Genomic DNA, 112911 nt, shown 5'->3' on the forward strand with positions numbered 1-112911 from the left:
CCCCTCCAACCCCCCCAGTACCATCCCCACCCCGCGAAAATCCTGCCCGCGGGTGTATTCGCTGATCGTGACCACGCAGCGTAATCCTGCGGTCAACGCGGATTTCAGGCCCATTTCCGAGTCTTCGATGGCCAGGCAGGCGCTTGCTGGCAGGGCGAGGCGGTTGAGGACCCACTGGTAGATGTCCGGAGCCGGTTTTTTGGCCGGGACGATGTCGCCGGCGCCGATGATTTCGAACCAGCCGGGGGCGTCATCGCCGAGGTTGGCGCGGAGCAGGGCGTCGACGTTTTCGGGTGTGGTGGTGGTGGCGATGGCCAGGCGGATGCCGGCTTGCCGGGCTTCTGCGATCAGTCGGGCGACGCCGGGGCGTAGCGGTAGCTGGCCCTGGTCGACCAGGTGCAGGTAGTGCGCGGTCTTGATCTTGTGCAGTTGCGCGACCAGCGCGTCGAAGTCGGGGCGGGCGGCGATGGCCGGGGCGTACTGTGCGGCGTAGTGGCGGATGCGTTCCTTGCCGCCGGTGATGGCGAGCAGTTCGCCGTAGCGCTGTTCATCCCAGTGCCAGTCCAGCCCGCAGTCGCGGAAGGCGGCGTTGAAGGCCGGTCGATGGCCGTCGCGCTCGGTTTCGGCGAGCGTGCCATCGACATCGAAAATCAGGGCTTGCAGATTGTTCATGGCAGTGACGATAGCCACGCGCGCGCGTTCGGGCCAGTCAATGTTGCTGATGCCTGGGTTCAGTGCTATTTAATAAGACATGGCTTATTTGCCAATTAAGAAAATCTGACTATGCCTTAACTAAGAAGTCACTTACCTTTGTCCCCAATGCAGTAATACAACAATGACTGGAGACACCATGCATATCGGACGCACCACCCTGTCGAAGTTCGTCATCGAGCAGACACGCGGCGCGCACAGCGAGATGGGCGCCTTGCTCATCGACGTGGCGGCGGCGGTGAAGACCATTTCCGGTCTGGTCGGCAAGGGCGCGCTGAGCGGCTTTTCCGGTTCGATGGATTCGACCAATGTCCAGGGCGAGGTGCAGAAGAAGCTGGATGTGCTGACCAACGAGGCCATCCTGCGCCATTGCGAATGGGGCGGCCAGCTGGCCGGCATGGCGTCGGAGGAGATGGACGCGCCGTATGCGATTCCTGCCCAGTACCCGCGTGGCCGCTACCTGCTGATTTTCGATCCGCTCGACGGTTCGTCGAACAGCGACGTGAATGTTTCGGTCGGCACCATTTTTTCGATTTTGCAGCGGTCGACCGCAGGCGACGCCGAAGCGGCCGATTTCCTGCAGCCGGGGGCGCAGCAGATTGCTGCCGGCTACGCCATCTACGGCCCGTCGACGATGCTGGTGCTGACTGTCGGCAGCGGTACGCACGGGTTCACGCTGGATCGCGAGAGCGGCAATTTCATCCTGACGCATGCCGACATCCGCGTCCCGGAAGCCACCCGCGAGTTCGCCATCAACACCTCCAACGCGCGTTTCTGGGAGCCGCCGGTGCAGCGTTACGTTGCCGAATGCCAGGCGGGGAAGACCGGCGTTCGCGGCGAGGATTTCAACATGCGCTGGATCGCGTCGATGGTCGCCGAGGTGCACCGCATCCTGATGCGCGGTGGCATCTTCATGTACCCCAAGGACAGCAAGGATCCGTCGCGTCCCGGTCGCCTGCGCCTGCTGTACGAAGCCAACCCGATGGCGATGCTGGTCGAGCAGGCCGGCGGCGCGGCGAGTACCGGGCGCGGGCGTATCCTCGAGGTGGTCCCGGAGGCGCTGCATCAGCGCGTGCCGGTGATTCTCGGGTCGCGCGAGGAGGTCGAACGCGTCGAGCGCTACCACCACGATCACGATACCGGGGTCGACCGCCCCTACGTCTCGCCGCTGTTCGCCGAACGTTCGCTGTTCCGCGATTAGGCCACCGGATTTCCATTCAGCAGGGAGCGCAGCATGTCCGTCAAACATCCCATCATCGCCATTACCGGCTCATCCGGTGCCGGCACCAGTACCGTGATGCAGAGTTTCCAGCACATCTTCCGTCGCGAGAAACTCAACGCGCAGATTGTCGAGGGCGATTCCTTCCATCGCTACGACCGGCTGAGCATGCGCGCCGAGATGAAGGCGCAGGAAGAGCAGGGCAACCTGAACTTCAGCCATTTCGGCCCGGAGGCCAATCTGCTGGAGGAATTGCAGGATCTGTTCGTCAGCTACGGGCGCAGCGGCAGCGGCAAGGTGCGCAAGTACCTGCACGATGCCGGCGAGGCCGAACCCTGGGGCCAGGCGCCCGGCACCTTCACGCCCTGGCAGGAGATCGCCGGCGACACCGACCTGATGTTCTACGAAGGCCTGCACGGCGCCTGGGCCGGTGACGGCATCGACATTTCGGCGCAGGTCGACCTGTGCGTCGGCGTCGTGCCGATCATCAACCTGGAGTGGATCCAGAAGCTGCACCGCGACCAGAAGATGCGCGGCTACTCGCAGGAGGCGGTGACCGACACCATCCTGCGCCGCATGCCCGACTACGTCAGCCACCTGTGCCCGCAGTTCTCGCGCACGCATGTCAATTTCCAGCGCGTGCCGATCGTCGATACGTCGAACCCCTTCATCGCCCGCGACATCCCGAGCGCCGACGAAAGCATGGTGGTGATCCGCTTCGCCAATCCGAAGGGCATCGACTTCCAGTACCTGCTGAACATCCTGCACGGCAGCATGCTGACCCGCCCGAACACGCTGGTCGTGCCCGGCGGCAAGATGGGCCTGGCGATGCAGATGATCTTCACGCCAATGGTGTTGCGTCTGATGGACCAGAAGCGCCGCGCCTGAACCTGACCACAAGGAGAGCAACATGAATGCACCGATTTCCCGGCGCACGCTGGCCAACGCCCTGCGTTTTCTTGCGGTCGACGCCGTCGAACAGGCAAAATCCGGCCACCCCGGCGCGCCGATGGGCATGGCCGACATCGCCGAAGTGCTGTGGCGCGATCATCTGCGCCACAACCCGGCCAACCCGCAGTGGCCCGACCGCGACCGTTTCGTGCTGTCCAATGGTCACGGCTCGATGCTGCTTTACGCCCTGCTGCACCTGGCCGGTTACGATCTGCCGCTCGAACAGTTGCAGCGCTTCCGCCAGCTCGGCAGCAAGACCGCCGGCCATCCGGAAGTCGGCCATACGCCCGGGGTCGAGACGACCACCGGACCGCTCGGCCAGGGGCTGACCAACGCCGTCGGCATGGCGCTGGCGGAAAAGCTGCTGGCCCGCCGCTACAACCGGCCGGGGCTGGACATCGTCGATCACCGGACCTGGGTTTTTGTCGGCGATGGCTGCCTGATGGAAGGCATCAGCCACGAAGCCTGTTCGCTGGCCGGCGTCTGGGGGCTGGACAAGCTGACCTGCTTCTATGACGACAACGGGATTTCGATCGACGGCCATGTCGACGGCTGGTTCCGCGACGACACGCCGGCCCGCTTCCGCGCTTATGGCTGGGACGTCATCGGCCCGATCGACGGCCATGATGCCGTCGCCGTGGCGGCAGCGGTGGCCGAAGCGAAGACTTCGCGCGGCAAGCCGACGCTGATCGTCTGCCGGACGCAGATCGGCTGGGGTTCGCCGAACAAGGTGGGGACGCACGACGTGCATGGCGCGCCGCTCGGTGCCGCCGAAATCGCCGCGACCCGCGCCGCGCTCGACTGGCCGCATGCGCCGTTCGAGGTGCCGGCCGAGATTCGTGCCGCCTGGGACGCCAGCAGCGCCGGCGCCGCAGTCGAAGCCGAATGGCAGCAGCGGTTTGCCGCCTACCGTGCGCAATATCCGGAGCTGGCGGCCGAGTTCGAACGCACGCAGGCCGGCGGCCTGCCGGAAGCCTGGCCGGAAATCCGCGGTGAACTGCTGTCGACCGCAGCAGCGAAGCGTGGCGGCATTGCCAGCCGCAAATCCTCGCAAAATTGCCTCGATTTCCTTGTCGACTGCGTGCCCGAACTGCTCGGCGGCTCGGCCGACCTGACCGGCTCCAACCTGACCGCCGGCAAGGGCAGCGTTGCCTGGCACGCCGCCGGCGAGCGGCTGCCGAACTATCTTTCTTACGGCGTGCGCGAATTCGGCATGAGCGCGATCATGAACGGCATCGCGCTGCACGGCGGGCTGATTCCGTACGGCGGCACCTTCGCGGTGTTTTCCGACTATGCGCGCAACGCCATCCGGATGAGCGCCTTGATGCAACAGCGCGTCATCTACGTGCTGACGCACGATTCGATCGGCCTCGGCGAGGACGGGCCGACGCACCAGCCGATCGAGCACGTCGGCAGCCTGCGCCTGATTCCCGGTCTCGATGTCTGGCGTCCGTGCGACGAGCTGGAAACGGCGGTGGCCTGGTGCGAATCGCTGGAACGTCGCGACGGCCCGGCGGCGCTGTTCCTGTCGCGGCAGAACCTGGAGCAATGTGGCGACCTGGCCGGCCGCGCCGCCGCCATCGCCCGCGGCGGTTACGTGCTGCGCGAAGCCGACGGCCCGCTGCAGGCGGTGATCATCGCCACCGGTTCGGAAATCGGGCTGGCGCTGACGGCGCAGCAGGAACTGGCTGCCCATGGCGTCGCCGTGCGCGTCGTCTCGATGCCGTGCTGCGAACGCTTCGACCGGCAGACGCCGGCGTGGAAGAAATCGGTGCTGCCGCCGGACATTCCGCGCATCGCCATCGAGGCCGGGCATCCCGATCCGTGGCGCAAATACGTCGGCATGGTCGGCGAAGTGGTCGGCATCGACAGCTTCGGCGCCTCCGGCCCGGCGCCGGCACTGTACGAACACTTCGGTCTGACCGCCGCACATCTGGCGCGCGTCGTTGTCGAAACCATTGCCCGCGAGAGCGCAAGCGACGGCGACTTCTGAATATTGCGGTCGACCCCGGAATTTCATTAAAAATCAGGAGACAAACCCATGCCAATACGGGTGGCAATCAACGGCTTCGGCCGGATCGGGCGCATGGCCTTCCGCGCCATCGCCAAAGAGGCGGAATTCGCCGACATCGAGGTGGTCGCCATCAACGACCTGCTCGAACCGGACTACCTCGCCTACATGCTCAAGTACGACTCGGTGCACGGCAATTTCGCCGGCAAGATTGCGGTCGATGGCAACCATCTCGTCGTCAATGGCAAGAAAATCCGCCTCAGCGCCATCAAGGATGCGGCCGAACTGAACTGGGGCGAGGTCAAGGCCGATATCGTGATCGAGGCGACCGGCCATTTTCTGACCCAGGACAGTTGCGAGAAACACCTGACGGCGGGCGCCAAAAAGGTCGTCCAGTCGGCCCCGGCCAAGGATGAGACGCCGATGTTCGTGTTCGGCGTCAATCACCAGAAATACGCCGGCGAAGCCATCGTCTCGGCGGCTTCGTGCACGACCAACTGCCTGGCGCCGGTAGCCAAGGTGCTGCACGACAACTTCGGCATCAAGCGCGGCCTGATGAGCACGGTGCACGCCGCGACGGCGACGCAAAAGACCGTCGATGGCCCATCGAGCAAGGATTGGCGCGGCGGGCGCGGCATTCTGGAGAACATCATTCCGTCCACCACCGGCGCCGCCAAGGCCGTCGGCAAGGTCATTCCGGAACTCAAGAAGAAGCTGACCGGCATGGCCTTCCGCGTGCCGACTTCCGACGTCTCGGTCGTCGACCTGACTGTCGAGCTGGAAAAACCGGCGACCTACGAGGAAATCTGCGCCGCGATGAAAGCCGCGTCGAGCAAAGGACCGCTCAAGACCGTGCTCGGCTACACCGACGAAAAGGTTGTCTCCACCGATTTTCGCGGCTGCCCGAAGCCGTCGATTTTCGACGCCTCGGCCGGCATCGCGCTCGACCCGACTTTCGTCAAGGTCGTTGCCTGGTACGACAACGAATACGGCTATACCTGCAACCTGCTGCGCTTCGTCCAGCACATTGCCCACTGAAAGGAACGATCATGGCCCTCATTTCCCTGCGCCAACTGCTCGACCACGCCGCCGAGCACAGTTACGGTCTACCCGCTTTCAACGTCAATAACATGGAGCAGATCCAGGCCATCATGCAGGCCGCCGCAGCCTGCGACAGCCCGGTCATCCTGCAGGCTTCGGCCGGCGCGCGCAAATACGCCGGCGAGCCTTACCTGCGCAAGCTGGTCGAAGCCACCATCGAGCAATACCCGGACATCCCCGTCTGCCTGCACCAGGATCACGGCACGTCGCCGGCCGTCTGCCAGCAGTCGATGCGCAGCGGTTTCTCCAGCGTCATGATGGACGGCTCGCTCGGCACCGACGGCAAGACGCCGAGCAGTTACGACTACAACGTCGAGGTGACGCGCAAGGTCGTCGAAATGGCCCACGCCATCGGCGTCTCGGTCGAAGGCGAACTCGGTTGCCTGGGTTCGCTGGAAACCGGCGAGGCCGGCGAGGAAGACGGCATCGGCGCCGCCGGCAAGCTCGACCACGCGCAAATGCTGACCGACCCGGAAGAAGCCGCCGACTTCGTCGCCAAAACCGGTGTCGATGCGCTGGCCATCGCCATCGGCACCAGCCACGGCGCCTACAAGTTCACCCGGCCGCCGACCGGCGAAATCCTCGCCATCGACCGCATCAAGGCGATCCACGCGCGGATTCCGAACACTCATCTGGTCATGCACGGATCAAGTAGCGTGCCGCAGGAATGGCTGGCGATCATTCGCCAGTACGGCGGCGCGATCAAGGAAACCTACGGCGTGCCGGTCGAAGAGATCGTCGAAGGCATCCGCCACGGCGTGCGCAAGGTCAATATCGACACCGACATCCGCCTGGCGATGACCGGCGCGATGCGGCAGGCGATGGCCGAAAAGCCGGATGAATTCGACCCCCGGCATTTCTTCAAGGCCGCCGTTGCCGCCGCCCGCGACATCTGCCGCCAACGTTTCGAGGCCTTCGGCAGCGCCGGCCGGGCCAGCCGCATCAAACCCGTGGCACTGGAAAAAATGGCTGCAACCTACTGCTGACCAAACCGAGCATCACTCTGCGCGACCTTGCGTCGTTTTGGGCCCCGCTGGTCGGGGCCCCTTTTTTGCGAAGGAGCCGTCCATGGACGCACCGGAATACGTCATTGCCCCCAGCCTGCTGTCGGCCAATTTCGCCCGTCTGGGCGAGGAAGTCGTCAACGTCATCGCCGCCGGCGCCGACTGGATTCATTTCGACGTGATGGACAACCACTACGTCCCCAACCTGACCATCGGGCCGCTGGTCTGCGAAGCGATCCGGCCGTGCACGATGGCGCCGATCGACGTTCATCTGATGGTCGAGCCGGTCGACCGGATCATTCCCGATTTTGCCCGCGCCGGTGCCGACATCATCACCTTTCATCCGGAAGCCTCGGCGCACGTTGACCGCAGCCTGTCGCTGATCCGCGATGCCGGTTGCCGCGCCGGCCTGGTGTTCAACCCGGCAACGCCGCTCAACTGGATGGATCACGTGCTGGACAAGCTCGACGTGGTTTTGCTGATGAGCGTCAATCCGGGGTTCGGCGGGCAGAAATTCATTCCCGGGACACTGGCCAAGGCACGGGCGGCGCGTGCGAAAATCAATGCCTACGAAAAGGAAACGGGGCGGCGCATCCGGCTGGAGATCGATGGTGGGGTCAACCCGGCCAACATCGCCGAAATCGCCGCCGCCGGGGTCGATGCCTTCGTCGCCGGTTCGGCGGTGTTCGGTGCCGGCCGCGACGACGATCCGCACCGTTACGATACGATCATCCAGACATTGCGCCAGGCGCTCGGGAACCCCGCATGAAATTCAGATCCGTAACCTTCGACCTCGACGGCACCCTGCTCGACACCGTCGGCGACCTGACCGAAGCCTGCCGGCGGATGCTCGCCGAACTCGAACTGCCGACGCGCAGCGAAACGGAAATCCGCAGCTTCGTCGGCCAGGGCATGCTGGTGCTGGTGCAGCGCTGCCTCAATCGCGGCAGCCCGCCAGACGAGGCCCTGACGGCCCGCGCGGTGGCTGCCTTCAAGACTCACTATGCTGCGGTCAACGGCGAAAATACGCAGTTTTTCCCGGGCGTGCGCGAAGGCCTCGACGCCTGGTACGCCACCGGCCTGCCGCTGGCCATCGTCACCAACAAGCCGGAAGCCTTCACGCTGCCGCTACTGGAAAAGACCGGCCTGGCCCGCTATTTCCGCAGCGTCGTCGGCGGCGACACGACGCCGCAGCGCAAACCGCACCCGGCACCGCTGCTGCACGCCTGCGCGGCGCTGGGCGTCGACCCGGCCGACAACCTGCACATCGGCGATTCCCGCCACGATATCGAAACCGCACGCAACGCCGGCTGCACCGTCTATTGCGTCCCCTACGGTTACAACGAAGGCGAAGCGGTACGGGCGGAAGACTGCGACGCGCTGGTCGCCGACCTGACGGTGGCGCTGCGGCTGGCGCACAGCGCCTGAAATGGCAACAGCCACCCGAAGGTGGCTGTTGCGGTCAACGGTGAAAAAAGCGGGAAAAACGCTTACTTGACGATCTGGTTCAGCTCGCCCTTGGCGTAACGTTCGGCCATCTTCTCCAGCGGCACGACCTTGATCTTGCTTGCCTGGCCGGCGCAGCCGAAGGCTTCGTAGCGGGCGAGGCAGATCTTCTTGGCGGCTTCGCGGGCCGGCTTCAGGTAATCGCGCGGGTCGAACTTGGACGGGTTTTCGAACAGGTAGCGACGGACGGCGCCGGTCATGGCCAGGCGGATGTCGGTGTCGATGTTGATCTTGCGTACGCCGTTGGCGATGCCCTTGACGATTTCCTCGACCGGCACGCCGTAGGTTTCCTTCATGTCGCCGCCGAACTGGCGGATTTCGTCGAGCAGTTCCTGCGGCACCGACGACGAGCCATGCATTACCAGGTGGGTGTTCGGGATGCGCGCGTGGATTTCGGCGATGCGGTCGATGGCGAGGATGTCGCCGGTCGGCTTCTTGGTGAACTTGTAGGCGCCGTGGCTGGTGCCGATGGCGATGGCCAGCGCGTCGCAGTTGGTCTGCTTGACGAAGTCGGCGGCCTGCTCGACGTCGGTCAGCAGTTGTTCGCGGGTCATCACGCCGTCGGCGCCGTGGCCGTCTTCCTTGTCGCCCATCATCGTTTCCAGCGAACCGAGCACGCCCAGTTCGGCTTCGACCGAGACGCCGATGGCGTGCGAGAACTTGACGACCTCTTTCGACACCGCCACGTTGTATTCGTAGGAGGCGGTGGTCTTGCCGTCGGCTTCCAGCGAGCCGTCCATCATCACCGAGGTGAAGCCGGACTTGATCGCAGCCATGCAGATGGCCGGGCTCTGACCGTGGTCCTGGTGCATGACGACGGGGATGTGCGGGTAGGCTTCGAGCGCGGCCAGTATCTGGTGGCGCAGGAAGGGCTCACCGGCGTATTTGCGGGCGCCGGCCGAGGCCTGCATGATCACCGGCGCGTCGATCTGGTTCGCTGCTTCCATGATCGCCCACACCTGTTCCATGTTGTTGACGTTGAAGGCGGGCAGGCCATAGTTGTTCTCGGCAGCGTGGTCGAGCAGTTGGCGCATGGAAACGAGCGGCATGGGGACTCCTGATTTCGGTAAGTTTCGGGTTCAGCCCGGTATTTTATTACGGTTGAGTGTTCAGATGGTCGCCGACGCGGACGATCTTCAGTGTATTGGTGCCGCCGATGCTGCCGATCGGTTCGCCGATGGTGAGCACGATCAGGTCGCCGAGTTCGACGACGCCACGCTCGATCAGCAGGCTTTCGGCCTCGGCCAGCAACTGGTCGCGGTCGGTATGCTGCTGGGCCATCAACAACGGGCGGACTTCGCGGTACAGGGCCATGCGCGACAGCGATACGGCATCCGGCGTCAGCGCGTAGATCGGCACGCCGCAGTTCAGGCGGCTCATCCACAGCGCGGTCGAACCGGACTGGGTCAGCGCGGCGATGGCCTTGACCTTGAGGTGGTGCGCGGTCCAGATCGCGGCCATGGCGATCGACTGGTCGATGCGGGTGAAGATGCGGTCGAGGAATTCGCGGTCGAGCGTCACTTCGGCCGAGCGCTCGGCTTCGACGCAGATCCGCGCCATCGATTCGACCACCTCGACCGGGTACTTGCCGGCGGCGGTTTCGGCCGAGAGCATCACCGCGTCGGTGCCGTCGAGCACGGCGTTGGCGACGTCCGAGACTTCGGCGCGGGTCGGCACCGGCGACACGATCATCGATTCCATCATCTGCGTCGCAGTGATCGCCAGCTTGTTCTTGTCACGCGCCATGCGGATCATCTTCTTCTGCAGCGCCGGCACGGCGGCGTCGCCGACCTCGACCGCAAGGTCGCCGCGGGCGACCATGACGCCGTCGGAGGCGTCGAGGATTTCGGCCATGTTGGTCACCGCCTCGACGCGCTCGATCTTGGCGATCAGCACCGCGTCGCTGCCGGCGGCGCGCAGCAGCTGGCGGGCCATGTACATGTCGGCGGCGCTCTTGGGGAAGGAGACGGCGACGAAGTCGACACCGATTTCGGCGGCGGTGCGGATGTCTTCCATGTCCTTGGCGGTCAGCGCCGGCGCGGTCAGGCCACCGCCCTGGCGGTTGATGCCCTTGTTGTTCGACAGGTCGCCGCCGACCAGGACGCGGGTGTGGATTTCGGTGCCGCGGACGGCGTCGACCACAAGTTTCAGGCGGCCGTCGTCGAGCAGCAGGATATCGCCGGGGCGCACGTCCTTCGGCAGGTCCTTGTAGTCGAGGCCGACGCGTTCCTGGGTGCCGAGCGTGCAGGCGGCATCGAGGATGAAGGATTCACCGGCGGTAAGGAAGATCTTGTTGTTCTCGAACTTGCCGACGCGGATTTTCGGTCCCTGCAGGTCGCCGAGGATGCCGACAATGCGGCCATGCTTGGCGGCGGCAGCACGGATGCCTTCGGCGCGGGCGCGGTGATCGGCGGCGGTGCCGTGGGAGAAATTCATGCGGACGACGTCGACGCCGGCCTGCACCATGCGTTCGAGGACTTCCTGGGATGAGGAGGCGGGGCCGAGGGTGGCGACGATCTTGGTGTGGCGGGTCATGTCTCTTCTCTTCTGGCTGTTGTGACGTTCATTCGGGGGCGGTCTGCTGCTGGAAACGTGCTTCCATCCGCTCGAGCGGCAGGCCGAAATGGAACTGCTGCTCGAACATGCGCAGCAGCGGCATCATCTCCAGCCCGGCCTGGCCCAGCTGGCTGGCGGTGTTTTCCTGGCGCAACAGTTCGCGCATGCGGACGAAGGGATCATCGGCCGCCGGGTCGCTGGCAACGACCTGACCACCCGGTGTCTGGCGGGCCAGGTCGAGGCGTTGCAAGGCCAGGTCGATCAACTGCGCCGCCGTTCGCCCGCTGTCGGCCGGCAGGCTGGCGATGCCGGCGCTGATGCCGATGCGCATGCGCTGGTCGCCGACCTGCACATTGCGTTCGCCGAGGGCGCGGCAGACGCGCTGGGCAAACGCCGTTGCCGTGGCCAGGCTGGTGCCGGGCGAGACGATCACGTAGGCCGATTTGCCGGCATGGCCGATGCTGTCGTGGCGGCCGATCTTTTCGCGGACGACATGGGCGATACGCTCGCCGATCTCGCGCATTACCGCTTCGCCGAAGCGTTGCGTGATGGCCTCTTCACTTTCCAGACCGAAGGTCAGGATGCAGGCCGGTGTGCTGTCATCGGCGGCACGGCTGGCCATGTCGTCGCACAGCTTGCGGCAGATGATCGTGCGCACCGGGAAGGGGGGCGGCGGTTCGTACGTGCTGGCCGGGGCGTTCGGGGCGATGCTGGTCGAAATGTCCCAGTTCACCAGCCGGCCGATACGCTGGCGGATTTCGCTGCCGGCCATGCCGCGGACGACGAAGTCGCTGACGCCGCGGTCCCTGGCGGCGTCCCGGTTGGGGGCGGTTTCATCCTTGGAGATGAGCAGGAAGAAAGGCATGTCGCTGAGCCGCTGCAGGCGGTTTTCGCGCAGCCGGGACAGCAGTTCATAGCCATTGGTCCGGCCGAGGTCGATGCTGGAAACGACGGCGACGATGGAGGCATCAAGGACCAGCGTTTGCCAGGCCGATTCGCCATCGCCTTCCTCGCGGACGTCGAAATCATCGCGCAGGTGCTTGACGAGCGCCGTCCTGGCCACCCGCGACGGATCGGCAATCAGGATGCGGCGCTTGTCGCTCATCGCGTTCAGCCGGCGGCGCGTTCTTCGAGCACGGCGATGGCCGGCAGCGTCTTGCCTTCGAGGAATTCCAGGAAGGCGCCGCCGCCGGTGGAGATGTAGCCGACGTCGTCGGCGATGTGGAACTTGGCGATGGCGGCCAGCGTGTCGCCGCCGCCGGCGATCGAGAAGGCTTCCGAATGGGCGATGGCGGAGGCCATCATCTTGGTGCCGCCGGCGAATTGCGGCAGCTCGAAGACGCCGACCGGGCCGTTCCAGACGATGGTGCCGGCGTGGGCAATGATTTCGGCCAGCTTGACGGCCGTCTTCGGGCCGACGTCGAGGATGCGGTCGTGGGCGCTGACGTCGTCGATCGAGATCTTGTTGGCGCGGGCCAGTGCCGAGACTTCGTCGGCGACGACGACGTCGGTCGGCAGCGGCACTTCGGCACCGCGTTCCTTCATGATGTCCATGATCGCGTGTGCTTCCTTGACCAGATCGGCTTCGGCCAGCGAGTCGCCGATGCGTTTGCCGGAGGCGAGCAGGAAGGTGTTGGCGATGCCGCCGCCGACGATCAACTGGTCGACCTTGCTCGCCAGTGACTTGAGAATGGTCAGTTTCGACGACACCTTGGAGCCGCCGACGATGGCCACCAGTGGGCGCTTCGGCTCGTGCAGGGCCTTGGTCAGGGCGTCGATTTCGGCGCCCATCAGCATGCCGGCGCAGGCCACCGGGGCGTATTTGGCAATGCCGTGGGTGGTCGCTTCGGCGCGGTGCGCGGTGCCGAAAGCGTCATTGACGTAGACGTCGCACAGCTTGGCCATTTTCTGGGCCAGTTCGTCGTTGTTCTTCTTTTCGCCCTTGTTGACGCGGCAGTTTTCAAGCAGCACGACCTCGCCCGGCTTGACCTCGAAGTTGCCGTCGACCCAGTCGGCAATCAGCCGCACCGGCAGGTGCAGCATCTGGCCGAGGCGTACGGCGACCGGCATCAGGCTGTCGTCCGGGTTCAGTTCGCCTTCGGTCGGGCGGCCGAGGTGCGACGTGACCATCACCGCCGCGCCTTTTTCCAGGCAGTAGCGGATCGACGGCAGCGACGCGCGGATGCGGGTGTCTTCGGTGATGTTGCCGGCTTCGTCCTGCGGCACGTTGAGGTCGGCGCGGATGAAAACGCGTTTGCCGGAAACATCGAGATCGGTCAGCTTGATGACGTTCATTGTCTTCTCCAGAAGGTGGGGTTTATTGTTGATCAGTCCAGTGGCGCGACCAGTGGTCGGCAACTTCCAGCATGCGGTTGGCGAAGCCCCATTCGTTGTCGAACCAGACGAAGAGATTCACCAGGTGGCTGCCGGCGGTACGGGTCTGGCTGCCGTCGACGATGGCCGAATGCGGGTCGTGATTGAAGTCGATCGACGCATGGGCCTGGTCGGACCAGGCCAGGCGCCGGCTCAACGGCCCGGCGGCGGCATCGGCTAGCAGCCGGTTGATGGTTTTGGCGGACACCGCCTGGCGGGTGTGTACGGTCAGGTCGATGGCCGAGACGTTCAGCGTCGGCACGCGGATCGCCTTGGCGTGTACGCGGCCGGCCAGTTGCGGCAGTAGGCGCTCGACGCCGCGTGCCAGACCGGTCGATACCGGAATGATCGACTGCATGGCGGAACGGGTGCGGCGCAGGTCGTCGTGGTGATAACCGTCGATCAGCGGCTGGTCGTTCATCACCGAATGCAGCGTGGTCAGCAGGGTCTGTTCGATGCCGATTTCGCGGTCGAGCAGGTCGAGGACGGGAACAATGGCGTTGGTCGTGCATGAAGCCGCCGAGACCAAGCGTTGCTCGCCATTCAGCTCGTTCTGGTTGATGCCGGCAACGATCGTTGCGTCGACGTCTTCGCCGCTGTGGCCGGGATGCGATAGCAGCAGGCGCGGACAGCCGGCGGCGAGAAAACGGGTCAATTCGTCGCGTCGACCGTAAACGCCAGAACATTCGACGAGCAGGTCGATGCCGTGCTCCGACCAGTCTACTTCCTCCGGCGTGCGCGCATGGCTGACGGTGATCGGCTGGCCATCGATGAACAGGCGGCGCTCTCCGAGTCCGATTTCGGCCGGGAAACGCCCGTGCGTCGAGTCATAACGGGTCAGGTAGGCAATGCTGTCGAGGTTGGCCGGCTCGTTGATCGCAACCACTTCAAAACGCCGGCGGGCATCGGATTCGTGCAGGGCGCGCAGAAAGCAGCGTCCGATACGGCCGTAGCCGTTGATGGCAAGACGCAGCGGCGAGGATGTCGCGGGAGTGGGCGCAGGCACGGGCAGGAATTGCCACCAGAATGAAAGTGGTGATTTTACCGCGATGCCGACTGGCTGAACATTGTTAAACCGTCAGTATGTCTGAATCCGGGATGTACTTTTGCTGAGGATAGGGCGGTCGACCGCAAGGTGCTGCTGCCGGCAATTTCTGCCGAATGCTTTCGACGATGGGTGGCAAATGCCTGAAATAAGTGGCTCTGGCAACGGGTACGCTATTTGCATGATGCCAATGTCGATTTCTTTTGTGAGGACGGGATGAAGATCGGTACGGATTATTCGGGGCTGTCGACAGATCGCGGCAGTGCTGCCCAAGGGGCTGTTGCGGGTGATTTTGCGGCAGCCATGGCGCAGGCGAAGGCGGCGCAGGAGGGTGCGCAGGCAAGCGCTGCCAGTGAAGAGGATGCGGAACGTGAGCCGACCGAGGCCGAGCGCATCGCTGCGGCACGCGAAGCGCGCTCGGCCTTGCTGCAGGAATTGACCGAATTCCTGGAAAAACCGCTTGAAGTGCATCTGCGCGAAGCGGTGATGAAGGAAATGGGCATCACCGAAGCGGACCTCGCGGCGATGCCGCCGGCCGAGCGTCTGGCAGCCGAAGCGATGATCACCCAGAAGGTTCGCGAGCGTCTGCTCGAGCGCAAGGACGAAGGCGAGCGTTCCTCGATGGATCAGCCGCTGCGTCCGGGGAACGAGGTGGTGGCAGCAGCGGATGTGCAGTTCAGCGCCGAACGTCTGGCTACGATCATGGCCAACAGCATGGCCATGGTCGGCGGCAAGGCATAAAAAAACCGCCGGGCAGGCCGGCGGCTTTTTCGCTGGCGGCATCGCCTTACTTGGCGGCCATCCAGGCGCGCGCGGCGTCGAGCATGCGGCAGGAGTAGCCCCACTCGTTGTCGTACCAGGCCAGGACCTTGACCAGCACCGAGCCGTCTTCGCCCTTGATGACGCGGGTCTGCGTGGCATCGAAGGTGGAAGAAACGGTGGTGTGGTTGAAGTCGGACGACACCAGCGGTTCGTTGTTCACATCCATGATGCCCTTCAGCGGGCCGTTGGCGGCGGCGGTCATCAAGGCGTTGATTTCTTCCTTGGTGGTGGCGCGCTCGGCGGTGAAGGTCAGGTCGACCAGCGAAACATTGATCGTCGGCACGCGCAGTGCGAAACCGTCAACCTTGCCGACCAGTTGCGGCAGCACCAGGCCGACAGCCTTGGCAGCACCGGTCTTGGTCGGGATGATGTTGGCGGCGGCGGCACGGGCACGGCGCAGGTCCTTGTGGCGGACGTCGACGGTCACCTGGTCGTTGGTGTAGGCGTGGATGGTGGTCATCAGGCCCTGCTTGATGCCGATGGCGTCGGACAGGATCTTGGCGACCGGTGCCAGGCAGTTGGTCGTGCACGAGGCGTTGGAGACAACGGTCATGTCGGCCTTCAGTGCGCCTTCGTTAACACCGACGACGATCGTGGTGTCGACATCGTCACCGCCCGGGGCGGAGATCAGCACGCGCTTGGCACCCTGGTCGAGCAGTGCCTGGGCCTTGGCCTTCGAGGTGTAGGCGCCGGTGCATTCGAGCAGGACGTCGACGCCGTGGTCGGCCCAGTTGATGTCCTTCGGGTTTTTGGTCGAGTAGAAGGCGATCTTCTTGCCGTCGATGATGATGCAGTTTTCACCTTCGGTTTCGACGCTGGTGCGGAAACGGCCGTGCGTGGTGTCGTACTTCAGCAGGTGGGCGTTGGTCGTCAGGTCGCCGGAGGCGTTGATGGCGACGACGTCGAATTCGTTCTGCAGCCCCTGCTCGTAAATGGCGCGCAGCGTGCAGCGACCGATACGACCGAAACCATTGATTGCAACCTTGATAGCCATGTGAAGCTTTCTCCTATTGATAAAATCAGGACAGCAGTGCCTTCGTCGTGGCGACGACGTTGGCAACCGTGAAACCGAACATTTCGAACAACTGGCCGGCCGGTGCCGATTCGCCGAAGCGGTCGATGCCGACGACGGCACCGTGCAGGCCGACGTACTTGCGCCAGAAATCCGGGTGGGCGGCCTCGATGGCGACCCGCTTCTTGCAGGCGCCGAGGACCGATGCCTTGTATTCGTCGCTCTGGCGGTCGAAGACGTTGGTGCAGGGCATCGAGACGACGCGCGCGGCGATGCCTTCGCCGGCCAGCGCAGCCTGGGCGTCGAGCGCCAGCTTGACTTCGGAGCCGGTGGCGATCAGCGTCACCTGGGCATCGGCGTTCTCGGCCAGTACGTAGCCACCCTTGGCGATATCGGCGTCGGTGGCGTTCTGCGTCACGGTCGGCAGGTTCTGGCGCGACAGGGCGAGCAAACTTGGCCCATTCTTGCGGTCGACCGCAGAAATCCACGCAATTGCGGTTTCCGTAGCATCGGCCGGACGCCAGACATCCAGATTCGGAATAATGCGCATCGACGGGATGTGCTCGACCGGCTGGTGCGTCGGGCCGTCTTCGCCAAGGCCGATGGAGTCATGGGTGTAGACCATGATCTGCCGCTGCTTCATCAGCGCCGCCATGCGGATGCCGTTGCGGGCGTAATCGGAGAAGACCAGGAAGGTCGCGGTGTAGGGGATCAGGCCGCCGTGCAGCGCGATGCCGTTGGCGATCGCGGTCATGCCGAATTCACGCACGCCGTAGTAGCAGTAGTTGCCGCCCTCGGTCTTGGTGACGCCCTTGCTGCCCTTGACGAAGGTCAGGTTGGAGCCGGCCAGGTCGGCCGAGCCGCCGAAGATTTCCGGCACGGCCGGGACCAGCGCGGCAATCGCGTTCTGCGAAGCCTTGCGCGTGGCAATGTTCTCGGCCTTGTCGCGGCAGGCCTGCAGGTAGGTGGCCTTGGTCGCTTCCCAGTTCGCCGGCAGATCGCCCTTGATGACGCGGCGCTCGAATTCGGCGGCCATTTCGGGGAATTCGGCCTGGTACTTGGCAAAACGGCGTTCCCAGTTTTCCTGGAAGGCAGCGCCACGGACCTTGCCGTTCCAGGCGGCGTACACGTCGCCCGGGATTTCGAACGGCGGATGGTTCCAGCCGATGTAGGCGCGGGCAGCAGCGATTTCGTCCTTGCCCAGCGGGGCGCCGTGGCAGTCGTGGCTGCCCTGCTTGTTCGGCGAACCGGCGCCAATGACGGTGCGGCAGCAGATCAGGCTGGGCTTGTCGGTCACGGCCTTGGCAGCGAGCAGGGCGCGCTCGATGGCTTCCGGATCGTGGCCATCAACGTGCGGGACGACGTGCCAGCCGTAGGCTTCGAAGCGCTTCGGCGTGTCGTCGGTAAACCAGCCTTCGACGTGGCCGTCGATCGAGATGCCGTTGTCGTCCCAGAAAGCGATCAGCTTGCCCAGGCCAAGCGTGCCGGCGAGCGAGCAGGCTTCGTGCGAAATGCCTTCCATCAGGCAGCCGTCGCCGAGGAAGGTGTAGGTGTGGTGATTGACGATGTCGTGACCGGGGCGGTTGAATTCGGCGGCCAGTACCTTCTCGGCCAGCGCGAAGCCGACGGCGTTGGAAATGCCCTGGCCGAGCGGCCCGGTGGTCGTCTCGACGCCAGGTGTGTAGCCGTATTCCGGATGGCCGGGAGTCTTGGCGTGCAACTGGCGGAAATTCTTCAGGTCGTCGATCGATAAATCGTAGCCAGTCAGGTGCAGCAGCGCGTAGACCAGCATCGAGCCGTGGCCGTTCGACAGCACGAAGCGGTCGCGGTCCGGCCATGCCGGGTTCGCCGGGTTGTGGCGCAGGTGACGCCGCCACAGCACTTCGGCGATTTCGGCCATGCCCATCGGGGCGCCCGGGTGACCGGAGTTGGCCTGTTGCACGGCATCCATGGCCAGCGCGCGGATGGCGCCGGTCAGGGGATTGAATTTGGGAGGGATGCTGACGCTCATGATCCGGAAATCCAGCCTGCTGAAAAGATGGAATTATCGGCGAAAAGCACTGTTTTGGATAGGCATGTCATTGCTTCCCGGGCGCTTGCGGCAAGCCCCCGGGATGTTGGAAGGATATTGCCGGACCGGCTATGATGTCCGGCGACGCGGCTGCCGCAGGACTTGCGGGTCTTTTGTCGCACGCCGTCACCCGCCATGAATTCGAAAGGAATATGTCTGTGATGAAATTCTCCGCTATCAGGTATCTCCCCGCTGCCGCCGCGTTTCTGGTGCTGGCAGGCTGCGTAGCCAATCCGCCGAAGGAAGAGGCGAAGCCGATGCAGGAAGCGCCGGTGGCCGAGAAAAAGGAAGCAGGGAAAAAGACGGCTGCTCCCGCACCGGCGCCTGCTGCAGCAACGGCAAAGAAGGCGCCGGCCCCGGTTGCCGCTGCCGACAAGGGCGGCTACAACCTGTCGAAGAACAAGCCGGTAACGGATTCAACCAAGGTTGAATCCGGCCAGGGCACGATGGTCAAGGGAATCAACGACTGGGAGGGCGAAGTCACTGGTGTACCGGGCCCGAAGAGCCGTTTCACCCGCCTGCGCATCGGCATGTCGCAGCAACAGGTTGTCGATCTGGCCGGGCAGCCGACGGACCAGGGTGCGTACGTGACCGGAAAGGCATTCATCCCCTTCTATTTCGGTAGCGACCGTTCGCGCTGGGAGATGGTTTACAAGGGGCAGGGGCGACTGATCTTTTCCAATCAGTCGGGCTTCGGTTCCGGCTACTACCTGACCTGGATCATCCACAACGCGAACGAAGGCGGCTATCGCTGATCGTCGGCTGACCTGTCAGGGCTATCCCTAATTTTTGACGCCTCAGCCCGCGAGTAGACTGCATCGCTGAAGTGCCGCCATTCGCGCGGCCCAAGGAGGATGACAATGCAGCTTCTACTCAGGCTGTCGCGTTTGATCGACGCGTTCAGCGAACGTTTGGGAAAACTGATTTACTGGCTGGTTCTGATTGCCGTTGTGATTTCTGCGGGTAATGCGACCATACGCAAGACATTGAACATCAGTTCAAATGCCTTCCTGGAAATCCAGTGGTACCTGTTCTCGGCGGTTTTCCTGCTCGGTGCGGGCTTTGTGTTCATGAAGAACGCCCATGTCCGCATCGATTTCCTGTCCAACCGTTTTTCGCCGAAAGTGCGCAACATTGTCGACATCGTCGGCATCTTGCTCATCCTCACGCCTTTCTGTCTGGTTTTCATCGATCTCTCCTGGCCACTGTTCCATCGCGCCTGGGTCAGTGGCGAGATGTCGCAGAATGCCGGCGGACTGATCCGCTGGCCGGTCTATCTGATGATGCCGCTCGGTTTCGGGCTGTTGCTGCTGCAGGCAGCTTCTGAACTGATCAAACGTTTTGCCTTCCTCGCCGGCCTGATCCCCGATCCGCTGGCTCACAGCGCGCATGCGCCTGACGAGGATGGTCTCACCTACGAAATCGAAGAGCACGCCGGTCGTGCCCGCGAGGAGCTACGCTAATGGCCTTCATCGTCGAATACTTCGTCCCGCTGATGTTTGTCGGGCTGATCTTCTTCCTGCTCTCCGGTTTTCCGGTGGCCTTTGCGCTCGCTGCCACCGGTCTGCTTTTCGGTACCATCGGCATGGAGGCCGGGCTGTTTTCGTCCACGCTGTTCCATGCCCTGCCGTTGCGTCTGTTCGGCATCATGCAGAACGACACCCTGCTGGCCATTCCCTTCTTCACGATGATGGGCATCATCCTGCAGAAAAGCGGTATGGCCGAGGATCTGCTCGAATCGATCGGCCAGGTATTCGGCCCCCTGCGTGGCGGGCTGGCGCTTGCCGTCATCGTTGTCGGCGCGCTGCTGGCGGCAACCACCGGTGTGGTCGCGGCGTCGGTGATTGCCATGGGCCTGATCTCGCTGCCGATCATGTTGCGCTACGGCTACAACCGTTCCATCGCTGCCGGCACCATTACCGCCGCCGGCACGCTGGCGCAGGCTGTGCCGCCTTCGCTGGTGCTGATCGTCATGGCCGACCAGCTCGGTCGTTCGGTTGGTGACATGTACGCCGGGGCAATGATTCCGGCGATGATGCTGATCGGGCTCTATGTGCTGTTCATCATCGGTCTGGCCATTTTCAAGCCGGAATGGGTGCCGGCGCTGCCGCCAGAGGCGCGCATCTACCGCGAGCCGAATGGCAGCAGCGGCCAGTTGTCCTTGTGGCTTCTGTCGGCTGGTTCCTGGGCCATCGGTCTGGTCCTGTATTTGAACTACGACAGTGTCGCCGCTTCCCTGTTTGGCCGGACAGGTGAAGCTCCGTTCGACGAACGGGCGATCTTCACGCTGTCAGTGATCGGCCTGGTCTCGCTGCTGCTGGCGATCATCAACCGCAAATTGAAACTTGGACTGCTGTCGGTGCTTGCGGAACGCGTCACTTTTGCCCTGGTTCCTCCGCTGGTGCTGATCTTCCTGGTGCTGGGCACGATCTTCCTCGGTATCGCAACGCCGACCGAAGGTGGAGCGATGGGGGCTGTTGGCGCCTTGATCATGGCCTTGTCGCGGCGACAGCTGTCGATGGTGCTGCTCAAGGAAGCGCTGGACAACAGCGCCCGGCTGTCCTGCTTCGTGCTGTTCATCCTGATCGGCTCGACGGTATTTTCCTTCACTTTCAATGCTGCCGATGGCCACATCTGGGTCGAGCATCTGTTCGACAAGCTGCCTGGCGGACAGGTCGGTTTCCTGGTGTTCGTGAACCTGCTGGTCTTCGTTCTCGGCATGTTCATCGACTTCTTCGAGATTGCCTTCATCGTCGTGCCGATTCTGGCGCCGGTGGCGGACAAGATGGATATCAACCTGATCTGGTTCGGGGTCATCATTGCGATGAACCTGCAGACCTCCTTCCTGACGCCGCCATTTGGTTTTGCCCTGTTTTACCTGCGTAGCGTCGCGGCCCGTACGGCCTACAAGGATGTGGTCACCGGCAAGCAGATCCAGCCGCTGACGACGCCGCAGATATACAAGGGAGCGTTTGCCTTCATCATTCTGCAACTGGCCATGGTGGCCGTATTGATCGCTTATCCTGGTCTGGTGACTGGTAGCCTGGACGAGAAGGTCAAGGTGGATCTCAATACCGTCGAACTCGGTACAGGTGGTAGCAGTGGCTGGGGTGAGGAGCCGAATTTGCCGGCACCGGCAGAGACGGGGGAGGCCCAGGCTGATCCGGCTGCCGCCTTGATGGAGCAGATGCGGCAAGACGGACAACGCTGAACAACTGCAACTGCATGACTAGAGCCGCCCGGGTTTTTCGGGCGGCTTTTTCGTGTCTGAAGCCTGAAAACAGCACCCATAAAAAAACCCGCAGCCTGGCTGCGGGTTTTGGTCTTGCCGGGAAGGGGGCTTACAGCTTCTGTGCCTGCATGTAGCTGTCGAAACCGGCTTCGGCGAAGCGGAACCACTGGTGCTGATCGCGGCGGAATACTTCGTAGTCGGCGTAGATCTTCCGCCAGTTCGGGTTCTTTTCCGAGAGTTCGGCGTAGTGCTGCTGCGAGAACTTGAAGGCGGCGTCCATGACGTCCTTCGGCAGGCGGAACAGCTTGGTGCCACCGGCAACCAGTTCCTTCAGCGCCGTCGGGTTGCGGGCATCGTATTTGGCCTGCATGTCGACGTGGGCGAAGGCCGAAGCGCACTCGATGATCGCCTTGTACTCGGAAGACAGCGAGTTGTAGGCCTTGTCGCTGACGTACAGCGTCAGTTGCGGGCCGCCTTCCCACCAGGCCGGGTAGGCATAGTAGCCAGCAACCTTGTTGATGCCGAGTTTCTGGTCGTCGTAAGGACCGATCCATTCGGTGGCATCGATCGTGCCCTTTTCCAGCGACTGGTAGATTTCACCGGCCGGGATGTTCTGCGGCACACCGCCGATGCCGGCCAGGATGCGGCCACCGAAACCACCGATGCGCATCTTCAGGCCATTCATGTCGGCCAGCGACTTGATTTCCTTGCGGTACCAGCCGCCCATCTGGGCGCCGGTATTACCCATCGGGAAATTGACGATGTTGTACTGGGCGTACAGTTCGCGCAGCAGCTTGAGGCCGTTGCCCTGGAACATCCAGGCCGTGGTCTGGCGGGAGTTGAGACCGAACGGGATGGTGCAATCCATCGCGAAGCTCTCGTCCTTGCCGAAGAAGTAGTAAGGCGCGGTATGCGCGCATTCGACGGTGCCCTGCTGGACGGCATCGAGGACACCGAACGGGGGAACCAGCTCGCCACCCGGGTGGATGGAGATTTCGAACTTGCCGCCGGAGAGTTCCTTGACCTTGGCAGCGAAGGTTTCTGCTGCACCGTAGATGGTGTCGAGTGACTTCGGGAAGCTGGAGGCCAGGCGCCAGCGAATGGTCTCGCCGCCGGTGACGACGGCCGGAGCGGCCGGTGCAGCGGTTTGCGGGGCGGCTTCTTCCTTCTTGCCGCAGCCGCTCAGCAGCATACCGGCGCCAGCAGCAGCGCCCAGCGAAGCGGTGGTCAGAAACTTGCGTCTTTGCATGAATTGTCTCCTCGGTTTTGATGCCTTGCCCAGGCAAGGCGGATTGATGCAGCGTTTATCGAAGCAAATCGATAAACGCCATGGTCAGCCCATTTGCTTCATTCCCGAATTAGGATATTCCCTAATCGCCAGCCGGCCTTTCAGTTGCCGTGGTATCCGGTGACGCGGTCAACTTCGTTTCTGGAACCAAGAATGACCGGCACGCGCTGGTGCAGTCTGTCCGGAACGATGTCGAGGATGCGCTCGCGACCCGTGGTCGCGGCACCGCCGGCCTGCTCGACGAGGAAGGCCATCGGATTGGCTTCGTACATCAGGCGCAGCTTGCCGCCCTGTGCCTGCATCTTGCTGTCCATCGGATACATGAAGATGCCGCCGCGGGTCATGATGCGATGCACGTCGGCGACCATCGAAGCGACCCAGCGCATGTTGTAGTCCTTGCCCAGTGGCCCGGTCTTGCCGGCAACCATCTCGTCGACATAGCGCTTGACCGGCGTTTCCCAGAAGCGCTGGTTTGACATGTTGATGGCGAATTCCTTGGTGTCGGCGGGGATCTGCACGTGTTCCTGAGTCAGGATGAACTGGCCCTGTTCGCGGTCGAGCGTGAACACGGCAACGCCGTCGCCGACGGTCAGCACCAGCAGCGTCGTCGGGCCATAAACCGCATAACCGGCGGCAACCTGGGCGGTGCCGGGTTGCAGGAAGGCCTGTTCGGCGGCGGCTGCGGTCGACAGGTCGGCGCCTTCGGGGGACTTGAGTACCGAGAAGATGGTGCCGATCGAGACGTTGACGTCAATGTTCGACGAGCCGTCGAGCGGATCGAAGGTCAGCAGGTATTCGCCTTTGGGGAAACGGTTGGGGACCAGGTGCGGCAGATCCATTTCCTCGGAAGCCATGGCGGCGAGATGACCACCCCATTCGTTGGCTTCGAGCAGGATTTCATTGGACAGGACGTCAAGCTTCTTCTGCGCTTCGCCCTGGACGTTGTCGCTGCCGGCTTCGCCGAGCACGCCGCCGAGGCCGCCCTTGCCGATGGCAATCGAGATGGCCTGGCAGGCGCGCGAGACGACTTCGATCAGGAATTTGAGGTCGGCCGGAATGCGGCCCTTGTTGCGATGCTCTTCGGTCAGATAGCGAGCCAGCGTGCGCTGTGCCATGGGAACTCCGGACGGGAAAGATAAAGGCGGGATTTTACTCTGCCGGGTGGGCTGCGTGCAGGAAGGCAAAGGCGGCACCGCTGGTCAGCGGCTTGCTGAACAGGTAACCCTGGACTTCGTCGCAGCCGTTGGCGCGCAAGAGTTCGAGCTGGTCGGCGGTCTCCACGCCTTCAGCGATGACGTTGAGTCCGAGCGAGTGGGCGAGTGCGATGGTGCCGAAAGCGATGGCCCGGTCGTTGAGGTCGTGCTCGATGTCGCGGACGAAGGAGCGGTCGATCTTCAGGTGGTCGATCGGGAACAGCTTCAGATAGGCGAGTGAGGAATAGCCGGTGCCGAAATCGTCGATCGCCAGGCTGATGCCCATGCGGCCGATGCGCTCGAGGATGTGAATGGCTTCCTGGGGGTTTTCCATCACCGAGCTTTCGGTGATTTCCAGTTCGAGCAATTCAGCCGGCAGGCCGGATTCCGCCAGTGCGCCGGCGACCGTTTCGCAGAAGTCACGGCGACGAAGCTGGCGCGCCGAGACGTTGACCGCAACCCGCAGCGGCTTGAGGCCGTTGTCGATCCAGTGCTTCATTTCGCGGCAGGCGGTGAGCATGACCCAGTCGCCGATTTCGACGATCATCCCGGTTTCCTCGGCGACCGGGATGAAGCGGTCGGGGGAGATCATGCCGTCGGTCGGGTGGTGCCAGCGCAGCAGCGCTTCGACGCCGGTCGGCCGGGAACTGTCGGCGCGGAACTGGGGCTGGTAGACCAGGGCCAGTTCGTTGCGGCTGATCGCGTGGCGCAGCTTGCGTTCGATGTCCAGGCGCTCGGTGGCGATCTGGTTCATGTCGGCGGCGAAGAACTGATAGTTGTTGCGGCCGGCCGATTTGGCGTGGTACATCGCCGTGTCGGCGTTTTTCAGGATGCTGTCGCCGTCCGGTCCGTCGTCGGGGAACAGGCTGATGCCGATCGACGGGCTGGTGTGCAGTTCGTGGCCTTCGGCCTCGATCGGCGTGCTCAGTGCATTGACGATCTTGCTGGCGACCAGCGCGGTATCGGCCGGGTTGGCGATGCCGGGCAGGATGACGACGAATTCGTCGCCGCCGAGACGGGCGACGAAATCGGTTTCGCGGACCACGCTTGACAGCCGGCAAGCGACTTCGCGCAGCAACTCGTCGCCGACCTGGTGGCCGAGCGTGTCGTTGATGATCTTGAAGCGGTCGAGGTCGATGAACATGATCCCGACCTTCCATTCGTGCCGACGGGCTTCCGGCAGCAACTGGCCGAGACGCATCAGCAGCGCCAGCCGATTGGGCAGGCCGGTCAGCGAGTCATGCTGCGCGATGTGCTGCATCCGCGCTTCGGCTTCCTTGCGCTCGGTGATGTCGGCGAAGATCCAGATGTAATGTCTGGCCAGGCCGCCGCTGCTTTCCTCGACGCGATTGGTACGCAGGCTGGCCGGGAAACTTTCGCCGTCGCGGCGTCGCATCGGGACTTCGCCGCGCCAGGCACCGTGCAGTCCGAGCGTGCCCAGCAACTGCTCCTTTCGCCAGGAGTCGTCCGCCAGCATCAGTTCGAAAACCGGGGAGCCAATCAGTTCGTTGGCGCTGCGCCCGGTCATGCTGGCCGCCGCCGGGTTGATCGACAGCACCAGGTAGTTTTCGTCGGTGACGACAATACCGGCCGGCGTGTGGTTGAACACGACCTGGGCCAGTTGGTCGCGTTCGGCGCTGGCGCGCCGTTCGGTGACATCGGTGTAGATGGTGACGAAACTGCCATCGTCCAGCGGCACGCCGCGGACGTCGACGGTCTGTCCATTCGGACGCGTCCGTTCGAAATGGTGGGCGACGGGATGGCGGGCCCGCGCCAGCAGGGCGCGAACGATCGATTCGGATTCGCCCGGGCCGTATTCCCCGCGTTCGGCATTGAAGCGGAAAATGCGCTCCATGCTCACCGGGGTTTGTTCAAACAGCCTGTCCGGCAGGCCGAGCAGTTGCTGGAATTCGCGATTGTGCAGCAGCAGGTTCAGATTCTTGTCGAACAGCGTGACGGCACAGGGAATGGCTTCGATGACGGTTTCCAGCAGGGCATGCTGGTGACGCAACTGTTCCTCGGCAGATTTGCGCTCGGTGATGTCGGTGTAGGTCGTGACGAAGCCGGTCAGCTTGCCGTTGATCAGCAGCGGTTCGCCATGGACCAGATGCGTGCGCCCACTGGGCCGGGTACGCTCGAAGCGGTGCGGCTGGAAATCCTGTGCCAGTGTCGTGATCCGGCGGACATGGTCCTCCGGGTCGCCCGGGCCGTATTCGCCCCGCTGTGCCGGGATGCGGATCAGGTCGGAAAAACTGACGCCATCCACGACGATCTCGGGCGGCAGTTCAAGCATCTCGATGAAACCTTCGTTCCACACGCGCAGACGAAGCTGTTCGTCGAAGACGCTGATGCCCTGCGGCAGGCTCGACACCACCGCCTGCAGGTAGGCGAGACGAAGCCGGGAATCGTCAATGGCGGAGAGGTTGTCGTCGATGTTCAAGATGTGGCCGGGCTTGTCACAATTATTACGCGATGATAACCGAAGGCGTGTTCATGGCAGTAGCCGATCTGGCTGGGATCAGGTATTTCGCCATTTGATCGAGCAGCCGATCGAAGCGTGCTGTTCTTGCGGTCCACGATCCGTTTCGGCGATTTTCCGCATGGCAGCGAACAGTTCGCGTGGTGCGTCGGCCGGGCCGGGGGTTTTGCCTGAAGCGTCGAGTCGACCGCGATATTGCAGTTCGAGCCGGCTGTTGTAGCCGAAGAAGTCAGGCGTGCACACGGCGCCGTAGGCGCGGGCGACCGACTGCTCGACGTCGAGCAGGTAGGGGAAGGGGAAGGCCAGCTCTGTCGCCCAGCGCTGCATGTTGGCGAAACCATCGCCCGGGTAGGCCTCGGTGTCATTGCTCATGATCGCGACACTGCCGATGCCGTGGTTCTGCAGTTCGCGGCAGTCGCGGATCAGGCGGTCGATGATCGCCTTGACGTAAGGACAGTGGTTGCAGATGAACATCACCAGCAGGCCGTTCGGGCCGCGACAGCCGGCCAGGCTGTATTGCTTGCCGTCGGTGCCGGGCAGGGAGAAATCGATGGCCGGCAGGCCGAAATCGCATAACGGCGGATTGAGTGCGACCATGATGCTCCCTTCGGCGACGTGTTTCGCCGCATAATAGCACCGATGAATCTGCCCCGTTTCTATTGCCGGGAGGCCCTTTCGCCGGGCGCCCATGTCGAATTGCCCGAACCCGTGGCCCGCCACGCCGTGCGTGTCCTGCGCCTGCCGCCGGGGGCGCCGATGGTGTTGTTTGACGGCCGGGGCGGCGAGTATCCTGCGCATATCGAGCGCATCGAGAAGAACCGCGTTTTTGCCGAGCTGGCTGACTGGCGCGATGTCGAGCGTGAGTCACCGCTGGCGGTGACGCTGGTGCAGGCCCTGCAGGCCGGCGACAAGATGGATTTCACCATCCAGAAGGCGGTCGAGCTCGGCGTACGTGACATCGTCCCGGTGGAAAGCCGGCGCAGCGTGCTGAAGCTGGCCGGCGAGCGTGCCGGCAAGCGGGTGGCGCACTGGCAGGGTGTGGCCGCGTCAGCTTGCGAGCAATGCGGGCGCAATCAGGTACCGCTGGTGGCGCCGCTGGAACGTCTCGATCACTGGCTGGCGAAGCCGGCGGCAGGCATCCTGCGGCTGATGCTGGCGCCGGATGCCGAAAATACGCTGAGCGACATCGCACCGGCGACGAATGTACAACTGTTGATCGGGGCCGAAGGGGGGCTTGATCCGCAGGAAGTGCTGGCAGCGCGACAGTCGGGTTTCCAGGCGGTTCGCCTGGGGCCGCGCGTGCTGCGTACGGAAACGGCAGGCCTGGCGGCGCTGTCCGTGCTGCAGGCCTTGTGGGGTGATTTCAGGGGGGAGTGAAACATGTTCGAATCAGCAGAGCTGGGCCACGAAGTCGACAAGGAGACGTTCAAGAAGGAAGTGCCGTTGCTGCGCGCGGCCTTGCTCGACGTCCAGTACGACGTGTTGCAGAAGAAGGAGTTTCCGGTCGTCATCCTGATTTCCGGGGTCGACGGCAGCGGCAAGGGTGAAACCATCAACCTGCTGTATTCGTGGATGGACCCGCGACACATCTCGACGCTGGCCTTCTCGACGCCGAGCGACGAGGAAGCGGCGCGGCCGTACATGTGGCGCTACTGGCGTGCCTTGCCGGCCAAGGGCAAGGTCGGCATCTTCGCCGGCTCGTGGTATTCGCAGCCGATCGCCGACCGGATCACCGGCGTCATGCGGCGCGCCGAACTGGACGAGCAACTCGATGACATCAACCGTTTCGAGGCGATGCTGGTCAATGAAGGCGCGCTGGTCCTGAAGTTCTGGTTCCACCTGTCGAAGGATGGGCAGAAGAAGCGCCTGAAAGCGCTGGAGAAGGACCCGCGTACGGCCTGGCGGGTGACCAAGGAAAGCTACGACCGGCTGAAGACCTACGACAAGCTGCAGGATGTCGCCGGTCATGTGCTGCGCGTGACCAATACCGCCAAGGCGCCGTGGATCATCGTCGAAGGCACCGACGATGCCTACCGTTCGCTGACCGTCGGCCGCATCGTTCTCGATGCGATGAAGCGCCGCCTGCAGCAGCCGCTGCAACAGGTGCCGGTGGCGCCGCCGATCATTCATCCGATCGACCGCAAGAACGTGCTCAGCGAACTCGACCTGACGCAGAAACTGGGCAAGAAGGATTACGAAAGCCAGTTGGCGAAATATCAGTCGCGGTTGTCGGAACTGGTGCGTGATCCGCGCTTCGTCGGCAAGCGGTCGCTGGTGCTGGTCTTTGAAGGTTCTGACGCGGCCGGCAAGGGCGGCAGCATCCGCCGGCTCGGCGCGGCGATGGATGCGCGCCAGTACCAGATCATCCCGATCGCCGCCCCGACCGAGGAGGAGCGTGTCCAGCCCTACTTGTGGCGTTTCTGGCGCCACCTGCCGCGGACCGGCCGGGTGGCGATCTTCGATCGCTCGTGGTACGGCCGCGTGCTCGTCGAGCGGGTCGAGGGTTTTTGCTCCGAACCCGACTGGCTGCGTGCCTACGCCGAGATCAACGATTTCGAGCATCAACTGGCGCAGGCCGGCACCGTGGTCGTCAAGTTCTGGCTGCAGATCTCCGCCGAAGAACAGTTGCGCCGTTTCAAGGAGCGTCAGGACACCGAGTTCAAGCGCTTCAAGATCACCGATGAAGACTGGCGCAATCGCGAGAAATGGGATGAATACGTTTCTGCGGTCTGTGACATGGTCGACCGCACGTCAACGGGACAGGCCCCCTGGACGTTGGTTGAGGCCAATGACAAGAACTTTGCCCGCGTGAAGGTCCTGAAGACCCTCTGCGAACGCCTGGAAGACGCCCTCAAAGACGAAGGAAAAAAATCCTGACATGAGCGACACCCCCTACGACGACCACTTCGTCTCCTGGTTCCGGGCCGTCACGCCCTACATCAACGCCTTTCGCGGCAAGACTTTCGTCATTGCCTTCGGTGGCAAGGCGATTGCCAGCGAGTTCATCAAGACCCTGGCCTACGACGTGAACCTGCTGGTCAGCCTGGGCATCCGCCTGGTGCTGGTGCATGGCGCGCGACCGCAGATCGAGGAAGAGCTGCGCGAGAAGAACATCGAGTCGAAGTATCACCGCGGCTACCGTGTCACCGACGCCGATACGCTCGATTGCGTGCTTGATGCGGTCGGCAGCGTCTACCTGGAAATCGAGGCGATGCTGTCGCAGGGCTTGCCGAACACGCCGATGGCCAACAGCCGGATCCGCGTGATCGGTGGCAACTTCATCACCGGCCAGCCGATCGGCGTGCTCGACGGCATCGACATGCATTACGCCGGCAAGGTGCGCAAGGTGGATAGCGAGGGCATCAACGCCCAGCTTGGCCTGGGCAACATCGTGCTGCTCAACTGCGAAGGGCCGTCGCCGACCGGTGAAATCTTCAACCTGCAGATGGAAGAAGTGGCCGAAGCCATCGCCAGCTCGCTGAAGGCCGACAAGCTGGTGTACCTGACCGACAGCCGCGGCGTCACCGACAAGGCTGGCGAACTGCTCGATGCGATGACTGCCGACGAGGCCTCGCAACTGCTGCGCGATGCCGACTGGCTGACCACCGACATCATCCGTTACCTGCCCTGCGCCGTGCGCGCCAGCCGGGCCGGTGTCGGCCGGGTGCATGTCATCGGCTTCGCCCAGGACGGGGCGCTGCTGCGCGAGTTGTTCACCCACGACGGTGTCGGCACCGTGGTCACCCGCGAGTCGCTGGAGAATATCCGCGAAGCCAAGCCGGACGACATCGCGGCACTGATTGCGCTGATCGAGCCGATGGAACAGGAAGGCATCCTGGTGCACCGGCCGCGCGAATTGCTGGAGCGGGAAATCGAGCAGTTCTCGATCATGCTGCACGACGGCATAATCGTCGGCTGTGCGGCGCTCTACCAGCACTCTGCCGAGGAAGCCGAACTGGCCTGCCTGGCGGTCAATCCCGATCATCGCGAGTGGGGTTACGGCGAGCAACTGATGGAGCGCATCTTCCGCCGCGCCAAGAAGGCCGGCATCAAGCGCCTGTTCGTGCTGACCACGCGCACCGAGCACTGGTTCGTCGAGCGTGGCTTCAAGCTTGGTACGGTCGACGACCTGCCGGCGGCAAAAAAGGAAATGTACAACTACCAGCGGCGTTCGAAGGTACTGTTCAAGACCTTATAATTCGCCGCATCAATTCCCAAGGAGAATGGCATGGCAAGAATGGTCAATTGCATCAAGCTCGGTCGCGAGGCCGAAGGTCTGGATATGCCGCCCTACCCGGGCGAACTGGGCAAGCGCATCTTCGAGAGCGTCTCGAAGGAAGCCTGGCAGCAGTGGATCAAGGTGCAGACGATGCTGATCAACGAAAATCGTCTGAACCTCGTCGATGCGCGTCACCGCAAGTATCTGAGCGAACAGGTCGAGAAGCATTTCTTTGGCGACGGTGCCGACCAGATTCAGGGCTACGTCCCGCCGAAACCCTGATTCGGGCGTCGGATAAAAAGAACCCCGCTGCGGCGGGGTTTGTCGTTTTCAGGGACTCGCCTGGAGGCCGAGGGCGTAGAGCACGATCCCGGCACAGGGGAGAAAGACGCCGCCCAGCCACAACCAGGCGAGACGCAGGGCGTTGTCGAGGCTGGCGCTGTCGCCATCGCCATCTTCTGCGCAGGATTGTGACGGACAGGCGGCAAGCGCCAGCCGGTAATTCGCGTTACCGGCGCGATCGTGGCTGATGGTAGGTGTCATTCGCGGCTCCTTCGGGGTTTTTCTGAAGTCGTGGAAATGATATACCAGATGGATTTCCGTTGGATGACGTTTGTATTTATTCTGGTGCGGAGCCTGCCTTATGCCGCTCGTCCGACAAGATAGAGCAGTGCCAGACCGCCCGGCAGCGCAACCGAGGCGGTAAGCAGGCCGGCGCGCTTCAGCCGGGAGATCTGTTCGTCGAGGAACTGTTCCATGCCGTCGAACAGTTCAGGAAAGGTCACTATGTCGTTCTGCTTGTGCATGGCTTGCTCCTGTTTCAGCCGGTAACCGGCCGGCCATCGCGGCGGGTGATGACAACGGTGGCCGAGCGTGGCCGACCGCCAACGGCTTCGGAAAACTGGTTGGCCGGCCAGGCCGAGTAGGCCGTTGGCTTGCCGGGGTCGGCGCGCTCGCTGGGCGATTCGCCGGGGTGCTGGATATTGACGAAGAGCGTGCGCCCATCCGGTGTGCTGGTGATGCCGGTGACTTCGCAATTGACCGGGCCGGTCAGGAAGCGGCGGGTTTCTCCGCTGCTCGGGTCGGCAACCAGCATCTGGTTGTTGCCCATGGCGGCGTATTCGCCCTTGTTGAGGGTGCTGGCGGAGACATCGGTCTGTATCCACAGGTGGCCGTTGCTGTCAAACCACAGGCCGTCCGGGCTGCCGTAGCTGTCGCCGCGCACGCTGCCTCGCTGCTGCGGGTTCGCGCTGGCAGGATCGCCGGCGAGGGCAAAGATGTCCCAGGTAAAGGCTTCAGCTGCGGCATCCCGCCCATCTTCCTGCCAGCGCACGATATGGCCGAAACTGTTTTCCGGGCGCGGGTTGGCAGCATCGGTGCCGGATTTGCCGGCGGTCCCGCGCTGCGTGTTGTTGGTCAAGGTGACGTAGACATCGCCATTGGCCGGATGGACGGCAATCCACTCCGGTCGGTCCATCTTCGTTGCGCCGGCAATGTCGGCCGCCTGGCGGCAGCGGATCACCACGTCGCCCTGATCGGCAAAGCCGGATTCTGCGGTCAACGCGCCGCCAGCGTATTTTTTCCCGTGGCGCAGTGGCAGCCAGCGTCCCTTGCCGTCGTCGTCGAAGCGGGCGACGTAGAGTGTGCCTTCGTCGAGCAGGCTGCCGTTGTCTGTTTGACCGGGGCGGAAGCGGTCGCGTGAGACGAATTTGTAGACGTACTCGAAGCGTTCGTCATCGCCCATGTAAACAACGACACGTCCGTCGCGGGCGAGGGTGCAGGTCGCTCCCTCGTGCTTGAAGCGACCGAGTGCGGTACGCTTGACCGGTGCCTGCCCTGGGTTCCAGGGGTCGATTTCGACGACCCAACCGAAGCGGTTGGCTTCGTTGGGGTGTTTTTCCAGGTCGAAGCGCTCGTCGAATTCATGCCAGCGGTAGCCACTGGTCTTGGCGTTGATGCCATAGCGCTTGTGTTCGGCGCTGGCCTGGGCCGGAGCCTTGAAATAGCCGTTGAAATTTTCTTCGCAGGTCAGGTAGGTGCCCCATGGCGTGACGCCCATGGCGCAATTGTTCAGCGTGCCGAGGACAAGGTTGCCGCGATTGTCCATGTGGGTGCGCATGGCCGGGTGACCGAGGGCCGGTCCGGCGATGCGGCAGGGCGTGTCGGCGGTGACGCGTCTCGCCCAGGAGGATGGCCGGACGACTTGCCAGCCGCCCGCTTCGCGGCGCACTTCGATGACCGATACGCCATGCGCGGCCTGGGATTTTGCTACCTTGTCAGCGCTCCAGTCGTGCATGCCGCCAGCGTGCAGCAGACCATCATCGGTGTATTCATGGTTGATGCACAGCAGGCCGTGGGTGGACGACGGCTTGCCGTATTCCATGAAGGGGAAGAAATGCATTCCGTCGTGGTGCATGCCGGCCTGCTGGCGCTGGCTTGCCGCATCGTCGCCGGCATCGGCGCGGGCGCGCGGACCATCGGAAACCGGGTCGCCCCAGGCGTACAGCAACTGGCTGGCGTAATCGTGGCCGACCCGGACGAGGTCTTCGGTCGAAGTCGACAGCGAGGAAAAATGCTGGAGTGAGCCGCTTGCCCGGCCAACGCTGGCGGCCAGCGCCGGGAGTGGCAGGCTGGCCCCGGCCAGCAGACCTGCAGCCAGCAGGCGGCGGCGGAAGGGATCGTCCGGCTGCCCGGCTGGCGCCGGGGAGACGACTTCTTCGTCTTCAAAACAGTGGTTTTTCATGGGCAGGGCTCGTCGGGTAAGGTTAGAGAATGCCGCCGCTGCGCTGCAGCAGGCTCCAGTCAGCCTGGCGGCGGCTGGCTTCCTGGTTTTGCCGGCTTTGCTGCTGGCCGAAGGCATCACGTTCCTGGCGGCTGCTGTTTGCCGCTTCGATGCTCTTTACGCAGCGCCAGCGGTAGCCGGCCCGTGTCGGATAGAGACGCATCTGCTCACGCGGGTGGTGTACCCGGCAGCAGTAGCAGAACTGCAGTTCATCGTTCATGGTGTCTGGCAGTACGTTGGAGACGGAGACAGCATGCCGGCGCTTGATTACATCGACATGACAGTTTCCGGCACCTGCGTGTTCCAGCTTTCACCGAACTGAAATATGCGCCGCCTACACTGGCCTCCCCGAACAAGTCCGCGTTGTATTTCCATGCTCTCCCTGATCGATGATGAAATTTCCGAGTTGCGCAATATCCTGGCGGAAGGTCTGCTGGTGCCGGTATTTCAGCCGATTGTCGATTTCCGGGCGCGCTCGATCTTTGGCTACGAGGCACTGATTCGTGGTCCGGAAGGCGGTTCGCTGCATTCTCCGGACCAGTTGTTTGCCGCCGCCAAGCGCGCCGGGCTGGCGCTGGAACTGGAGCACGCCTGCCGTGAGGCCAGCTTGCGGGGGTTTGCCGCGCAATCGCTGGTGGGGCGGCTGTTCCTGAATGTCACTCCCGGCTGCCTGCTTGACCCGCAACTGATGAACGGACATACCCAGGCGCTGTTGCGTGAGCTTGGCCTGCCGGCCAACCGCATCGTGCTGGAGCTGACCGAAAACCAGCAGATCACCGATCTGCCCGGTATCCAGGAGGCACTGCTGCATTACCGCGGACGTGGTTTCCAGATTGCCATCGACGATCTCGGCGAAGGCTTTGCCAACCTGCGCATGTGGTCCGACTTGCGTCCGGAGTTCGTCAAGATCGACAAGCACTTCGTCCATGGCATCGCTGATGACCGGATCAAATACCATTTCGTGCGGGCGATGCAGGATCTGGCGGAAATCTGCAATGCCTCGCTGGTGGCCGAGGGCATCGAGCGGGCCGAGGATTTCAACTGCATCCGCGACATGGGCATCGCTTGCGGTCAGGGTTATTTCATTGCCCGGCCGGCGCCGAAGCCGCCGCGCCACTTGCCGCCGGCGGTGTCCAGCGCACTCGACCAGCGGCGCATTTCGTTGACACCGCTGGCCAGCGGTTCCGGCAAGCTGCCGACGGCGCGCACGCTGCTCCGGGCGATCGAACCACTGAGCATTTCGGCGACGAACGACGTGGCGATTGCCCGTTTTGAAGCCGATCCGGAGTTGTACGTGCTGCCGGTGGTCAATGCCGGCCAGCCGGTCGGCATGCTCAACCGGCACAGCCTGATCGACCGTTTTGCCCGGCCGTTCCGGCGTGAGCTGTATGGAAGCAAGAGTTGCGATCTGTTCATGGACCATGCGCCGCTGATCGTCGATGAGCAGGCCAGCATCCAGGAACTGGCGCTGATGCTGGCGCTGGCACCCAAACATTATCTCTACGACGGCTTCATCGTCACCGGCGACGGCAAGTATCTCGGCGTCGGCAGCAGCCAGGACCTGATGGCGACGATTACCGAGATGCAGATCAGCGCGGCGCGTTACGCCAATCCGCTGACCCAGTTGCCGGGCAACGTGCCGATCAACGAGCATATCGACCGCATGCTGGGGGCCGATGTGGATTTTGTCGCGGCCTACATCGATATCGACAATTTCAAGCCATTCAACGACAACTTCGGTTACCGCCGTGGCGATGACGTGATCCAGACGCTGGGGCAGCTGGTCTGCGAAGCCGTCGATCAGCGCAACGACTTTGTCGGCCATATCGGTGGCGACGATTTTTTTGTCGTCTTCCAGAGTGTCGACTGGGAAATCCGTTGCTGGCAGCTGATCCGCAGCTTTGCCGAGCGCATGGACGCGATGATCGGGCCGGAAGAACGTGCCCAGGGCGGTTACATGGCGGAAAACCGGCGCGGTGAACTGGGTTTCCAGTCGCTGCCGACCTTGTCCATCGGTGCCGTACGGGTCCAGTCCGGGCAATTCGAATCGCATCGCGAAGTGGCCGCCGCTGCCTCGGTGGCCAAAAAACAGGCCAAGAAACGGGCCAAGGATCCGGGCGGCGTGATCGGTGGCAGCGTTTTCATCGAGCGCCGCCGGCTGGGCGCCGATCTCGTTGTACCGGCATCCCGGCAACTGAACTGATGAAAAAAAACCCGGCCGTAGCCGGGTGAAAATGGAGAGAGACGGTTTCTAACTGTTGTTCTGTCTTGCCTGACGCGTCGTCGCGCGCTTGGTCGGGGGCGTGCTCTCGCTGATTGATTCGGAAATCTGGTGCACTTCGTTCTCGGCCAGTTCGACGCTCTGGATCGCTGCCGTGCTCATGCCCTGCAGTGTTTTTTCGGCGCTTTCCAGCGTTGTGCGCATTGCGTGAAGAGCAATCCCGGCTTCCCATGGGCTGTTTCTCTCGGCGCGCCGGATGCTGGCGAAAGCGATTTCGTCGAAGACGCGAACCTGCGCTTCGGCGTTGCGGATCATTGCCTTGTGGGTATCGCCGATGATGGCGTAGATACTGTCCAGCAACTGGCTGTTGCGGGCCAGCGAGTCCAGCCACAGGGCGGCGGGAAACTGCGTCAGCGATTCGAGCTGGCCGTGACCGAGCGCACTCCAGTGCTTGCTGGTGTGCTGCACGCTGTCGCGGCTGGCGTTGCCGAGCAGTTCGCTCAGGCGCTGGCCGGCATGCAGGCAACTGGAGGACCAGCCGAGCAGGTTGTTCAGCGCGTGGTCGCGACTGTTGGCGATTTCCTGGGCGGACAAGTACATGGGGCGCTCCCGGCGATTGAGTGTCGCCAGCGTAGCGCCCCGATGTGACAGGAAAATGAATCAGCCGATGCGGCGGACCCCGGTTTCGGTACCGAGCAAGAGCACGTTGGCCGGGCGCAGTGCGAACAGGCCGTTGGTGACGACGCCGACGATCTGGTTGATCTGCGCCTCCAGGCCCTTCGGGTCGGTGATGGCGAGTCCCCTGACGTCGAGGATCAGGTTGCCGTTGTCGGTGACGAAGCCCTCACGCAGCACCGGCGTGCCGCCCAGCTTGGCCAGTTCGCGGGCGACATGGGCGCGGGCCATCGGGATCACCTCGACCGGCAGCGGGAACTTGCCCATGGTGTCGACCAGCTTCGAACCGTCGGCGATGCAGACGAAGGTGGTCGCCACCGCGGCGACGATCTTCTCGCGCGTCAGCGCACCGCCGCCGCCCTTGATCATGTTCAGGCCGGCATCGACTTCGTCGGCACCATCGACGTAGATCGGGATGCAATCGACGTCGTTGAGGTCGAGCACGGCGATGCCATGGCTTTCCAGACGCTTGCGCGTCGCTTCCGAGCTGGCGACGGCGCCCTGGTAACGATCCTTGAGCGCGGCCAGCGCGTCGATGAAGAAGTTTGCGGTCGACCCCGTGCCGACACCAATAATCGCGCCGGCCGGCGCGTGTTCGGCAACGTAATCGGCTGCCGCCTGGGCGACGGCCTGCTTCAGTTCATCCTGGGTCATGGCAATTCTCCGTGGTGGTGTTGGCGCGCATTTTACCTGTCAAAAAAGTTTAATCTTGTGACAGTGCAAAATCGCTAAACTACACATACCGTTTTTATCAGGGAGAGTAGCCATGACCAATACCAAGCAGGCGCCGAAAACCGCTGCACCGAAGCCGCCGGCCAAACTGAAGCCGCGTGTGGCACCGCAGGCCGAAACCGCCGTCGCCGCGCAAGCTCCGGCAGCAGAAACCGCCGCTGTCGCAGCCCCCGTCGCTGCGCCGGCAACTGCCGCAGCGACGGCCAAGGCCCGTCCGGCGCGTACGGCACGCAAGCCGTCGACCGTGGACCAGACCGTCGCCAAGCACCAGAAGGCACTGGCCGAAGCCCTGGAAAAGGCCGAAGCCATCAGTTACGACCCGCCCCAGGCACCGAAGGCCAAGCCGGCCAAGGCAGTCAAGGCCGAGAAGCCGGTCAAGGCGAAGAAGACGAAACTGGTGCGCGACAGCTATGCGATGCCGGAAGCCGAGTACGCCCAGATCGCTGTGCTCAAGAAGCGCCTGGGCACGCTCGGCAACGAGGTCAAGAAGAGCGAGTTGCTGCGTGCCGGCGTGGCCGTGCTGGCGGCGCTCAACGATGCGGAACTGCAGGCCGTGATGGGCCGTGTCGAACGGATCAAGACCGGACGTCCGGCGAAGAAGTAAGCAGGGACGGCTGGCGGCAATGCCGCCAGCCGGCTCTTATTGCGCCGCCTCGAAACGCAGATAGGCGCGGTTGATGTTGCCGCGATGCAGTTCGTCGAAATTTTTCAGGTGGCGAAAGTCCGGTGCATCCTTCAGCGCACCGACGGCGGCATCGACGCCGGCCATGTCCTCGGCAAACTTGCGCGTGCCAGAGACGAGGAAGCGCAGGTAGTCGCCGGTTTCGCGCTGCGCCTGCGCCACGTCGCAGACCCTGCCGTGCCCCGGCACGATGCGTGCGGGCTGCAGCGCAATTGCCTGATCAAAGGCGGCCAGCCAGGTTTCGGCGTTGCTCTCGGGCAGGATGCCAAGCATGCGGTCGACGTAGATGTGGTCGCCGGTGAACAGGATTTTTTCCTGCGGCAGCCAGACTACGACATCGCCAGCGAAATGGGCGTCGGCAAAATAGCGGATTTCAAGCGTGCGGCCAGCCAGCGTCAGATGGGCGCTGTCGCCAGGCTGAGGCCGCTCGGCGACGGTCGGGCGAGTGTCCTGCAACTGCTCGCGCAGTACGCCGGACAGCGCTTCGATCTGGGCCCGGCCGAGTTTTTGCTGGCTGACGGTGGTGCGTTGCAGGGCGATGATTTCGGCACCTTGCGCTGCGAAATAGCCGTTACCCAGCCAGCGGTGATCCTGGACACCGGTATTGATCACCCATTTCACCGGCTTGCCGGTCAGCTTCCTGGCTTCGGTCTCCAGCAGTCTGGCGGCTGCTGCCGAGGCGCCGGAATCGATCAGGATGGTGCCGTCCGGCGTATCGATGACGCCAAAGTTGGCATTCAGTCCGTAGTTCTCGTACAGCCGGCCGCCGGTCGGGCCGATCAGCGCGAAGATGCCGTCAGCCAGTTTTTCGACCTTCAGGATCGGCTCCGCCCAGACCGCCTGGGCGCACAGCAGCAAGGCGCCAAACAGCGCCAGCACGTTTTTTTTCATTGTCTCTCTCCGTTGTGGTTCATTGGTTTATAACCAGGTGCTGATTTTCGCACGATCCGGGACGCCGCCGGCGTGCACGACCTTGCCGTCGACAACCACGCCTGGCGTGGACATCACGCCGTACTTCATGATCTCGGGCAAATCCTCGATTTTCGTGAGGTTGACCGCAACATTGCGTTCGGCGGCGACTTCCTCGATCAGCTTGACGGTATTGCGGCAGTTGGCACAGCCGGTGCCGAGAACCTTGATGTCTTTCATGATGTGCTCCCTAAATGACGATGTTGAACAGATAGCCGACGACGATGATGCCGCTGGCGACGATGCCGACGTAGATGGCGATCAGCTTCACCTTGAGCGCTTTGCGCAGGATGATCATTTCCGGCAATGACAGTGCGACCACGCTCATCATGAACGCGAGCAGCGTGCCCATGGCTGCGCCCTTGCCGTACAGTGCCTCGACGATCGGGATGACGCCGGCGGTGTTGGTGTACATCGGTACGCCGATGCCGACTGCGGCCGGCACCGCCCACCAGGCGTCCTTGCCCATCAGCGTCGCCATCAATTCCTGCGGCACGTAACCGTGGATGCCGGCGCCGATGGCGATGCCAACCATCACGTAAGGCCAGACGCGGCCGACGATTTCCTTGACGCTGGCCCACGCCGAAGCGAAGCGTTCCGGCCAGGTCGGCGTGGCCATCTCGATGCTCAGCGCACCGTTCTTCTGGATGGCGACAACCCAGTCCTCAAGCAGGTGTTCCAGATTCATCCGGGTCAGGATCATGCCGGCGACCACCGCCAGCGCGATGCCGAAAGTGAAATACAGCGCCGCCACCTTCCAGCCGAACATTGCGAACAGCATGACGACGGCGATCTGGTCGATCATCGGCGCCGCGATCAGGAAGGTCAGCGTGATGCCGAGCGGCACGCCGGCGGACAGGAAGCCGATGAACAGAGGCACCGCCGAGCACGAGCAGAACGGGGTGACGGCGCCGAGCAGCGCCGCCAGCAAATAATTGACCGAGGCGGCGCGACCGGCCAGCAAGGCCCGCGTGCGTTCCGGCGTGAAGAAGGTATGGACGATGCCCATGACGAAGACGACGCCGGTCAGCAGCAACAGCACTTTGGGCGTGTCATAGAAGAAGAAATGCAGGGCTTCGCCCAGGTGCGTCGTCCGGTCGAGGCCGAACAGGCTGATGAGCCAGTTGGCGAATTCGATCAGGTGGCTGTAGGCAGCGATCCAGAGTGTTGTGCAGAAGGCGATCAGGGCCAGCCAGGATGATGTGTGGCTTGGCGGCGAGAGGCGGAGGGCGTGCATGGTTTTTCCCGAAATGCAGTGGTTGACCGTGGAGACGGATGAACCGGGAAAAAGACGCAGGCGGCGTGAAACATTTCGGTCATGCACCTGAAATCAAGGGCGCCGGGGCGGCTGATTACACTGCTGGCGAGTCATCAACCTGTATCCGGGAGGCCGTAATGTCCGACGTCAAGAACGCACTTTTCCTCTGCACCGGCAATTCAGCCCGTTCGATCATGGCCGAGGCCATCATGAACGATATCAGCATCAACAAGGGACGCTTCCGCGGCTTCAGCGCCGGTAGCATGCCGAATGGCACGGTCAACCCGCTGGCCATCGAACAATTGCAGAATCTGCACCTGTCGACCGCAGGATTGCGCAGCAAATCCTGGGAAGAGTTTGCCGTACCGGGCGCGCCGCAGATGGATTTCGTCTTCACCGTCTGCGACAACGCCGCCGGCGAAGTCTGCCCGGTGTGGCCGGGGCAGCCGCTGACCGCGCACTGGGGAATTCCCGATCCGGCAGCGGTCGAGGGCAGCGATTTCGAGAAGCATCGGGCCTTTGTCGAAGCCTTCCGCCAGTTGCGCAACCGCATCGAACTGCTGGTCAACCTGCCGCTCGACAAACTCGATCACATCGCGCTGCAGAAGCATCTGGATGATATCGGGCGTGTGCCGGAGACGGCGGCCAGCCAGGTGTGACTCCGGTTATCGTGGGGGCGAAGCGACGCGGCGATCCAGAACACGGCCTGGATTGCCCCGCTGCGCTCGCACTGACAGCATTGTCACGGCGGCGGGCGCGGGATGAAGCCGGCGACCTGGCCGTCGGCGTCGAAACACACCTGGCAGCCTTCGACCAGTCGTGCTTTCAGGCGCAGGCGTGCCCGCTGCAGACGGGATTTGGCGCCGGATAGCGAAATGCCGAGTTGCTCGGCGAGTGCCTGTTGCGGCTGGCCGGCAATGTCGCACAATTCGATCGCCAGCCGGTCGGCGGCCGCGAGTTCGCCGAGCACGCGCGGCAGGCACTGGGTCAACTGGTCGACCGGCGCTGGCGACTCGTTTTCGGCGGCGGCGAGGTCGTCGCTCAGCTGGCTTTGCGGGTGGCTGGCGCGCAGGCGGTCGGTCAGCGCGTTGCGGGCGACCTGAAACAGCCAGGCACGCGGGTTGTCCAGCGTGCAGAAGGCGTTGCCCTGGCGCAGCGCGCGCAGGAAGACTTCCTGCAGCAGGTCGTCGGCTTCTGCTTCGCTGTCGAGCCGGTGGCGCAGCCAGCCGCGCATTTCGCCACGGGTTTCGCGCCAGGCGTGAGTCAGGCAGGGGCGGTCGTCAGGCATCGAGCTGGCGCAGGCCGTCGACGCCGACCGGCGCCACCGCCAGCCACGGCACCAGGGCGCAACGCGGCGCCAGCGTGTCGGCGACGCGGCGGATGAACGGGATTTCGTAGGCGCCGCGCAGCGACAGCAGCGGATCGTGGCTGCCGCTGGCGAGCAGGCTTTGTTCGATGACCCAGGCCCACGGCTTGATGCCGGCGCGGGCGAGGTCGCCCTGCAGGCGCTCGGCCTCGTGCACCGGCGTTGCCTCCGGCAGCGTGACGATCAGCACGTGGGTGAACGCCGGGTCGCGCAGGCGCGGCAGCAGTTGCGTCACGGCCTCCGGCATTTCGCCACGGGTGCGCAGCACTTCGCGGTGATAGGCCTCGGCGGCGTCGAGTAGCAGGATGGTGTGACCGGTTGGCGCGGTGTCGAGGACAACGAAGCCCTCGCCGCCGCGATCGACCTCGCGGGCAAACGCCCGGAAGACGGCGATTTCCTCGGTGCAGGGCGAGCGCAGGTCTTCCTCGAGCAGCGCCAGTGCGCTGGGGTCGAGCGTGCCGCGCGCCTTGCCCACGACTTCCTCGGTGTAAGCGGCCACTTCGGCGGCCGGGTCGATACGGCTGACGGAAATGCCGGCAATTTCGCCGTCCACCGCAGCAGCGATGTGCGCCGCCGGATCGGTGGTCGATAGATGCACCTTGTGCCCGCGTTTGGCCAGCGCGACCGCGACGGCGGCAGCAACGGTGGTCTTGCCGACGCCGCCCTTGCCCATGGTCATCACCACACCGTGGCCGGCTGCCGCCAGTTCGTCGATCAAGGGGCCAAGGCCGGCAGGTAACGGGGTTGAGGCATCGGACGGCCGGGTCGGCGGGCTGAGCGTTTCCGGATGGACCAGCGCGCGCAGCGCATCGAGGCCAACCGTGCCGCGTGGCAGGAAGGGTACGACCTGGCGCGGCAGTGCGCCGAGTCCCGCCGGCATGGCCAGCAGCGCATCGGCGCTGCGCTTGCTCATGGCCAGCGCGACGGCGTCGTCGGAGGCGGCGGTGAACAGGCCATTGATCGCCAGGCGGATATTGGCGATGCCAAGTTCGGCCAGTTCGTGGCGGGTGCGCTCGGCTTCGCGCAGGGCCGCCGGGTCGGCGCGGGCGACCAGCATGACACGGGTTTCGGCCGGGTCAGAGAGGCGGGCGACGGTGGCGGCGTACAGGGTTTTCTGTTTCTCCAGCCCGGCCAGCGGGCCGAGGCAGGAGGCGCCGCCCTGGTTGGTGTCGATGTAGCCGCTCCACGCCGACGGCAGCGTCAGCAGGCGCAGCGTGTGGCCGGTCGGTGCGGTGTCGAAGATGACGTGGTCGAATGCTGCGGTCGACGCCGGTTCTCCGAGCAATTTGGCGAACTCGTCGAAGGCCGCAATCTCGACCGTACACGCGCCGGAGAACTGTTCTTCCATGCTCTGGATCGCCGCCGCTGGCAGGATGTTGCGGTAGGGCGCGACCATCCGCTCGCGGTAGGCGGCGGCCGCCGCTTCCGGATCGATGTTCAGTGCAGCCAGGCCGGGAGCGCCCTTGATTGCGGTCGCCGTGCCGGAAAGCGGCGTTTCCAGCACTTCATCAAGGTTGGAGGCCGGATCGGTACTGACGATCAGCACCCGTTTGCCCTGTTCGGCCAGCGCCAGCCCGGTCGCGCAGGACAGCGAGGTCTTGCCGACGCCGCCCTTGCCGGTGAAGAAGAGGTAGCGCGGTGTGTCGTTCAGCTCGATCATGGCCATTTCTCAGCAGCAACCGGACTTCGGCGAGCAGCAGGATTTTTTCGGTGCTTCGTCGCCGCTGGTCAGTGTCAGACCGAGCTTCTGCGCCAGTTGCGCGCGTGACGGGTAGAGGCCGGTGGTGACGATCTGGCCGTCGATGGCGATGATCGGCAGGCGTTCCATGCCGGCTTCCATTTCCTTGACCACGGCGGCGTTGACCGCAAAAGCCTGCGGTTCCTGGCCGAGGTTGTAGCGCGTGACGGCGACGCTCTGTTCGCCGACCCAGGCCAGGTCGGCAGCGAACTGGACCAGTACCGGATCGACTTCAACGCCACAGATGCCAGTCGAACAGCACATGGCGGGATCGTAGACTTCAAGCTTTTTCATCTTCGTCTCCTGAATTCAAAGGGATTTTTCGTACCAGGCCTTGCTCGAATTGACCATCTTCACCAGCCACAGCATGACCGGCACCTCGATCAGCACGCCGACCACAGTAGCCAGCGCGGCGCCAGAGTCGAAACCGTACAGGACAATGGCAACCGCCACAGCGAGTTCGAAGAAGTTCGACGCGCCGATCATCGTCGCCGGGCCGGCAACGTCGTGCTGGACGTGGAACTTGCGACAGAGCCAGTAGCCGATGGCGGCGATCAGCAGTCCCTGAAGCAGGATCGGCACGGCCAGCATGGCGATGATCAGCGGCTGCTTGACGATGGCTTCGCCCTGGAAGGCAAACAGCAGCACCAGCGTCGCCAGCAGCGCCATGATGGTGAATGGCCCGATGCGGTCGACCGCTTGTTTGAAGGCATTTTCACCGCCGCGCAGGAAGTGCTTGCGCAGCGCCTGGGCGATCGCCAGCGGGATGACGATGTACATCACCACCGACAGCAGCAGCGTGTCCCACGGCACCGGGATCGCCGACACGCCGAGCAGCAGCGCGACGATGGGGGCGAAGGCGAAGACCATCACCAGGTCGTTCAGCGCCACCTGCGAAATCGTGAAATTGGCGTTGCCGCGGCACAGGTTGCTCCAGACGAAAACCATCGCCGTACAGGGCGCCGCACCAAGCAGGATCAGGCCGGCGATGTAGCTGTCGAGCTGTTCGGCCGGCAGGTAGGGGGCGAAGACGTGGCGGATGAACAGCCAGCCGAGCGCGGCCATCGTGAACGGCTTGACCGCCCAGTTGACGAACAGCGTGATGCCGATGCCGGCCTTCTGGTCCTTCACTTCATGGATCGACGCGAAGTCGATCTTCATCAGCATCGGGATGATCATCACCCAGATCAGCAGGCCGACCGGGATGTTGACCTGCGCGTACTCCAGCCGCCCGAGCGCTTGGAAAGCGGCCGGAAACCACTGGCCGAGCAGTATGCCGGCGACGATGCAGAGCACCACCCAGACGCTCAGGTAGCGCTCGAAAAAGCCCATCGGGGCTCCGGCCGCCTGCTTGGCGGCAACACCGCACTGGGCGCTCATGCTGCCGCCTCTTCGTGGATCTTGCGTGCTGCCGCCTTGATTTCTGCGGTCGACAGCGTTTCCAGGGGCAATTTGACAAAGGCTTCGACCCGTTCGCGCAGCAGTGCGTAGGCTTTCTCGAAGGCTGCGCGGCGGGCTTCCATCGGTTCGACATGCGCCGGGTCATCGATGCCCCAGTGCGCGGTGGTCGGATGCCCCGGCCAGATCGGGCAGGTTTCGCCGGCCGCCGAAGCGCAGACAGTGAAAATGAAATCGATCTTCGGTGCATGCATGCCGACGAATTCATCCCATGACTTGCTGCGCGCCTCGGGCAACGGAACGCCGTGCTTCGCCAGCGTCTCCAGCGCCACCGGGTTGACCTTGCCGGTCGGCCGGCTGCCGGCGGAAAAGGCGCGGACACGACCGCCACCGAGATGATTGAACAACGCCTCGCCGAGAATCGAGCGGGCGGAATTGCCGGTGCACAGCACCAGCACGTTGAAGGTTTTTGCGGTCATGTGTTCTCCGTGGTCGCGCAGACATGCTCTTGCTCGCCGCAAGGCTCGCCGGCGCAGCAGTGGTCGGTCAGGTAGCCGAGCAGTTCGTTCATTGCCGGGTAGTTGGCCGAGTAATAAATGAAGCGGCTGGCCTGCCGGCTGCGGATCAGGCCGGCGTTGCTCAACTCCTTCAGGTGGAAGCTGAAGCTGCCGTTGGCTTCGGCGTTCAGATGGCCGGCCAGATCAGCGACGCACAAACCCTCCGGTCCGGCCTGGACAAGACGGCGAAAGATGCGCAGCCGGGTTTCGTGGGCGAGCGCCTTGAGGGCATTGGTAGCGAGTTCGATATCCATATTTATAGAATAGTCGAAACGTCGCGCCCGGCAAAGCATTTTTTCCAGGCTTCGTTGAGACTGCTTCAGTCCTCGTGCAGATCGTCAATGCTGATGGCCAGCGTAATATCGTCAAGCGGCGGCGTAACGTCGCAGTTCGACTTGCACGCCTTCTCTGGCGGCGGTTTCGGCGGTGTGCAGCAAATTTGCCGAAGCGGTTTCATCGATGAATTCCTCACCGCAATTGTCGCAAACCTGGGCAGGTACGTCCTTGAACAACAAGGTTGTCGAGTCCCGCTCCAACGTCACGCTGGCGAAACCGGGGCGGGTGTTGCCGCATCTGCAAATCGGGCAAATCATGGCGTTTCCTTCTCTGAAGCGATTTTCAGCAAGATATTCCACCATCCTCGTTGCCGGGGGATTCAGTCGTCGCGCAGGTCGTCGCGCAGGTCGTCGATGCTGACGGCCAGCGCATCGGCCAAGGCCTTGAGGGTTTTCATGGCACCGGTCCGCTTGCGTGTCTCAATCTGGCACAGGTAGGCCTTGCTGATACCCGCCGTTGCGGCCAGAAGCTCCTGCGTCAGGCCGCGATGCTCGCGCCAGACCTTCACCGGTTGTTCGCCATCCAGCAAGGCGTTGGCCACCGCAGCCGGGATGCGGAAACCGTCATCGGCGGCGCGGGCAGCATCGAAAAGGGTGGCTTCCTCGGCGTCTTCAAAAGCGGCCGAGAGGCGTTCGTACAACTCGATCGGAATTACTGCAAATTCGCGTTTGCCATCGCGTTCTATGAATTGAATAGCGGTCATTGATACACTCCTCCACGTGGTGCGACGGCCAGCACATGAATTACCAACCGAGCGCCTTCTATCTCGTAAATTACTCGCCAGTCGCCAACTCGCAAGCGAAACGCCTCGCGGCCAACCAACTTCTTGACGTTGTTGTTTGCTGCAAAAGGATCTGCCGCCAGAAGCTCGATCTTTCCGCGTATCTGCAACGACACGTTACGCGGCATTACTTTCAAGGACTTGAGCGCGTCGCGGGAATATTCGATCTGGTACATGATCTTATGTTAGCAAAAAGCTAACTTCAAGTTAAATATTCCCTGGCTGACCGTCTGTACTTGCCAGTGGCCAAGGTTTTGCAAAGACGGCCTTGAATTTCAGTGTCGTCTCGAATAGCCACCTAAATGCAACTTCTCTCGGCTGCCTGGCGAAATCGAAGGGAAGAAAGGCACGGATGCGGCTGGCTTTCCTCTCGGGCAGTTCCTGCCACAACAAACCCGATAGCCCCAGTGCTGTTTCAATGGCTACCTGGTTCGAATGGAGGGAATGGAACAATGCTTTCGAGTTGGGAATATAAATTTCGCAGCCGATCTGATTTTCGGTGATCAATGCCGTCAGGGCCACGTGACAATCAGAACGACCAATTGCGACGTCGTACCAATGCTGGGCTCGTGGTGTGCGAAGCCGTAATGGTGGTTTCTGATTGACGGCAAAATCGTGCAATTGTTGCCAGAAGTCCAGTTGCATCAGCTTGGTTTCAGAGAGCGCTGTCTGCTCGTTGGCTGTACCGCGAATCGACTTGGTCCAGTCATTCGGGCGCGAGACCACGACAAATTTGGGCGCCGGGTTTGAGTCGCCGATCTGCCAAAGCTCGATGCGGATAAGGAAGAAGTTGATTTTCTCGTCGGTGTGCTCATTTAGCCAATCGACGGCCTGCTTGTGTTCATCGCGCGCTTCTCGAACGATCCAGACGATGTACTCCGCCTCTATTCCGGCCGCGTATGTCAAAATTTGCCCTAGGTGGCTGTGGTCGGTTGTTTCCAGCTGATTCTCAATGACGATCTTGCGGCCGGTCGTTTCCTCCTGCGCCAAAATGTCGGCGCTGAAGCGCCCGACGCCGGCCTCCGTTTGAATCAGCGTAATGTCTACGCCAATCTCGTTGCCCAATTCTTCAAGGTTTTCTGGCAAGGCGAGCCAACGGGTGAAGTCCAGTGCCTCGTGTTTCCAGTATTCGCGCAAATCAATCTTCTTCAGTTTGCCGAGTTTCAGATTCATGTTTGTTATCCCTTCGTAGTCGACCGTTCAAGATTCAGCGCCAGCAGGCGGCGGAGGATTTCGTCGTCGGGCATCTCGGCCTTATAGTCGTTCCAGCCGTAGGCGGCAGCGACGGCTTTGTCGAGTTCCTTGTGGGCGATATCAAGCCAAGCCGGGCGGGCGTTGTAGAGGTTGGTCAGCGTGCGTTTCTTGAGTTCGGCTTCATGGCCGGGCTTGGCCACCGGGCGTTTCGGGAACCCGGCTTTTTCCTCTTCCGGGGTGATCACCCAATCGACCCATTCGGCCGGGTTCAGCCAAGCTTCGCGCAGTTCGTTGAGGCGGCGGGCGGCAGCGGCAATGTTGGCGGCGACGATTTCGTTGGCCATGCATGGCGGTGACGCCTGTCCTGGTTTGGGGGCGGTATCGCGCGGTGTCAGGCCGGCGGGGAAGGGGAAGGTTTCGAAGCAGGTGGTCGGGGTGTAGCGCGGATCGTTGCCGACGCCGAGCCAGGTGCAGAGGCTTAACGACCAGAGTTCGTGGAAGCGGGAATGCAGGATGCCGAAGGTGGCGTCGTCGCCGCGAGCGACAACAACTAGTGCCTTATCCGGAGAAACTGCTGACGGCAGCCAAACGAAGATTCGGTGTTTGGAGACCGCGCTGGTGGCGACGTAACGAGGGACTGTTTTTAGAGCGGCGTTGAGCTTTGGTGCTGGTTCGCCAAAAAGCCACCAGTTCTCGGCTCGTGATTGACGACGATTCTTGATGCGCTCCGGTTTGACGTGCTTTGTCACGTAGTCAAACGGCGCCTCAAACAGGGATGCTTCGCCCTCGCTCATCGTGCCGAAGTCGATGACCCAAACGTTACGTGGGCGACGAGTGATATCCAAACCGTTCCATGTAGGCGTAACTACTTTCGCGTTAGAGAGTCCGTTTGGGTTAGGTAAATTCAGCCATCGCATTGCTATTTCGAAAGGAACGTCAAAGGGACCGTTCTTTTGCGGGCCAATGAATGAAGTCTTCGAATTTTCGGCAAGTTTTTTTGCGTGAATTAGATTGATGCCGGCGGTAGCGGTGAGATCGGCATGAATCGGCCCCACTTCAAGCCCTTCGAGCTGATTCTTACGGTCAACCGGGAAAATCGGCCCGAATCCAATTAACGAAACACGCACTGCCGCACCGTCATTAACCCACTCCTCGTCGCTCCATGCCTCGAAAATGCGAGTGGTGTCGACGATGCGTTCCAGAACCTTGCGATTGGCGCCACCCCGAATAGAGTTGGTGGCAACGAGGCCAGCGCCTTGCAGTTTGCCGGCCTCGATCTGGCCGCGGGCTTTCTCGAACCAGTAGGTGACGAGGTCGGCGCCGCCGGGGACGCGGCAGTCGTAGGTTTTGCGCAGGGTTTCAACATAGTCGTCGCCGAGTTCGCTGCGCATGACTTTGTCGCCGAGGAAGGGCGGGTTGCCGACGATGACGTCGGCGGTGGGCCACTCGGCTTCGCTGCCGTCTGGGTTGAGCAGCGCATCGCGGTGGTCGATGCCGTCGAGTGGCTTGAGAATCGGGTTGATGGCGTGAGGGTAGCCGTTGCGGCGGCACCACTGGATGTCGCCGATCCAGACGGTGACGCGGGCGAGTTCGGCGGCGAATTCGTTGATTTCGAGGCCGAGGATATTGTGTGGCCCGGAGTGCATGGCGAGTTCAGGTTGCAGGCCGAGTTCCTGGGCGTCGATGTGGGCGCGCTTTTCGATGTCGCGCAGGGCTTTGAGGGCGAGGTAGAGGAAGTTGCCGCTGCCGCAGGCGGGATCAAGGACGCGGAAGGCGTTGATGCGGTTGAAGAAGCCTTGCAGCAGAGTGTTGCCGCTTTGCAAGGCATCGTTGGGGCGGTACTCGTTTTTTTTGCGCCCTTTGACCATGCCGAATTTCGGGGCGAGTTCGGCGATTTGTCGGCGGGTGTTTTGCCATTCGATGGCGAGCGGTTCGCAGACCAGCGGCTGGATCAGCTTGGCGATGGTGCCCGTGTCGGTGTAGTGGGCGCCAAGCGGCGCGCGGGCGGCGGGGTCGAGGCCGCGCTCGAAGAGGGTGCCGAAGATGGTCGGGTCGATGGCTCGCCAGTCCATGTCGGCGGCTGCGCGGTGCAGGGCGTGCAGGTCTGTTGCGGTCAACGACGGAATTTCGATGTTTTTGAACAGGCCGCCGTTGAACCAGGGGATGTCGTGGTCGCCGTAGTCGCCGCCTTTCTTCTGCATGGCGGTGAACAGTTTTTCGATGCGCCGGGCGGCTTTGCCGGTGTCGCTGCCTGCATTCCTGAGCAGGTCCGTGAAGATGCCGGCTGGAAGTAGGGTTTCGTCTTCGGCGAACATGCAGAACAGGCACTGGACGAGGAAATGGGCGACTTTCTGCCCTTCTTCGCCCCGGTTGCGCATGGCGGCAGCGAGTTGGGCGAACTGGCCGGCGGCTTCGGCGGTGATTGTTGCGGTCGACTTCTCCGGACGCAGCTTTTCCGGATCGGTGAATGCCCATTTGAGGGTTTGCCGGGCTTCCGGCTCGCTGAGTTGTTCGATGCGGATTTCGCGCGGCTCGTCCGGGTAGCCGGTGAAGGCGGTATGGATGACGATGCGTTCGCGGTCGCAGACGACAAGCAGCGGTGGGTTGTCGAGATGAAGCGCGTAGTCGGTGAGTTGCTTGAGGGCGGCGTTGAGGTCACGCCCCGGTTTCTTGTTTTCCCAGGCGAAATGGCCGCGTTTCCAGACATCGGCCCAGCCATCGCCGCCGCCGGCTTTTTTGGCGCCGCGTTCGAAACAGTAGTTGTCCTGATCGCGCGGTTTGTCGACGCCGAGAAGATCGCAAAGATCGCTGAAATGCTGTTGCGCGCCGGCGCGTTCGTTGAGCGGGTTGTTCTTCCAGGCGGCGATGAACTGTTCTGGCGTCATGTTGAGCGGTGAATGACATTGGCTTCGGTGACGCATGTTAACCGAGTTTGCCCCTCTGGCTCCACGCTTCAGGTCATCGCAATCCCGTCATACACTGAAGCGCAGCGTCGATTCGCGTAACCGGTCGGCCAGGGACGCAACTTCGCCGGCGTTGTCTGACGAACTCTGGGCAGCCCGAGCGCCGCGTTCGATCATTTGCGCCATGCGTTCGGTGTTCTGGGCAATCTGCTCGGCCGCCAGGCGTTGTTCGCCGAGTACCTCGACGATTTCCCGGGCGGCGACGGCCGAGCGTTCGCAGAAGGATTCGATCCGGGCGATGGCGCTTTCGGCCTGCTCCGCCAGTTCGGTCCCGCGCCGCGAGCGTTCGGCGGTGGCGGCAACGGCCGTGCTGCTGGTTTCGGCGGCATTGCCGAGTTGGGTGACCAGGGTTTCGATCATCCGCGTGGTATCGGCGGTGCGGGTGGCCAGCTTGCGCACTTCATCGGCGACGACGGCGAAGCCGCGGCCGCTGTCGCCGGCGCGGGCGGCTTCGATGGCGGCGTTCAGCGAGAGCAGGTTGGTCTGCTCGGAGATTTCCTTGATTTCCCGGGCGAAGCCGGAAATCTGCCGGGTGTGCTGCTGCAGTTCCTGCATTGATGCGGTCGACGCCCGTGCTTCGGCAGAAATGTTGCCGATCTCGTTGATCGCCTGATGAATGATCTGGCCGCTCTCGACGGCGGTTTCGCGGGTGATCCGCGTGGCGTCGGCGGCGCTGCCGGCGCTTTCGGCCATCACCGCGATGGCCGTGGTCAGTTCCTCGATGGCCGCCGTGATCATCGATGCCGAGTCGCTTTGCAGACTGTTGGCTTCGGCCACTTCGCGGGCCGACTGGCGCAGCGCCAGGGCGTTGCCGGAAGTTGTCTCGGCGCCCTGCTTGACGTCGCCGATGAGCAGGCGCAGCCGTGTCTGCATGTCGTCGATGGCGACGACCAGCGAGTTGGCGGCCGCCTGGCCGGTGACCATCGGCTGGGTCAGGTCGCCGGCGGCAACCCGGCGCGTGGCGGCAACCACCGGCTCCAGTTCGCCACCCAGGCGATGCAGGATGTGGCGACCGACAAGGGCGGCCAGCGCCAGGAAAAACAGCGAGCCGAGCACGCCGACGGCGAGCACCAGCAAGGCATTGTCGGTGAAGCGCTGTTCGGCCAGTTGTGCGGCATGCGTGACGCTGTCGCTGCTGGCCTGGCTGATCGCGGCGAAGGTGGCACCGAGAGCATCGACCAGTGGCTGATCGGCGTCGCGGATGCCGGCGTCGACCATCAGGATGTATTTCGGCTCGCCCGGCTCGTTGCCGGCAAGCACGTCGTCGTAGAGCAGATTCAGTTCTTCGGCCAGTTTGCGGATTTCGCCGCTGCGCCCGGGAACCGGGAGTTCGCCGGCGCGCTGCATCGCTTCGAGTTGGCCGACGGCTTGCCAGAAGGCCTGGCGTCCGGCGAGGAATTCGGCCTGGCCCTTTTCGAATTCGCTGCTCATGAAGTTGCGCAGCAGCATGTTGTTGAGTCCGCGCTGCTGTGCCTGGAAAGCGTTGCGGGCGGCGCTGACATGGTTCAGTGCCTGGCTGGTCCGGCCGACCTGGCCGGATACGTCGTGGATGTCGTCGCGAAAGCCCTGCAGCGAGAGCAGGGCCGTGAGCAGCAGGATGATGCCGAGGGCGCTGCCGACGCCAACAATGGCCAGCAGACCCCCGCGGATGGACAGCGACGCAAGATGTTTCACGATTGAAATTCGCTTTAAGTGACAAAAACGCCAGCTTAGTCGCCAAATGTTTCAGGGTATTTACGGTTGTGCGGGGCCGTTGCGGCTTTGTTACGGACTGTCATCCGGCTGTAACAAACGCTGGTTAATCTGTGCTCTGTCACTTTTCACCCACGCAGGAGTTACCTAATGTTCAAGCAATCCAAGCTCGTTTCCGCCCTCGCCGTTGCGGGCGTTGCCCTGTTCGGTGCCCAGGCTGCCCACGCCCAGATCGTCAAGATCGACGGTTCTTCCACCGTTTATCCGATCACCGAAGCCGTTGCCGAAGATTTCCAGAAGGCCAAGAAGAACGCCATCAAGGTGACGGTCGGCATTTCCGGTACGGGCGGCGGCTTCAAGAAGTTCTGCCGTGACGAGACCGATCTGCAGAACGCTTCGCGTCCGATCACCGCCAAGGAAATGGCTGACTGCAAGGCCGCTGGTGTCGATTACATCGAAATGCCGGTTGCCTACGATGCTCTGACCGTCGTCATCAACCCGAAGAACACCTTCCTCAAGCAAGCTACCGTCGAAGAGCTGAAGAAGCTGTGGGAACCGGCAGCCCAGGGCGTCGTCATGAAGTGGAACCAGGTCAATCCGGCCTGGCCTGATGCACCGGTCAAGCTGTTCGGCGCCGGTGCCGACTCGGGTACCTTCGAATACTTCACCGAAGCCATCGTCGGCAAGGCCAAGTCCTCGCGCGGCGACTACACCGCTTCCGAAGACGACAACGTGCTGGTCCAGGGCGTCTCGCGTGACGTCAATGGTATCGGCTACTTCGGTTACGCCTACTACGCCGAGAACATGGCCCGCCTGAAGGGTCTGCCGATCGTCAATCCGAAGACCGGCAAGGCGGTTGAACCGTCGGGTGCCAACGTTGAAAACGGGACCTACGTGCCGCTGTCGCGTCCGATCTTCGTCTATGTCAAGGCCAAGTCGATGCAGAAGCCGGAAGTTCGCGAGTTCGTCGAGTTCTACATGAAGAACGCCGACAAGCTGATCCGCGAAGTCAAGTACGTGCCGCTGCCGAAGGCTGCCTACGAAGGCAACATCAAGCATGCCAAGGACGGCAAGATCGGTACCGTGTTCGGCGGCAAGAACGAAGTCGGCATTACCGTCGAAGAAATCATGAAGCGCGAAGCGAAGATGTAAGTCGCACTCGGCGGGTGCTGTTTGCCCGCTACCAAACAGGCCGGTCCGGCAACGGATCGGCCTTGTTTCCGAGAGGAATCTTCAAGTGAATCACGCCATGTCTGCAAATTCCGTATCCGACCTGCACCAGGTCAGCGACCGCCTGGCCCACAACGCCATGCGCCACGTCAGCGAGCGCGTCATCGAGATGCTGCTGTTCGCCGCTGCTGCCGTTTCTGTGCTGACGACCGTCGGCATCGTCTATGTACTCGTTTCCGAGTCCATCCATTTCTTCCAGAACGTCCCGATCGTCGACTTTCTGACCGATACCCAATGGACCCCGCTGTTCGATGATGCCCACTACGGCATCATGGTCCTCATCTCCGGTACTTTGGTTTCTTCCGGCGTCGCGCTGGCCGTGGCCATCCCGATGGGGACCGTCATCGCCATCTACCTGTCCGAGTTCGCCAATCCGAAAGTGCGCGAAGTTGCCAAGCCGGTGCTCGAACTGCTCGGTGGCATCCCGACCATCGTTTTCGGCTATTTTGCGTTGTTGATCGTCACCCCGCTGCTGCAGACGATCTTCCCGGAATTGCCGGGCTTCTCGCTGCTCTCCGCCGGCCTGGTGATGGGTATCATGATCGTGCCCTACATCGCCTCGCTGTCCGAGGATGCGATGCGCGCCGTGCCGATGAGCATGCGCGAAGGCTCCTACGCAATGGGCGCGACCAAGCTCTACACAGCGATCCACGTTGTCGTCCCGGCGGCCATTTCCGGCCTGGCCGCTTCCTATATCCTGGGCATCTCCCGGGCAGTCGGTGAAACCATGATCCTGGCGGTTGCCGCCGGCATGCAGCCGAACCTGACCTGGAACCCGATGGAACCTGCTGCGACCATCACTTCCTACATCGTCCAGGTTGCCCTGGGTGACCTGCCGCATGGCTCGATCGGTTACCAGACCATCTTCGCCGCCGGCCTGACCCTGCTGCTGATCACGCTGATGTTTAACATCGCCGGCCAGTGGCTGCGCCGTCGCTATCGTGAGGCTTACTGACATGCAACCGATGACTACCGAACAAATCCGCGTGCTGATCGCACGCGGCAAGATGAAAGACACGATTTTCCAGGCACTCGGCATCATCTGCCTGGCGATCGGCCTGCTGGTGATCTTCCTGCTCGTCGGCGACATGCTGATGCGCGGTCTGGATCGACTCAACATCGAGTTCTTCACTGAATTCGCCTCACGTCGCGCCCACCAGTCCGGCATCCTGTCGGCCTGGGTCGGCACCATCCTGGTGATGTTCGTCACCGCGATGGCCGCCGTGCCGCTCGGTGTCGCTGCCGGCATCTACCTCGAGGAGTACGCCAAGCGCAACTGGGTGACCGACATCATCGAGATCAACATCACTAACCTCGCTGCTGTCCCGTCCATCGTTTATGGCCTGCTCGCGCTCGGCATCTTCGTCTATACCTTCGGCTTCGGCCAGAGCATCCTGTCGGCCGGCCTGACGCTGGCGCTGCTGATCCTGCCGATCGTCATCGTGTCGACCCGGGAAGCGATCCGCTCGATTCCGGCGATGATCCGCGAAGGCTCGATGGCCGTCGGCGCGACGCGCTGGCAGACCTGTCGCTACCACATCATCCCCTACGCCATGCCCGGCATCCTGACCGGCGTCATCATCGGCCTGGCCCGGGCGATCGGCGAGACGGCCCCGATCATCACCATCGGCGCGCTGACCTTCATCGCCTTCCTGCCGCCGGTGCCCTTCACCGCCACCGGCGCAGATGGTGTCTCGGCCGGCCTGTTCGACTGGGTGATGTCGCCCTTCACGGTGATGTCGATCCAGATCTTCAACTGGACTTCGCGCCCGGACCCGGCCTTCGAGATCAACGCTGCGGCCGCCGGCTTCGTGCTGATGGGCATGGTGCTGTCGATGAACGCCATCGCCATTTACCTGCGTTACCGCATGCGCAAGAACATCAAGTGGTAATCCTGCGGTCGACCGCGGAAAAACCCCAGAAACCGACTACCGAAATGGAATCGCAAATGCAAACTCACGACAAGCCCCAACTCAAGGCCGAGGCCCGCAACCTCAACTTCTACTACGGCGAAGCCAAGGCCCTGAAGAACATCAACATGCCGATCTACGACAAGAAGGTCACCGCGCTGATCGGACCTTCCGGTTGCGGCAAGTCGACCTACCTGCGCAGCTTCAACCGCATGCACGACCTCTATCCGGGCAACCGCTACGAGGGCGAGATCCGCTTCTTCCCGGACAATACCAACCTGCTGTCGTCGGATGTCGATCCGATCGAAGTGCGGATGCGCGTCGGCATGGTCTTCCAGAAGCCGAATCCCTTCCCGAAAACCATTTACGAGAACGTGGCCTACGGCCTGCGTGTCCGTGGCGAGAAAAACAAGCGCGTGCTCGACGAGAAGGTCGAGACCGCCCTGCGCGGTGCCGCCATCTGGGAAGAAGTGAAGGATCGCCTGCAGGAACTGGCACCGAACCTCTCCGGCGGTCAGCAACAGCGTCTGTGCATCGCCCGCGCGCTGGCCACCGATCCGGAACTGCTGCTGTTCGACGAGCCGACCTCGGCGCTCGACCCGATCGCCACCGGCGCCATCGAAGAACTGGTGCATGAGCTGAAGAAGCGCGTCACCATCCTCATCGTCACCCACAACATGCAACAGGCGGCACGCGTTTCCGACTACACGGCCTACATGTACCTGGGCGAGATGATCGAGTTCGGCAAGACCGACGAGATCTTCATCAAGCCGCAGGACAAGCGCACTGAAGATTACATCACCGGCCGCATGGGTTAAGGAGCAGGAAAAAATGAACGAATCCCTACACGTATCCAGCCAGTTCGACGAAGACCTCGGCCGTCTGCGCACGCATGTGCTGCAGATGGGCGGTCTGGTCGAAACCCAGATTTCCGCCGCCATCGATGCCTACACGACAGGCGAGGTTGCCAGCGTGAAGACCATCGTCGAGACTGACCGCAAGGTCAACGACCTGGAAAAGGCCATCGACGACGATTGCGCCCACATCATCGCCAAGCGCCAGCCGACCGCTTCCGACCTGCGCCTGGTGCTCGGCATCAGCAAGATCGTCACCGATCTGGAGCGTGCCGGCGACGAAGCCAAGAAGATCGCCAAGGGCGTGCGCCGCATCTACGAAGCCGGGCACATGCCGGCCCAGTATGGCGTCGGCATCCGCCATCTGGCCGAAGCCGCGCTGACGATGGTACGCCAGGCACTCGACGCTTTCGCCCGGCTTGACGGCACCCTGGCGGTAAGCGTCATCCGTGCCGATGCCGACGTCGATGTCGAATTCAAGTCGATCATCCGCCAGTTGATCACGCACATGATGGAAGACCCGCGTACCATTACGACCTCGATCGATATCATCTCGATCTCGCGGGCCATCGAACGTATCGGCGATCATGCAAAGAACATTTCCGAGCAGGTGATCTTCGTGGTAGAAGGCCGTGATATCCGTCACAACAAGGAGGCGATCAAGTGACACCGACGATTCTGGTCGTCGAGGACGAACCGGCGATTCAGGAACTGGTTGTAATCAACCTCAAGCACGCCGGCTTTCTCGTCGTGCGTGCCGGCAGCGCGGAAGAGGCCGATTCGGCGATTCGCGCCGCCTTGCCCGATCTGGTGATCCTCGACTGGATGCTGCCCGGCCAGTCGGGTGTCGCGCTGGCGAAGAAGATTCGCGGCGATGAACGCACGCGCGAGATTCCGATCATCATGCTGACCGCCCGCGTCCACGAAGAAGACAAGGTGCAGGGACTCGACGCCGGCGCCGACGACTACGTGACCAAGCCCTTCTCGCCGAAGGAACTGGTCGCCCGCGTCCGCGCCGTCTTGCGCCGCCGGGCGCCGCACCTGGCCGGCGAAGCAGTGGAAGTGGCCGACCTCCAGCTCAATCCGGCGACGCACCGCGTGCTGGCCGCCGGCATGCCAATCGAACTCGGGCCGACCGAGTTCCGCCTGCTGTTCTTTTTCATGACGCACGCCGAGCGTGTTTATACCCGCGCCCAGTTGCTCGACGAAGTCTGGGGCGACCATGTGTTCATCGAGGAGCGCACTGTCGACGTCCATATCCGTCGCCTGCGCGCGGCACTCGAATCCTCAGGCCATCACGAACGGGTTGAAACCGTGCGTGGCACAGGCTACCGCTTCCGGGGAGCCTGAGCGGCGTGCAGCGAGCCTTGTTTTATGGTGTGTTGACGGCGGCAATTGCCTTCCCGCTGGGTTATTTTGTCGAACAGTGGATGGGGTGGGTCCTGTTCTATACCGGTCTCAGCCTGCATCTGGCGATGCATTACCGGAATTTTTCGCGACTCGAACGCTGGTCGCGCAAGCCGGTGCTCGACGCCAGCCTGGAAGGCGATGGTGAATGGGATCGGGTCTTCCGCCGTCTCTATCGCCACGAAAAGGAACTGCTGGAAAAGATCGAGCGGCGCGAACGCGACATCGCCCGGCTGATTGCCGCCGTGCATGCGATGAACGACGGCATCGTGCTGCTCGACGGTGAATTCCGCATCCAGTTCTGCAACAAGACCGCCGAGCGACAGCTGGACCTCGCGTCGGTGACCGATCGTGGTGCACCGATTGCCAATATCGTTCGCCAGCCAGCCTTTATCGACTACCTGGCCAAGGCCGATTTTTCCCGGCCGCTGGTGTTGCGTCTGGATCGCTATTTCGAGCGCGTGCTGTCGCTCTACCTGATCGCCTATGCCGAGAATCACTGGCTGCTGCAGGTCAAGGACATCACGCAGACCGACCGCCTCGACGGCATGCGCCGCGATTTCGTCGCCAATGTCTCGCATGAACTGCGTACGCCGCTGACGGTACTGTCCGGTTTCGTCGAAACCCTGCAGGAAATCGACGTCGATACCGAATCGCGCCAGCATTACCTGCAACTGATGGGCGAGCAGTCGCAGCGCATGCAGTCCATCGTCCAGGACCTGCTGACGCTGTCGTCGATCGAGTCGGCGCCGCCGCCGGAAGATCAGCAGGTGGACATGGCGACGCTGGTGGACAAGCTGCGCCGCGACGCCGAAGCGCTGTCGGCCGGGCGCCACCGCATCCTGCTGGAAAGCGAAGGCCAGGGCGACCTGCTCGGGTCGGAATCGGAGCTGGTCAGCGCGCTCGCCAACCTGGTTTCCAATGCCGTGCGCTACACGCCGGCCGGCGGCAGTATCACGTTGATCTGGAAAATCTCGGCCGCCGGTGCTGAATTCGCCGTCCAGGACACCGGCATCGGCATCGACCCCAAGCACATCCCGCGCTTGACCGAACGTTTCTACCGCGTCGACCGCGGCCGCTCGCGCGACGCCGGCGGCACCGGGCTGGGCCTGGCGATCGTCAAGCATTCGCTGAGCCGCCACCAGGCGACGCTGGAAATCACCAGCAAGCCGGGCGAGGGCAGCCGCTTCGCCGCGAAATTCCCGTCCAGCCGGGTGACCGGGGTTTAACCCCCAAGCGGCTTGACCTTGCTGGCGGCCAGTTTGGCGCGGCTGCGGGCTTCGTCGGTATCGGCGCCGTTGGCAACGGCAACCCCCATGCGGCGTTTGACGAAGGATTCCGGCTTGCCGAACAGGCGCAGATCGCTGCACGGTACGGCCAGCGCTTCCTCGATGCCGCTGAAGGCAATGCCGCTGGCTTCCATGCCGCCGTAGATGACGGCCGAGGCGCCGGCTTCGCGCAGTCCGGTATCGACCGGCAGGCCGAGGATGGCACGGGCGTGCAGTTCGAACTCCGAGAAGCGCTGCGAGCACAGCGTCACCAGCCCGGTGTCGTGCGGGCGCGGGCTGACTTCCGAGAACCACACCATGTCGCCCTTGACGAACAATTCGACGCCGAACAGGCCGCGCCCGCCGAGGTTGCCGGTGACGGCGGCGGCGATTTCCTGCGAGCGCTGCAGCGCGGCCGGCGTCATCGCCTGCGGTTGCCAGGATTCGACGTAGTCGCCGGCGACCTGCACATGGCCGATCGGTTCGCAGAAGCGGGTGACCACGGCGCCGCCGGCATCGCGGGCGCGCACCGTCAGCAGCGTGATCTCGTAGTCGAAGTCGATGAAGCCTTCGACGATGACCCGGCCCTGGTTCACCCGACCGCCGCTGGCCGCGTAGTCCCAGGCTTTCGCCACGTCGTCGGGGCCGCGCAGCAGCGACTGGCCTTTGCCGGAAGACGACATCACCGGCTTGACGATGCAGGGATAGCCGATTTCATCATCAATGGCCGCCTGCAATTCGGCCAGCGAATCGGCGAAGCGGTAGGGTGAAGTCGGCAGGCCGAGTTCCTCGGCCGCCAGCCGGCGGATGCCTTCGCGATTCATCGTCAGCCTGGCGGCGCGGGCGGTCGGGATGACTTCGGCCAGCCCGGCTGCTTCGATCTCGACCAGCATGTCGGTGGCGATGGCTTCGATTTCCGGCACGATCAGATGCGGTTTTTCCAGCTCGACCAGCCGGCGCAGCGTCGCCCCGTCGGTCATCGAAATGACGTGGGCGCGATGCGCGACCTGGTGGCCGGGCGCATTCTCGTAACGGTCGACGGCGATCACCTCGACGCCAAGGCGCTGCAGCGCAATGATCACTTCCTTGCCGAGTTCGCCCGCGCCGAGCAGCATGACGCGGGTGGCGGAGGGCGATAGCGGGGTGCCGATTTGCATGGGATGTCCTTTTTACGGTCGACGGCGAAAATCGGGCAAATCTAGGCGTGGACCGCAGGAATTGCAAGTGCTGGCGCATTGTCACCGTTTCGTCACATCGTCGTCATATGCGTTTCACGCGGGCTGGCTATCGTGCCCGCATGCCCAAAGTCAGAAGCTTGTTCTTGTCCGACATCCACCTAGGCACGCGGGCGTGCCAGGCGGATCGACTCCTCGATTTCCTGCGCGAGCACCCGGCCGAGCAGACTTTCCTGATCGGCGACATCGTCGATTTCTGGGCGATGAGCCGCAGCATCTGCTGGACTCAGGCGCAGAACACCGTGGTGCAGAAACTGTTGCGCCGGGCGCGCAATGGCGAACGCGTGGTGTTCATCCCTGGCAATCACGACGAGGTGCTGCGCGAGTATTGCGGCACGGTCTTCGGCGATATCGAAGTCGCTGACCAACTGATGCACGAGACCGCCGACGGCAAGCGCTACCTGCTGATCCACGGCGACCAGTTCGACCAGGTGACGCGCCATCACCGCTGGGTGGCGGTGCTGGGCGACAAGGCCTACGACCTGCTGGTCCGGATCAATCACCTGCTTTCCTGGGTGCGCCGCAAACTCGGGCGGCCCGGCTACTGGTCGCTGGCCGGTTATGCCAAGCGACGGGTCAAGACGGCGCTCAATTTCATCTTCGATTTCGAGGAATCGGCGGTGCACCACGCCCGCGAACGCGGTCTCGATGGCGTCATCTGCGGCCACATCCACTGGGCGACGATCCGCGACATCGATGGCCTGGCCTACATCAATTGTGGCGACTGGGTCGATTCCTGCACCGCCATCGTCGAACACTTCGACGGTCGCCTGGAACTCGTCGCCTGGGGCGAGCTGGAAGTGCAGCAGCGGCAACTGGCCGCACCGGCAGCGATGCCGGACAACGAAACAGTCGAGGTCTGAAATGCGCGTATTGATGGTGTCTGATGTCTATTTTCCGCGGGTCAATGGCGTGTCGACGTCGATCGAGACCTTTCGCCGGACGCTGGCGCTCCAGGGCGTCGAGGTTCGCCTGGTGGTGCCGCGCTACGGCGACGAGCCCGATGAGCCGGGGATCATCCGCGTTGCCGGCCGGCCGGTGCCGGGTGACCGCGAGGACCGGCTGGTCGGCTGGCGGGCGATGCATCGTGCCGTGCTGGCAGCGGCCCGCGATTGCGACCTGATTCATGTGCAGACCCCGTTCATCGCCCATTACGCGGGCCTGAAGGCGGCCCGCACGCTGGGCCTGCCGGTGGTGGCCACCTATCACACGCTGTTCGAGGAATACATCGCGCACTACGCGCCCTTCCTGCCGGCCGGCTGGTTGCGCCGGCAGGCGCGGTCGCTGTCGCGGCGCCAGTGCAATGCGCTCGACGCGGTCATCGTGCCGTCGCGGGCGATGCGCGACCGGCTGACCGATTACGGCGTGCTCGCCGACCTGCATGTGCTGCCAACGGGGATTCCGCTGGCCCAGTTCGCCGCCGGCGACGGTGCTGAGTTCCGGCGTCAGCACGACATCCCGGCCGGGCGTCCGCTGGCCCTGTTTGTCGGCCGGGTGGCGCATGAAAAGAATATTGGCTTCCTGTTCGAAGCCTTGCAGCATGCGCATCGGCAGCATCCAGGCATCCTCCTCGTCGTTGCCGGCGAAGGGCCGGCGATGGCCGACCTGCAGGCGCAGGTCGCGGCTCTCGGCCTGGCTGACTCGGTCCGCTTCATCGGCTACCTCGACCGGCGTCAGGGCTTGCCCGCCTGTTATGCGGCAGCCGATGTCTTCGTCTTTGCCTCGCGCACCGAAACCCAGGGCCTGGTCCTACTCGAAGCCATGGCCGCCGGCTTGCCGGTGATCGCGCTGTCGGCCATGGGCACCGCCGACATCCTCGATGCCGGCTGCGGCTGCTTCACGCCGCCCGACGATCCGGCGGCATTCGGCGAAGTGCTGGGCCGGATGCTGGCCAATCCGGCGGCCTGGGGGCATCTGGCGGCGGAGGCTGGAGAGTATGCCCGCTCGTGGTCGGATAGCGCCATGGCCAGCCGGCTGGCCGGGCTGTACGGCCAGTTGCAGCAGGCGAAAATGGCCGCCGGCGAGCCGTCGACCGCAAACGCCTGAGCTCGCTCAGATATCTTCGATGACCGGCACCAGCCGGTCGACGGCGCGCAGGCGTTCGGCCATGACGCGCATCACCTGCATGGCGAAGAACGGGGTGTTCTGCACCAGGAACTGAAAGCGCTTTTCGTCGATGGCAACGAATTCGCTGTCGCTGGTGGCGACGACCGTTGCCGAACGCGGACCGGGAGAAACCAGGCCCATTTCACCGACGATGCTGCCGTGCTGGAGCTGTTCAACAACGCGGTTGTTGACCATGACATCGGCGCTGCCATTGGTCAGTACATACATCACGCCGCCTTCGTCGCCTTCGCCGAACAGCGTTTGGCCGGCAGGAATGCCGACGATGGTCGGGTTGTGGGCGAACAGTTCGAAGAAAACCATGGGACTTTTCCGTGAGTTGAGATGGCTCTTTTTATCATGTCGCCGATGGTCCGGATATTTCTGCCGGATGACAGTCGGGCGCGGTTTGATCTGGCGCAAGCGCCGATGTGACCGGAAGATGACGATGGCTGTCATCAAGGTTACGCGAAGCCTGATTAACGTGGGGGCTTTCACGGAGCCCGCATGCAACAACCCGCACCCGAGGAACTGGGCCTGGACCCGGCGAACGAATCGCCCTTCAAGGGCAAGACCGGCCTGCGCCGGGTCTGGAATGCCTTCAACTACTCGCTCGACGGCCTGAAAGCCGCCTATCTCTGCGAAGACGCCTTCCGCCAGGAAACCTGGCTGGCGCTGCTGCTGATTCCGCTGGCGCTGTGGCTGCCGGTCGGCTGGCTGGCGACCGGGCTGCTGATCGCCAGTGTCCTGCTGGTGCTGGTCGTCGAACTGCTCAATTCCGCCATCGAAGCAGTGGTCGACCGCGTCAGCCTGGAGAACCACCGGCTGGCGAAGCGCGCCAAGGATATCGGCAGTGCCGCGGTACTTGTATCGCTGCTCCTGGTCTTCGTCGTCTGGGGCAGTGTCTTGCTGGAATTTTCTTGATGGAGATTGCCTGATGCTGGAAATTGCCTTCGTCACCGAAACCTACCCGCCGGAAGTGAACGGCGTGGCCATGACCGTCGGTCGGCTGGTCGGCGGCCTGCGCGACTGCGGTCACCGCGTCGAGGTTCTGCGTCCGCGCCAGGGCAAGACGGACGCCGGCAGCGAACTGGACACGCCCTTGCCCGGGGTGCCCTTGCCCGGCTATCCCGGCTTGCGCTTCGGCCTGCCCGCCGGGCGCGAACTGGTCCGGCGCTGGCGCAAGCGCCGGCCGGATCTGGTCCATGTCGTGACCGAGGGGCCGCTCGGTTGGTCCGCGGTCGGCGCAGCGCGCCGGCTGGGGATACCGGTGACCTCCGGCTTTCATACCAATTTCGACCGCTATAGCGTGCATTACGGCATGGGCTGGCTGCGGCCGGCGGTGGCGGCGTATCTGCGCGTACTGCACCGGCGGACGCTGGCGACGATGGTGCCGACCGAGGCGCTGGCTGCCGAACTGGCGGGCGAGGGCGTGCCGGGCGTGCGCGTGGTTGGCCGCGGGGTCGATTGCCACCTGTATGACCCGGCCCGGCGCAGTGACGAACTGCGCAGCAGTTGGGGCGTCAGCGGCGAGGGGCCGGTCTGCCTCTACGTTGGCCGGCTGGCACCGGAAAAGAATCTGGCGCTGGTCGAGAAGTGTTTTGCCGCAATCCAGGTCTGGCATCCGGCCGCGCGCATGGTCTGGGTTGGCGATGGTCCGTCGGCGCAGCGTCTTGCGGTCGACCACCCGGATCACCACTTTTCCGGCATGCGTCATGGCGAGGATCTGGCGGCGCATTACGCCAGCGCCGATCTGTTCCTTTTTCCCAGTCTCAGTGAAACCTACGGCAACGTGGTGGCCGAGGCGATGGCCAGCGGCGTGCCGGTGATCGCCTATCGCAGTGCGGCAGCGGCCGAGCTGGTGGCGAACCGGGAAAACAGCATGGTCGTCACGCCCGGTGACGAAAAGGCTTTCATCGATGCTGCGCTGTGGGCGGCGGACGATGCTTCTCGACTGGCCGGCATGGCCTCTCAGGCACGGCTGGCAATGCTGTCACGGAGCTGGTCCGGGGTTGTCGCGGTATTCGAGCGCGTGGCACGCGAGGCGATGGCACTTCACTCCTGACGGATGCGGATGTCGACCAGGGCCGGATCGTCGGCATGGTCCACCAGCAGCCGGCGGACGCGCGCCTGCCAGAGTTCGCCGAACAGGCGCGTTTCTTCCCGGTCGGCGCTGCCGTCGAGGATGGCCTGCAGCAGTAGCGGCGTGCGCGGATCGCCGGGGACGCTGTCGAGTTGCAGCACGCACTCGATCGATCGCCCGGAATCGAGGCGCGTGAAGGCGATGCCCTGCACGCCATCGACGCCGAAACGCAGCAGCTCGCGGCGTCCGTGCCGGCCGGCCAGCCCCTTGAAGCCACCGCTGCCGGCGGCGCCGGTGAGCAGGGTGATGACACTGCCGATGACGCCGGCGACACCCTGTTCCTGACGTTCCGGCAGGGCAATGGCGATGCCGCCGCGCTCCGGGATGCGATTGCCGTAGAGGACTTTCAGGGCGCGCACGGTGAGCAGCCAGGCGCCGGCCACGGTCGGGCAGGAATGGCCGGCAAGACGGACGGCGTCGGCAAAGTGATAGTCGATCAGGCCGTCGTCGGCGGCGCCGAGCAGCGCGGCCAGCGGGTCGCGCATGCGCAGTGGTGGAATGGCGTCAAAAAAGGCGGGAAAGGTCATGGCAGTCTCCTGAGGCAGCTTGGATTGTCGCTGCTTCGTCCGGGGCCGACCTTGATCCGGATCGCCTCTGTCAGTGACTGCCGGTTTTTCCCGACCAGTGGGCCAGCGCCTGCTTCAGTGCGGCGTTGCTGACCGGCTTGGCCAGGTAGTCATCCATGCCGCAGGCCAGGCACTCCTCGCGGTCGCCCTGCATGGCGTTGGCGGTCATGGCGATCACCGGCACCTGTTGCATCGTTGTTCCGGCGTCGCCGGCGCGCAGCCGGCGGGTGGCCTCGAAGCCGTCCATGACCGGCATCTGGCAGTCCATCAGGACGACGTCGAAGCTTTCCGCCGCCAGCTGTTCCAGGGCTTCGGCGCCGTTGCCGGCAACGACGAGCTGGCAGCCGAGCTTGCCGAGCAGGGCGGCGGCGACTTTCTGGTTGACCGGGTTGTCCTCGACCAGCAGCACCCGGATGCCGGCGCGCAACGGGGCATCATCGGGGGCGCGGGCAGTGGCGACCGGCAGGCTGTGGTCGACGGCCAGCGGCAGTTCGAACTGGAAGACACTGCCCTGGCCCGGGGTCGAGCTGACTTCGATGGTGCCGCCCATCAGTTCGATCAGGCGCTTGCAGATCGACAGGCCGAGCCCGGTGCCGCCGAATTGCCGGGTGGTCGAGGCGTCGCCCTGGAAGAAGGGGGAGAACAGGCTGGCGACGACGGTCGGCGCCATGCCGATGCCGGTGTCGCTGACCCGTACCTGCAGCCAGGTCGCCAATGCCGGGTTGGCGGCCGGCCGGCAGCCGAATTCGACGCGCACGCTGCCGCTGCTGGTGAACTTGACGGCGTTGCCGACCAGGTTGATCAGCACCTGGCGCAAGCGGCCGGGGTCGCCGATCAGCCGTGGTGGCAGTTCGGGGGCGATGTTGCCGCTGAGCGCGATGTCCTTCAGCGTCGCCGAGTGGCCGAGCAGGGCCAGGGTGTCGTGCAGCACGTCGGCCGGGGCGAACGGGATGGCCTCGACCTGGAGCTTGCCGGCTTCGACCTTGGAGAAATCGAGGACGTCGTTGATCAGCCCGAGCAGGCCGTCGGCGCTGTGCCGGATGGTTTCGGCGTAATCGCGTTGTTCTGCGGTCAACGGTGTGGCGAGCAGCAATTCGGCCATGCCGATGACGCCGTTCATCGGCGTGCGGATTTCATGGCTCATGTTGGCCAGGAAATTGCCCTTGGCGATGCTCGCCGATTCGGCTGCCGCCCTTGCCTTGTCCAGTTGTTCGACGGCGCGCATGCGCTCCATCAGGCCGCCGGCCCAGCGTGCCAGCAGCTGGATGAATTCGATGTCCGACGGATCGAAGTCGTGATCGCGGCTGGCGTGCGAGGAAAAGTTGATGGTCCCGTAGAGCGCATCGTCGACGCGGATCGGTACGCCAAGGTAGCTGGCCAGCCGGAAATCGCGGAAGCACGGATGGTCGCGGAATTCCGATTCGCCGGTATTGACCAGCTGGAACAGCGCATCGCGTTTGACGATTTCGCTGCAGAAGGTGTTGCCGAGCGGAAACTCCTGCTGGTCCTGCAAGGTGTTTTCCGGCGAGACCTGGACTTCGATGCGGTAGATGCCGCTTTCCTGGTCGACGTGGCTGATGATCCCGTATTCGAGATGCAAATGTTCGCTTGCCAGTTTCAGCGCGTGGCGCAGCGTTTCGCGCGGACTCAGGCCGGTGACCGTGGCGATTTCGTTGAGCGCGCGCAGTGCGGCCATCTGGCGTTTCAGGCGCAAGGCCTGCAGGCGCTGTTCGGTGATGTCCTCGAACACGCCGAGATAGTTGATCAGCCGGTTGGTGCTGTCGCGGACGACGGAAATGGTCAGCCATTCCTCGATCAGGCGGCCGTCCTTGCGCCGGTTGACGATGTCGCCGCGCCAGATGTCGTGGCGTTCGAGGCTTTCCCACATTTTCCGGTAGAAATCCGGTGCGTGGCGTCCGGAGGCGAAGATGGCCGGCGTCTCGCCCAGCAGTTCGCCGGCGTTGTAACCGGAAACCCGCTCCAGTTGGGGGTTGACCGCAAGAATCCGCCGTTCGGCATCGGTGACCAGGATGCCGCTGGTGCTGTTTTCGAAGACCTGCGCCGCCAGTTGCCGCTCGTGATGCAGCCGCGCCTGATCGATCAGGCCGCGGCGGATGCGCCGGATCAGCAGGGTGCTCAGGGCGACGATGACGAACAGCGCCAGCCCGGCGAGCACGAGCGTGTCGCGCGCTTCGGTCTGCCAGCGGGCGAGGGCCAGGTCGCGGTCCACGTGCACCAGGACGAACAGCGGGTAGTTGCGCGAGGCGCGGTAGGCGGTGAGCATCGGCCGGTCGCGTTCCCGGTCGTCGGTGAAGCTGCCGATTTCCACCTCGCGCATCGCCTGCAGCCGGCTGCCTTCGAGGTGGCGACTGCCCGGCATCAGGTCGTCGCGTGACGAAAGCATGACGATGCCCTGGTAGTCGAGGATTTCGACCAGCGTCATGGCGGTGCTGACGTGGTGCGAGAAATGGTTGATGAAATAGTCGGGATTGAGCGTTGCAATGAATTGCAGGCGCCGACCGTCGATGTCGATTTCGCGGACGATCGGGAAGAAGCTCGGGCTGTCGGGTGGAATCGGCGCGCGGCTGGTGGTCGGCGTGCCGTCGGCCAGGTCGCGGCCGAGCCAGGGCGTGCCCAGGCGCAGGAAGGCGGCAACCGCATCGCCTTCGCGGGGTGGCTGGAAGCCCCTGCTGTCGACATGGCGGCCGATGTTGTCCGGATTGGAGCTGGCCAGGATGCGGCCACTCTCGTCGGCAATCGACAGCGAGCGCAGGAAGAGCAGGCGGCGCAGCATGCGCTCCATCTGCTGCGAAGTCCGGTCGATGTTCGCCGACGGTGTTTCCAGCAGTTCCGGCAGGCCCTGCAGTGTCAGGTCGGCCAGCGTCAGTGTCTGCGTCAGCTGTTCCTCGAACACCCGGACATGGGCTCGCGCATTGTCCAGGTGGCTGTCCAGCGCTTCCTGGCGCAGCCGCAGCACATGCGTCAGGCTACCGGCCAGCACCGTGACGACGAGCACGATCTGCAGGCCGATCATCAGCCGCGTCAGCATTGCCGTCCGGCTGCCGTCCTGTGGTGAAGACCTAGTCGAGAACGGCAATTGGCAGCAGGCCGTGGCGTTCGGCAAAGGATTTCAGTTCACCGCTGCGCTTGGCGCGGGCGAGGAAGTCCTCGACCCGTGCATGCCAGCGATCGTCACCCTGGCGCATGGCCCAGGCGTAGGGCGTCATGTGGTAGGTGTTGCCGGGCTTGACCAGGCGTGCCCAGTCGGTCGTGCGCAGCATGCGCAGGCTGAACGGAAAGTCGGTCATGAACACGTCGGCGCGGCCGGATTCGACCTCCCGCTCGCGCGCGTTCGGCGTATCGAGCACCTTCAGCGTCGCCGCTTTCAGGCGGGCCTTCATCACCGGTTCGTGCAGGGTTCCCTTGGCGACGGCAACGACCACGCCGGGCTGGTCGATATCGGTCCATTGGCGGATGCGGCGGTTGCTCTTGGTGGTGATGGCGTAGATGTCGCTGGCCATGTGCGGGCGGGTGAAACGCAGCTTTTCCTGGCGCAGCGGCGTGATGCCGATGGCGAACATGGCGATGTCGCAGCGATCCTCGGTCACGTCGTCGATCAGGCGGGCGAATGAGCTGTCGACGAACTCGACATCGGCACCAAGGTCGCGCCCCAGCGCCTTGGCCATGTCGACGTCGATGCCCGACAACTGGCGGGTTTTCGGGTCGCGGTAACTGATGCCGAAATAATCCGGCCAGACGCACACGCGTACCGTCTTGCTGATTGCGATCCGCTCAAGGATGCCGTTGTTCTGCGCCATCGCCGGGGCGGCGGACAGGAACAACGCGGAAAACAGCAGGCGGAGTAACAACTTCAGCAATTTTATTACCTTGGTAATAGATTTAATGGCTTTAGTGTAGCAAAAAAACCCTCGCCGCCTGGGGTCATTCGCGCTGGATCAATTCCACCTTGTAGCCATCCGGGTCTTCGACGAAGGCGATGATCGTCGTGCCGTGCTTCATCGGCCCGGCTTCGCGCACGACCTTGCCGCCGCGGGCCTTGATCGCCGCGCAGGCAGCGGCCGCGTCGGGTACGGCCAGCGCGATGTGGCCGTAGGCGTTGCCGAGTTCGTAGCTGGCGGTGTCCCAGTTGTGCGTCAGTTCGAGCACGGCTTCCTTGTCTTCGCTGCCGTAACCGACGAAGGCCAGCGTGAAGCGGCCTTCCGGGTAGTCGTTGCGGCGCAGCAACTGCATGCCGAGGATTTCGGTGTAGAAAGCGATCGATTGGTCGAGATTGCCGACGCGGAGCATGGTGTGCAGGATGCGCATGGATTTCCTTTCAGAATTGCGGGAGGTGCCGGCCGAGCCGGCGGAGTTCGAGGCGTAGCTGGCGCCAGTCGGGACAAAGCTGGTCGACGACAGACCAGAAGCGCGGGCTGTGGTTCATTTCCTTCAGGTGCGCCAGTTCGTGGCAGACGACGTAATCGACGATGGCCGGCGGCATCAGTACCAGCCGCCAGTTCAGCGCGATGTTGCCGCGCGCGCTGCAACTGCCCCAGCGCGTGCGCGCCGACGACAGGCGCAGCGGCGGCATGGCGACGCCGAGGCGTGGCGCGTGCACCGCCAGCCGGTCGAGGAACAGCGCGCGGGCCTTTTCGCGCAGCGCGGTTTCCAGCACTTTGGCGGCGTCGACCGCAGGCGGCACCGTCAGGTGGATTTCGTCGCCGGCAAAATGCCAGCGGGCGCGGGGGGCGCTCGAGATTCTTGCGGTCAACGCCTGGCCGAGGACAGAAATGCCGGCGCCGTCGTGCACGGCGAAGCGTTCGGCCGCCGGTCGCTCGCGCCAGGCCGCGAGCTTGTCGATGACCCATTGGCCGTGCGCGCGGATCAGCGTCTCGATGTCGCGCAGGCTGGCGCGTAGCGGCGCGCCGACGCGCAGGCCGCGCTGGTCGATGGTCAGGCCGATGCTGCGCCGGCTGCTGCGGCGCAGGGCGTAGTCGATGCGCTGGCCGGCGAGGACGATGTGCTGCGCCGACTCAGGCGGACGCGCCGGCATCCGGATAACGGTGCGGTGAAATGCGGCGCATCTCGGCTTCGATCCAGTCCTCGACGCGCTGGTTGACTTCGGCGTCGCTCATGCCGCTGGCGTCGAAGGCAGGGCCGATGCTGATGGTGACGGTCCCCGGCGTCTTCAGGAAAGCCTGGCGCGGCCAGTATTCACCGGCGTTGTGCGCAACCGGCACGACCTTGCAGCCGACGTGCGTCGCCAGGTAGGCGCCGCCCGGCTTGTAACGGCGCTTCTCGCCCGGCGGCACGCGCGTGCCCTCGGGGAAGATGATCACGTAGAACCCCTGCTTCAGGCGCTCGCGGCCCTGGGTGACGACCTGGTCGAGGGCGTTCTTGCCGGCGGCACGATCAATCGAGATCATCTTCATCGCCGCCAGTCCCCAGCCGACCAGCGGCAGCTTCAGCAGTTCCTTCTTCAGCACGAAGACGCAGAAGGCGCCGTTCGGCACACAGTCCTGCAAGGTCATCGTTTCCCACGCCGACTGGTGCTTGGCCATGATCACGCAGGCTTCGGCCGGCATGTTCTCGCGGCCGATCACCCGGGCCCGGATGCCGAGCAGGTTCTCGACACCCCATTGCGTGCCGAGGCGCCAGACGCGGCCGAAACGGTAGGCCCAGACGCCGCCGAGCAGCGGCCCGGCGATGACCACCAGCGGCGCGCTGAGCACCGACCAGACGATGGCGTAAGCCATGAATAGCGTGGAGCGGACAGCGTTCATTTCTTTTCCTTGGTTTCCCGGCTCAGCAGGTGGTCGACCGCAGCAGCGAGATTGGCGAAGATCAGCGTGCCTTCCGGCAGGTCGCCCTCATCGCGGGTCTTCTCGCCCTTGCCGGTGAGTACCAGCATCGGCCGGCAGCCGGCGGCGGCGCCGGCCTGCAGGTCGCGCAGCGAGTCGCCGATGGTGGCGACACCATTGAGGTCGGCGTTGAGCGTCTCTGCGATGCGCTTGAACATGCCCGGCTTGGGCTTGCGACATTCGCACTTCGAGTCGGCGGCGTGTGGGCAATAGAAGATCGCATCAATGCGACCGCCCAGTTCGAAGGCTGCCTTGTGCATCTTCTTGTGGATGCGATTCAGAGTGTCCATGTCGAACAGGCCGCGCCCGATCCCCGACTGGTTGGTGGCGACGACGACGCGGTAGCCGTTCTGCTTGAGCCGCGCGATGGCCTCCAGGCTGCCCGGGATCGGCTTCCACTCCTCCGGACTCTTGATGTACTGGGCGGAATCGAAGTTGATCACGCCGTCACGGTCGAGGATGATGAGTTTCATGGCGGCGGCTCTCCGGAAATCAGGCGGACAGCTTCGACAGGTCGGCGACGCGGTTCATCGCCGCATGCAGCATGGCCAGCAGGCCGAGGCGGTTGGCCTTCAGCGCCGGGTCGTCGGCATTGACCATGACGCCATCGAAGAAGGCATCGACCGGCGCGCGCAGTCGGGCCAGCGCCTGCAGCGATTCGCTGTAGTCGCCGGTGAGGAAGGCGGCGTCGGCCTGTGGTACGACTTCGACCAGCGCAGCGTGCAGCGCGCTTTCGGCAGCTTCGCGCAGCAGCGCCGCATCAACGCGGGCTTCGACGACGCCGTCGGCCTTCTTCAGGATGTTGCCGACCCGCTTGTTGGCGGCGGCCAGCGCGGCGGCTTCCGGCAGCGCCGAGAAGGCGCGGACGGCGGCCAGGCGCTTGACGATGTCGCCCAGACGCTGCGGCCGCTGGCTGACCACGGCATCGACTTCCTGCGCCGTGTAGCCCTGCTCGCGCAGGCTGCCGGCGAGGCGTTCGTAGATGAAATCGGCGAGCGCCTGCGGGTTCGGGGTAAAGCCCTCGATGCCGGTGAACTGCGCGAAAACTGCGGTCAACAGGCCGTCGACCGCAAGATTCAGGTCGCCTTCGGCCAACATGCGGATGACGCCGAGCGCATGCCGGCGCAGCGCGAACGGGTCGCGGTCGCCGGTCGGAATCTGGCCGATGCCGAACATGCCGGTCAGCGTTTCCAGCTTGTCGGCCAGCGCGACGACGGTACCGACGCGGCCGCGCGGCAGGCTGTCGCCAGCGAAGCGCGGCTTGTAATGGTCTTCGATGGCATCGGCGACGTCGCCGTTCAGGCCGTCGTGCTGGGCGTAGTAACGGCCCATGATGCCCTGTAGTTCAGGGAATTCGCCGACCATGTCGGTCAGCAGGTCGGCCTTGGCCAGCACCGCTGCCTGTTCGGCATGGTGCACCAGATCGCCGCCGCCGAGTGCTTCGGCGATGGCGCGGGCAATCGCGGCGACGCGCTGGACGCGCTCACCCTGAGTGCCCAGCTTGTTGTGGTAGACGACCTTGGACAGGCCGATGACGCGCGATTCGAGCGACTTCTTGCGATCCTGGTCGAAGAAAAACTTGGCATCCGCCAACCGCGGACGCACGACGCGCTCGTTGCCGCCGATCACCGCGGAAGCATCTTCCGGGCTGATGTTGCTGACGACGAGGAACTTGTTGGTCAGCTTGCCGCTGTTGTCGAGCAGCGGGAAGTATTTCTGGTTGGCCTTCATCGTCAGGATCAGACATTCCTGCGGCACCGCGAGGAATTCCGCTTCGAACTGGCCGATCAGCACGTTCGGGCGTTCGACCAGTGCGGTCACTTCATCGAGCAGCGCGTCGTCGTCAATGGGCTTGCCACCGGCCTTGGCTGCGGCGGCTGCAAGCTGGCGGGCGATTTCGGCGCGGCGTTCGGCGAACGAAGCGATGACGGCACCGTCCTTGAGCAGCGTCGCGGCGTAGCTGTCGGCATCGGCGATCACCACCGGATCAACGGCGGCTTCGAAGCGATGGCCCTTGGTGTTGCGGCCGGAGTTCAGGCCGAGCACGGAAACCGGCACGGCATCGCTGCCGTGCAGCGCCACCAGACCATGCGCCGGGCGGACGAAATTGACACTACTCCAGCCATCCTGCAACTGGTAGGTCATGACCTTCGGGATCGGCAGCGCGGCCAGCGCAGCTTCGACTGCCTTCTGCAGGCCTTCAGCCAGCGTCGCGCCTGTTGCTACGCTGTCGTAGTAGAGCATGCCGTTTTCGTCGCGCAGGTCTTTTTCGGCAACGGAAGGATCTGCGCCGAAAGAGATCAATTTTTTGACCAGTGCTTGAGTCAGCTTTCCATCCGCATCCTTACCAACGGAGGTGGGCATGAGTTTTCTTGGCAAAAATACATTTGCCCCCGTTGATTCGACGTTGGTTATGTGGACAGCTAAACGCCGTGGTGATGCAAAAGGAGTAACTTCGACCTGGTCTTTCAATGATAGTAGGCGAGAGAGTCCGAGAGAGTTGTGTATGGACTTGGCAAACACTTCGCCGAGCTTCTTCAGTGCCTTCGGCGGCAGTTCTTCAACGAACAGTTCAACGAGGAGGTTCTTGGCAGTCATCTCAGGCGGCTTTCTTGGCGTTCTGTTCTTCGAGCTTGGCGAGGACTTCGTTGGCCCAGTCGCGCGGTGCCATCGGGAAGCCGAGGCGGGCGCGGGAGTCGAGGTAGGCTTGCGCCACGGCGCGGGCCAGGTTGCGGATGCGGCCGATGTAGGCGGCACGTTCGGTGACCGAGATGGCGCCGCGGGCGTCGAGCAGGTTGAAGGTGTGTGCCGCCTTCAGCACCTGTTCGTAGGCCGGCAGCGCGAGCTGAGCGCCCATCAGGTGCTGCGCCTGCTTCTCGTGCGCGGCGAAGGCGTGGAACAGGAAGTCGACGTCGGAGTGTTCGAAGTTGTAGGTCGATTGCTCGACTTCGTTCTGGTGATAGACGTCGCCGTAGGTCAGGCCTTCCGTCCAGGTCAGGTCATAGACGTTCTCGACGCCCTGCAGGTACATCGCCAGGCGCTCGATGCCGTAGGTGATTTCGCCGGTGATCGGCTTGCAGTCGATGCCGCCGACCTGCTGGAAGTAGGTGAATTGCGTCACTTCCATGCCGTTCATCCAGACTTCCCAACCCAGACCCCAGGCGCCCAGCGTCGGGTTTTCCCAGTCGTCCTCGACGAAACGCACGTCGTTTTTCTTCAGGTCGAAGCCGAGCGCTTCGAGTGAGCCGAGGTAGAGTTCGAGAATGTTGTCCGGCGCCGGCTTGAGCACCACCTGGAACTGGTAGTAGTGCTGCATGCGGTTCGGGTTTTCGCCGTAGCGGCCATCTTTCGGGCGGCGCGACGGCTGTACGTAGGCGGCCTTCCACGGCTCCGGGCCGATGGCGCGCAGGAAGGTGGCGGTGTGGCTGGTGCCGGCGCCGACTTCCATGTCGTAGGGTTGCAGCAGGGCGCAGCCCTGGGCACTCCAGTATTGCTGCAGGCGCAGGATGATTTCCTGGAACGTTGGCTTTTTCGCGGATGTGTTGCTGGTCGTCATCGGACACGCTCGGGAAGACGGAAAACACAGGATTTTACAGGCTTTTGGCCGCTCCCGGCAGCTTGCCGCCTGTGGCGCGAATACAACGCCTGACTCGTCCTTGCTGCGCTGTATTCTTGACTTGTTCAAATAAATCAATAGAATGCGCGCTGTATTGTTGCGGTGCAACACCGGTGTTTCCACGCTTTCGGCCAGACTCGGCCTGTTGGAAACCTTGCTTCCTCCCACGGAGGAATGGCCCGGTGTCGTACCCCCCGTAACCGTTCGCCGGCCGCTTTCTGGGTCGGTGGCAACAGTGAAGGAGGGCGCATGTTCGCTTCGCAGTTCCTTTCCCCCGCAGTATCGCGGGTAGTCGCGGCCGTATCCCACGTCGTCCGCAAGTTTCTGATGTTGGCCGGGCTGGTTTTCGTGCTCGGTCTGGCTGGTACCTACAAGGGCCATTCCGGCCTGCTCGATGGCCTGCAGGCAATGTTCCCCGGTGGCGTCAATGCCAGCGAGCGCAGCGCCGTCCCGGTTGCCGACGATGCCCTGCTGCCGGTGGCAGCGCTCAACCAGGAGCGCCTTGTACCGTCGATGCAGCAGGCGCTGCATTACGTGGCCCGCCGCTATCGGGTCTCCAACGAAGTGCTGGTGCCGATCTTCCTGGCTGCGCAGGACAGCGCCCGCGAATTCGGGCTTGATCCGCTGCTGATCGTCGCCGTCATCGGTGTCGAATCCGGCTTCAATCCGTTCTCGCAGAGCGTGGTGGGGGCCCAGGGCTTGATGCAGGTGATGCCGCGCTTCCATTCTGACAAATTGCCGGATGGTGCCGGCGAGCTGCCGTTCTTCGATCCGGTGACCAATGTCCAGGTCGGCTCGCGCGTGCTGCGCGAATCGATCAGCCGCAACGGTGGTCTGGTACCAGGCCTGCAGCAGTTCGGCGGCGCCATCAACGATCCGGATCGTCGCTATTCGGGCAAGGTGCTGGCGGAACGCGAACGTCTCGAACAGGCGATCCAGCAGCGCATGCAGAAAGCCTGATCAGGCCTTCTTGCGGCCTAGCCGGCAGGCCAGCAACAGGCTAATGGCGAGCAGGCCCAGAAAGAGCGGGTTGCCGGCTTGGCCGAAGGGGGTGCTGCCGGTGTGAGCGCGCACTTCGCCGCGGAGTACGCCGGTTTCAAAAGCCGGTAGTGCCGCTACCAGGTTGCCGCGGGCATCGATGATTGCGGTCATGCCGGTGTTGGTGGCGCGCAGCATCGGCCGGCCGGTTTCGGCGGCGCGCATCCGGGCGATCTGCAGATGCTGTGGCTGGGCCAGCGAGCGGCCGAACCACGCGGTGTTGGACAGGTTGGCGAGAATGCCGGCCTGCGGCAGCGCACGGATGATCTCATCGCCGAAAACATCCTCGTAGCAGATGTTGACCGCAACATGCCGGCCGCTGACGGCCAGCGGCGTCTGCTGCTCGGGTCCGGCACTGAATGCCGACAACGGAATGTTGGCTTGCGCCATGAACCAGGCAAAGCCGGCCGGGATGAACTCGCCGAAGGGCACCAGGTGGCTCTTGCTGTAAACCTGCGATGGCGAGCTGCCGAGGCTGACAGCGCTGTTGAAATAAGTGCCGCCGGGAACGCCGGTCAGCGTGCCGAGGATCAGATCGCCGCCCTGGCGGCTGGCCAGGGTTTTCAGTTCGTCGAGGTAGTCGACCGGCAGATGGTCGATGAAGGCGGGCAGGGCGGTTTCGGGCAGCAGTGTCAGTTGCGCCGGGTTGGCAGCGATCAGGTCGCGGTACAGCGTCAGTGTGCGGATGAAGCTTTCCGGGCGGAATTTCATGTCCTGCGGGATGTTGCCCTGGATCAGCGCGACGCTGACCGGCTCACCTTCGGCGGTTGTCCATTCGATCTGGCGCAGGCCGAAGCCGATGGCAACGAGTGCTGCCAGCAGTGGCAGGCCGAGGCGCCAGCGCAGCAGCGTGGCGCCGCTCAGCGCGACCAGCAGCGACAAGCCAAAGACGCCGATCAGCGGGGCAAAACCGGCGAGCGGGCTGGGCGGAGCCTGGGTGTAGCCGATGGCGAGCCACGGAAAGCCGGTGAAAATCCAGCTGCGCAGCCAGTCGACCGCAGCAATCAGTGCTGCGTAGAACAGTGCCTGGCGCCAGAAACCTGCGGGTTGCCAGCGTTTGAAGGTCCAGCCGGCGAGCGCCGGGTAGAGCGCCATCGCGGCGCAGAACAGCAGGGTTGCCGGGCCGGCCAGCCACCAGGGCATGCCGCCGAAGACCGACAGGCTGACGAAGATCCACGAAACGCCGGCGACGAAAAAGCCGAGGCCGAACAGGAAGCCGGTCCACGCGGCCTGACGCGGTGTCGGCGCCCGGCGCAACAGTGCAAACAGCGCCAGCCACGGCAGTGGCGCCAGCCAGAACAGGTCGAACGGCGCAAAACAGAGGACGCCGGCGGCGCCGGCCAGCAGGGCCGCCAGCAGGCGGCCTGCCGGATCAGGCAAGGGCATCTTGGCCGGCGGCGGGTTTCGGTTTGGGCGGATCGACCAGCAGGGTGTACAGACGGCGGCTGTCGGCGCGCAGCACCTGGAAACGCATGCCGTCGATTTCCAGTGTTTCGTTGCGCTTGGGAACGCGGCCGAGGTGACGCAGGACGAGGCCGCCGACGGTGTCGAATTCCTCGTCGGAGAAGCTGGTCGAGAAGGCGGCGTTGAAGTCTTCGATCTCGGTACGGGCCTTGACCCGGTAACGGCCGGCGGAGTCGAGGCGGATGTTGTCGTGGGCCTCGTCGAAGTCGTATTCGTCCTCGATGTCGCCGACGATCTGCTCAAGCACGTCCTCGATGGTGACCAGGCCGGCGACGCCGCCGTATTCGTTGACGACGATGGCCATGTGGTTGCGCGAGACGCGGAATTCGCGCAGCAGCACATTGAGGCGCTTGGATTCGGGGATGAACACCGCCGGGCGCAGCCAGTCGCGCAGGTCGAAACTTTCTTCGACATGGGTGCGCAGCAGGTCCTTGGCCAGCAGGATGCCCAGCACGTTGTCGCGGTCGCCATTGACGACGGGGAAGCGGGAGTGCGCGGCTTCGATGACGAAGGGCAGGATTTCCGTCATCGGGTCGTCGATGTCGACGACGTCCATCTGGGCCCGCGGGATCATCACGTCGGTGACGCGGGTGTCCGAAGCGGCCAGCGCACCTTCGATGATGGTCAGCGCATCGGCGTCCATCAGGTTGCGCTCGTAGGCCGAGTGGAGTATTTCAAGCAGCTGCTCGCGATCTTCGGGTTCGCGCAGCAGCAGGGAAGTCAGGCGTTCGATGAAACCGGGTTTACTGTCACTGTCCATGATGTTCAAACCGCCGGATTGTCCGGATACGGATCCGGGTAGCCCAGCGCGGCAAGTAGTGTCCTTTCTTCGTTTTCCATGTCCTGGGCATCATCGTCGTTCTCATGATCCCAGCCTTGCAGATGCAGCATACCATGCACCGTCATATGGGCGTAGTGCGCGGCCAGCGGCTTGTTCTGCTCTGTCGCCTCCTGCGCCACGACGGCCGGGCAGATCACCAGATCGCCCATGACCAGTGGTTCGGTCTCATACGGAAAGGACAGCACGTTGGTCGCGTAGTCCTTGCCGCGGTATTCCTTGTTCAGTTCCCGGCCTTCTTCAACATCGACGAGGCGGATGGTGATCTGGCCGCCGCCAACCAGCGCGGCGCGCGCCCAGCGCACGAAATCTGCCCGCAAGGGTAATCCCTCCCGGTTACAGGCGTATTGCACGGACAGATCAAGACGTTTGCTGGCTGCGTTTTTCATAGGCTTCGACGATGCGCGCGACCAGCGGGTGGCGCACGACATCTTCTTTCTTGAAGTGGGTGAAAGCCAGGCCGCGCACGCCGTCGAGCACGTCGATGGCTTCGTTGAGGCCGCTCTTGTGCCCCTTGGGCAGGTCGATCTGGGTGATGTCGCCGGTGACTACCGCCTTGGCGCCGATGCCGATGCGGGTCAGGAACATCTTCATCTGTTCCGGCGTGGTGTTCTGCGCTTCGTCGAGGATGATGAAGGCGTGGTTCAGCGTGCGGCCGCGCATGAAGGCCAGCGGCGCGATCTCGATGGCGCGTTTTTCGTAGAGCTTGCTGACGCGCTCGGCGCCCATCAGGTCGTACAGCGCGTCGTACAGCGGGCGCAGGTAAGGGTCGATCTTCTGCGTCAGGTCGCCGGGCAGGAAGCCCAGGCGCTCGCCGGCTTCGACGGCCGGCCGGGTCAGGATGATGCGTTCGACCAGATCGCGCTCGAAGGCGTCGACCGCCGAGGCAACGGCGAGATAGGTCTTGCCGGTGCCGGCCGGGCCGATGCCGAAGGTGATGTCGTGTTCCTGGATCGCCTTCAGGTAGGCGACCTGGCGCGGCGTGCGGCCGTGCAGTTCGGTCTTGCGCGTGACCAGTTGCGGGCCGTCGCTGATGCTGCCGGGGGTGACGCGGCGTACCGGGCCGTTGGTCAGTTCAACCAGGCTGAGCTGGATTTCGTCGACCGACAGTGGTGCCCGTGCCAGCGTATAGAAATGGCGGATGGCATCTGCGGTCAACTGGGCTTTTTCACCGGAAACCGAGAAGCGTTCGTTGCGCCGACGGATGACGACATCGAAACCGGTTTCGATCTGCCGGATGTTCTCGTCGAGCGGGCCACACAGATTGGCCAGCAGGACGTTGTCGACCGGGGCCAGGGCGAAATCCACCGGCCGCGATTTCGGCGCCGGCCTAGTCTTCGCGGATGACAATTTCGCCTCGCAGGCTGTGTGGTTGTGCCCCGGTGATGCGGACATCGACGAAGGTGTTGATCAGCCGCGGGTTGCCGGCAAAATTGACGATGCGGTTGTTGTCGGTGCGCCCGGCCAGTTCGTGCACATCCTTCTTCGACGTGCCTTCGACCAGTACGCGCTGCACGCTGCCGACCATCGCCTGGCTGACGGCCTGCGCCAGTTCGTCGATCCGCTTCTGCAGCCGCGACAGCCGTGCCGACTTGACGTCGGCCGGCGTGTCGTCGGCGAGTTCGAGCGCCGGCGTGCCTGGCCGCGGGCTGTAGATGAACGAGAACGAGGCATCGAAGCCGACGTCGTCGATCAGTTTCATCGTCTTCTCGAAATCATCGTCGGTCTCGCCGGGGAAGCCGACGATGAAGTCGGTGGACAGCGAGATGTCCGGGCGCGCGGCGCGCAGCTTGCGCACGATGGACTTGTATTCGAGCGTCGTGTAACCGCGCTTCATCGCCGCCAGCACGCGGTCGGAACCGGATTGCACCGGCAGGTGCAGGTGCGAGACCAGCTTGGGCTGGGTCAGGTAGGCGTCGATCAGGCGCTGCGACATCTCGCGCGGATGCGAGGTGGTGTAGCGGATGCGTTCGATGCCTGGGATGTCGGCGATGTACTCGATCAACAGCGCCAGGTCTGCCTTCTCTTCGCTGGCTTCCATGTCGCCGCGGTAGGCATTGACGTTCTGGCCGAGCAGCGTCACTTCACCGACGCCGTTGGCTGCCAGGTCGGCAACTTCGGTCAGGACATCGTTGAATGGCCGGGAAACTTCGCCGCCACGGGTGTAGGGCACGATGCAGAAGGTGCAGAACTTGGAGCAGCCTTCCATGATCGAGACGAAAGCCGAGGCGCCCTTGATCTCGGACGGTGGCATCGAGTCGAATTTCTCGATTTCCGGGAACGAGACATCGACCGCCGCCTTGCCGCCGGCCTTGCGCTCGGCGATCAGTTGCGGCAGGCGGTGCAGCGTCTGTGGGCCGAAGACGACATCGACGTAAGGCGCGCGGGCGACGATGGCGTCGCCTTCCTGGCTGGCGACGCAGCCGCCGACGCCGATTACCAGATCGGGATTCTTCAGCTTCAGGTGGCGTACCCGGCCGAGGTCGTGGAAGACCTTCTCCTGCGCCTTCTCGCGCACCGAGCAGGTGTTGAACAGGATGATGTCGGCTTCCTCGGGATTGTCGGTCTTGACGATCCCTTCGGAAGCGTTGAGCACGTCGGCCATCTTGTCCGAGTCGTACTCGTTCATCTGGCACCCGAAAGTGCGGATGAAAAGTTTTTTTGGCATGGGGAATCTGTTGAAAATCAAGGGCGCCGCTTCGGCAATCCGAACGCGGAAAAGTTGCGCATTATAACGCGGTTGACCGCAGGACCAGCCGCCAACTATAATTCGCGCCCTTCGAGTGTGGTGATGTAGCTCAGATGGTTAGAGCGATGGATTCATAACCCATAGGTCGGCGGTTCGACTCCGCCCATCACCACCAAAGATTCAGGTAAAAAGCCCAGCCGTTGCCGGTTGGGCTTTTTGCTGTCTGGACTAAAGCCGCCGGCTGGACGATACTGCCGGCCGGCGACTCTCGGTGTTTCGCGGCCCATGCAACTGGCTTTCTGCCTCTACAAGTACTTCCCTTTCGGCGGCCTGCAGCGCGATTTCATGCGCATTGCGCTGGCCTGCCAGTCACGCGGGCACGCGGTGCGGGTCTATGTGCTTTCCTGGCAAGGCGAAATTCCGGCCGGTTTCGACGTCGTCATCGTGCCGGTCAAGGCGCTGACCAATGCCCGACGCTACGAAAAGTTTACTGCCTGGGTGACGCGCGATCTAGTGCAGCGACCGGCGCAGCGGGTTGTCGGCTTCAACAAGATGCCCGGGCTCGATGTCTATTTCGCCGCCGACCCCTGCTACGAGGAAAAGGCGCAGACGCTGCGCAATCCCTTCTACCGCCTGTCCGGCCGCTACCGGCATTTCGCGGCCTACGAGCGGGCGGTGTTCGCGCCGGACAGCCGCACCGAGATACTGATGATCTCGCAGGTGCAGCAGCCTTTCTTCGAAAAGCACTACGCGACGCCGAAATCGCGCTTCCACCTGTTACCGCCGGGCATCGCGCTCGACCGGCGGGCGCCGCCGGAGGCCCCGGCGATCCGCGCTGCCTTCCGCGCCGAATTCGGCCTTGGCGACGACGATCTGCTGCTGCTTCAGGTTGGTTCCGGCTTCAAGACCAAGGGGCTCGACCGTTCGTTGCAGGCGCTCGCGCATCTGCCGGAAGAAGTGCGCGCACGCACCCGGCTGATCGCCATCGGCCAGGACGAGCCGAGCCAGTTCAAGCGCATGGCTGCCGGGCTCGGGCTGGCCGGGCAGGTCGACATCCTGGCCGGCCGCGACGATATCCCGCGTTTCCTGCTCGGCGCCGACCTGCTGGTTCATCCGGCCTACAACGAGAATACCGGCACGGTGCTGCTGGAAGCGCTGGTCGCCGGCTTGCCGGTGCTGTGCTCGGCGGTTTGCGGCTACGCGCATTACATCGATGAGGCCGCAGGCGGCCGGGTGATTCCGGAACCGTTCGCGCAGGCGACGATGGACGGTTTTCTGCAGGAAATGCTGGTCGACCGTGAGCAACGCGCCACCTGGCAGCAGAACGCGCTGGCCTGGGCGGAAACAGCCGACATCTACAGCAATGCCGAGCGTGCCGCCGAGATCATCCTCAAGGACGGGCCATGCGCGACGAACTGATGCTGGCGCCGCCGTTCGACAGCCTGTGGGCCGGGCAGGATGCCTTTGTTGCGGTCGACCGCCTGGAAGGGCCGATTTTCCGCGAACTCGACGGGCGCCGGACCTTCCGCACCGAAGTCGCCGGTCGTGGCTATTTCGTCAAGATTCACCATGGCGTCGGCTGGGGCGAGATCGTCAAGAACCTGGTCTCGCTGCGCCTGCCGGTGCTCGGCGCCGGCAACGAATGGCGGGCGATCCGCCGGCTGGAGGCGCTTGGCGTCGATACCATGCGCGCCGTCGCCTACGGCCGGCGCGGGGTGAACCCGGCGCGCGAGCATTCCTTCATCGTCACCGAGGAACTGGCGCCGACGATCAGCCTGGAAGACTTCTGCCGCGACTGGCCGACGCAGCCGTCGGCGCCGGCCCTGAAGCGCGCGCTGATCCGCCGGGTGGCCGAGATGGCCGGGCGCATGCATCGCGGCGGCGTCAATCACCGCGATTTCTACATCTGCCATTTCCTGCTCCATCTTGATCCGGCACCGCGCGCTGACGCATTGAAGCTGTCGCTGATCGACCTGCACCGCGCCCAGATCCGCTCGACGACGCCGCGCCGCTGGCGCGACAAGGATCTGGCTTCGCTGTATTTCTCGGCGCTGGAGATCGGGCTTACCAAACGCGATTTCCTGCGTTTCCTGCGCGATTATTTTGCCCGCCCGTTGCGCGAGGTGTTGCCGGCGGAGCGTTCACTGATCGAGCATCTGCAACGCGAGGGGGCGCGGCTTCAATTGCGCTATCTGCGCAAGTTTTCGGGTACGGCATTGTGACGAGTCACTGGCATTTCAATCCCGCCTATGCTGATCGCGAGCCCTGTGCGGTTTTTCGCTCCATCGCCCAGGTTTTTTCCCTGAACGGGGAACTGGTTACCACCGATCCCGAGTCGGAAGTCTTGCGCGTCCGGGCTGGTCAGACCTTGTACTATGTCAAGCGCTACACGATCGGCAGGCGCAAGCTTGCCCGGCGCTGGTTCGGTTTGCGCGATGTCTTCGGCCCGCAGCGGGCCGTCAAGGAATGGCAGAACCTGTTGCGTTTTCGCGCCTGGGGGATCCCGACGGCATCCCTGGTTGCTTATGGACAGGAACGTCGTTTTGGCCGCTTTGTCCGGGCGGCGTTGGTGACAGAAGCCTTGCCGGATACCGTAGACCTTGCGGAGCTGGCAATTGTGCGCGATCCCCGCTTGAGTGACAGGACCTGGGTCCGGCACGTCTCCACCCAGGTTGCGGCCTATGCTCGAATCATGCATCGGGATGGCTTTGTCCATAACGATCTCAAGTGGCGCAATCTGCTGGTCGACAACGGGCCTCGGCCGATTGTCTATCTGATCGATTGCCCGAATGGTGCGCATTGGCTGCGGCCGTTTCTGGATTACCGGATCGTCAAGGATCTTGCTTGTCTGGATAAGGTGGCAAAGCATGTCCTGACCAGAACCCAGCGCTTGCGGTTTTATCTCGATTATCTCGGGCACGACAGGCTCACGGATGTCGATAAGCGACAGCTGCGCAAAGTGCTGAAATTCTTCACCGGACGGGAGTGAGCATGCATTCGCATGGAGCGTCATTACCGCGCCATGACGCGCTGGCCTTGCGCAAGGCCGGGCGCACGCCGCTGGTTCCTTTCGAGCTGGTGCTGGCTGATGGTTCCATCGTGGTGGTGAACCACCTGCTGCGTGTCTTGCCGGGCAAGCGGATCGTCGGTGTCGGGGAGTGGCAAGCGCATGCCGTGTTGGTCAAGGTGTTTGTGGCGAAAGCCAGCCAGCGCCACTGGACCAGAGAGTTCGCGGGGATTTCAGCATTGCTGGACGCCGGTTTGCCAACGCCGGCGCTGCGTCATGCTGGATCGCTGCCCGGAGGTGGTCACGTCGTATTGACCGAATTCCTGAGCGGTGCTGAAAGCCTGGCGGATCGTTGGGCCCGGGAAGTTGCGTCGGCCGGGCATGAGCTTGCGCTTGACACGCTCCGGCCGGCGATGAGGCTGTTGGCGGACATGCATCGTCATGGCCTGATGCAGACGGATTTGCATCTTGATAATTTTCTTGTCGAGGGCGAGGCCTGCTGGGTGATCGATGGCGATGCCATCAATACGCGATTCTCGCCGGGCCCTCTGACGCCGAAAGTCGCCAGCGAAAATCTGGCGGTACTGTTTGCCCAGTTGCCAGTCGCCTGGGAGCATTGTTTGCCGGCGTTTCTGGCGACTTATGTGCAGGCCGGCGGGCAGTGGCTTCCTGAGATTTTGTACCCCGCGATTGCGCGGATTCGCGCCTGGCGTTTGCGGGATTATCTGAAAAAAACGGTCAGGAACTGCAGTCTGTTTTCGGTTCAGCATTCTTTCCGTCGATTTTCTTCCGTACCACGGCAGGAGCAGCCAAGACTGGCGGACTTTTTGCGTGATCCGGATGCCTTGCTTGCCACAGGTAGCCAGTACAAGGGTGGTGGTGCGAGTACCGTGGCCCGTGCTGAGTTGAATGGTCTCCGGTTGGTGGTCAAGCGCTACAACCTCAAGGATTGGAGGCATGTCCTGTCACGTTTCTGGCGGCCGACTCGGGGCTGGCGTTCGTGGCGTGAGGCGCACCGCCTGCTTTTCCATGGATTGGCGACGCCCCGGCCGCTGGCCTTGCTGGAAGAGCGCTGGGGCATCCTGAGGGGGCGGGCTTTTTTTGTCAGCGAGCTATGTCCGGGGCCAAGCCTGCTTGAACTTCTGGATTGCCAACAAGAGCCTGAGCCAGAACTCAAGGCCGCTTTGTTGCTGACGTTTCAGCGTTTGCACGGCCTGCGAATATCACACGGCGATCTCAAGGCGACCAATTTGTTCTGGCACGAGGGGCAGGTCGTCCTGATCGATCTGGATGCCATGACCCAGTATCGAACAGCTTGCACTTTTCAGCGCGCCTGGGCTTCCGACCGGCGCCGCCTGCTTCGCAACTGGCCGGCGGATTCGGTTCTCGTGCGCTGGCTGGATGCCAGTTTGCCTCCGGCCTAGGCTTCCTGCTTTTGTTCGCTGAACTGCATCGAGTGCAAGCGGGCGTAATGACCGCCGCTGGCCAGCAAGGCCTTGTGTGTGCCGCGTTCGATAATCCGGCCATGCTCCATGACAAGAATCAGATCGGCTTTCTCGATCGTTGATAGTCGATGGGCGATGACCAGGGTTGTCCGGTTGGCGGTCGCTCGTTCCAGTGCGCTCTGGATGTGGCGTTCGGATTCCGTGTCGAGCGCCGAAGTGGCCTCGTCGAGGATGAGAAGAGGGGCATCCTTGAGGATGGCGCGTGCGATAGCCAGGCGCTGGCGCTGGCCACCTGACAGCAGGACGCCATTTTCTCCGACCAGGGTTTCGTAGCCTGATGGCAGGCGCTTGATGAATTCATCGGCATAGGCGGCTTCAGCTGCCGCGCGAATTTTTTCCATCGGCATATCTGCGAGATCGCCGTAGGCGATATTGCTGGCAATCGTGTCGTTGAACAACGAGACTTGTTGTGTAACCAGTGCAATATGTTGCCGCAGGTTGCGCAGTGTGTAGGCCTCGACATCGACGCCATCAAGCAGGATGTTGCCTTGGCTGTGACAGTAGAAACGGGGAATCAGGCTGGCAAGGGTCGACTTTCCACTGCCGGAATGACCGACGAGGGCAATCATTTGTCCGGCTTCGGCAGTGAAATTGATGTCTTGCAGTACCGGGACGTCGCTGCCAGGATAAGTGAAGCTCAGGTTGCGAATTTCCAGGTGGCCCGTTACGTCCGTACGCTCGATGGTGCCGTCATTGGTTTCAGGTGTCTCATCCAACTGTGCAAAGATGCTCTCCGCCCCGGCAAGGCCTTTCTGAATGGTCGCGCTGACTTCCGACAGTTGACGAATGGGCTTGGGCAGCATGCCGGCTGCCGTGATGTACGACACCAGATCGCCGGCAGATGCGTCGCCGCGCAACAACAGGACGAGGAAGAGGACGCCGGCCATGGTCGAAAAAATGACGAATTGCAATGCAGGGGTGAAGGTGGCCCCCGTCTTGACCATGCGCAACTGCTTGGCTGTGTTGTCCTCGCTGGCTTTGCCAAAACGTACGGACTCATAGTCCTCTCCGCCAAAGCTGCGAACCACCCGGTAGCCCTGTATCGTTTCGGAGGCAACATGAGTCAGATCGCCCATGGCTGTCTGTATTTTTTTGCTTTGCCGGCGAAAGCGCCGACTGGCGTTGCCGACCATGATGCCAATGATCGGCAGGACGATGAGCATGACCAGCGTCAGTTTCCAGTTCATCCACATCAGGTACGCGAACAGGAAGATAATGGTCATGCCTTCGCGGATGACGACCTTGATGGCGTCGGTGGCGGCACCGGTCACCATGGTGACGTTGTAGGTGATGCGGGAAATCAGGTGGCCCGAGTTTTCGCGATCGAAATAGCTGTTCGGCAGCTTCAGCAGGTTGTTGAAGAGTTCCCGGCGCAAGTCGTGGATCAGGCCGAGTGAGACGCGCGCCAGATAGTAGTTGCCGAGAAAGGATCCGATCCCCTGCCAGGTGATGATCATCACCAGGAGGATTGGGACGCCGTACATCAACTCGATGTTGCCGATTATCGGAAAGTCGTGACGGGTAACACCTGCAGGTGCCGTCAGGCTGTCGACAAAATACTTCAGCACGGTCGCCATCATCGGTTGTGATGAGGCGAAGATTATGTAGCCTGCGATGCTGATGGCAAACAGGCCGATGAAGGGGCGCAGATAAGCCAGCAGTCGCAGATAAATCTTCACGGAAGATGCTTGGGATGAGGATTTATGCATTCGGTATCTGCTTGGCGTTCTGGGTGATTAGACCGACGATTTTATCATGCGAAAAGTCGCCTGCCGGCCTCGGCGGCCGGTTAAAATCGGCCTTTTTGGCGGACGGATCTGGTCTTGATACGGTTGAGCAAAATGGAATACCTGAGCTGGCGCGAGGGGGCTGAAATTCTCGAAGCCGATGGGTATGGCGACAAGGTGCTGGCACTTCGCGATGGCACCATGCTCAAGCTTTTCAGGCGCAAGCGGCTGTTTACATCAGCGCTGCTTTTTCCTTACGCCCGACGTTTCATCAGCAATGCCAGAACGCTTGCACGGCTTGGCATTCCGGTGCCGGTCGTGGTGGACGAGGTTGTCATTCCCGAAATGCAGCGCCATGGCGTGCTTTATCGTCCGCTGCCTGGCGTTACGTTGCGTCAGATGGTCCTTCGCGGGATGGTTTCAGCGGAGCGTCAGCATGAGTTGAAGGACCAGCTGACCCGTTTCATCATCGAGTTGCACAATAACGGCATATATTTTCGCTCGCTGCATATCGGCAATGTCGTCCTGACTCCGGATGGCAGGATGGGGCTGATCGATTTTGCCGACCTTCGCATCTATCCCTGGTCGCTGGGCAAGTACTTGCGGGCGCGAAACATGAAACGCATGCAGCGCTTCGAACATGAGCTTGACTGGCTGGATTTGCCAGCGATCATCGCCGGACGGCGAGGAGCGGAGCAACGAGGATGAGTACGCCAGCCGTATTGCCTTCGTCCCGCCGCTTGTGGTGGCAGTTTCTTGTTGCCTGCACCGGCTCGGCGCTGCGTGGGCGCTGGTCCATGCCCGGGGGGCATCGGCCACCTCGCGGGGGGGCTGTGATTCAGCCGCAGTTTTTCGGCGTGGGGGTGGCGACGCATGCGGATCCTGCTGTGGATGTGTGGATCATCGAGGCATTGCGTGCTGCTGGAATCAGCCATGTCCGCCTTGATTTCACCGAGTGCGATCCGGGAGGGGCGGCAGAGCGCTTCCTCGAATCCCTGCTTGACGCGGGGTTTTCCGTCCTGCTACATGTCTTTCAGACGCCAGCAGAGGCTCGCTTGATGCCGGAGGCCCAGGCTGAGGCCCGTTGGGAGGCTCTGCTGGAGCACCTGCTCACGCAACATGGCGAGCGTGTGTGGGGAATCGAAGTCGGATCCACGCTGAATCGCGAGCGATGGGCTGGTTATACCCTCAGAGGTTTTCTCTCCATGTGGGAGGCGGCATGGCAAGCAGCCCATGAACATGGCGTGTGTCTGGCCGGGCCGAGCGTGACGGATTTCGAGCCGCCGTGGAATGTCGGCTTGCTGAATCTGCTGGCCAGACGCGGCCGCTTGCCGCAAGTGCATACGGATAATCTTTTTTCTGAGCGATGTACCGAGCCGGAACGATTCGATCACAAGATACTTGGTCATCGACTGACGGGCTTGCATCGATTCAATCTGGTGAAGAAGGCGCGACTGCTGCAGCGGATTGGTGCGGACGCCGGCGTGCCCCGCCTGCTTTCTCCCGCAGCATTCTGGACCTTGCCGCGCATTGCTAGGACGTTGCCTGATAGCGAACAGAAGCAGGCCGATTATCTGACACGTTATCTGGTGTTGTGCGCAGCCTCGGGGGCGCTGGAAGGGGCATGGTGGGGGCCGCTGGTCTGCCACCGGGAGGGATTGGTTGATGACGGGGTCACGCCTTATCCCTCGCTTGAGCGTATTAGCCACTATGCGAGTGTTGGCGGCGACTTGACAAGGTATCGATATCGCCCAGCTTTCGATGCGTTGCGGACGATCTCCGGTGAGCTGACTGGGATGGCCTATGCCGGGCGACTGAACTGTGAACCGGGGCTGGAAATCCACGCTTTCCGGCAAGGGGAAAGCTGCCTGCATGTGGCCTGGACCATCAACGGTCGATCGGCAGCCTTGGGGCGACTGTATGCGCAGGAGAGTCTGGCATGTGTGACCCTGCGAACGCGGGATGGTGAGCCATTGTTCGAGCCGCAGCACCAATTGCTCAGTGAAACCCCGATTTTCCTGCGCTGGAGTGGCGGCAACGTCCCCGTTCCCGCTGCTCGCCTCTCTCTCCTGCACGGTGTCGCGTTGCATCGTCATCGTCCGGATGGCGGTGATTGGTTTTTCGAGGAGGCAGACTGGCAGGGGGTGGTCAGGGCCGCAAGCTTGAGCGAAGCAAAAATTCTGTGGCAAAACCTGTTGCCTGCACTCCAGTTTGGTCCCAGTGCTGCCGGATTGATGCGCAAGGCAAGAAATGCCATCTGGACCTTGCCGGAGAATGCCATCTGCAGCCAGGGAGAAGGCGGATGGGTTGTCAAGAAGCCGGTGAAAATGCATCTTCACAAGAGATTCCTGGATCGTTTCAAGCCATCAAAAGCAGTGCGTAGTTGGTCTGGCAGTTGCGAATTGCTACGCAGGGGAATTGCTGCGGCACCGCCCGTGGCGTATATCGAGCGTCGGGTCGATCCCGGTTTGCTGGAAAACTATTACGTCTGCTCACGTGTCGCCGCGGATTTTTCCATTCGGGACGTATTTTCAGCCTTGGCCCAGGGCGAGTCGGCCTACGCTGGTATTGCGGCCGATACTATCTACGCATGGGTTGCCGACTACCTGCTGCGCCTGCACGCGCGAGGCATTCATTTCCGTGATTTGTCGGGTGGAAATCTGCTGGTTGAGGTTGCCGAGGGGCAGCCTTGGCGGTTCACGCTGATCGATACAGGAAGGCTGCGGGCCTACAACCAGGCCTTGCCGCTGAGGCTTCGTCTGGACGATCTGGTCCGCGTGTGCAACAAGTTGCACTGGGCTGGGCGCGAGGCATTGCTGGGCCGCTATTACTCAGCAATGGGGCGACCCTTTGGACGCTGGCAACGACTGCCGTTCTATCTTTATGACTGGAAAGTTGAACTCAAGCGTCGTTACGGGCGAAAGGCGCTGAAGCGTTTGCTGCGTGCCTAGTCCTCTGCGTCCAGCGTGGTGTGAACGCTGAAAAGCTCTCCGGCCCGAACTGCCTTGCGGAAAAACTCGTTCTCTCCGGTGCGGGGCCAGCGGCGGGCGGCGAGTAGTTGTTGCACCTTGCGTCGAAATGCCCTTTTCCAGGGTTGTGGCGTGGTCAGGTCATGGTGCATGGCCAGCGCCATCGCCTTGTCAAGTTGGGCTGCATCCGAGATCGGTCGAAGCCAGAATCGCTCTGCTTGCCCCGCGCTGCTTCTCGGCGGCAGGGTGATGCCTCCGCCGGCCGGCCCCATCGGCCAGCGATCATTGTTGTGAAGGTGGTTCGCATAGAGCAGGAAATGGCTTGCAGGGCGGTCGGAAATCTCTTGGAGTGCCGCCTGAAGGGCGTGGCTTGTTGCTTGATGGTCGGGGTGCGGATCGATTTGCGGATGGGGCAGGATGATGACTTGCGGACGGAAATGGCGAACGATTGCGGCTAGGTCGGCAACCAGGTTACGCCAAGTCGGATTGCCCTGTGCATCACCGGGCAATGGCAGGCTGTTCCATTGTCGTGCCGTACGCGTGTCGCACTCGCCTGATGTCCTGGAACCGAAGGACTGCTCCGGTGCAGCCTGCATCGACTGAAGTTGCATGCAGTAATAGCCCAATTGCAGGCAGGATGTTTGGGGAACATTCCCCCAGAGCGGGATGGCCATGCTGTCCCAGGTGCGCAAACGTCCCTTGAGTCGCGAGGCTTGTGCTGGATCAAGCCCCAGTGTTTCATAATGTCCGGCTTCGACTTCCCCCTGCGTCAGGGTGACGATCATGACATCCTTCGCTGCTTGGTAGAGCCCAAAGGCTGCCAGTTCGGCGTCGTCAGCGTGTGGTGCAAGCACGAGCAGGCGCTGCTCGCTGAAATCCGGGTTCCTGAAACCGGTAATGTGCAGCGGGCCATGAAGCTGGCAGTGATGGGTATGCACTTTGATATTTTCAGCCGTAGCCATCTCGTTCGTCTGCTGCATGACCCAATGGCGTTGGCCACGACTTCCGCGTTCGAAATGGAATCGTTGCCCGGAAATTTCCAGCCAGGGGTCCAGAAAATGGCCTGCCAGGTTGCTTTCGATGCGGCAGCTAAACACCAGCGTATCTGCTGCTGGCAGAGGGCCGGCAAGCTTGATCTGTCCAGATTCGATACTGGCGGTGCGATCCCAGTCGCCAGCAAGGGCGAAGTGGTAGTCCGATCGTGGGCTGTAGAACAGGTGATCGGAAAACCAGGCTTCATGGGATAGCCAAAGGCCTAAGGCAAATAGCGGTACAAACCACCATCCCGCGATTACGCCGGATAACAGCAGCATGGCTGCGGCAGCGAACAGCATCATGCGTTTGTTGCGACGATGCTGGCGCAGCAGTTCGGTTTTATCGTGTTTCATGTTCAGGTGCGATACATCGACACCGGGTGGCACCAACGCATCTTGTACTCGCGGTCGGCGCGTCCGAAAGAGTAACGCAGCATGCTGCCGGATTCACTGGCCATCGTGCGTGCCGACTGCGTGTTGATGTAGCTGAGAATGCTTCCGGGGCTATAGTCCCGGTAAGCAGGATCGACGCCGCCATTGACGTATTCGACGCTGATCCAGCCAGGAGATCGCACGTGATACAGCAGTTGGAAAGCAATTGGCTGTTCATCATGCAGCAGCACACTACCCATCATGAAAGGGCGCATGGCACGGAGGACATCGACGAGCATGGCTTTTCCCGGGACTTCAAAGCCCCAGCGACGTGCGAATAACTCACTGTAGGTGGCAGCCTGCTCTTCTGGTTCGAACTGCGAGATATCACGGATTAACCCTCCGCTCTCAAGAAACAGACGCAATTCTCGCCGTTGATTGTAAAGAAATTTCTTGCTGTAGTTTTCCAGCGGCCGGACCATCGCCAATGCTTCATCCTGTATTTTCAGACCAGAAACATCAGGCGCATGCAGTGGTGATATATAGTTTCCGGAAAAACGCAGGGGAATGTGCTTTCCCTGCGCAAAAGGGAAAATGAACTCGGCGTTGCCCAGGTCGAAAAGCCGTTTCTTGCCATGACGTTTCAAACCATTACGCGAGAGTGCGAGATCGCGCCCCCAAGTCGCCAGCGCTCCAGCTATCCCGCTTTCCCCTGGGTAGCCCAGATAGCGGACGGGAATGCCGGCGATTTCGGAAAGTGCATGGACAACGTCAGGATGTGTGATGACGCTTCCACCGTAACGCCGCCAAGTAGCAGCATATTCGGTTTTGTCAATGGACTCCCAGCCGGATTCACGCCAGGGACGAAAGAAACTCAAAAAAGGCATTTATGTATTGGTATGCGTCTGGGGAGTGCGGCTTCCCGGATGAATAATGAGGGCCGCCGGAAGCAGGATCAGCAGCCAGAGTTCGTCCGGGTTTCCCACAAGAAAACTACCATCGAATGCCAAACCGATCATGCCGCTAAGGAGATAGAGCCCCCAAGGATTGCGATTTTTCCACGCAATGTACATGGTCAGCGACATCAACAGGCAGAACGTAAGCAAGGCCGGCAGGCCAGCAAAGACACCTAGCGAGAGATAAATGCTGTGGGGGTGAAGAATCCCGCCGCCACCTGTCAGGATGACGTCGCTCTTGTGCTCCATGCCGCAGCCTTGCATAAGGCCACAGTCTCTCCATTCATTCATCAATGCTGCCCAAATTTCAAAGCGGGCTGAATCTCCCCGGGCTACCAGTGCGTGAATCTGCGGGATTTCCGAATATGCCCATAATGCGCAGCCAGCCATCAGCAGGCCTCCAACCGAAAGGAATCTGCGCGTTTGAGGATGGGTGCTTGCCAGGTAGATGATTGCCATAAAAGAAAGTACGAACAGTCCGACCAGACCTGAGCGACTTTGCAGGGCGAAGGCAGCGATGAAGAGTGTGAACAGCAGGCCTGCGATCAGTTCTTTCCAGGCACCTTGCCGTATCCAGCTTGGAAGATTCAACGCAAAACAACAGCTTAACCAGATACTGGAGTAGATGGGCCCGGTCATTCGCCCTGGTAGCCATAATACCTTCTCGCCAAAAGCATACTCACCGATAATCCAGTAATAAATACTGGAGCCGCCCATGTAGATAAGCACACTCCAGAAAAGGCTGCGTGTGAAATCTGAATCAAGGAAGATTTTTGGTGCAATGAGTTGTCCAACTGCCAGCATGAACAGACAGACGTAGAGAATATGTTTGAAGAACTGTGCATCACCTGATTCAATGCCGACGTAGATCAGCCAGAGCATAAGCAAGCCCCAAAGCCAGAAAACACGTGATATTTCGAGTTTTCGACAATGTCCGCCAATCAGGGCAAATAGCGCAGGCAACGCCATCAGGGCATAGAAAACGTTGTTCACCATCTTCGACGTGGGTAGCAGCATGAAGCTGGCGATAAAGGCCAATAGGCCTGCTGTAAGCAGTTTTTGCAGGCGTGTTTCACCAAGCGCTGAGTAGAGATGATGGATCAAAATAGTCCCCCGATCAGGATGCCTAGGCCGAGCGCCAGAGCAATACGGATTTTTTCCATTTTCTTGCGCCGCGCCTTTGCTTTTCGCTCCCGCGGTAGAGTGACATGTTCTCCCCAGCCTGTATGGAGTACTGCATCATTTTCAAGAATGAGCGCATAGCGCTCTGCTGCTGCATAGAGTCTGGAAAGCGTTTTTTCACCCGGGTATTGGGCGAATGGTGCCAAGGGAAGGTAGTCCGCCAGTCGGCGCAAGCCGGGATTGAATGAAAAACCCTGCCAGTCTGCCTTGTCGGAAAAAACCTGATAACAGGGGATGCCGGCCAGCGTCTTGCGCGGCCCCAATTGCACGTAGGGGCTATGGATGGAGAGGTCGTGCGCGTAGCTGCGTAACCAGACTTGCAGGGCTTGTGTGTCTTCCTGCAAGAGCGCGAGAGAGTCTTCGATGAAACCCGGTCGATAAAATGCCCAATCATCCTCGCAGTGGAAGATCCATGGCGTTTCGACATGGCTGTAGGCCAGATCGACAGATTTCATTTGTCCAAGTTTTGGCGTATTGACGAAAAACCGCGTCCACGGGCGCCAGTGCTCGGGAATGCAACTGGAGACTGTTTCATCACCGGAGTCTTCGGTGATCAGCACAGCCCGTATCGGGGCCGTGTTGTAGTTGTCCAGACTCTCCAGTGTTCTGCGTAGCAGGTCGAAGCGGCCGCAACTGGTGACCACGATGGAAATTTGGCTGTCGTTGGAGAAGATCATGATGGGCAGGCCCGGAAGCCGGTTGTGGTGATATGCCAGCAGCCGCTTTTTGGTAGCGCAGAATCTGCCAGTGAGTTTTGTTCTGCTTCGCTGCACCAGTCCGTTCGCTGTTTCCACCCAATGAAATGGAAGTATGGAAATGCGCGCGGTCCATCGGCGCTATTGGTCAATTTTCCACGCTTCCAGCACCAATGGCTCGGGAAATTGAAGCTGCCATCATGCCATGGAACACGGCCATAGGGCGTGGTGCAGGCCTCGATAAACTCACTGCGGTGCCAGAGTGGATTGGTGAGCGAAAGGAGCCTGCGGAGCGGGCGTGGCCATTTCTTGAAACGGACGAAAAGCCGGCTGAACGCCCCTTCGTCAAAACCGAAATGCTCCCTGCTCTCCAGTTTTTCCTGCCAGTTAGGGACCTGGCGAAAAAGGCTACGTATTTCCGGGGTGTTGCGAAGAAGGCAGAGGTGCCCGGATATCCGGCGCTCGTGTGTGGACAACACGTCATGACGCTCCAGTCGCGCCGGGGTGAAGTAATTGCGCAGGTCGCCATAAATGAGGTCAATGTCGCTGAATCCCCAGAAATCGTAACCTGATAATGCCTCTGCGTGAACTTCTCCGAGTGCCGGTTTGAGGTCGCAGAGTTTGTAGGGACTGTCCGGTGTGAAGCTGATTTCCAACTTCTCGGAAACTGACTGACAATAAGCCTTGAAAGTGGTCGCGACGAAGCGCACGTTCTCCGGTGCATCCTTGGGGGTGCCGCAGTCGGTCAGGAATAGCCAGTCAATATCCGGGTTGTATCGGCAACTCTCCAAAAAAAAAGTCATCCAGAATGGCCATTTGCCGAAATAGGGAACAATGAACAGGATTTTTTGGTGCGGTGGGGAAGGTGGCGTCATGCGCGCTCCGTGGTTGTCTGTTCCTCAACAGTGCTGATTTTTGTCAAAATCCAAGGCGATTCCGGAAGCGGGTCATCCAGCCTGGTGGCGGTTGCTGTCTTAAGTCTGGCCTCATCGCATCGACAACGCTTGCACCCAGTGTGGCGAACTCGTAGTGGCTTGCTGCCAAGTCTCGGCCCCGTCTTGCAATATGTTCGGTCAAGGCAGGGTTCTGTCTAAGTACTGCCAGCTTTTGACGCAGTTCGGCAACATCGCGATAAAGCACCAGGTTTTCCATGTCAATGAATCCGAGGGCCTGGTTTTCGGCTTCGCCCTGGTTGTAGGCCAATAGCACACAGCCGCATGCCATTGCCTCAAAGTTCTTGATCATGTATTCGCCCATGCCAACGTCGGCACTGACGAAAAACCGGATACGGTTCAATGTCTCAAGATATTCCGCCCCCGATTTTGTGCGCGTGACCAGCAATGTTTCTTGTTGTCCAAGGTCTTCAAGCAATCGGCGTCGCCCATCATAGGCCGTGCTTTTGACGCTGCCCACAAACGCCAGTTCGATATCGCGCTCAATGCCTTTGTCGTGAAGCAAGGTGCCGTCGTAACCTTTCGGGACGAAAACGGCATCAAAGCCTTCTGATCGTAATTGCTCGGTTACCGTGAATCCCGAAGAAATGACTCGCGCCCAAGGCAGATGTCGGTAATGCTTGGAAAAGCATCCACTGTATTTGCAGGGAATGTAATTCTGATAAGCGTCATGCTCCAGAATGACAAGGTTGGGAACGCTGGCGATGAATTCGACTTGCCGGATTTCCTGTTTGAAACGCAGGAAAAACAGGATTCGGTCATAGTTGGTGACGTCGACGTTTTGCTTGAAATAGCGACGCAGATGTCTTTGTTCCGTATCGTCCAGCCAACGTATGTCGCAGTCGCAGTGGGCGGCGATGCCCTCGTAAAAACGGTCAAGGATGACGCGTTGTTCTTTTTGAACAAGGAAAAGAACTTTCATCATGCGGTTTCCGGTATTTTTTCAGTGGTCAGCGGCGTCATGTGGTCGCGCGTGATTCGCAATCCTGAATAATGTGCTTGTGCTTCAGGGGGGCGCTGGTTCAGGTGGAGTAGAAAGTCGGCGGGTTTGTCCATTGGCGCGTGGCTGAGGTAATTCCGAGGCAGATTCCACCAGCGACTGGCCAGCAGGCCCACAATGATCTCAGGCGGATGGCGAAAACGAATAACGCGACCCGGGGTGCCGGCGAATATCGCGTAGGGGGGTACATCCTGTGTAACGATCGTGCGTGCCCCAATCACTGCTCCGGTTCCAATCGTCACGCCCTCCATGATGATAGCCTCCCGGCCAACCCATACGTCATGCTCTAGCCTTGCCGGCCTTGCGGGGGGGACGAAATTACGTCCATCGGCATCGTGTTGGAACGGGTGTGTGCTAACCCAGTCCAGAGGGTGTCCGTGGCGCTCCAATCCCAAGATGACGCCGTTTCCGATAGAACAGAAACGGCCAATTTTACTGATGCTAAGAATTTCGCAGCCGCTGCGAATATACGATGACGCTCCTACGGAGAGGTGTTGAAAACTGATGCTTGCTGAGGCGATGCTTGCCCCTTCCTCAATCTGAAGTTGCGCTGACTTCCCCAGTTTTTTCTGGTCAAAGGCAATTTTTATATCGAGCGCCCGGAGGCGTCGATTCAGCAGGAGTTTTCTGACGTATGCGCGCATTCGTTTGTTGCCAGGTTGAGCTGAATTTTTTCTGCCAGGGTGTTTTCGTCGGGCGGGGCGCACAGCACCGGCATGAGTGCCTTGATTTCGGGAAGCGGCAGGTGCCACCACTGCAATTTCAAAAGCAATTCCGTGATCATTGGTGAAAAGCGGGACTTGATGAAAGTTGCCGGATTTCCTCCCACGATCTGGTAAGGAGGGATGTTGCCGATGACCGTTGAATTGGCGGCGATGACTGCACCGTCGCCAATATTTATTCCCGACATGATGGTGACACCGGAGCCTATCCATACATCGTTGCCGATTATCACGTTCCCCTTGGTGCTTGGGTGATCCCCAATGTGAAAGTCGCCGAAATATTCATTGTGCACGTGCCCGAATGGGTAAGTGCTTATCCAGTCAGTTCTGTGATTTCCGCCAAGAAATATCTGAACATTGTCTGCAATTGAGCAAAACTTGCCAATTTCCAAACCCGCTCCTTCACCCCACTGCCGAATGCGCAGATTTTCTGAACCGTAGGTAAAGGTGCCAATTTTTATGCAGCTTTTCCCCTTGAAATAGGTGGTTTGGACGGCCGGGTCTGTCGCCTGACGCTTCCTCTTTCTTGAGAATATTTTATGAAATATTTTCATTTTTGAATTGAGGGTTGTGTTCGGTGTGCTTGATCGCCCGAAGTTGCCAGAGAAGATGGGTTTTTCGCTGTCTTTTAATCAGAGATCTCTTCAGGCTACGGAGATGTTTTCCAATACTACGCTCAGCTGTCAGGTGAAGCCTGGGGTGAACCCATGTCGATTCGATGACTTCAAACTGTCCCATGAACCCGTAATTCCGGCTATAGAGATAATCCCGGCAAAAATACTGGTGGGTTTCTTCTGTGATGATGTTGATGTGGGTCGGGTCCTGAAAGGCTTCGGGGGCAGGGTATGCAGGTGTGACAGCGTAGAACACTCCGCCATGGTTCAAGGTCCGCCATATTTCATTCATCAGCTCAATGAATGGAAAACGTACTTGGTTTTCTTGGGAGAGCAGCATTCGGGGGATGTGTTCGATAAAATCGAAAGCAGATATCGAATCGAAATAATTGTCTTGAAACGGTATGGGCTCAAGCGTCAAATTGGCGCTTCGGTAATTCAGATTGGTCTGCTCATCCCGTGGGGGTTGATAAATGTCAACACCAAAGACTTCCTCTGCACCAAACGGGTTACGTGGGCGTTTGCCGCATCCAATGTCGAGATGGCGTTTCATTTTCTTAGGCTTTCCTTGATGAACAACAGGCCCAGTTTTGTGTAAAAGGTGAGCAGTTTCCGGAAGTAGGTCAGAACCCCAATTTGTCCCCATTTCCTTTGGAAATCAATTTTGGCTCGTCTCGTCAACAGGCGCTGCTGAACACGAGGTCTCGACTTGAGCGTCTTGCTCTCCACGTGGTCGACGATTGCATTGCTGATCAGCGCATGACGCAAACCATGTTTTTCCAGCGTCATGGCGTAATCATTATCAGCAAACCAGAATTTGAAGCGCTCATCCAGTAACCCGGTGACGTCGAGCATGTCACGGCGGAAAAACAGACACCAGCCGGCGACTTCCATCCTGACTCTGTATCCGTAATGTGCACCGGTACCAGGATTGATGCCAACGCTTGGATGATGGAGTGAACAGATTGGACTGGCGCTGTATAGCGCAGGGTCGTTTTTGAATGCGGCAAGCAAGGCGCTGGCCCAACCCGGGTGGAAAACCAGGTCGTTGTTGCACAGGCAGACGTACGATGCCGAGGACATCGCAATCCCGATATTCATGTAGGCGTGATAGCCAAATGGCGTTGTCGGGTAGATGGTGCGTATATTCGCGCCTTGGTAAGGAGCCGCCTTGGCATTTGACTCGATAACGATGATGCGGAATTCAATGTCGGGATTGTCCTGTTCCGACGCGAGCAGGGTTTCCAGGCCGTGCTCAGTGGTTTCGCGCAGTGCCGGGGTGCTGGCCAGGCTCAGGATGATGATGTCGATTGTGGTCATCGGCGGCTCGGCAAAAGGTGTAGCGCGGTCATTTTTTGCCAGAAATCCTCGCGAATCGTTGCGTCACTGAAGGCTTCGACGCGAGTATTTCGGAGTCCGGGACGCGGTGCCGTTTTCAGGCATTCGGCAAGTTTTTCAGAGTCCCCCAGCGGGAACAATTGTCCATGGCCGGTAACGATTTCCCGGGCTCCTCCACAATCGGTGGCAATGATTGGCAGGTCTGCTGCCATGGCTTCCAGCAAGACCATTCCGAAGGGTTCGTGATCTGAACTGAGAGCAAAGACATCAAAAGCGCGGAAGTAACGCCGGGCGTCCGGAATCTGGCCGAGAAAGAGTACGCTTTGATCGACACCAAGTTGGGTGGACAGGGCTTTCAGGTCGTTTGCCAGCTCGCCAGTCCCCAGTATGACCAGCAGGCTCTTTGCTGGAAGTTTTTCTCGAGCTAGCGCAAAGCCACGGATCAGGGTGGCCTGGTCCTTGTCCGGGTGCAGGCGTCCAACATTGCCAATGATGTAGGCATCCTGAGGAAGGCCTAAGGCGTTGCGTGCTTCGGTGGTGCTCAGTTGTTCCAAACGCAGTTGAGCCGAGTCGATACGGTTGTAAAGCGTCTGGATTTTTGTGGCAGGCCATTTGGGCAAGCATGCGCGAATGTCGTCACGGACTGCATCGGACACACCAAGTAGCCACAAACGTTTCTGGAAAAATTGGGCAAACCAGCGTCGACTACTGCGCGCATAGTCGCCAAAGGCGTGATGCACAGCCAAAACAGGTAGTGTCTTGCTTGCCAGGCAGGCGATGTAGAGTGGCTTGAAGCGGTGGGCGATGATCAGCGCGAAGTCGCGACTTGCCAGAATTTGCCTGACTGCACGGATGGCTTTCAGCTTCAGGCCAGCGACTTCCTTGCTCCTGAAATTCAGGAAGAGAACCTCGTCGGAGGCTGATCCATCTCGGGCGGCCTGGGTATCCTCGCCTGTCAGGTATACGGTCAGGACCTTGTACTGTGTGTCCCGGAACAGGGCAGCGTATTGCCGGGCGACATCAAGGAAGGGGCCGTAATGGCAATGACAGAACTGCAGTATCCAGCGCTCCGCCATGCTTCACCCCATTTTCACGACAAGCACATCCTGCATGATCAGGTACTGCAGATCCGATCCATAGAACATGTTCAGCGCGTCGGTCGGCGAGCAGATCATCGGTTCGCCGCGACGGTTGAGCGAGGTGTTGAGGACGACACCGTTGCCGGTGAGCTTTTCCATCGCCTTCATCAGATCGTAGTAGCGCGGGTTGTATTCGCGCTTGAGGACCTGCGCGCGCGAGGTGCCATCCTCGTGGACGACTTCCGGTACGCGGGTCTTCCATTCCTCGGCAACTTCGAAGGTGAAGGTCATGAACGGTGCTGGGTGCTCGTTACCGAGCATCTGCGGGCCGACCGTGTCGAGCATGCTCGGGCAGAACGGGCGCCAGCGTTCGCGGAACTTGATCTGTTCGTTGATCCGGTCTGCAACGCCGGGGGCGCTCGGGCAGCCGACGATGGAGCGGCCACCGAGGGCGCGCGGGCCGAATTCCATGCGTCCCTGGAACCAGGCAACCGGATTGCCGTCGGCGAGGATCTGTGCGATGCGTTCAGGTACGGCGGTGTCGCCGTTGGCAATGACTTCCCACTGCGGCTTGGCCGGATGGCGGGCGCAGGCGGCGATGACGTCCTCGTTGCTGTATTCGGGGCCGAGGTAGACGTGTTCCATCTTCTCGACCGGCACGCCGCGTTGGACCGACACCCAGGCGGCAGCGCCGATGGCCGTGCCAGCGTCACCGGAGGCCGGCTGGACGAATAGTTCCTTCAGTTCCGGACGGGCGATGATCTTCTGGTTGAGCTTGACGTTGAGCGCGCCGCCGCCGGCGAAGGCCAGCTTGCCGGTTTCCTTGAGGATGTCGCCGAGGTAATAGTCCATCATCTGTAGCGACAGATCCTCGAACAGCTTCTGGATGCTCGCCGCGTAGTGGATGTACGGGTCGTCGGCGATATCGCCGTGGCGCATCGGGCCCAGCCATTCGATCAGCTTGGGCGAGAAATAGTAGCCTTTGCCTTTTTCCTTGTAGCGGCGGAAGCCGATCACGTTGGCGTAGTCGGTATTGACGATCAGCTCGCCGTTCTCGAATTTGGCCAGGCGTGAGAAATCGTATTTGCTCGGGTCGCCGTAGGGCGCCATGCCCATGACCTTGTATTCGCCATCAAGCATCTCGAAACCGAGGTATTCGGTGATTGCGCCGTAGAGGCCGCCGAGCGAATCCGGATCGTAGAACTCCTTGATCTTGTGGATCTTGCCGTTTTCGCCATAGCCGAAGAAGGTGGTGGCGTATTCCCCCTTGCCGTCGATGCCGAGGATCGCCGTCTTTTCCGTGAAGCCGGAGCAGTGATAGGCGCTGGAAGCGTGCGTCAGGTGGTGTTCGACCGGGATGATCTCGGTCTTGGCTAGGTCGAAACCGAGCTGCTGCAGACACCATTCGATGCGTTTCTTGTAGCGCTTGAAGCGGCGGTTGCCGTTGAGCAGGGCGTCGAGCGCGCGGTCTGGTGCGTACCAGTAGCGCTTGGCGTATTGCCAGCGGGCCTTGTCGGCCAGGCTGATGGGGGCGAAGGGGATGGCTACGGCGGTCACATCCTTCGGCTTGATGCCGGCGAAGTCCAGGCAGAAACGCGCCGATTCGTAAGGCATGCGGTTTTTTGCGTGCTTGTCGCGGACGAAGCGTTCCTCTTCGGCGGCGGCAACGAGCTTGCCATCGATGTAGAGGGCGGCCGACGGGTCGTGGGTCAGTGCGCCGGAAAGGCCAAGAATGGTCAGTGCCAAAGTGTTCGTCTCTTCTTGAAAAAACGGCCGGAAAGGGCGTCGACCGTTAAAAACCGAAGTATACCTGCTCGCTGTCGCTTAGGTGGCGAGTGCAGCAGCGTGTGCGGAGAGCAGCGCGGCCCAGTCGTCGGGATTCCAGATTTGCTGGTGTCGGCGCAACTGATCCAGATCGTGCCGGGCAGCACGCCAGGGCAAGTAAGGGCGGCGCAGCTTTTCCAGATCGATCAGCGCAATTAACAGCGTGCCGTCCTGCCAGCGGTACATCACGTGGTTGTCGTAGAGGCAGCTATGTTGCAGTCGGGCGCGGTGCATCCGACCGACTGTTTCACCGGTGGCAATGGCGAGTTGCCGTTTTTCATCCGGGGATAGCGTAGCGGCGTCTGCGATCGCCTTGAAGCCCTCCAGTTCGCGGGTGACCAGAAGCCCTTCGAAGCCTTCGGGGCCTTGGCGGCTGCCATGGAATACTGGTTCTGGAACCTGTATGCCCAATGCTGACAAGCATTGGATGTTGGCAAATTCGCGGCTCGTTGTCGGCATGCCGAACGGGTGGCCCAGGCTGCGATAAAGATGGTTGTTCTGCTTTTTGATGTAGTACAGCGTGTCGCCGAAACGGGCTGTCATCATGCCGCTCCAGCCTGAGCGCCGCTGGTTCGGTTCTTCGACCCATTGGCCGGGTGTATTCCACCACTCGTCAAAATTGTCGGGTGTGCCTGCGGATCCATTTATCGTTTCTTGCATGGGCTTTTCCGTGATTAATCAGTAAGGCCTGGGTTCGCCGGGCGGTCGTGTCTTGAAGCGGCGATGAACCCAGTAATACTGGCTGGGCATGGTGCGGATTTCTGCCTCGATCCAGGCGTTCATGCGCGCTGCGTCGGCCACCGGATCGGTGCCCGGGAAGTCGGTCCAGGCGTCGCCGATGTGGACTTCATAGCCAGCGCTCCCCGGCAGCATGCGCGTGACGCAACTGAGTACGGTGGCGCCGGCGGCCCTGGCCAGGCGCGGCAGGCCGGTGATGGTCGCTGTCTGGATGCCGAAGAAGGGGACGAACACCGCATCACGACGACGCGGGTTGAGATCGGGCAGGTAGTAGAAGGGGCGTCCGGACTTCATTGCCTTGACTGTCGCTCGCGCCCCGTCCTGGCGCGACAGCAGCAACTGATCGCCGAAGCGACTGCGCCCCTTCAGCAGAACCTGATTGAAAACGGGATTGGTCTGTTCGGAATAGATGCTGACGATGTTGAAGCGCATGGTGATGGCGACACCGCCGGCATCCAGGCCAAGGAAGTGCGGGGCCATCAGGATAACTGGTTTGCCGGCTGCGAGTTCGGCACGGATTTTCTCTTCGCCGACGACCCGGACGGTGCGCTCGATACGCTCGCGGCTGCCCCACCAGAAGATGCTGCGTTCCAGCATGCTGCGCCCGAGCTGGGCAAAATGCATTTTTGCCAGATTGTTGCGGTCGACCGCAGAAAGTTCAGGAAAACACAGCGCGAGATTTGTTTCGGCGATTTTCCTGCGTTGCCCGCCGACGCGGTACAGCAGGGCGCCGAGCGCCCGTCCGAGCGGCGTCAGCAATGACAGCGGGAGGAAGTGCAGCAGCCAGAGCAGCGCGACGGCCGGCAGACTGAATAGTCGGGTCAGCATGTCAGGAAGGTCTGCAGAAGAATTTGGAAAAGCTTCCCCGGGTGTGCCGGGGAAGCATTTTTGGTGGGCCCGCACGGACTTGAACCGTGGACCAAAGGATTATGAGTCCTCTGCTCTAACCAACTGAGCTACAGGCCCGGAAAGCTTAGTTGCCAGTCGGGTCGAGGAAGCTGCGCAGCTTGTCGGAGCGGCTTGGGTGACGCAGCTTGCGCAGGGCCTTGGCTTCTATCTGGCGGATGCGTTCGCGGGTGACGTCAAACTGCTTGCCGACTTCTTCCAGTGTGTGGTCGGTGTTCATCTCGATGCCGAAACGCATGCGCAGGACCTTGGCTTCGCGCGTCGTCAGGCTGTCGAGGATGTCCTTGGTGACGCCGCGCAGGCTGGAGAACATCGCTGCGTCAGCCGGGGCCAGCGTCGTCTGGTCTTCGATGAAGTCGCCGAGATGCGAGTCGTCGTCGTCGCCGATCGGGGTTTCCATGGAGATGGGCTCCTTGGAAATCTTCATGATCTTGCGGATCTTATCTTCCGGCATGTCCATCTTCTTGGCCAGCGTCGCCGGATCGGGTTCGGAGCCCGTTTCCTGCAGGATCTGGCGGCTGATCCGGTTCATCTTGTTGATCGTTTCGATCATGTGCACCGGGATGCGGATGGTCCGTGCCTGGTCGGCGATGGAGCGGGTGATGGCCTGGCGGATCCACCACGTGGCGTAGGTCGAGAACTTGTAGCCGCGACGGTATTCGAACTTGTCCACCGCCTTCATCAGGCCGATGTTGCCTTCCTGGATCAGGTCGAGGAACTGCAGGCCACGGTTGGTGTACTTCTTGGCGATCGAGATGACCAGGCGCAGGTTAGCCTCGGTCATTTCGCGCTTGGCGCGCCGGGCCTTGGCTTCGCCGGTGGACATCTGCTTGTTGATGTCCTTCAGCTCTTTCAGCGGGATGCCGATGCGGTCCTGCAGGGCGAGTAGCTTGCGCTGTTCTTCCTGGATGTCCGGGGCGCTGCGCGTCAGGATGGCGACGTAGGTCTTCGGGGCGGCGGCGATTTCGGCCTCGGCCCAGTCGAGATTGATTTCATTGCCCGGGAAGGACTGGATGAAGTGCGGGCGCGGCATGCGCACGCGGTCGACGCAGATCTGCTGGATCTTGCGTTCGCAGCCACGGACTTCATCGACCATGGCGCGCACGCTGTCGCACAGGCGTTCAATGCAGCGCGAGGTGAACCGGATGTTCATCAGCTCATCGGACAGTTGCTGCTGCAACTTGAGGTAGGCCTTGTCCTGCGAACCCTTGCTGCCCAGCGTCTTCTGCATTTTGACGTGGATTGCGCGGATCGACCTGAAGCGCTCGACGCCTTCGGTCTTCAGTTGCAGCAGGGACGCTGCAGCGGCACCGCCGCCTTCATCGCCTTCCTCGTCGTCGTCGCTTTCGTCGTCATCGCTTTCGATGCTGGGGCTGGCGGCTTCCGCCGCGGCTGCTGCCGGCTCGGCCTCGACGGCATTGGGGTCGATCAGGCCGTCGATCAGTTCGTCGATGCGCATTTCATCGGCTTCGACCTTGGCGGCCATGTCGAGAATGTCGGTGATCGTCGTCGGGCAGGCCGAGATGGCCTGGATCATGTGCTTCAGGCCTTCCTCGATGCGCTTGGCGATTTCGATTTCGCCTTCACGGGTCAGCAGTTCGACTGAGCCCATTTCACGCATGTACATGCGCACCGGGTCGGTGGTCCGGCCGAATTCGGAATCGACGGTAGACAGCGCCTGCTCGGCCTGGGCTTCGACTTCTTCGTCGTCGGTTGCCGCTGCGGCAGTGTCGGACATCAGCAGGTCTTCGGCAGCCGGGGCTTCGTCGAAGACCTGTATGCTCATTTCGCTGAAGGTCGAGATGATGGCTTCGATCGACTCGGCGTCGACGACATCGTCCGGCAGGTGGTCGTTGATTTCCGCGTAGGTCAGGTAACCGCGTTCCTTGCCCAGCTTGATCAGCGCCTTCAGGCGCATCTTGCGCGCTTCGGCGTCGAGCGGTTGCGGGGTTTCTGCCATCGCGCCTTCGAGCAGCGCCTTTTCGGCAGCCTTATCCTTGGCCTTGCTGGTGCGAGCCTTGGGAGCTTCCTTAGCGGTGTCTTTTGCCTTAGCCATGAACACGATCCATGTAATTGGAGAAAACCGTAAATTTTACCACAACTTAGCTACGATTTCCCCGGGCGGTTAGAAACTGGATGTAGGCCTGCTTTTCGGCGGCGGATAATCCGGCGACACCAAATTGCTGGGCCTTGCTTTGTAATTCGGCGAACTGGCGCATCTGTCCGCTGTCCTGAAGCTTTTCCAGGGTGGCGCGGAATTCGGCATCGGCTTCACCTTCGTCAAACGGCAGGCCGAGAAGTTCCGACGCGGCGGCTTCGATGATCTGTTCTTCCGGCAGGCCGCGCAGTTGTTCGCGCAGCGCGGCGTAGCCCTGGGCGCCGTTGCCGGCCCGGACGAGTTGCTGCAGGCGCAGCAGCGCGGGGCGTTCTGGTGTGTCGGGGAGGAGTTCGGTCGGCAGTTCGGCGGCGAGCACCGGTTTGTGCAGCACGATGCGCAGCAGGTTGCGCGTCAGTGACGGCGCACTGCGCTTGGCCCGGGGTGGCGCGGCGGGCGCGTAGGATTTCAGTTCGCACAGGCGCTCGACCTCCTGCTGGGCGAAGCCGCTGGCTTCGGCTAGACGCTTGACCAGTTGCAGCCGGAGCAGCGGCGTCGGCAGCTTGAGCAGCAGCGGCTTGGCTTCGTAGATCAGTTTGGCCTTGCCTTCGGAACTGGTCAGGTCGCAGCGCTGGGCCAGTTCGCGCAGCAGGAAATCGGACAGCGGCATGGCCCGCGTCACCTGGCGGTCGAATTCGGCCTTGCCGTGTTCGCGGATGAAGCTGTCGGGGTCGTGCTCGGCTGGCAGGAAGATGAAGCCGATCTGCTTGTTGTCGGCCAGTGCTTCCAGCGCGTTTTCCAGCGCGCGCCAGGCGGCCTTGCGGCCGGCGTTGTCGCCGTCGAAGCAGAAGACGATGCGGTCGACCTGGCGCAGCAGTTTCTGCACATGCGTCGGTGTCGTCGCCGTGCCGAGGGTGGCGACGGCATTGCCGACGCCGTTCTGGGCCAGCGCGATGACGTCCATGTAGCCTTCGGTGACGATCGCCGTGTCGGTCTCGCGCATGGCCTGGCGGGCCTGCGGCAGGCCGAACAGTTCGCGACCCTTTTCGAACAATGGGGTTTCCGGCGAGTTCAGGTATTTCGGCTCGCCCTGGTCGATGATGCGCCCGCCGAAGGCGATGATGTCGCCCTTGGGGTTGACGATGGGGATCATCAGCCGGTCACGGAAGCGGTCGTAGCGGCGGCCGGAGTCGTTGTCGATGACCAGGCCGGCGGCCTTGAGGTCGTCGTTGCTGTAGTCGGGGAAAACGCTTTGCAGGTTGTTCCAGCCGTCCGGTGCGTAACCCATGCCGTAGCGGGCAGCGATTTCTCCGGTCAACCCGCGTTTCTTGCAATATTCGATGGCCTTCTCGGAACGTCGCAGCTGTTCCTTGTAGTAAGCCGCGGCGCGACTCATGATTTCGACCAGGTTGCGCGTCTGGCCCAGCTTTTCCGGCGAGAAGCCGTCGCTTTCCGGCACCATCATGCCGGTGCGCGAGGCCAGTTCCTTGACCGCGTCGACGAAGCCGATGCCCTGGTATTCCATGACGAAGCCGATCGCCGTGCCGTGCGCGCCGCAGCCGAAGCAGTGGTAGAACTGCTTGGTCGGGCTGACCGTGAACGATGGCGATTTTTCGTTGTGGAAGGGGCAGCAGGCGGCGTAATTGGCGCCGGCCTTCTTCAGCGGGACGTAGCTGTCGACCAGGTCGACGATGTCGACCCGGGCCAGCAGATCCTGAATGAAGCTTTCCGGAATCACTACGTGTTCAGCCGGCCAGTGCCGCCTTGACCAGTTTCGAGACCTCGGCCATGTCGGCTTTGCCGGCCAGGCGCGGCTTCAGCACGGCCATCAGCTTGCCCATGTCGGCCGGACCGCTGGCGCCGGTTTCGGCGACCGCAGCAGCAACGGCGGCGGCGGTTTCTTCACTGCTCATCTTTTCCGGCAGATAGGCGGCGAGGATGGTGATTTCGGCCTGTTCGGCATCGGCCAGGTCCTGGCGGGCGGCGGCCTGATACTGGCTGACGCTGTCCTTGCGCTGCTTGACCAGCTTTTCGATGACGGCGGCGACGGCGGTGTCGTCGAGTTCGACGCGTTCATCGACTTCCTTCTGCTTGATCGCGGCCAGCAGTAGGCGGACGGTTGCCAGGCGGGTCGCTTCCTTGGCCTTCATGGCCGTTTTCATGTCTTCGGTAATGCGTGCTTTCAGGCTCATCGGGGGTTCTCAGCGAAATCCGTCGGGAAAAAAGATAAAGCCGCCGGCTTTTAAGGGCGGGCGGCTCTTTTTGTGCGGCAAAGGCGTACTCGATCAGTACATCTTCGGCGGCAGGGTCAGGCTGCGGAGGCGCTTGTTCTGGCGTTTGACGGCAGCAGCAGCCTTGCGCTTGCGCTCGGCGGTGGGCTTTTCGTAAAACTCACGGGCGCGCAGCTCGGTCAGGAGGCCAGTCTTTTCGACAGTGCGCTTGAAGCGGCGGATGGCCACTTCGAACGGCTCGTTTTCCTTGACACGAATGTTCGGCATATAAATCACCCCCTTCCGTTAGGCGCCTGCCAGGTCAAGTAAACGGCAGTGCGCGCAAAAATTGTTTCCGCATTCAGCGGACAGCCAAACATTCTATGCGAGAAAAGCTTTGTCGATCAAGTGTTAAAATGCGATCCCATGCTGATCCTTGGTATTGAATCTTCCTGCGACGAAACCGGCATCGCGCTTTACGACAGTGAAGCCGGCCTGTTGTCGCACGCCCTGCATTCGCAGGTGGCGATGCACGCCGAATATGGTGGTGTCGTTCCCGAACTGGCGTCGCGCGACCATATCCGGCGCGTGGTTCCGCTGTTGCGGTCGACGCTCGAAAAAGCCGGAAAATCGCTGACCGCCATCGATGCCGTCGCTTACACCCGCGGTCCCGGCCTGTCCGGCGCGCTGCTGGTCGGTTGCGCCTTTGCCGAGGCGCTGGCGCTGGCGCTCGACAAGCCGACCATCCCGGTGCATCACCTCGAAGGGCATCTGCTGTCGCCGCTGTTGTCCGCTGACCCGCCGACTTTCCCTTTTGTCGCTTTGCTGGTCTCCGGCGGGCACACGCAATTGATGAAGGTGACTGGCGTCGGCGAGTACGAACTGCTCGGCGAGACGCTCGATGACGCGGCCGGCGAGGCTTTCGACAAGAGTGCCAAGCTGCTCGGTTTGCCTTATCCCGGTGGCGCGCTGCTGTCGCAACTGGCCGAGCGCGGCGATCCGGAGAAATACACGCTGCCGCGGCCGATGCTGCATTCCGGCGATCTCAGTTTCAGCTTTTCCGGGCTGAAGACGGCCGTGCTGACCCTGGTGCGTGAGCAGGACGAACCGCTGGCCGACGAATTCAAGGCCGATGCCGCGCGCGCTTTCCAGGAAGCCATCGTCGAGGTGCTGGTGAAGAAGTCGTTGAAGGCGCTGAAGCAGACTGGCCTCAAGCACCTGGTCGTGGCCGGCGGCGTCGGCGCCAACCGGCAGTTGCGGTCAACGCTCGACGCCGAGGCAAAACGCAAACGCTTCCGCGTCTATTATCCGGAGCTGGAATTCTGCACCGACAACGGCGCGATGATCGCGCTGGCCGGTTGCCTGCGCCTGCAGGCCGGCACGCCGGCCAAGCGGGCCGGCGAGTTCTCGGTGCAGCCGCGCTGGCCGCTGATGCAGATGTCGTCGACGTCATAGGATTGCCGCATGCTGATCAATTGTGTTGCTTACGAAAATGGCTCGCGCCTGACCGAACTGCCCATCGACGACATCAGCGATTACCTGCAACGGCCGGGCTGCTTCGTCTGGGTAGCGCTGCGCGATGCGTCGCCGGAAGAACTCGACAAGATGCAGGAGGAGTTCGGCCTGCACGAACTGGCGGTCGAGGATGCGCGCCACGGGCACCAGCGACCGAAGATCGAGGAGTACGACGATTCGGTGTTCGCTGTCATGCACTTGGTCGAGCCGGAAGACGACGAGTACAACCTGGGGGAGCTCAATGTCTTCATCGGCAGCAATTACGTGTTGTCGGTACGCAACCGCAGTCAGCAGAATTTCCTCGGTGTCCGCGCCCGCTGCGAACGTGAGCCGCATCTGCTTAGCCACGGGCCGGCATTCGTCTTCTACGCGTTGATGGACGCTGTTGTCGACCGCTATTTTCCGGTGGTCGATCAGCTTGAGTCCGAGCTGGAAACCATCGAGGAAAAGATCTTTGTCGAGGGCGCGGCGCGCAACAACATCGAGCGCCTGTATGCCCTGAAACGCAAGGTGATGCAGCTCAAGCACGTGGTTGCGCCGTTGATGGAAGTGGCCGGCAAGTTGTCCGGTGGGCGCGGGCCGGCCTGTTGCGCCAACAGTCGCGACTACTTCCGCGACGTCTACGACCACCTGGTGCGTCTCGATGCGTCGATCGATACCATTCGTGAAACGATCGGGACCGCGATCCAGGTGAACCTGTCGATGGTGGCCATTGGTGACAGCGAGGTAAGCAAGCGTCTCGCCGCCTGGGCCGGGATCTTCGCCGTGGCGACGGCATTCGCCGGCATCTGGGGGATGAACTTCCAGTACATGCCGGAACTCGACTGGAAATACGGTTATCCCGCGGCCCTGCTGGCGATTGCCGGAACCTGCGTCATCCTCTACCGGCGCTTCAAGCGGGCTGGCTGGCTGTAGCCGTTGGCCGGCGCAGGAAAATCACGCATTTTTCGCGGTCGACCGCAGCAATGCGCGATTTCTTGCGTTCCGGACACTTCTTGCAGCGCGGTTTGCTGCCGCAGCAGCCTTTCTTGCCCATGGGCCGGCGTCCTCAGTAATTGACCGGTAGTCCGGCCAGGATTTCGGCGTAGCTCTCCCAGCTGAGTTCTTCGTCGATCAGGCGGTGGATGAAACGGGCAATCATGGTGTGCTCCTTCTGCGTGTTGTCCGGGGCGACGGCCCCGATGACTGCAGTTTAAGAAGCGGCGTGCCGTTGATCCAATCGATTGTCGGTATCCGCTCGATTGCCGGCTGCTATCGATTTCAGCCCTTCTTCTTGCTGCCGATCCTGCTTTCCTGGCCGGCCATCAGGCGCTGCAGGTTCTGCCAGTGCTTGATGATCAGGGCCAGGGCGATGATGCCGACGACGGCGAACTGGCCGTCGGTTCCGTGCATCAGCGCCGAATACAGCGGTGCGGTGGCGGCGGCGATCAGCGCCGCGAGCGACGAGTAGCGCGAGATGTAGGCAACCAGCAGCCAGGTGCCGAGCACCATCAGGCCGAGGATGGGATCGAGCGCGAGCAGCACGCCGGCGGCGGTGGCAACGCCCTTGCCGCCCTTGAACTTGAGGAAGACCGGGAACAGGTGGCCGAAGAAGACGGCCAGTGCGACGAGGCCGATCAGTGCGTTGGAGAGGCCGGCCTGTTGCGCGGCGAAGACCGCGACCCAGCCCTTGAGGGCATCGCCGAGCAGCGTGAACAGTGCGGCTTTCTTGTTGCCGCTGCGCAGCACATTGGTGGCGCCGGGGTTGCCGGAGCCATAGGTGCGGGGGTCGGCGAGGCCGAACAGCTTCGATGAAATCATCGCGAAGGGCACGGAGCCGAGCAGGTAGGCGGCGAGGATAACCGGAATCGGGGCAAGGACGGTTTGCATGGTCGGCAGTCGGGGGTGGGGTACAATCGCGGCGAATTTTACACCCCGTGTTACGGTCGACCGCCAAATGGACATCATTTTCATCGAAGAACTGCGCGCTGAAACGTGGATAGGCATCTATCCGCGCGAGAAAGCCGTCGCGCAGACGGTCGAAATCACGCTGCAGATCGGGGTTTCCACCGCCTCCGCCGGGGCCAGCGACGACATCCGCGATACCGTGGACTACGCGGTCGTCGTCGAGCGCCTGCGCAAGGATCTGGCGGCCAGCCATTTCAACCTGCTGGAAAAGCTGACCGAGCACATCGCCACCTGGCTGCTGGAAAATTTCGCCGCGCAGTGGGTCCGCGTCTCGGTCGCCAAGCTGGGCATGATGCCCGGCGTCAAGCGCGTCGGCGTGGTCATCGAGCGCTCGATCTAGATTCCCACCGCCAGCGTCGTCATCACCGCGAAACCGGCGATCAGGCCGGCGGTGCCGGCAGCTTCGCGCCCGGGGCGGTGCGAGGCCGGGATCAGTTCGTGGCTGACCACCCACAGCATCGCGCCGGCTGCAGCCGCCAGAGCGAGCGGCAACGCGGCCCCGGCCGTGCTGCTGGCGATCACCCCGAACAAGCCGCCGACCGGTTCGACCAGGCCGGTGGCCAGCGCCATCGCCGCCGCGCGCCACGGGCCGGCGCCGAGGGCGACCATCGCGCTGGCGACGATCCAGCCTTCCGGCACGTTCTGAATGGCGATGCCGAGGGTCATCCCGTGATCGACGCCGGCCGCTGCCGAGACGCCGACGGCGAGACCTTCAGGAATGTTGTGCAGGGCGATGGCGGCGACGACAAGGCCGATGTGCGGCATCACCTTGCTCGCTTCAACTGATTCGACGTGGCTATGTTCGGTCCGCTTGTCCATCAAGTGCATCATCGCCGCGCCGGCCAGCAGGGCGGCAGCAGTGGCCACGCCGAGGCTCCACGGCGTGCCGCTGGCGGCGACGGTCTGGACGGCAGGCACGAGCAGCGAAAATACGCTGGCGGCGAGCATCATGCCGCCGGCGAGGCCGAGCATCGGTGCCATCAGGCGTTCTTGCGGTCGACGCATGAAAAGTACCGGAATTGCCCCGAGCCCGGTGGCCAGGCCGGCAAACAGACTGGCCTGGAGGCCGGTGAGGGCCATCGGGTGGGTCGAGAACCAGAGCACGGCTTGCTCGATGCCGAAGACGAGGGCGACGGCAGCCATCGCGATGCCGATCCACAGGTGCTTGCGGGCGGCGGGTCTGGCGTAGTGGCGAACGACGATCTGGGTCATGGCTTTCTCCTGGCGATGGAGGAACTTTAGGCCGTGACCGTCAATTGATCCAATCAATTGAGTCAATGGTATTGATTGCCGTTAGGTATCAATTCGCCGGCGGCAGCCAGCGTTGCAGTGCGGCAAAAAGCCTTTCCGGGACGATGGGTTTGCCGATGTGATCGTTCATTCCCGCAGCCAGGCAGTCGCGCCGGTCTTCGTCGAAGGCATTGGCCGTCATTGCCAGGATCGGGGTGTCCGCATAGCCGGGCAGGCGGCGGATCGCCCGGGTCGCGTCAAGCCCGTTGAGCCGCGGCATCTGGACGTCCATCAGGATCAGCGCGTAGTGCTGGCGGCTGGCCATTTCCAGCGCCTGCTGGCCATCCTCGGCAACGTCTGCGGCCAGCATGACTTCTTCGAGCAGCGCCAGCGACACCTCGCGGTTGATCGGTTCATCCTCGACCAGCAGGACCCGCGTGCCGGCGTGTGCGCACCGGATATCCTGCTCCGGTGGCGTGCTGCTGTCGCCGGTGGGGGCTGGGACAGCTTGCCGATTCTCCCGCAGGCGGACGGTGAAGCAGAAGGTACTGCCGCGTCCCGGTTCGCTGTCGACGCCGACGTCACCATGCATCAGGCCGATCAGGCGCTTGCTGATGGCCAGGCCGAGGCCGGTACCGCCGTATTTGCGGGTCATCGAATTGTCGGCCTGCTCGAAAGCAGTGAACAGGCGGCACTTGGCTTCCGGCGCAATGCCGATGCCGGTATCGATGACCTCGAAACGCAGCCGGATCGTCGCGTCGTTGTCGTGCTGGCGACGAATGCGCAGCGTGACGCTGCCGTGTTCGGTGAACTTGATGGCATTACCGGTGAAATTGAGCAGGATCTGCCCCAGACGTACCGGATCGCCGAGCAGGTTGAGGCGGTCAAGCTCGGGCGAGCGGTCGATGATCAGTTCGAGGCCCTTGTCGAGCGC

110 protein-coding genes and 2 tRNA genes (1 of these 112 only partly in view) are annotated in these 112911 nt (G+C 62.2%); 40 read left to right on the forward strand and 72 right to left on the reverse strand.

All coding sequences use genetic code 11. From position 1 onward, the window contains the following. Window positions 1-690, reverse strand: a 690-nt coding sequence (locus BJN45_RS08695; RefSeq protein WP_240494534.1) for an HAD family hydrolase, incomplete at its 3' end; no start/stop codon positions are given. 160 nt (window positions 691-850) lie between these two features. On the opposite strand from BJN45_RS08695, the gene BJN45_RS08700 reads away from it, so the two are divergent. From BJN45_RS08700 to BJN45_RS08730, 7 genes are all read left to right on the forward strand, one after another. Next, entirely contained in the window at window positions 851-1912 is a 1062-nt protein-coding gene (locus tag BJN45_RS08700) for a class 1 fructose-bisphosphatase (protein ID WP_076094259.1), read from the forward strand. A 33-nt stretch (window positions 1913-1945) separates the two neighbouring features. Then, complete coding sequence (locus BJN45_RS08705) at window positions 1946-2818, forward strand: phosphoribulokinase (RefSeq protein WP_076094262.1); 873 nt, start codon at window positions 1946-1948, stop codon at window positions 2816-2818. A 22-nt stretch (window positions 2819-2840) separates the two neighbouring features. After that, entirely contained in the window at window positions 2841-4874 is a 2034-nt protein-coding gene (tkt, locus tag BJN45_RS08710; protein WP_076094264.1) for a transketolase, read from the forward strand. A 48-nt stretch (window positions 4875-4922) separates the two neighbouring features. Then, on the forward strand, window positions 4923-5930 hold the full coding sequence (gene gap, locus BJN45_RS08715) for a type I glyceraldehyde-3-phosphate dehydrogenase (protein WP_076094267.1): 1008 nt from the start codon (window positions 4923-4925) through the stop codon (window positions 5928-5930). An 11-nt stretch (window positions 5931-5941) separates the two neighbouring features. Continuing rightward, window positions 5942-6979, forward strand: a complete 1038-nt coding sequence (gene fba, locus BJN45_RS08720) for a class II fructose-bisphosphate aldolase (protein WP_076094269.1) — start codon at window positions 5942-5944, stop codon at window positions 6977-6979. Between the two features lie 82 nt (window positions 6980-7061). Next, entirely contained in the window at window positions 7062-7766 is a 705-nt protein-coding gene (gene rpe / locus BJN45_RS08725) for a ribulose-phosphate 3-epimerase (RefSeq protein ID WP_076094272.1), read from the forward strand. Further along, window positions 7763-8425, forward strand: a complete 663-nt coding sequence (locus tag BJN45_RS08730; protein ID WP_076094275.1) for a phosphoglycolate phosphatase — start codon at window positions 7763-7765, stop codon at window positions 8423-8425. The genes rpe and BJN45_RS08730 overlap by 4 nt, the downstream gene beginning before the upstream one ends. Window positions 8426-8487: 62 nt before the next feature. On the opposite strand, the gene fba (BJN45_RS08735) is transcribed toward BJN45_RS08730, so the two are convergent. Genes fba (BJN45_RS08735) through BJN45_RS08755 form a run of 5 tightly spaced genes read right to left on the reverse strand, consistent with a single transcriptional unit; the run spans window position 8488 to window position 14438 of the window. Beyond that, a complete protein-coding gene (gene fba / locus BJN45_RS08735; RefSeq protein ID WP_076094278.1) occupies window positions 8488-9552 on the reverse strand; it encodes a class II fructose-bisphosphate aldolase in 1065 nt (354 codons plus the stop codon). Window positions 9553-9598: 46 nt separating this feature from the next. After that, window positions 9599-11038 (reverse strand): pyruvate kinase, encoded by a 1440-nt coding sequence (pyk, locus tag BJN45_RS08740; protein WP_076094280.1) that lies wholly within the window; start codon window positions 11036-11038, stop codon window positions 9599-9601. Between the two features lie 28 nt (window positions 11039-11066). Further along, window positions 11067-12164 carry a GGDEF domain-containing response regulator gene (locus tag BJN45_RS08745; protein ID WP_076094283.1) on the reverse strand — a complete coding sequence of 366 codons (1098 nt, stop codon included), beginning with the start codon at window positions 12162-12164 and terminating at the stop codon, window positions 11067-11069. Window positions 12165-12169: 5 nt separating this feature from the next. Then, window positions 12170-13354, reverse strand: a complete 1185-nt coding sequence (locus BJN45_RS08750) for a phosphoglycerate kinase (protein WP_076094286.1) — start codon at window positions 13352-13354, stop codon at window positions 12170-12172. A gap of 22 nt (window positions 13355-13376) precedes the next feature. Further along, window positions 13377-14438: a type I glyceraldehyde-3-phosphate dehydrogenase gene (locus BJN45_RS08755; RefSeq protein ID WP_076094288.1), complete on the reverse strand. Its 1062-nt coding sequence runs from the start codon at window positions 14436-14438 to the stop codon at window positions 13377-13379. 255 nt (window positions 14439-14693) lie between these two features. Here BJN45_RS08755 and BJN45_RS08760 point away from each other — a divergent pair, with 255 nt between their 5' ends. Continuing rightward, the gene (locus BJN45_RS08760; protein ID WP_076094291.1) at window positions 14694-15218 is read left to right on the forward strand and encodes a hypothetical protein; all 525 of its coding nucleotides are present in this window, start codon (window positions 14694-14696) and stop codon (window positions 15216-15218) included. Between the two features lie 46 nt (window positions 15219-15264). Here the strand turns inward: BJN45_RS08760 and gap (BJN45_RS08765) are convergent, their stop codons facing one another. Both gap (BJN45_RS08765) and tkt (BJN45_RS08770) read right to left on the reverse strand, forming a co-directional pair. Further along, a complete protein-coding gene (gene gap / locus BJN45_RS08765; protein WP_076094294.1) occupies window positions 15265-16293 on the reverse strand; it encodes a type I glyceraldehyde-3-phosphate dehydrogenase in 1029 nt (342 codons plus the stop codon). A 25-nt stretch (window positions 16294-16318) separates the two neighbouring features. Next, window positions 16319-18322 carry a transketolase gene (gene tkt / locus BJN45_RS08770; RefSeq protein ID WP_076094298.1) on the reverse strand — a complete coding sequence of 668 codons (2004 nt, stop codon included), beginning with the start codon at window positions 18320-18322 and terminating at the stop codon, window positions 16319-16321. Window positions 18323-18543: 221 nt separating this feature from the next. On the opposite strand from tkt (BJN45_RS08770), the gene BJN45_RS18015 reads away from it, so the two are divergent. The 3 genes from BJN45_RS18015 to BJN45_RS08785 all read left to right on the forward strand — a co-directional run bounded on the left by BJN45_RS18015 (window position 18544) and on the right by BJN45_RS08785 (window position 21593). Then, window positions 18544-19137 (forward strand): hypothetical protein, encoded by a 594-nt coding sequence (locus BJN45_RS18015; protein WP_240494535.1) that lies wholly within the window; start codon window positions 18544-18546, stop codon window positions 19135-19137. A 105-nt stretch (window positions 19138-19242) separates the two neighbouring features. After that, window positions 19243-19845, forward strand: a complete 603-nt coding sequence (locus BJN45_RS08780) for a TRAP transporter small permease subunit (RefSeq protein WP_076094302.1) — start codon at window positions 19243-19245, stop codon at window positions 19843-19845. Continuing rightward, entirely contained in the window at window positions 19845-21593 is a 1749-nt protein-coding gene (locus BJN45_RS08785; protein WP_076094305.1) for a TRAP transporter large permease, read from the forward strand. The genes BJN45_RS08780 and BJN45_RS08785 overlap by 1 nt, the downstream gene beginning before the upstream one ends. 130 nt (window positions 21594-21723) lie before the next feature. Here BJN45_RS08785 and BJN45_RS08790 read toward each other — a convergent pair whose 3' ends face one another. The 4 genes from BJN45_RS08790 to BJN45_RS08805 form a co-directional block, all read right to left on the reverse strand. After that, a complete protein-coding gene (locus BJN45_RS08790) occupies window positions 21724-22863 on the reverse strand; it encodes a TRAP transporter substrate-binding protein (protein ID WP_083651152.1) in 1140 nt (379 codons plus the stop codon). Window positions 22864-23003: 140 nt separating this feature from the next. Then, window positions 23004-24017: a class 1 fructose-bisphosphatase gene (locus BJN45_RS08795; RefSeq protein ID WP_076094307.1), complete on the reverse strand. Its 1014-nt coding sequence runs from the start codon at window positions 24015-24017 to the stop codon at window positions 23004-23006. Window positions 24018-24051: 34 nt separating this feature from the next. Further along, on the reverse strand, window positions 24052-26535 hold the full coding sequence (locus tag BJN45_RS08800; protein WP_240494536.1) for an EAL domain-containing protein: 2484 nt from the start codon (window positions 26533-26535) through the stop codon (window positions 24052-24054). A gap of 78 nt (window positions 26536-26613) precedes the next feature. Beyond that, a complete protein-coding gene (locus BJN45_RS08805) occupies window positions 26614-27171 on the reverse strand; it encodes a thioredoxin family protein (protein ID WP_076094313.1) in 558 nt (185 codons plus the stop codon). Window positions 27172-27213: 42 nt separating this feature from the next. Between BJN45_RS08805 and BJN45_RS08810 the strand changes: the two genes are divergently transcribed. From BJN45_RS08810 to BJN45_RS08825, 4 genes are read left to right on the forward strand one after another with little or no spacing between them, the layout of a single operon-like run. Further along, window positions 27214-27951, forward strand: a complete 738-nt coding sequence (locus tag BJN45_RS08810; RefSeq protein WP_076094316.1) for a 16S rRNA (uracil(1498)-N(3))-methyltransferase — start codon at window positions 27214-27216, stop codon at window positions 27949-27951. Between the two features lie 3 nt (window positions 27952-27954). Continuing rightward, window positions 27955-29451, forward strand: a complete 1497-nt coding sequence (pap, locus tag BJN45_RS08815) for a polyphosphate:AMP phosphotransferase (protein ID WP_076094319.1) — start codon at window positions 27955-27957, stop codon at window positions 29449-29451. Between the two features lies 1 nt (window position 29452). Next, the gene (gene argA / locus BJN45_RS08820; protein ID WP_076094320.1) at window positions 29453-30772 is read left to right on the forward strand and encodes an amino-acid N-acetyltransferase; all 1320 of its coding nucleotides are present in this window, start codon (window positions 29453-29455) and stop codon (window positions 30770-30772) included. Between the two features lie 30 nt (window positions 30773-30802). Continuing rightward, on the forward strand, window positions 30803-31075 hold the full coding sequence (locus BJN45_RS08825) for an oxidative damage protection protein (protein WP_076094322.1): 273 nt from the start codon (window positions 30803-30805) through the stop codon (window positions 31073-31075). A gap of 48 nt (window positions 31076-31123) precedes the next feature. On the opposite strand, the gene BJN45_RS08830 is transcribed toward BJN45_RS08825, so the two are convergent. The 4 genes from BJN45_RS08830 to BJN45_RS08840 form a co-directional block, all read right to left on the reverse strand. Further along, window positions 31124-31336, reverse strand: a complete 213-nt coding sequence (locus tag BJN45_RS08830; protein WP_076094327.1) for a hypothetical protein — start codon at window positions 31334-31336, stop codon at window positions 31124-31126. Window positions 31337-31434: 98 nt separating this feature from the next. Beyond that, window positions 31435-31599 (reverse strand): hypothetical protein, encoded by a 165-nt coding sequence (locus tag BJN45_RS17790; protein ID WP_170873063.1) that lies wholly within the window; start codon window positions 31597-31599, stop codon window positions 31435-31437. A gap of 14 nt (window positions 31600-31613) precedes the next feature. After that, window positions 31614-33536 (reverse strand): PhoX family protein, encoded by a 1923-nt coding sequence (locus BJN45_RS08835; protein WP_076094329.1) that lies wholly within the window; start codon window positions 33534-33536, stop codon window positions 31614-31616. A gap of 22 nt (window positions 33537-33558) precedes the next feature. After that, the gene (locus BJN45_RS08840; RefSeq protein WP_076094331.1) at window positions 33559-33795 is read right to left on the reverse strand and encodes a hypothetical protein; all 237 of its coding nucleotides are present in this window, start codon (window positions 33793-33795) and stop codon (window positions 33559-33561) included. A 153-nt stretch (window positions 33796-33948) separates the two neighbouring features. Here BJN45_RS08840 and BJN45_RS08845 point away from each other — a divergent pair, with 153 nt between their 5' ends. Then, window positions 33949-35778, forward strand: a complete 1830-nt coding sequence (locus tag BJN45_RS08845; protein ID WP_076094333.1) for a GGDEF domain-containing protein — start codon at window positions 33949-33951, stop codon at window positions 35776-35778. Between the two features lie 48 nt (window positions 35779-35826). Here the strand turns inward: BJN45_RS08845 and BJN45_RS08850 are convergent, their stop codons facing one another. Both BJN45_RS08850 and rpiA read right to left on the reverse strand, forming a co-directional pair. Continuing rightward, the gene (locus BJN45_RS08850; RefSeq protein ID WP_076094335.1) at window positions 35827-36396 is read right to left on the reverse strand and encodes a hypothetical protein; all 570 of its coding nucleotides are present in this window, start codon (window positions 36394-36396) and stop codon (window positions 35827-35829) included. 60 nt (window positions 36397-36456) lie between these two features. Continuing rightward, the gene (gene rpiA / locus BJN45_RS08855; RefSeq protein WP_076094337.1) at window positions 36457-37125 is read right to left on the reverse strand and encodes a ribose-5-phosphate isomerase RpiA; all 669 of its coding nucleotides are present in this window, start codon (window positions 37123-37125) and stop codon (window positions 36457-36459) included. Window positions 37126-37237: 112 nt separating this feature from the next. Here rpiA and BJN45_RS08860 point away from each other — a divergent pair, with 112 nt between their 5' ends. Next, window positions 37238-37807 (forward strand): hypothetical protein, encoded by a 570-nt coding sequence (locus BJN45_RS08860; RefSeq protein ID WP_205750564.1) that lies wholly within the window; start codon window positions 37238-37240, stop codon window positions 37805-37807. Between the two features lie 36 nt (window positions 37808-37843). On the opposite strand, the gene BJN45_RS08865 is transcribed toward BJN45_RS08860, so the two are convergent. Genes BJN45_RS08865 through BJN45_RS08875 form a run of 3 tightly spaced genes read right to left on the reverse strand, consistent with a single transcriptional unit; the run spans window position 37844 to window position 40091 of the window. Continuing rightward, the gene (locus tag BJN45_RS08865; protein WP_076094338.1) at window positions 37844-38776 is read right to left on the reverse strand and encodes an MBL fold metallo-hydrolase; all 933 of its coding nucleotides are present in this window, start codon (window positions 38774-38776) and stop codon (window positions 37844-37846) included. A 27-nt stretch (window positions 38777-38803) separates the two neighbouring features. Beyond that, on the reverse strand, window positions 38804-39034 hold the full coding sequence (locus tag BJN45_RS08870) for a thioredoxin family protein (protein ID WP_076094341.1): 231 nt from the start codon (window positions 39032-39034) through the stop codon (window positions 38804-38806). Window positions 39035-39044: 10 nt separating this feature from the next. Further along, window positions 39045-40091: a permease gene (locus BJN45_RS08875; protein WP_076094344.1), complete on the reverse strand. Its 1047-nt coding sequence runs from the start codon at window positions 40089-40091 to the stop codon at window positions 39045-39047. Window positions 40092-40249: 158 nt separating this feature from the next. Between BJN45_RS08875 and BJN45_RS08880 the strand changes: the two genes are divergently transcribed. Further along, a complete protein-coding gene (locus BJN45_RS08880) occupies window positions 40250-40771 on the forward strand; it encodes an arsenate reductase ArsC (RefSeq protein ID WP_076095215.1) in 522 nt (173 codons plus the stop codon). A gap of 83 nt (window positions 40772-40854) precedes the next feature. Here BJN45_RS08880 and BJN45_RS08885 read toward each other — a convergent pair whose 3' ends face one another. The 12 genes from BJN45_RS08885 to BJN45_RS08940 all read right to left on the reverse strand — a co-directional run bounded on the left by BJN45_RS08885 (window position 40855) and on the right by BJN45_RS08940 (window position 52119). Next, window positions 40855-41400, reverse strand: coding sequence for a sigma-70 family RNA polymerase sigma factor (locus BJN45_RS08885; RefSeq protein ID WP_076094348.1), 546 nt, complete (start codon window positions 41398-41400; stop codon window positions 40855-40857). Next, the gene (gene arsA, locus BJN45_RS08890) at window positions 41393-43138 is read right to left on the reverse strand and encodes an arsenical pump-driving ATPase (RefSeq protein WP_139326328.1); all 1746 of its coding nucleotides are present in this window, start codon (window positions 43136-43138) and stop codon (window positions 41393-41395) included. The genes BJN45_RS08885 and arsA overlap by 8 nt, the downstream gene beginning before the upstream one ends. A gap of 9 nt (window positions 43139-43147) precedes the next feature. Beyond that, a complete protein-coding gene (gene arsD / locus BJN45_RS08895) occupies window positions 43148-43510 on the reverse strand; it encodes an arsenite efflux transporter metallochaperone ArsD (RefSeq protein WP_076094353.1) in 363 nt (120 codons plus the stop codon). Between the two features lie 15 nt (window positions 43511-43525). Beyond that, window positions 43526-44596: an ACR3 family arsenite efflux transporter gene (gene arsB, locus BJN45_RS08900; protein ID WP_076094355.1), complete on the reverse strand. Its 1071-nt coding sequence runs from the start codon at window positions 44594-44596 to the stop codon at window positions 43526-43528. Further along, entirely contained in the window at window positions 44593-45093 is a 501-nt protein-coding gene (locus BJN45_RS08905; protein ID WP_076094357.1) for an arsenate reductase ArsC, read from the reverse strand. Before BJN45_RS08905 ends, arsB begins: the two co-directional genes overlap by 4 nt. Further along, complete coding sequence (locus BJN45_RS08910) at window positions 45090-45425, reverse strand: ArsR/SmtB family transcription factor (RefSeq protein ID WP_076094359.1); 336 nt, start codon at window positions 45423-45425, stop codon at window positions 45090-45092. Before BJN45_RS08910 ends, BJN45_RS08905 begins: the two co-directional genes overlap by 4 nt. A 111-nt stretch (window positions 45426-45536) precedes the next feature. Next, entirely contained in the window at window positions 45537-45809 is a 273-nt protein-coding gene (locus BJN45_RS08915; RefSeq protein WP_205750565.1) for a type II toxin-antitoxin system MqsA family antitoxin, read from the reverse strand. A 17-nt stretch (window positions 45810-45826) separates the two neighbouring features. Beyond that, entirely contained in the window at window positions 45827-46210 is a 384-nt protein-coding gene (locus tag BJN45_RS08920; protein ID WP_076094364.1) for a helix-turn-helix domain-containing protein, read from the reverse strand. Next, on the reverse strand, window positions 46207-46464 hold the full coding sequence (locus BJN45_RS08925; protein WP_076094365.1) for a type II toxin-antitoxin system RelE family toxin: 258 nt from the start codon (window positions 46462-46464) through the stop codon (window positions 46207-46209). The genes BJN45_RS08920 and BJN45_RS08925 overlap by 4 nt, the downstream gene beginning before the upstream one ends. A 31-nt stretch (window positions 46465-46495) precedes the next feature. After that, window positions 46496-47461 (reverse strand): DUF4268 domain-containing protein, encoded by a 966-nt coding sequence (locus tag BJN45_RS08930; protein WP_083651154.1) that lies wholly within the window; start codon window positions 47459-47461, stop codon window positions 46496-46498. Window positions 47462-47466: 5 nt separating this feature from the next. Further along, complete coding sequence (locus BJN45_RS08935) at window positions 47467-50367, reverse strand: class I SAM-dependent DNA methyltransferase (RefSeq protein WP_076094367.1); 2901 nt, start codon at window positions 50365-50367, stop codon at window positions 47467-47469. Between the two features lie 87 nt (window positions 50368-50454). Next, window positions 50455-52119, reverse strand: coding sequence for a methyl-accepting chemotaxis protein (locus BJN45_RS08940; RefSeq protein WP_076094369.1), 1665 nt, complete (start codon window positions 52117-52119; stop codon window positions 50455-50457). A 168-nt stretch (window positions 52120-52287) separates the two neighbouring features. On the opposite strand from BJN45_RS08940, the gene BJN45_RS08945 reads away from it, so the two are divergent. From BJN45_RS08945 to phoR, 7 genes are all read left to right on the forward strand, one after another. Continuing rightward, window positions 52288-53289: a PstS family phosphate ABC transporter substrate-binding protein gene (locus BJN45_RS08945; protein ID WP_076094371.1), complete on the forward strand. Its 1002-nt coding sequence runs from the start codon at window positions 52288-52290 to the stop codon at window positions 53287-53289. A 97-nt stretch (window positions 53290-53386) separates the two neighbouring features. Then, window positions 53387-54322: a phosphate ABC transporter permease subunit PstC gene (gene pstC, locus BJN45_RS08950; RefSeq protein ID WP_076094373.1), complete on the forward strand. Its 936-nt coding sequence runs from the start codon at window positions 53387-53389 to the stop codon at window positions 54320-54322. A 1-nt stretch (window position 54323) separates the two neighbouring features. Continuing rightward, window positions 54324-55259: a phosphate ABC transporter permease PstA gene (gene pstA / locus BJN45_RS08955; RefSeq protein ID WP_076094375.1), complete on the forward strand. Its 936-nt coding sequence runs from the start codon at window positions 54324-54326 to the stop codon at window positions 55257-55259. 56 nt (window positions 55260-55315) lie between these two features. Next, window positions 55316-56095, forward strand: coding sequence for a phosphate ABC transporter ATP-binding protein PstB (pstB, locus tag BJN45_RS08960; RefSeq protein ID WP_076095218.1), 780 nt, complete (start codon window positions 55316-55318; stop codon window positions 56093-56095). 13 nt (window positions 56096-56108) lie between these two features. Continuing rightward, window positions 56109-56798, forward strand: coding sequence for a phosphate signaling complex protein PhoU (gene phoU / locus BJN45_RS08965; RefSeq protein WP_076094377.1), 690 nt, complete (start codon window positions 56109-56111; stop codon window positions 56796-56798). After that, window positions 56795-57481: a phosphate regulon transcriptional regulator PhoB gene (gene phoB / locus BJN45_RS08970; protein ID WP_076094379.1), complete on the forward strand. Its 687-nt coding sequence runs from the start codon at window positions 56795-56797 to the stop codon at window positions 57479-57481. Before phoU ends, phoB begins: the two co-directional genes overlap by 4 nt. Window positions 57482-57486: 5 nt before the next feature. Continuing rightward, window positions 57487-58767, forward strand: a complete 1281-nt coding sequence (phoR, locus tag BJN45_RS08975; protein WP_083651156.1) for a phosphate regulon sensor histidine kinase PhoR — start codon at window positions 57487-57489, stop codon at window positions 58765-58767. Here phoR and purT read toward each other — a convergent pair. Then, entirely contained in the window at window positions 58764-59963 is a 1200-nt protein-coding gene (gene purT, locus BJN45_RS08980; RefSeq protein WP_076094382.1) for a formate-dependent phosphoribosylglycinamide formyltransferase, read from the reverse strand. The two genes, phoR and purT, sit on opposite strands and share 4 nt — an antisense overlap. Before the next feature lie 140 nt (window positions 59964-60103). Between purT and BJN45_RS08985 the strand changes: the two genes are divergently transcribed. Both BJN45_RS08985 and BJN45_RS08990 read left to right on the forward strand, forming a co-directional pair. Continuing rightward, window positions 60104-60904 carry a UDP-2,3-diacylglucosamine diphosphatase gene (locus BJN45_RS08985; protein ID WP_076095220.1) on the forward strand — a complete coding sequence of 267 codons (801 nt, stop codon included), beginning with the start codon at window positions 60104-60106 and terminating at the stop codon, window positions 60902-60904. A 1-nt stretch (window position 60905) separates the two neighbouring features. After that, window positions 60906-62087, forward strand: a complete 1182-nt coding sequence (locus tag BJN45_RS08990; RefSeq protein WP_076094384.1) for a glycosyltransferase — start codon at window positions 60906-60908, stop codon at window positions 62085-62087. 6 nt (window positions 62088-62093) lie between these two features. Here the strand turns inward: BJN45_RS08990 and BJN45_RS08995 are convergent, their stop codons facing one another. Beyond that, window positions 62094-62468, reverse strand: a complete 375-nt coding sequence (locus tag BJN45_RS08995) for a Crp/Fnr family transcriptional regulator (RefSeq protein WP_076094386.1) — start codon at window positions 62466-62468, stop codon at window positions 62094-62096. Window positions 62469-62651: 183 nt separating this feature from the next. On the opposite strand from BJN45_RS08995, the gene BJN45_RS09000 reads away from it, so the two are divergent. Together BJN45_RS09000 and BJN45_RS09005 are read left to right on the forward strand one after the other, a co-directional pair. Beyond that, window positions 62652-63068: a diacylglycerol kinase gene (locus tag BJN45_RS09000; RefSeq protein ID WP_076094388.1), complete on the forward strand. Its 417-nt coding sequence runs from the start codon at window positions 62652-62654 to the stop codon at window positions 63066-63068. A 13-nt stretch (window positions 63069-63081) separates the two neighbouring features. Further along, window positions 63082-64209 (forward strand): glycosyltransferase family 4 protein, encoded by a 1128-nt coding sequence (locus BJN45_RS09005; protein WP_076094390.1) that lies wholly within the window; start codon window positions 63082-63084, stop codon window positions 64207-64209. Here the strand turns inward: BJN45_RS09005 and BJN45_RS09010 are convergent. The 9 genes from BJN45_RS09010 to glyQ form a co-directional block, all read right to left on the reverse strand. Beyond that, window positions 64200-64814 carry a hypothetical protein gene (locus tag BJN45_RS09010; protein ID WP_076094392.1) on the reverse strand — a complete coding sequence of 205 codons (615 nt, stop codon included), beginning with the start codon at window positions 64812-64814 and terminating at the stop codon, window positions 64200-64202. The genes BJN45_RS09005 and BJN45_RS09010 overlap by 10 nt on opposite strands. 70 nt (window positions 64815-64884) lie before the next feature. Next, window positions 64885-67902, reverse strand: coding sequence for an ATP-binding protein (locus BJN45_RS09015; RefSeq protein WP_076094393.1), 3018 nt, complete (start codon window positions 67900-67902; stop codon window positions 64885-64887). A gap of 31 nt (window positions 67903-67933) precedes the next feature. Further along, window positions 67934-68731 (reverse strand): ABC transporter substrate-binding protein, encoded by a 798-nt coding sequence (locus BJN45_RS09020; protein ID WP_240494537.1) that lies wholly within the window; start codon window positions 68729-68731, stop codon window positions 67934-67936. Window positions 68732-68795: 64 nt separating this feature from the next. Beyond that, the gene (gene gloA / locus BJN45_RS09025; RefSeq protein WP_076094395.1) at window positions 68796-69179 is read right to left on the reverse strand and encodes a lactoylglutathione lyase; all 384 of its coding nucleotides are present in this window, start codon (window positions 69177-69179) and stop codon (window positions 68796-68798) included. 10 nt (window positions 69180-69189) lie between these two features. Then, window positions 69190-69906 carry a M48 family metallopeptidase gene (locus BJN45_RS09030; RefSeq protein ID WP_076094397.1) on the reverse strand — a complete coding sequence of 239 codons (717 nt, stop codon included), beginning with the start codon at window positions 69904-69906 and terminating at the stop codon, window positions 69190-69192. Then, window positions 69887-70636, reverse strand: a complete 750-nt coding sequence (locus BJN45_RS09035; protein WP_076094400.1) for a lysophospholipid acyltransferase family protein — start codon at window positions 70634-70636, stop codon at window positions 69887-69889. Before BJN45_RS09035 ends, BJN45_RS09030 begins: the two co-directional genes overlap by 20 nt. Further along, window positions 70633-71187: a D-glycero-beta-D-manno-heptose 1,7-bisphosphate 7-phosphatase gene (gmhB, locus tag BJN45_RS09040; protein ID WP_076094402.1), complete on the reverse strand. Its 555-nt coding sequence runs from the start codon at window positions 71185-71187 to the stop codon at window positions 70633-70635. The genes BJN45_RS09035 and gmhB overlap by 4 nt, the downstream gene beginning before the upstream one ends. Before the next feature lie 19 nt (window positions 71188-71206). Continuing rightward, window positions 71207-73312, reverse strand: coding sequence for a glycine--tRNA ligase subunit beta (glyS, locus tag BJN45_RS09045; RefSeq protein ID WP_076094404.1), 2106 nt, complete (start codon window positions 73310-73312; stop codon window positions 71207-71209). Between the two features lies 1 nt (window position 73313). Beyond that, window positions 73314-74270: a glycine--tRNA ligase subunit alpha gene (gene glyQ, locus BJN45_RS09050; protein WP_076094406.1), complete on the reverse strand. Its 957-nt coding sequence runs from the start codon at window positions 74268-74270 to the stop codon at window positions 73314-73316. 309 nt (window positions 74271-74579) lie between these two features. Here glyQ and BJN45_RS09055 point away from each other — a divergent pair, with 309 nt between their 5' ends. After that, entirely contained in the window at window positions 74580-75290 is a 711-nt protein-coding gene (locus BJN45_RS09055; RefSeq protein ID WP_076094407.1) for a transglycosylase SLT domain-containing protein, read from the forward strand. Here the strand turns inward: BJN45_RS09055 and lnt are convergent, their stop codons facing one another. From lnt to miaB, 5 genes are read right to left on the reverse strand one after another with little or no spacing between them, the layout of a single operon-like run. Then, window positions 75291-76754 (reverse strand): apolipoprotein N-acyltransferase, encoded by a 1464-nt coding sequence (gene lnt / locus BJN45_RS09060; RefSeq protein WP_076094409.1) that lies wholly within the window; start codon window positions 76752-76754, stop codon window positions 75291-75293. Continuing rightward, window positions 76741-77592 (reverse strand): HlyC/CorC family transporter, encoded by an 852-nt coding sequence (locus BJN45_RS09065; protein WP_076095224.1) that lies wholly within the window; start codon window positions 77590-77592, stop codon window positions 76741-76743. The genes lnt and BJN45_RS09065 overlap by 14 nt, the downstream gene beginning before the upstream one ends. Window positions 77593-77597: 5 nt before the next feature. After that, complete coding sequence (gene ybeY / locus BJN45_RS09070; protein WP_430793420.1) at window positions 77598-77990, reverse strand: rRNA maturation RNase YbeY; 393 nt, start codon at window positions 77988-77990, stop codon at window positions 77598-77600. 40 nt (window positions 77991-78030) lie between these two features. Beyond that, window positions 78031-78978, reverse strand: coding sequence for a PhoH family protein (locus tag BJN45_RS09075; RefSeq protein WP_240494538.1), 948 nt, complete (start codon window positions 78976-78978; stop codon window positions 78031-78033). A gap of 22 nt (window positions 78979-79000) precedes the next feature. Continuing rightward, window positions 79001-80338, reverse strand: a complete 1338-nt coding sequence (miaB, locus tag BJN45_RS09080) for a tRNA (N6-isopentenyl adenosine(37)-C2)-methylthiotransferase MiaB (RefSeq protein WP_076094417.1) — start codon at window positions 80336-80338, stop codon at window positions 79001-79003. Window positions 80339-80457: 119 nt separating this feature from the next. Here miaB and BJN45_RS09085 point away from each other — a divergent pair. The 5 genes from BJN45_RS09085 to BJN45_RS09105 all read left to right on the forward strand — a co-directional run bounded on the left by BJN45_RS09085 (window position 80458) and on the right by BJN45_RS09105 (window position 84790). Continuing rightward, window positions 80458-80534 (forward strand) — tRNA-Met (locus BJN45_RS09085). 110 nt (window positions 80535-80644) lie between these two features. Continuing rightward, the gene (locus BJN45_RS09090; protein ID WP_076094419.1) at window positions 80645-81778 is read left to right on the forward strand and encodes a glycosyltransferase family 4 protein; all 1134 of its coding nucleotides are present in this window, start codon (window positions 80645-80647) and stop codon (window positions 81776-81778) included. Continuing rightward, window positions 81763-82581 carry a lipopolysaccharide core heptose(I) kinase RfaP gene (gene rfaP, locus BJN45_RS09095; protein ID WP_076094424.1) on the forward strand — a complete coding sequence of 273 codons (819 nt, stop codon included), beginning with the start codon at window positions 81763-81765 and terminating at the stop codon, window positions 82579-82581. Before BJN45_RS09090 ends, rfaP begins: the two co-directional genes overlap by 16 nt. Next, window positions 82578-83348, forward strand: coding sequence for a lipopolysaccharide kinase InaA family protein (locus tag BJN45_RS09100; RefSeq protein WP_076094425.1), 771 nt, complete (start codon window positions 82578-82580; stop codon window positions 83346-83348). Before rfaP ends, BJN45_RS09100 begins: the two co-directional genes overlap by 4 nt. 2 nt (window positions 83349-83350) lie before the next feature. After that, window positions 83351-84790, forward strand: coding sequence for a lipopolysaccharide kinase InaA family protein (locus BJN45_RS09105; protein WP_076094427.1), 1440 nt, complete (start codon window positions 83351-83353; stop codon window positions 84788-84790). On the opposite strand, the gene msbA is transcribed toward BJN45_RS09105, so the two are convergent. Continuing rightward, a complete protein-coding gene (gene msbA / locus BJN45_RS09110) occupies window positions 84787-86580 on the reverse strand; it encodes a lipid A export permease/ATP-binding protein MsbA (RefSeq protein ID WP_076094429.1) in 1794 nt (597 codons plus the stop codon). The genes BJN45_RS09105 and msbA overlap by 4 nt on opposite strands. Before the next feature lie 132 nt (window positions 86581-86712). Between msbA and BJN45_RS09115 the strand changes: the two genes are divergently transcribed. Then, on the forward strand, window positions 86713-87306 hold the full coding sequence (locus BJN45_RS09115; protein ID WP_076095227.1) for a lipopolysaccharide kinase InaA family protein: 594 nt from the start codon (window positions 86713-86715) through the stop codon (window positions 87304-87306). Between the two features lie 125 nt (window positions 87307-87431). After that, on the forward strand, window positions 87432-89549 hold the full coding sequence (locus tag BJN45_RS09120; protein WP_083651164.1) for a lipopolysaccharide kinase InaA family protein: 2118 nt from the start codon (window positions 87432-87434) through the stop codon (window positions 89547-89549). Here BJN45_RS09120 and BJN45_RS09125 read toward each other — a convergent pair. The 19 genes from BJN45_RS09125 to rpsU all read right to left on the reverse strand — a co-directional run bounded on the left by BJN45_RS09125 (window position 89546) and on the right by rpsU (window position 107573). Then, window positions 89546-90955, reverse strand: coding sequence for a PIG-L deacetylase family protein (locus BJN45_RS09125; protein WP_076094433.1), 1410 nt, complete (start codon window positions 90953-90955; stop codon window positions 89546-89548). The two genes, BJN45_RS09120 and BJN45_RS09125, sit on opposite strands and share 4 nt — an antisense overlap. 2 nt (window positions 90956-90957) lie before the next feature. Further along, a complete protein-coding gene (locus BJN45_RS09130) occupies window positions 90958-91860 on the reverse strand; it encodes a GNAT family N-acetyltransferase (RefSeq protein WP_076094435.1) in 903 nt (300 codons plus the stop codon). After that, on the reverse strand, window positions 91861-93033 hold the full coding sequence (locus BJN45_RS09135; RefSeq protein WP_205750566.1) for an O-antigen ligase family protein: 1173 nt from the start codon (window positions 93031-93033) through the stop codon (window positions 91861-91863). Beyond that, window positions 93030-93788, reverse strand: a complete 759-nt coding sequence (locus tag BJN45_RS09140) for a glycosyltransferase family 2 protein (RefSeq protein ID WP_076094436.1) — start codon at window positions 93786-93788, stop codon at window positions 93030-93032. The genes BJN45_RS09135 and BJN45_RS09140 overlap by 4 nt, the downstream gene beginning before the upstream one ends. Further along, window positions 93785-94681: a DUF6625 family protein gene (locus BJN45_RS09145; protein ID WP_076094438.1), complete on the reverse strand. Its 897-nt coding sequence runs from the start codon at window positions 94679-94681 to the stop codon at window positions 93785-93787. Before BJN45_RS09145 ends, BJN45_RS09140 begins: the two co-directional genes overlap by 4 nt. A 43-nt stretch (window positions 94682-94724) precedes the next feature. Next, window positions 94725-95684 (reverse strand): glycosyltransferase, encoded by a 960-nt coding sequence (locus BJN45_RS09150; protein WP_240494539.1) that lies wholly within the window; start codon window positions 95682-95684, stop codon window positions 94725-94727. Continuing rightward, window positions 95681-96403 carry a CatB-related O-acetyltransferase gene (locus BJN45_RS09155; protein ID WP_076094442.1) on the reverse strand — a complete coding sequence of 241 codons (723 nt, stop codon included), beginning with the start codon at window positions 96401-96403 and terminating at the stop codon, window positions 95681-95683. Before BJN45_RS09155 ends, BJN45_RS09150 begins: the two co-directional genes overlap by 4 nt. Further along, the gene (locus BJN45_RS09160; RefSeq protein ID WP_083651165.1) at window positions 96373-97035 is read right to left on the reverse strand and encodes a CatB-related O-acetyltransferase; all 663 of its coding nucleotides are present in this window, start codon (window positions 97033-97035) and stop codon (window positions 96373-96375) included. Before BJN45_RS09160 ends, BJN45_RS09155 begins: the two co-directional genes overlap by 31 nt. Then, window positions 97019-97648 (reverse strand): class I SAM-dependent methyltransferase, encoded by a 630-nt coding sequence (locus BJN45_RS09165; RefSeq protein ID WP_076094444.1) that lies wholly within the window; start codon window positions 97646-97648, stop codon window positions 97019-97021. Before BJN45_RS09165 ends, BJN45_RS09160 begins: the two co-directional genes overlap by 17 nt. Further along, window positions 97645-98415 (reverse strand): glycosyltransferase family 2 protein, encoded by a 771-nt coding sequence (locus BJN45_RS09170; RefSeq protein WP_076094446.1) that lies wholly within the window; start codon window positions 98413-98415, stop codon window positions 97645-97647. Before BJN45_RS09170 ends, BJN45_RS09165 begins: the two co-directional genes overlap by 4 nt. After that, a complete protein-coding gene (locus BJN45_RS09175) occupies window positions 98412-99509 on the reverse strand; it encodes a glycosyltransferase (protein WP_076094450.1) in 1098 nt (365 codons plus the stop codon). Before BJN45_RS09175 ends, BJN45_RS09170 begins: the two co-directional genes overlap by 4 nt. A gap of 3 nt (window positions 99510-99512) precedes the next feature. Further along, the gene (locus tag BJN45_RS09180; protein WP_076094452.1) at window positions 99513-101258 is read right to left on the reverse strand and encodes a carbamoyltransferase family protein; all 1746 of its coding nucleotides are present in this window, start codon (window positions 101256-101258) and stop codon (window positions 99513-99515) included. 78 nt (window positions 101259-101336) lie between these two features. After that, window positions 101337-101996, reverse strand: a complete 660-nt coding sequence (locus tag BJN45_RS09185) for a lipopolysaccharide kinase InaA family protein (protein ID WP_076094455.1) — start codon at window positions 101994-101996, stop codon at window positions 101337-101339. Between the two features lie 18 nt (window positions 101997-102014). Next, on the reverse strand, window positions 102015-102902 hold the full coding sequence (locus tag BJN45_RS09190; protein WP_076094457.1) for a lysophospholipid acyltransferase family protein: 888 nt from the start codon (window positions 102900-102902) through the stop codon (window positions 102015-102017). Window positions 102903-102963: 61 nt separating this feature from the next. Then, window positions 102964-103040 (reverse strand) — tRNA-Ile (locus BJN45_RS09195). A 7-nt stretch (window positions 103041-103047) separates the two neighbouring features. After that, window positions 103048-105036, reverse strand: a complete 1989-nt coding sequence (rpoD, locus tag BJN45_RS09200; RefSeq protein ID WP_076094459.1) for an RNA polymerase sigma factor RpoD — start codon at window positions 105034-105036, stop codon at window positions 103048-103050. 46 nt (window positions 105037-105082) lie between these two features. Then, window positions 105083-106813: a DNA primase gene (gene dnaG, locus BJN45_RS09205; RefSeq protein ID WP_076094461.1), complete on the reverse strand. Its 1731-nt coding sequence runs from the start codon at window positions 106811-106813 to the stop codon at window positions 105083-105085. Between the two features lie 7 nt (window positions 106814-106820). Beyond that, complete coding sequence (locus tag BJN45_RS09210) at window positions 106821-107267, reverse strand: GatB/YqeY domain-containing protein (RefSeq protein WP_076094463.1); 447 nt, start codon at window positions 107265-107267, stop codon at window positions 106821-106823. Window positions 107268-107360: 93 nt separating this feature from the next. Beyond that, entirely contained in the window at window positions 107361-107573 is a 213-nt protein-coding gene (gene rpsU / locus BJN45_RS09215) for a 30S ribosomal protein S21 (RefSeq protein WP_028995140.1), read from the reverse strand. A gap of 138 nt (window positions 107574-107711) precedes the next feature. Between rpsU and tsaD the strand changes: the two genes are divergently transcribed. Next, complete coding sequence (gene tsaD / locus BJN45_RS09220) at window positions 107712-108740, forward strand: tRNA (adenosine(37)-N6)-threonylcarbamoyltransferase complex transferase subunit TsaD (protein ID WP_076094465.1); 1029 nt, start codon at window positions 107712-107714, stop codon at window positions 108738-108740. 9 nt (window positions 108741-108749) lie between these two features. Next, a complete protein-coding gene (gene corA / locus BJN45_RS09225; protein WP_076094467.1) occupies window positions 108750-109715 on the forward strand; it encodes a magnesium/cobalt transporter CorA in 966 nt (321 codons plus the stop codon). Between the two features lie 345 nt (window positions 109716-110060). Here corA and plsY read toward each other — a convergent pair whose 3' ends face one another. After that, window positions 110061-110669: a glycerol-3-phosphate 1-O-acyltransferase PlsY gene (plsY, locus tag BJN45_RS09230; protein ID WP_076094469.1), complete on the reverse strand. Its 609-nt coding sequence runs from the start codon at window positions 110667-110669 to the stop codon at window positions 110061-110063. Window positions 110670-110736: 67 nt separating this feature from the next. On the opposite strand from plsY, the gene BJN45_RS09235 reads away from it, so the two are divergent. After that, complete coding sequence (locus tag BJN45_RS09235) at window positions 110737-111087, forward strand: dihydroneopterin aldolase (protein ID WP_076094471.1); 351 nt, start codon at window positions 110737-110739, stop codon at window positions 111085-111087. On the opposite strand, the gene BJN45_RS09240 is transcribed toward BJN45_RS09235, so the two are convergent. Both BJN45_RS09240 and BJN45_RS09245 read right to left on the reverse strand, forming a co-directional pair. Then, window positions 111084-111959, reverse strand: a complete 876-nt coding sequence (locus BJN45_RS09240) for a ZIP family metal transporter (RefSeq protein WP_076094474.1) — start codon at window positions 111957-111959, stop codon at window positions 111084-111086. The genes BJN45_RS09235 and BJN45_RS09240 overlap by 4 nt on opposite strands. An 88-nt stretch (window positions 111960-112047) precedes the next feature. After that, window positions 112048-112911: the 3' end of an ATP-binding protein gene (locus BJN45_RS09245; protein WP_076094476.1), read on the reverse strand. The gene runs 1473 nt beyond the window's last position; only the last 864 of its 2337 coding nucleotides appear in the window; the start codon falls outside the window, past its right edge; the stop codon is at window positions 112048-112050.

It is taken from the genome of Azonexus hydrophilus, from assembly GCF_001956855.1.
In the GTDB taxonomy this organism is placed as follows: Bacteria; Pseudomonadota; Gammaproteobacteria; order Burkholderiales; family Rhodocyclaceae; genus Azonexus; species Azonexus hydrophilus_A.

Coding starts and splice junctions, on each gene's coding strand:
- rpe (WP_076094272.1), top strand. CDS start 7,062: ATGGACGCACCGGAATACGTCATTGCCCCCAGCCTGCTGTCGGCCAAT.
- BJN45_RS08835 (WP_076094329.1), bottom strand. CDS start 33,536: ATGAAAAACCACTGTTTTGAAGACGAAGAAGTCGTCTCCCCGGCGCCA.
- phoU (WP_076094377.1), top strand. CDS start 56,109: ATGAACGAATCCCTACACGTATCCAGCCAGTTCGACGAAGACCTCGGC.
- BJN45_RS08880 (WP_076095215.1), top strand. CDS start 40,250: ATGTCCGACGTCAAGAACGCACTTTTCCTCTGCACCGGCAATTCAGCC.
- BJN45_RS08795 (WP_076094307.1), bottom strand. CDS start 24,017: ATGGCACAGCGCACGCTGGCTCGCTATCTGACCGAAGAGCATCGCAAC.
- arsA (WP_139326328.1), bottom strand. CDS start 43,138: ATGATCGAGCTGAACGACACACCGCGCTACCTCTTCTTCACCGGCAAG.
- BJN45_RS17790 (WP_170873063.1), bottom strand. CDS start 31,599: ATGCACAAGCAGAACGACATAGTGACCTTTCCTGAACTGTTCGACGGC.
- fba (WP_076094278.1), bottom strand. CDS start 9,552: ATGCCGCTCGTTTCCATGCGCCAACTGCTCGACCACGCTGCCGAGAAC.
- BJN45_RS08825 (WP_076094322.1), top strand. CDS start 30,803: ATGGCAAGAATGGTCAATTGCATCAAGCTCGGTCGCGAGGCCGAAGGT.
- plsY (WP_076094469.1), bottom strand. CDS start 110,669: ATGCAAACCGTCCTTGCCCCGATTCCGGTTATCCTCGCCGCCTACCTG.
- BJN45_RS09055 (WP_076094407.1), top strand. CDS start 74,580: ATGTTCGCTTCGCAGTTCCTTTCCCCCGCAGTATCGCGGGTAGTCGCG.
- BJN45_RS09240 (WP_076094474.1), bottom strand. CDS start 111,959: ATGACCCAGATCGTCGTTCGCCACTACGCCAGACCCGCCGCCCGCAAG.
- pstB (WP_076095218.1), top strand. CDS start 55,316: ATGCAAACTCACGACAAGCCCCAACTCAAGGCCGAGGCCCGCAACCTC.
- rpoD (WP_076094459.1), bottom strand. CDS start 105,036: ATGGCTAAGGCAAAAGACACCGCTAAGGAAGCTCCCAAGGCTCGCACC.
- BJN45_RS08870 (WP_076094341.1), bottom strand. CDS start 39,034: ATGAAAGACATCAAGGTTCTCGGCACCGGCTGTGCCAACTGCCGCAAT.
- gloA (WP_076094395.1), bottom strand. CDS start 69,179: ATGCGCATCCTGCACACCATGCTCCGCGTCGGCAATCTCGACCAATCG.
- gap (WP_076094294.1), bottom strand. CDS start 16,293: ATGGCTATCAAGGTTGCAATCAATGGTTTCGGTCGTATCGGTCGCTGC.
- gap (WP_076094267.1), top strand. CDS start 4,923: ATGCCAATACGGGTGGCAATCAACGGCTTCGGCCGGATCGGGCGCATG.
- glyS (WP_076094404.1), bottom strand. CDS start 73,312: ATGACTGCCAAGAACCTCCTCGTTGAACTGTTCGTTGAAGAACTGCCG.
- msbA (WP_076094429.1), bottom strand. CDS start 86,580: ATGCATAAATCCTCATCCCAAGCATCTTCCGTGAAGATTTATCTGCGA.
- lnt (WP_076094409.1), bottom strand. CDS start 76,754: ATGCCCTTGCCTGATCCGGCAGGCCGCCTGCTGGCGGCCCTGCTGGCC.
- BJN45_RS08750 (WP_076094286.1), bottom strand. CDS start 13,354: ATGAACGTCATCAAGCTGACCGATCTCGATGTTTCCGGCAAACGCGTT.
- BJN45_RS08920 (WP_076094364.1), bottom strand. CDS start 46,210: ATGACCGCTATTCAATTCATAGAACGCGATGGCAAACGCGAATTTGCA.
- rpiA (WP_076094337.1), bottom strand. CDS start 37,125: ATGACCCAGGATGAACTGAAGCAGGCCGTCGCCCAGGCGGCAGCCGAT.
- fba (WP_076094269.1), top strand. CDS start 5,942: ATGGCCCTCATTTCCCTGCGCCAACTGCTCGACCACGCCGCCGAGCAC.
- BJN45_RS08990 (WP_076094384.1), top strand. CDS start 60,906: ATGCGCGTATTGATGGTGTCTGATGTCTATTTTCCGCGGGTCAATGGC.
- BJN45_RS08785 (WP_076094305.1), top strand. CDS start 19,845: ATGGCCTTCATCGTCGAATACTTCGTCCCGCTGATGTTTGTCGGGCTG.
- BJN45_RS09145 (WP_076094438.1), bottom strand. CDS start 94,681: ATGACGCCACCTTCCCCACCGCACCAAAAAATCCTGTTCATTGTTCCC.
- BJN45_RS08705 (WP_076094262.1), top strand. CDS start 1,946: ATGTCCGTCAAACATCCCATCATCGCCATTACCGGCTCATCCGGTGCC.
- BJN45_RS09210 (WP_076094463.1), bottom strand. CDS start 107,267: ATGAGCCTGAAAGCACGCATTACCGAAGACATGAAAACGGCCATGAAG.
- pstC (WP_076094373.1), top strand. CDS start 53,387: ATGTCTGCAAATTCCGTATCCGACCTGCACCAGGTCAGCGACCGCCTG.
- BJN45_RS08905 (WP_076094357.1), bottom strand. CDS start 45,093: ATGACCGCAAAAACCTTCAACGTGCTGGTGCTGTGCACCGGCAATTCC.
- BJN45_RS09165 (WP_076094444.1), bottom strand. CDS start 97,648: ATGAAACGCCATCTCGACATTGGATGCGGCAAACGCCCACGTAACCCG.
- BJN45_RS08745 (WP_076094283.1), bottom strand. CDS start 12,164: ATGAGCGACAAGCGCCGCATCCTGATTGCCGATCCGTCGCGGGTGGCC.
- BJN45_RS09125 (WP_076094433.1), bottom strand. CDS start 90,955: ATGAAACACGATAAAACCGAACTGCTGCGCCAGCATCGTCGCAACAAA.
- BJN45_RS08875 (WP_076094344.1), bottom strand. CDS start 40,091: ATGCACGCCCTCCGCCTCTCGCCGCCAAGCCACACATCATCCTGGCTG.
- BJN45_RS09015 (WP_076094393.1), bottom strand. CDS start 67,902: ATGCTGACGCGGCTGATGATCGGCCTGCAGATCGTGCTCGTCGTCACG.
- BJN45_RS08850 (WP_076094335.1), bottom strand. CDS start 36,396: ATGTACTTGTCCGCCCAGGAAATCGCCAACAGTCGCGACCACGCGCTG.
- BJN45_RS09185 (WP_076094455.1), bottom strand. CDS start 101,996: ATGCAAGAAACGATAAATGGATCCGCAGGCACACCCGACAATTTTGAC.
- gmhB (WP_076094402.1), bottom strand. CDS start 71,187: ATGAAACTCATCATCCTCGACCGTGACGGCGTGATCAACTTCGATTCC.
- purT (WP_076094382.1), bottom strand. CDS start 59,963: ATGCAAATCGGCACCCCGCTATCGCCCTCCGCCACCCGCGTCATGCTG.
- BJN45_RS09190 (WP_076094457.1), bottom strand. CDS start 102,902: ATGCTGACCCGACTATTCAGTCTGCCGGCCGTCGCGCTGCTCTGGCTG.
- BJN45_RS09005 (WP_076094390.1), top strand. CDS start 63,082: ATGCTGGAAATTGCCTTCGTCACCGAAACCTACCCGCCGGAAGTGAAC.
- BJN45_RS09115 (WP_076095227.1), top strand. CDS start 86,713: ATGGAATACCTGAGCTGGCGCGAGGGGGCTGAAATTCTCGAAGCCGAT.
- BJN45_RS09010 (WP_076094392.1), bottom strand. CDS start 64,814: ATGACCTTTCCCGCCTTTTTTGACGCCATTCCACCACTGCGCATGCGC.
- BJN45_RS09130 (WP_076094435.1), bottom strand. CDS start 91,860: ATGCCTTTTTTGAGTTTCTTTCGTCCCTGGCGTGAATCCGGCTGGGAG.
- BJN45_RS09155 (WP_076094442.1), bottom strand. CDS start 96,403: ATGCGCGCATACGTCAGAAAACTCCTGCTGAATCGACGCCTCCGGGCG.
- pyk (WP_076094280.1), bottom strand. CDS start 11,038: ATGACCCGCCACACCAAGATCGTCGCCACCCTCGGCCCCGCCTCCTCA.
- BJN45_RS08995 (WP_076094386.1), bottom strand. CDS start 62,468: ATGGTTTTCTTCGAACTGTTCGCCCACAACCCGACCATCGTCGGCATT.
- BJN45_RS08910 (WP_076094359.1), bottom strand. CDS start 45,425: ATGGATATCGAACTCGCTACCAATGCCCTCAAGGCGCTCGCCCACGAA.
- miaB (WP_076094417.1), bottom strand. CDS start 80,338: ATGCCAAAAAAACTTTTCATCCGCACTTTCGGGTGCCAGATGAACGAG.
- tkt (WP_076094264.1), top strand. CDS start 2,841: ATGAATGCACCGATTTCCCGGCGCACGCTGGCCAACGCCCTGCGTTTT.
- rfaP (WP_076094424.1), top strand. CDS start 81,763: ATGCGCGACGAACTGATGCTGGCGCCGCCGTTCGACAGCCTGTGGGCC.
- BJN45_RS09035 (WP_076094400.1), bottom strand. CDS start 70,636: ATGAACGCTGTCCGCTCCACGCTATTCATGGCTTACGCCATCGTCTGG.
- BJN45_RS08945 (WP_076094371.1), top strand. CDS start 52,288: ATGTTCAAGCAATCCAAGCTCGTTTCCGCCCTCGCCGTTGCGGGCGTT.
- BJN45_RS09170 (WP_076094446.1), bottom strand. CDS start 98,415: ATGACCACAATCGACATCATCATCCTGAGCCTGGCCAGCACCCCGGCA.
- BJN45_RS09000 (WP_076094388.1), top strand. CDS start 62,652: ATGCAACAACCCGCACCCGAGGAACTGGGCCTGGACCCGGCGAACGAA.
- rpsU (WP_028995140.1), bottom strand. CDS start 107,573: ATGCCGAACATTCGTGTCAAGGAAAACGAGCCGTTCGAAGTGGCCATC.
- pap (WP_076094319.1), top strand. CDS start 27,955: ATGTTCGAATCAGCAGAGCTGGGCCACGAAGTCGACAAGGAGACGTTC.
- BJN45_RS08935 (WP_076094367.1), bottom strand. CDS start 50,367: ATGACGCCAGAACAGTTCATCGCCGCCTGGAAGAACAACCCGCTCAAC.
- BJN45_RS18015 (WP_240494535.1), top strand. CDS start 18,544: ATGAAATTCTCCGCTATCAGGTATCTCCCCGCTGCCGCCGCGTTTCTG.
- pstA (WP_076094375.1), top strand. CDS start 54,324: ATGCAACCGATGACTACCGAACAAATCCGCGTGCTGATCGCACGCGGC.
- BJN45_RS08730 (WP_076094275.1), top strand. CDS start 7,763: ATGAAATTCAGATCCGTAACCTTCGACCTCGACGGCACCCTGCTCGAC.
- BJN45_RS09065 (WP_076095224.1), bottom strand. CDS start 77,592: ATGGACAGTGACAGTAAACCCGGTTTCATCGAACGCCTGACTTCCCTG.
- BJN45_RS09090 (WP_076094419.1), top strand. CDS start 80,645: ATGCAACTGGCTTTCTGCCTCTACAAGTACTTCCCTTTCGGCGGCCTG.
- BJN45_RS09175 (WP_076094450.1), bottom strand. CDS start 99,509: ATGGCGGAGCGCTGGATACTGCAGTTCTGTCATTGCCATTACGGCCCC.
- BJN45_RS08760 (WP_076094291.1), top strand. CDS start 14,694: ATGAAGATCGGTACGGATTATTCGGGGCTGTCGACAGATCGCGGCAGT.
- BJN45_RS09235 (WP_076094471.1), top strand. CDS start 110,737: ATGGACATCATTTTCATCGAAGAACTGCGCGCTGAAACGTGGATAGGC.
- BJN45_RS08830 (WP_076094327.1), bottom strand. CDS start 31,336: ATGACACCTACCATCAGCCACGATCGCGCCGGTAACGCGAATTACCGG.
- BJN45_RS08700 (WP_076094259.1), top strand. CDS start 851: ATGCATATCGGACGCACCACCCTGTCGAAGTTCGTCATCGAGCAGACA.
- BJN45_RS09140 (WP_076094436.1), bottom strand. CDS start 93,788: ATGATCTTCTCCAACGACAGCCAAATTTCCATCGTGGTCACCAGTTGC.
- BJN45_RS08810 (WP_076094316.1), top strand. CDS start 27,214: ATGAATCTGCCCCGTTTCTATTGCCGGGAGGCCCTTTCGCCGGGCGCC.
- arsD (WP_076094353.1), bottom strand. CDS start 43,510: ATGAAAAAGCTTGAAGTCTACGATCCCGCCATGTGCTGTTCGACTGGC.
- BJN45_RS08780 (WP_076094302.1), top strand. CDS start 19,243: ATGCAGCTTCTACTCAGGCTGTCGCGTTTGATCGACGCGTTCAGCGAA.
- BJN45_RS09030 (WP_076094397.1), bottom strand. CDS start 69,906: ATGCCGGCGCGTCCGCCTGAGTCGGCGCAGCACATCGTCCTCGCCGGC.
- BJN45_RS08885 (WP_076094348.1), bottom strand. CDS start 41,400: ATGCCTGACGACCGCCCCTGCCTGACTCACGCCTGGCGCGAAACCCGT.
- BJN45_RS08790 (WP_083651152.1), bottom strand. CDS start 22,863: ATGCAAAGACGCAAGTTTCTGACCACCGCTTCGCTGGGCGCTGCTGCT.
- BJN45_RS09105 (WP_076094427.1), top strand. CDS start 83,351: ATGCATTCGCATGGAGCGTCATTACCGCGCCATGACGCGCTGGCCTTG.
- tsaD (WP_076094465.1), top strand. CDS start 107,712: ATGCTGATCCTTGGTATTGAATCTTCCTGCGACGAAACCGGCATCGCG.
- arsB (WP_076094355.1), bottom strand. CDS start 44,596: ATGAGCGCCCAGTGCGGTGTTGCCGCCAAGCAGGCGGCCGGAGCCCCG.
- BJN45_RS08840 (WP_076094331.1), bottom strand. CDS start 33,795: ATGAACGATGAACTGCAGTTCTGCTACTGCTGCCGGGTACACCACCCG.
- corA (WP_076094467.1), top strand. CDS start 108,750: ATGCTGATCAATTGTGTTGCTTACGAAAATGGCTCGCGCCTGACCGAA.
- BJN45_RS08925 (WP_076094365.1), bottom strand. CDS start 46,464: ATGTACCAGATCGAATATTCCCGCGACGCGCTCAAGTCCTTGAAAGTA.
- BJN45_RS08805 (WP_076094313.1), bottom strand. CDS start 27,171: ATGGTCGCACTCAATCCGCCGTTATGCGATTTCGGCCTGCCGGCCATC.
- BJN45_RS08985 (WP_076095220.1), top strand. CDS start 60,104: ATGCCCAAAGTCAGAAGCTTGTTCTTGTCCGACATCCACCTAGGCACG.
- tkt (WP_076094298.1), bottom strand. CDS start 18,322: ATGAGCGTCAGCATCCCTCCCAAATTCAATCCCCTGACCGGCGCCATC.
- glyQ (WP_076094406.1), bottom strand. CDS start 74,270: ATGACGACCAGCAACACATCCGCGAAAAAGCCAACGTTCCAGGAAATC.
- BJN45_RS08915 (WP_205750565.1), bottom strand. CDS start 45,809: ATGGTGGAATATCTTGCTGAAAATCGCTTCAGAGAAGGAAACGCCATG.
- argA (WP_076094320.1), top strand. CDS start 29,453: ATGAGCGACACCCCCTACGACGACCACTTCGTCTCCTGGTTCCGGGCC.
- BJN45_RS08865 (WP_076094338.1), bottom strand. CDS start 38,776: ATGAAAAAAAACGTGCTGGCGCTGTTTGGCGCCTTGCTGCTGTGCGCC.
- BJN45_RS09150 (WP_240494539.1), bottom strand. CDS start 95,684: ATGATGAAAGTTCTTTTCCTTGTTCAAAAAGAACAACGCGTCATCCTT.
- BJN45_RS08860 (WP_205750564.1), top strand. CDS start 37,238: ATGACCAATACCAAGCAGGCGCCGAAAACCGCTGCACCGAAGCCGCCG.
- BJN45_RS09160 (WP_083651165.1), bottom strand. CDS start 97,035: ATGAAAATATTTCATAAAATATTCTCAAGAAAGAGGAAGCGTCAGGCG.
- BJN45_RS08930 (WP_083651154.1), bottom strand. CDS start 47,461: ATGAATCTGAAACTCGGCAAACTGAAGAAGATTGATTTGCGCGAATAC.
- BJN45_RS08845 (WP_076094333.1), top strand. CDS start 33,949: ATGCTCTCCCTGATCGATGATGAAATTTCCGAGTTGCGCAATATCCTG.